Source organism: Kribbella sp. VKM Ac-2569 (genome assembly GCF_004216905.1).
Classification (GTDB): domain Bacteria; phylum Actinomycetota; class Actinomycetes; order Propionibacteriales; family Kribbellaceae; genus Kribbella.
On the sequence record NZ_SGXJ01000002.1, the window covers coordinates 1,297,494 to 1,411,220 of the forward strand.

The 113,727-nt window shown below is 68.6% G+C and carries 108 protein-coding genes (2 of these 108 running past the window's edge); 49 read left to right on the top strand and 59 right to left on the bottom strand.

Annotation, left to right across the window (positions count from 1 at the left end; translation table 11 throughout):
* The 9 genes from EV649_RS19460 to hemL form a co-directional block, all read right to left on the bottom strand.
* A protein-coding gene (locus EV649_RS19460; RefSeq protein ID WP_130384840.1) for an MFS transporter crosses the window boundary here: on the bottom strand, positions 1-340 show its 5' portion. Its footprint begins 1,220 nt before the window's first position; 340 of the gene's 1,560 nt are visible here — the first part of the coding sequence; its start codon is at positions 338-340; its stop codon lies off the left edge, out of view.
* Positions 341-400: 60 nt separating this feature from the next.
* Positions 401-1,003, bottom strand: coding sequence for a TetR-like C-terminal domain-containing protein (locus EV649_RS19465; protein ID WP_241998360.1), 603 nt, complete (start codon positions 1,001-1,003; stop codon positions 401-403).
* A gap of 180 nt (positions 1,004-1,183) precedes the next feature.
* Positions 1,184-1,435, bottom strand: coding sequence for a DUF4229 domain-containing protein (locus EV649_RS19470; RefSeq protein WP_130384841.1), 252 nt, complete (start codon positions 1,433-1,435; stop codon positions 1,184-1,186).
* Between the two features lies 1 nt (position 1,436).
* The gene (gene ccsB / locus EV649_RS19475; protein ID WP_130384842.1) at positions 1,437-2,432 is read right to left on the bottom strand and encodes a c-type cytochrome biogenesis protein CcsB; all 996 of its coding nucleotides are present in this window, start codon (positions 2,430-2,432) and stop codon (positions 1,437-1,439) included.
* Positions 2,429-4,018, bottom strand: coding sequence for a cytochrome c biogenesis protein ResB (locus EV649_RS19480; RefSeq protein ID WP_130384843.1), 1,590 nt, complete (start codon positions 4,016-4,018; stop codon positions 2,429-2,431). Before EV649_RS19480 ends, ccsB begins: the two co-directional genes overlap by 4 nt.
* Position 4,019: 1 nt before the next feature.
* Positions 4,020-4,763 (bottom strand): cytochrome c biogenesis protein CcdA, encoded by a 744-nt coding sequence (locus EV649_RS19485; RefSeq protein ID WP_130384844.1) that lies wholly within the window; start codon positions 4,761-4,763, stop codon positions 4,020-4,022.
* A 4-nt stretch (positions 4,764-4,767) separates the two neighbouring features.
* A complete protein-coding gene (locus EV649_RS19490; protein WP_130384845.1) occupies positions 4,768-5,331 on the bottom strand; it encodes a TlpA disulfide reductase family protein in 564 nt (187 codons plus the stop codon).
* Positions 5,331-5,954: a histidine phosphatase family protein gene (locus tag EV649_RS19495; protein ID WP_241998454.1), complete on the bottom strand. Its 624-nt coding sequence runs from the start codon at positions 5,952-5,954 to the stop codon at positions 5,331-5,333. The genes EV649_RS19490 and EV649_RS19495 overlap by 1 nt, the downstream gene beginning before the upstream one ends.
* A 37-nt stretch (positions 5,955-5,991) precedes the next feature.
* Complete coding sequence (gene hemL / locus EV649_RS19500) at positions 5,992-7,314, bottom strand: glutamate-1-semialdehyde 2,1-aminomutase (protein ID WP_130384847.1); 1,323 nt, start codon at positions 7,312-7,314, stop codon at positions 5,992-5,994.
* A 271-nt stretch (positions 7,315-7,585) separates the two neighbouring features.
* On the opposite strand from hemL, the gene EV649_RS19505 reads away from it, so the two are divergent.
* Positions 7,586-8,950: a lytic murein transglycosylase gene (locus EV649_RS19505; RefSeq protein WP_130384848.1), complete on the top strand. Its 1,365-nt coding sequence runs from the start codon at positions 7,586-7,588 to the stop codon at positions 8,948-8,950.
* Between the two features lie 109 nt (positions 8,951-9,059).
* On the opposite strand, the gene EV649_RS19510 is transcribed toward EV649_RS19505, so the two are convergent.
* The 3 genes from EV649_RS19510 to EV649_RS19520 form a co-directional block, all read right to left on the bottom strand.
* On the bottom strand, positions 9,060-12,713 hold the full coding sequence (locus EV649_RS19510; protein ID WP_130384849.1) for a S8 family serine peptidase: 3,654 nt from the start codon (positions 12,711-12,713) through the stop codon (positions 9,060-9,062).
* A gap of 179 nt (positions 12,714-12,892) precedes the next feature.
* Complete coding sequence (locus EV649_RS19515; RefSeq protein ID WP_130384850.1) at positions 12,893-13,855, bottom strand: LLM class F420-dependent oxidoreductase; 963 nt, start codon at positions 13,853-13,855, stop codon at positions 12,893-12,895.
* Positions 13,856-13,942: 87 nt separating this feature from the next.
* Complete coding sequence (locus EV649_RS19520) at positions 13,943-15,787, bottom strand: S8 family serine peptidase (protein ID WP_130384851.1); 1,845 nt, start codon at positions 15,785-15,787, stop codon at positions 13,943-13,945.
* A 254-nt stretch (positions 15,788-16,041) separates the two neighbouring features.
* On the opposite strand from EV649_RS19520, the gene EV649_RS19525 reads away from it, so the two are divergent.
* Both EV649_RS19525 and EV649_RS19530 read left to right on the top strand, forming a co-directional pair.
* Positions 16,042-16,578: a hypothetical protein gene (locus EV649_RS19525; RefSeq protein ID WP_130384852.1), complete on the top strand. Its 537-nt coding sequence runs from the start codon at positions 16,042-16,044 to the stop codon at positions 16,576-16,578.
* Between the two features lie 102 nt (positions 16,579-16,680).
* On the top strand, positions 16,681-19,830 hold the full coding sequence (locus tag EV649_RS19530; RefSeq protein WP_130384853.1) for a glycoside hydrolase family 3 N-terminal domain-containing protein: 3,150 nt from the start codon (positions 16,681-16,683) through the stop codon (positions 19,828-19,830).
* An 84-nt stretch (positions 19,831-19,914) separates the two neighbouring features.
* Here the strand turns inward: EV649_RS19530 and EV649_RS19535 are convergent, their stop codons facing one another.
* From EV649_RS19535 to EV649_RS19545, 3 genes are all read right to left on the bottom strand, one after another.
* Complete coding sequence (locus tag EV649_RS19535) at positions 19,915-20,574, bottom strand: hypothetical protein (protein WP_130384854.1); 660 nt, start codon at positions 20,572-20,574, stop codon at positions 19,915-19,917.
* Positions 20,575-20,640: 66 nt separating this feature from the next.
* Complete coding sequence (locus EV649_RS19540) at positions 20,641-21,558, bottom strand: AraC family transcriptional regulator (protein WP_130384855.1); 918 nt, start codon at positions 21,556-21,558, stop codon at positions 20,641-20,643.
* Between the two features lie 4 nt (positions 21,559-21,562).
* Positions 21,563-22,162, bottom strand: coding sequence for an isochorismatase family protein (locus tag EV649_RS19545; protein WP_198682564.1), 600 nt, complete (start codon positions 22,160-22,162; stop codon positions 21,563-21,565).
* Positions 22,163-22,353: 191 nt separating this feature from the next.
* Here EV649_RS19545 and EV649_RS19550 point away from each other — a divergent pair, with 191 nt between their 5' ends.
* From EV649_RS19550 to EV649_RS19575, 6 genes are all read left to right on the top strand, one after another.
* The gene (locus EV649_RS19550; RefSeq protein ID WP_130384856.1) at positions 22,354-23,586 is read left to right on the top strand and encodes an aldose epimerase family protein; all 1,233 of its coding nucleotides are present in this window, start codon (positions 22,354-22,356) and stop codon (positions 23,584-23,586) included.
* A 154-nt stretch (positions 23,587-23,740) separates the two neighbouring features.
* The gene (locus EV649_RS19555; protein WP_130384857.1) at positions 23,741-25,477 is read left to right on the top strand and encodes a histidine kinase; all 1,737 of its coding nucleotides are present in this window, start codon (positions 23,741-23,743) and stop codon (positions 25,475-25,477) included.
* Positions 25,468-26,112 (top strand): response regulator transcription factor, encoded by a 645-nt coding sequence (locus EV649_RS19560; RefSeq protein ID WP_130384858.1) that lies wholly within the window; start codon positions 25,468-25,470, stop codon positions 26,110-26,112. Before EV649_RS19555 ends, EV649_RS19560 begins: the two co-directional genes overlap by 10 nt.
* Positions 26,113-26,317: 205 nt before the next feature.
* A complete protein-coding gene (locus tag EV649_RS19565; RefSeq protein ID WP_130384859.1) occupies positions 26,318-27,118 on the top strand; it encodes a CPBP family glutamic-type intramembrane protease in 801 nt (266 codons plus the stop codon).
* Positions 27,115-27,837: a hypothetical protein gene (locus EV649_RS19570; protein WP_130384860.1), complete on the top strand. Its 723-nt coding sequence runs from the start codon at positions 27,115-27,117 to the stop codon at positions 27,835-27,837. Before EV649_RS19565 ends, EV649_RS19570 begins: the two co-directional genes overlap by 4 nt.
* 54 nt (positions 27,838-27,891) lie before the next feature.
* Positions 27,892-29,094 carry a cytochrome P450 gene (locus EV649_RS19575; RefSeq protein WP_130384861.1) on the top strand — a complete coding sequence of 401 codons (1,203 nt, stop codon included), beginning with the start codon at positions 27,892-27,894 and terminating at the stop codon, positions 29,092-29,094.
* A 21-nt stretch (positions 29,095-29,115) separates the two neighbouring features.
* Here the strand turns inward: EV649_RS19575 and EV649_RS19580 are convergent, their stop codons facing one another.
* Positions 29,116-30,504: a hypothetical protein gene (locus EV649_RS19580; protein ID WP_130384862.1), complete on the bottom strand. Its 1,389-nt coding sequence runs from the start codon at positions 30,502-30,504 to the stop codon at positions 29,116-29,118.
* Positions 30,505-30,721: 217 nt separating this feature from the next.
* On the opposite strand from EV649_RS19580, the gene EV649_RS19585 reads away from it, so the two are divergent.
* A complete protein-coding gene (locus EV649_RS19585; protein ID WP_130384863.1) occupies positions 30,722-31,642 on the top strand; it encodes a phosphotransferase in 921 nt (306 codons plus the stop codon).
* A 78-nt stretch (positions 31,643-31,720) separates the two neighbouring features.
* Positions 31,721-33,118 carry a HAMP domain-containing sensor histidine kinase gene (locus tag EV649_RS19590; protein WP_130384864.1) on the top strand — a complete coding sequence of 466 codons (1,398 nt, stop codon included), beginning with the start codon at positions 31,721-31,723 and terminating at the stop codon, positions 33,116-33,118.
* A gap of 229 nt (positions 33,119-33,347) precedes the next feature.
* Here EV649_RS19590 and EV649_RS19595 read toward each other — a convergent pair whose 3' ends face one another.
* From EV649_RS19595 to EV649_RS19615, 5 genes are read right to left on the bottom strand one after another with little or no spacing between them, the layout of a single operon-like run.
* Positions 33,348-34,259 carry a PmoA family protein gene (locus EV649_RS19595; RefSeq protein WP_130384865.1) on the bottom strand — a complete coding sequence of 304 codons (912 nt, stop codon included), beginning with the start codon at positions 34,257-34,259 and terminating at the stop codon, positions 33,348-33,350.
* Positions 34,259-35,371, bottom strand: coding sequence for a Gfo/Idh/MocA family oxidoreductase (locus EV649_RS19600; protein ID WP_130384866.1), 1,113 nt, complete (start codon positions 35,369-35,371; stop codon positions 34,259-34,261). Before EV649_RS19600 ends, EV649_RS19595 begins: the two co-directional genes overlap by 1 nt.
* A gap of 25 nt (positions 35,372-35,396) precedes the next feature.
* On the bottom strand, positions 35,397-36,707 hold the full coding sequence (locus EV649_RS19605; protein ID WP_241998362.1) for a sugar ABC transporter substrate-binding protein: 1,311 nt from the start codon (positions 36,705-36,707) through the stop codon (positions 35,397-35,399).
* 19 nt (positions 36,708-36,726) lie between these two features.
* Positions 36,727-37,611 (bottom strand): carbohydrate ABC transporter permease, encoded by an 885-nt coding sequence (locus tag EV649_RS19610; RefSeq protein WP_130384867.1) that lies wholly within the window; start codon positions 37,609-37,611, stop codon positions 36,727-36,729.
* Complete coding sequence (locus EV649_RS19615; RefSeq protein ID WP_130384868.1) at positions 37,601-38,524, bottom strand: sugar ABC transporter permease; 924 nt, start codon at positions 38,522-38,524, stop codon at positions 37,601-37,603. Before EV649_RS19615 ends, EV649_RS19610 begins: the two co-directional genes overlap by 11 nt.
* Before the next feature lie 181 nt (positions 38,525-38,705).
* On the opposite strand from EV649_RS19615, the gene EV649_RS19620 reads away from it, so the two are divergent.
* Positions 38,706-40,454, top strand: coding sequence for a hypothetical protein (locus EV649_RS19620; RefSeq protein WP_198682565.1), 1,749 nt, complete (start codon positions 38,706-38,708; stop codon positions 40,452-40,454).
* Here the strand turns inward: EV649_RS19620 and EV649_RS19625 are convergent, their stop codons facing one another.
* Positions 40,455-42,314, bottom strand: coding sequence for a hypothetical protein (locus EV649_RS19625; RefSeq protein WP_130384869.1), 1,860 nt, complete (start codon positions 42,312-42,314; stop codon positions 40,455-40,457).
* Between the two features lie 172 nt (positions 42,315-42,486).
* On the opposite strand from EV649_RS19625, the gene EV649_RS19630 reads away from it, so the two are divergent.
* The 6 genes from EV649_RS19630 (at position 42,487) to EV649_RS19655 (ending at position 48,902) form a co-directional block, all read left to right on the top strand.
* A complete protein-coding gene (locus EV649_RS19630; protein ID WP_130384870.1) occupies positions 42,487-43,515 on the top strand; it encodes a LacI family DNA-binding transcriptional regulator in 1,029 nt (342 codons plus the stop codon).
* Positions 43,516-45,111, top strand: a complete 1,596-nt coding sequence (locus tag EV649_RS19635) for an FAD-dependent oxidoreductase (protein ID WP_130384871.1) — start codon at positions 43,516-43,518, stop codon at positions 45,109-45,111.
* Between the two features lie 14 nt (positions 45,112-45,125).
* Positions 45,126-46,379, top strand: a complete 1,254-nt coding sequence (locus EV649_RS19640; RefSeq protein WP_130384872.1) for a sugar ABC transporter substrate-binding protein — start codon at positions 45,126-45,128, stop codon at positions 46,377-46,379.
* Complete coding sequence (locus tag EV649_RS19645) at positions 46,376-47,314, top strand: sugar ABC transporter permease (RefSeq protein WP_130384873.1); 939 nt, start codon at positions 46,376-46,378, stop codon at positions 47,312-47,314. Before EV649_RS19640 ends, EV649_RS19645 begins: the two co-directional genes overlap by 4 nt.
* Entirely contained in the window at positions 47,304-48,128 is an 825-nt protein-coding gene (locus EV649_RS19650; protein ID WP_130384874.1) for a carbohydrate ABC transporter permease, read from the top strand. The genes EV649_RS19645 and EV649_RS19650 overlap by 11 nt, the downstream gene beginning before the upstream one ends.
* 240 nt (positions 48,129-48,368) lie before the next feature.
* The gene (locus tag EV649_RS19655; RefSeq protein WP_241998456.1) at positions 48,369-48,902 is read left to right on the top strand and encodes a dihydrofolate reductase family protein; all 534 of its coding nucleotides are present in this window, start codon (positions 48,369-48,371) and stop codon (positions 48,900-48,902) included.
* A 361-nt stretch (positions 48,903-49,263) separates the two neighbouring features.
* Here EV649_RS19655 and hemB read toward each other — a convergent pair whose 3' ends face one another.
* From hemB to EV649_RS19690, 7 genes are all read right to left on the bottom strand, one after another.
* On the bottom strand, positions 49,264-50,247 hold the full coding sequence (gene hemB / locus EV649_RS19660; RefSeq protein WP_130384876.1) for a porphobilinogen synthase: 984 nt from the start codon (positions 50,245-50,247) through the stop codon (positions 49,264-49,266).
* Between the two features lies 1 nt (position 50,248).
* Positions 50,249-51,976: a uroporphyrinogen-III synthase gene (locus EV649_RS19665; RefSeq protein ID WP_130384877.1), complete on the bottom strand. Its 1,728-nt coding sequence runs from the start codon at positions 51,974-51,976 to the stop codon at positions 50,249-50,251.
* A complete protein-coding gene (gene hemC, locus EV649_RS19670; RefSeq protein WP_130384878.1) occupies positions 51,973-52,854 on the bottom strand; it encodes a hydroxymethylbilane synthase in 882 nt (293 codons plus the stop codon). Before hemC ends, EV649_RS19665 begins: the two co-directional genes overlap by 4 nt.
* Entirely contained in the window at positions 52,851-54,128 is a 1,278-nt protein-coding gene (locus tag EV649_RS19675; RefSeq protein ID WP_130384879.1) for a glutamyl-tRNA reductase, read from the bottom strand. Before EV649_RS19675 ends, hemC begins: the two co-directional genes overlap by 4 nt.
* 76 nt (positions 54,129-54,204) lie before the next feature.
* Positions 54,205-54,960, bottom strand: coding sequence for a redox-sensing transcriptional repressor Rex (locus tag EV649_RS19680; protein WP_130384880.1), 756 nt, complete (start codon positions 54,958-54,960; stop codon positions 54,205-54,207).
* 100 nt (positions 54,961-55,060) lie between these two features.
* Entirely contained in the window at positions 55,061-55,297 is a 237-nt protein-coding gene (locus tag EV649_RS19685; protein WP_241998370.1) for a glutaredoxin family protein, read from the bottom strand.
* Entirely contained in the window at positions 55,294-56,742 is a 1,449-nt protein-coding gene (locus EV649_RS19690; protein WP_130384881.1) for an AMP-binding protein, read from the bottom strand. The genes EV649_RS19685 and EV649_RS19690 overlap by 4 nt, the downstream gene beginning before the upstream one ends.
* Positions 56,743-57,133: 391 nt before the next feature.
* Between EV649_RS19690 and EV649_RS19695 the strand changes: the two genes are divergently transcribed.
* Positions 57,134-57,676, top strand: a complete 543-nt coding sequence (locus tag EV649_RS19695) for a sigma-70 family RNA polymerase sigma factor (protein WP_130384882.1) — start codon at positions 57,134-57,136, stop codon at positions 57,674-57,676.
* A gap of 217 nt (positions 57,677-57,893) precedes the next feature.
* Positions 57,894-59,003, top strand: a complete 1,110-nt coding sequence (locus tag EV649_RS19700; protein ID WP_241998379.1) for a DUF5667 domain-containing protein — start codon at positions 57,894-57,896, stop codon at positions 59,001-59,003.
* Positions 59,004-59,085: 82 nt separating this feature from the next.
* On the opposite strand, the gene EV649_RS19705 is transcribed toward EV649_RS19700, so the two are convergent.
* The 3 genes from EV649_RS19705 to EV649_RS19715 are packed head-to-tail and all read right to left on the bottom strand — an operon-like array spanning position 59,086 to position 61,322.
* Positions 59,086-60,183, bottom strand: a complete 1,098-nt coding sequence (locus EV649_RS19705; RefSeq protein WP_130384884.1) for a lysophospholipid acyltransferase family protein — start codon at positions 60,181-60,183, stop codon at positions 59,086-59,088.
* Entirely contained in the window at positions 60,176-61,183 is a 1,008-nt protein-coding gene (locus EV649_RS19710; RefSeq protein WP_347233136.1) for an NAD-dependent epimerase/dehydratase family protein, read from the bottom strand. The genes EV649_RS19705 and EV649_RS19710 overlap by 8 nt, the downstream gene beginning before the upstream one ends.
* A 37-nt stretch (positions 61,184-61,220) precedes the next feature.
* A complete protein-coding gene (locus tag EV649_RS19715) occupies positions 61,221-61,322 on the bottom strand; it encodes an AURKAIP1/COX24 domain-containing protein (protein ID WP_008356322.1) in 102 nt (33 codons plus the stop codon).
* 110 nt (positions 61,323-61,432) lie between these two features.
* Here EV649_RS19715 and EV649_RS19720 point away from each other — a divergent pair, with 110 nt between their 5' ends.
* On the top strand, positions 61,433-62,095 hold the full coding sequence (locus EV649_RS19720) for a class I SAM-dependent methyltransferase (RefSeq protein WP_130384885.1): 663 nt from the start codon (positions 61,433-61,435) through the stop codon (positions 62,093-62,095).
* Positions 62,096-62,198: 103 nt separating this feature from the next.
* On the opposite strand, the gene EV649_RS40835 is transcribed toward EV649_RS19720, so the two are convergent.
* Positions 62,199-62,372 (bottom strand): hypothetical protein, encoded by a 174-nt coding sequence (locus EV649_RS40835; protein WP_157996265.1) that lies wholly within the window; start codon positions 62,370-62,372, stop codon positions 62,199-62,201.
* 104 nt (positions 62,373-62,476) lie between these two features.
* On the opposite strand from EV649_RS40835, the gene EV649_RS19725 reads away from it, so the two are divergent.
* Positions 62,477-62,692, top strand: coding sequence for a hypothetical protein (locus EV649_RS19725; protein WP_130384886.1), 216 nt, complete (start codon positions 62,477-62,479; stop codon positions 62,690-62,692).
* On the opposite strand, the gene EV649_RS19730 is transcribed toward EV649_RS19725, so the two are convergent.
* Positions 62,689-64,560: a BTAD domain-containing putative transcriptional regulator gene (locus EV649_RS19730; RefSeq protein ID WP_198682566.1), complete on the bottom strand. Its 1,872-nt coding sequence runs from the start codon at positions 64,558-64,560 to the stop codon at positions 62,689-62,691. The genes EV649_RS19725 and EV649_RS19730 overlap by 4 nt on opposite strands.
* A gap of 54 nt (positions 64,561-64,614) precedes the next feature.
* On the opposite strand from EV649_RS19730, the gene EV649_RS19735 reads away from it, so the two are divergent.
* Positions 64,615-65,475: an alpha/beta hydrolase gene (locus EV649_RS19735; protein ID WP_130384888.1), complete on the top strand. Its 861-nt coding sequence runs from the start codon at positions 64,615-64,617 to the stop codon at positions 65,473-65,475.
* Here the strand turns inward: EV649_RS19735 and EV649_RS19740 are convergent.
* A complete protein-coding gene (locus tag EV649_RS19740; protein ID WP_241998381.1) occupies positions 65,472-66,713 on the bottom strand; it encodes an amidohydrolase family protein in 1,242 nt (413 codons plus the stop codon). The two genes, EV649_RS19735 and EV649_RS19740, sit on opposite strands and share 4 nt — an antisense overlap.
* A gap of 64 nt (positions 66,714-66,777) precedes the next feature.
* On the opposite strand from EV649_RS19740, the gene EV649_RS19745 reads away from it, so the two are divergent.
* Positions 66,778-67,260 carry a MarR family transcriptional regulator gene (locus EV649_RS19745; RefSeq protein WP_130384889.1) on the top strand — a complete coding sequence of 161 codons (483 nt, stop codon included), beginning with the start codon at positions 66,778-66,780 and terminating at the stop codon, positions 67,258-67,260.
* Between the two features lie 56 nt (positions 67,261-67,316).
* On the opposite strand, the gene EV649_RS19750 is transcribed toward EV649_RS19745, so the two are convergent.
* The 4 genes from EV649_RS19750 to EV649_RS41680 form a co-directional block, all read right to left on the bottom strand.
* Positions 67,317-67,532, bottom strand: a complete 216-nt coding sequence (locus EV649_RS19750) for a helix-turn-helix domain-containing protein (RefSeq protein ID WP_112248247.1) — start codon at positions 67,530-67,532, stop codon at positions 67,317-67,319.
* A gap of 145 nt (positions 67,533-67,677) precedes the next feature.
* Positions 67,678-68,853, bottom strand: a complete 1,176-nt coding sequence (locus tag EV649_RS19755) for an acetoin utilization protein AcuC (RefSeq protein ID WP_130384890.1) — start codon at positions 68,851-68,853, stop codon at positions 67,678-67,680.
* Positions 68,854-68,870: 17 nt separating this feature from the next.
* Positions 68,871-69,212, bottom strand: a complete 342-nt coding sequence (locus EV649_RS19760) for a hypothetical protein (protein WP_130384891.1) — start codon at positions 69,210-69,212, stop codon at positions 68,871-68,873.
* A gap of 216 nt (positions 69,213-69,428) precedes the next feature.
* The gene (locus tag EV649_RS41680) at positions 69,429-69,710 is read right to left on the bottom strand and encodes a hypothetical protein (protein ID WP_241998382.1); all 282 of its coding nucleotides are present in this window, start codon (positions 69,708-69,710) and stop codon (positions 69,429-69,431) included.
* On the opposite strand from EV649_RS41680, the gene EV649_RS19765 reads away from it, so the two are divergent.
* From EV649_RS19765 to EV649_RS19775, 3 genes are all read left to right on the top strand, one after another.
* The gene (locus EV649_RS19765; RefSeq protein WP_241998384.1) at positions 69,691-70,341 is read left to right on the top strand and encodes a hypothetical protein; all 651 of its coding nucleotides are present in this window, start codon (positions 69,691-69,693) and stop codon (positions 70,339-70,341) included. The two genes, EV649_RS41680 and EV649_RS19765, sit on opposite strands and share 20 nt — an antisense overlap.
* A gap of 152 nt (positions 70,342-70,493) precedes the next feature.
* Positions 70,494-71,462, top strand: coding sequence for a tryptophan--tRNA ligase (gene trpS / locus EV649_RS19770; protein ID WP_130384892.1), 969 nt, complete (start codon positions 70,494-70,496; stop codon positions 71,460-71,462).
* A complete protein-coding gene (locus EV649_RS19775; protein WP_130384893.1) occupies positions 71,459-72,205 on the top strand; it encodes an endonuclease/exonuclease/phosphatase family protein in 747 nt (248 codons plus the stop codon). The genes trpS and EV649_RS19775 overlap by 4 nt, the downstream gene beginning before the upstream one ends.
* Here EV649_RS19775 and EV649_RS19780 read toward each other — a convergent pair.
* Complete coding sequence (locus tag EV649_RS19780; RefSeq protein ID WP_130384894.1) at positions 72,191-73,093, bottom strand: TIGR03560 family F420-dependent LLM class oxidoreductase; 903 nt, start codon at positions 73,091-73,093, stop codon at positions 72,191-72,193. The two genes, EV649_RS19775 and EV649_RS19780, sit on opposite strands and share 15 nt — an antisense overlap.
* A gap of 4 nt (positions 73,094-73,097) precedes the next feature.
* Complete coding sequence (locus tag EV649_RS19785) at positions 73,098-73,454, bottom strand: helix-turn-helix domain-containing protein (RefSeq protein ID WP_130384895.1); 357 nt, start codon at positions 73,452-73,454, stop codon at positions 73,098-73,100.
* Positions 73,455-73,504: 50 nt separating this feature from the next.
* Here EV649_RS19785 and EV649_RS19790 point away from each other — a divergent pair, with 50 nt between their 5' ends.
* On the top strand, positions 73,505-73,936 hold the full coding sequence (locus EV649_RS19790; protein WP_130384896.1) for a PPOX class F420-dependent oxidoreductase: 432 nt from the start codon (positions 73,505-73,507) through the stop codon (positions 73,934-73,936).
* Here EV649_RS19790 and EV649_RS19795 read toward each other — a convergent pair.
* From EV649_RS19795 to EV649_RS19805, 3 genes are all read right to left on the bottom strand, one after another.
* Positions 73,929-74,522, bottom strand: a complete 594-nt coding sequence (locus tag EV649_RS19795) for a hypothetical protein (RefSeq protein ID WP_241998386.1) — start codon at positions 74,520-74,522, stop codon at positions 73,929-73,931. The genes EV649_RS19790 and EV649_RS19795 overlap by 8 nt on opposite strands.
* 73 nt (positions 74,523-74,595) lie before the next feature.
* Positions 74,596-75,399 carry a pyrroline-5-carboxylate reductase gene (gene proC / locus EV649_RS19800; RefSeq protein ID WP_130384898.1) on the bottom strand — a complete coding sequence of 268 codons (804 nt, stop codon included), beginning with the start codon at positions 75,397-75,399 and terminating at the stop codon, positions 74,596-74,598.
* A 28-nt stretch (positions 75,400-75,427) separates the two neighbouring features.
* A complete protein-coding gene (locus EV649_RS19805; RefSeq protein ID WP_130384899.1) occupies positions 75,428-76,357 on the bottom strand; it encodes a proline dehydrogenase family protein in 930 nt (309 codons plus the stop codon).
* 76 nt (positions 76,358-76,433) lie between these two features.
* On the opposite strand from EV649_RS19805, the gene EV649_RS19810 reads away from it, so the two are divergent.
* The 5 genes from EV649_RS19810 to EV649_RS40840 all read left to right on the top strand — a co-directional run bounded on the left by EV649_RS19810 (position 76,434) and on the right by EV649_RS40840 (position 81,102).
* Positions 76,434-77,468 (top strand): DUF695 domain-containing protein, encoded by a 1,035-nt coding sequence (locus EV649_RS19810; RefSeq protein ID WP_130384900.1) that lies wholly within the window; start codon positions 76,434-76,436, stop codon positions 77,466-77,468.
* Positions 77,469-77,530: 62 nt separating this feature from the next.
* Complete coding sequence (locus EV649_RS19815; protein ID WP_130384901.1) at positions 77,531-78,037, top strand: SigE family RNA polymerase sigma factor; 507 nt, start codon at positions 77,531-77,533, stop codon at positions 78,035-78,037.
* An 11-nt stretch (positions 78,038-78,048) separates the two neighbouring features.
* Positions 78,049-79,086: a hypothetical protein gene (locus EV649_RS19820; protein ID WP_130384902.1), complete on the top strand. Its 1,038-nt coding sequence runs from the start codon at positions 78,049-78,051 to the stop codon at positions 79,084-79,086.
* A gap of 68 nt (positions 79,087-79,154) precedes the next feature.
* Positions 79,155-80,063, top strand: coding sequence for a hypothetical protein (locus EV649_RS19825; RefSeq protein WP_241998390.1), 909 nt, complete (start codon positions 79,155-79,157; stop codon positions 80,061-80,063).
* 58 nt (positions 80,064-80,121) lie between these two features.
* Positions 80,122-81,102, top strand: a complete 981-nt coding sequence (locus EV649_RS40840) for a VOC family protein (protein WP_157996266.1) — start codon at positions 80,122-80,124, stop codon at positions 81,100-81,102.
* An 11-nt stretch (positions 81,103-81,113) separates the two neighbouring features.
* On the opposite strand, the gene EV649_RS19835 is transcribed toward EV649_RS40840, so the two are convergent.
* The 6 genes from EV649_RS19835 to EV649_RS19860 all read right to left on the bottom strand — a co-directional run bounded on the left by EV649_RS19835 (position 81,114) and on the right by EV649_RS19860 (position 85,653).
* Positions 81,114-81,851: an ABC transporter permease gene (locus tag EV649_RS19835; protein ID WP_130384903.1), complete on the bottom strand. Its 738-nt coding sequence runs from the start codon at positions 81,849-81,851 to the stop codon at positions 81,114-81,116.
* Positions 81,848-82,570 (bottom strand): ABC transporter ATP-binding protein, encoded by a 723-nt coding sequence (locus EV649_RS19840; protein ID WP_130384904.1) that lies wholly within the window; start codon positions 82,568-82,570, stop codon positions 81,848-81,850. The genes EV649_RS19835 and EV649_RS19840 overlap by 4 nt, the downstream gene beginning before the upstream one ends.
* Positions 82,571-82,696: 126 nt before the next feature.
* Positions 82,697-83,266, bottom strand: coding sequence for an HD domain-containing protein (locus tag EV649_RS19845; protein ID WP_130384905.1), 570 nt, complete (start codon positions 83,264-83,266; stop codon positions 82,697-82,699).
* Positions 83,266-83,793 carry a TetR family transcriptional regulator gene (locus tag EV649_RS19850; RefSeq protein WP_241998392.1) on the bottom strand — a complete coding sequence of 176 codons (528 nt, stop codon included), beginning with the start codon at positions 83,791-83,793 and terminating at the stop codon, positions 83,266-83,268. The genes EV649_RS19845 and EV649_RS19850 overlap by 1 nt, the downstream gene beginning before the upstream one ends.
* A gap of 59 nt (positions 83,794-83,852) precedes the next feature.
* Complete coding sequence (locus EV649_RS19855; RefSeq protein ID WP_130384907.1) at positions 83,853-84,716, bottom strand: sugar phosphate isomerase/epimerase family protein; 864 nt, start codon at positions 84,714-84,716, stop codon at positions 83,853-83,855.
* A 4-nt stretch (positions 84,717-84,720) separates the two neighbouring features.
* The gene (locus EV649_RS19860) at positions 84,721-85,653 is read right to left on the bottom strand and encodes a Ppx/GppA phosphatase family protein (RefSeq protein WP_130384908.1); all 933 of its coding nucleotides are present in this window, start codon (positions 85,651-85,653) and stop codon (positions 84,721-84,723) included.
* An 86-nt stretch (positions 85,654-85,739) separates the two neighbouring features.
* Between EV649_RS19860 and EV649_RS19865 the strand changes: the two genes are divergently transcribed.
* Positions 85,740-86,480, top strand: coding sequence for a hypothetical protein (locus tag EV649_RS19865; RefSeq protein ID WP_130384909.1), 741 nt, complete (start codon positions 85,740-85,742; stop codon positions 86,478-86,480).
* On the opposite strand, the gene EV649_RS19870 is transcribed toward EV649_RS19865, so the two are convergent.
* Entirely contained in the window at positions 86,473-87,426 is a 954-nt protein-coding gene (locus tag EV649_RS19870; protein ID WP_130384910.1) for an NAD-dependent epimerase/dehydratase family protein, read from the bottom strand. The two genes, EV649_RS19865 and EV649_RS19870, sit on opposite strands and share 8 nt — an antisense overlap.
* Positions 87,427-87,495: 69 nt before the next feature.
* On the opposite strand from EV649_RS19870, the gene EV649_RS19875 reads away from it, so the two are divergent.
* From EV649_RS19875 to EV649_RS19885, 3 genes are all read left to right on the top strand, one after another.
* A complete protein-coding gene (locus EV649_RS19875; protein WP_130384911.1) occupies positions 87,496-88,128 on the top strand; it encodes a VOC family protein in 633 nt (210 codons plus the stop codon).
* 68 nt (positions 88,129-88,196) lie between these two features.
* Positions 88,197-88,529, top strand: coding sequence for a metalloregulator ArsR/SmtB family transcription factor (locus tag EV649_RS19880; protein WP_241998394.1), 333 nt, complete (start codon positions 88,197-88,199; stop codon positions 88,527-88,529).
* Positions 88,516-88,992 carry an SRPBCC domain-containing protein gene (locus tag EV649_RS19885; RefSeq protein WP_198682567.1) on the top strand — a complete coding sequence of 159 codons (477 nt, stop codon included), beginning with the start codon at positions 88,516-88,518 and terminating at the stop codon, positions 88,990-88,992. The genes EV649_RS19880 and EV649_RS19885 overlap by 14 nt, the downstream gene beginning before the upstream one ends.
* On the opposite strand, the gene EV649_RS19890 is transcribed toward EV649_RS19885, so the two are convergent.
* The gene (locus tag EV649_RS19890; protein ID WP_130384914.1) at positions 88,989-90,377 is read right to left on the bottom strand and encodes a wax ester/triacylglycerol synthase family O-acyltransferase; all 1,389 of its coding nucleotides are present in this window, start codon (positions 90,375-90,377) and stop codon (positions 88,989-88,991) included. The two genes, EV649_RS19885 and EV649_RS19890, sit on opposite strands and share 4 nt — an antisense overlap.
* Positions 90,378-90,503: 126 nt before the next feature.
* Positions 90,504-91,928 carry a beta-N-acetylhexosaminidase gene (locus EV649_RS19895; protein WP_130384915.1) on the bottom strand — a complete coding sequence of 475 codons (1,425 nt, stop codon included), beginning with the start codon at positions 91,926-91,928 and terminating at the stop codon, positions 90,504-90,506.
* A gap of 142 nt (positions 91,929-92,070) precedes the next feature.
* Here EV649_RS19895 and EV649_RS19900 point away from each other — a divergent pair, with 142 nt between their 5' ends.
* The 11 genes from EV649_RS19900 to EV649_RS19950 all read left to right on the top strand — a co-directional run bounded on the left by EV649_RS19900 (position 92,071) and on the right by EV649_RS19950 (position 104,891).
* On the top strand, positions 92,071-93,270 hold the full coding sequence (locus EV649_RS19900) for an MFS transporter (protein ID WP_241998397.1): 1,200 nt from the start codon (positions 92,071-92,073) through the stop codon (positions 93,268-93,270).
* 4 nt (positions 93,271-93,274) lie between these two features.
* Positions 93,275-93,970 (top strand): class I SAM-dependent methyltransferase, encoded by a 696-nt coding sequence (locus EV649_RS19905; RefSeq protein ID WP_130384917.1) that lies wholly within the window; start codon positions 93,275-93,277, stop codon positions 93,968-93,970.
* A 91-nt stretch (positions 93,971-94,061) separates the two neighbouring features.
* A complete protein-coding gene (locus EV649_RS19910; RefSeq protein ID WP_130384918.1) occupies positions 94,062-94,613 on the top strand; it encodes a hypothetical protein in 552 nt (183 codons plus the stop codon).
* Positions 94,603-95,850 carry an ABC transporter substrate-binding protein gene (locus EV649_RS19915; RefSeq protein WP_130384919.1) on the top strand — a complete coding sequence of 416 codons (1,248 nt, stop codon included), beginning with the start codon at positions 94,603-94,605 and terminating at the stop codon, positions 95,848-95,850. Before EV649_RS19910 ends, EV649_RS19915 begins: the two co-directional genes overlap by 11 nt.
* Complete coding sequence (locus EV649_RS19920; RefSeq protein ID WP_130384920.1) at positions 95,850-97,622, top strand: ABC transporter permease subunit; 1,773 nt, start codon at positions 95,850-95,852, stop codon at positions 97,620-97,622. Before EV649_RS19915 ends, EV649_RS19920 begins: the two co-directional genes overlap by 1 nt.
* Positions 97,619-98,920: a hypothetical protein gene (locus EV649_RS19925; RefSeq protein ID WP_130384921.1), complete on the top strand. Its 1,302-nt coding sequence runs from the start codon at positions 97,619-97,621 to the stop codon at positions 98,918-98,920. The genes EV649_RS19920 and EV649_RS19925 overlap by 4 nt, the downstream gene beginning before the upstream one ends.
* Positions 98,921-98,929: 9 nt before the next feature.
* The gene (radA, locus tag EV649_RS19930) at positions 98,930-100,330 is read left to right on the top strand and encodes a DNA repair protein RadA (protein WP_130384922.1); all 1,401 of its coding nucleotides are present in this window, start codon (positions 98,930-98,932) and stop codon (positions 100,328-100,330) included.
* 128 nt (positions 100,331-100,458) lie between these two features.
* The gene (locus EV649_RS19935; protein ID WP_130384923.1) at positions 100,459-101,397 is read left to right on the top strand and encodes a beta-ketoacyl-ACP synthase III; all 939 of its coding nucleotides are present in this window, start codon (positions 100,459-100,461) and stop codon (positions 101,395-101,397) included.
* 179 nt (positions 101,398-101,576) lie between these two features.
* The gene (gene disA / locus EV649_RS19940) at positions 101,577-102,671 is read left to right on the top strand and encodes a DNA integrity scanning diadenylate cyclase DisA (RefSeq protein WP_130384924.1); all 1,095 of its coding nucleotides are present in this window, start codon (positions 101,577-101,579) and stop codon (positions 102,669-102,671) included.
* Between the two features lie 121 nt (positions 102,672-102,792).
* Positions 102,793-103,368, top strand: a complete 576-nt coding sequence (locus EV649_RS19945; protein WP_130384925.1) for a PadR family transcriptional regulator — start codon at positions 102,793-102,795, stop codon at positions 103,366-103,368.
* Positions 103,344-104,891: a DHA2 family efflux MFS transporter permease subunit gene (locus EV649_RS19950; RefSeq protein ID WP_130384926.1), complete on the top strand. Its 1,548-nt coding sequence runs from the start codon at positions 103,344-103,346 to the stop codon at positions 104,889-104,891. Before EV649_RS19945 ends, EV649_RS19950 begins: the two co-directional genes overlap by 25 nt.
* Here the strand turns inward: EV649_RS19950 and EV649_RS19955 are convergent.
* Positions 104,862-105,521, bottom strand: coding sequence for a hypothetical protein (locus tag EV649_RS19955; protein ID WP_130384927.1), 660 nt, complete (start codon positions 105,519-105,521; stop codon positions 104,862-104,864). The genes EV649_RS19950 and EV649_RS19955 overlap by 30 nt on opposite strands.
* Positions 105,522-105,685: 164 nt before the next feature.
* Between EV649_RS19955 and EV649_RS19960 the strand changes: the two genes are divergently transcribed.
* Complete coding sequence (locus EV649_RS19960; RefSeq protein WP_130384928.1) at positions 105,686-106,555, top strand: A/G-specific adenine glycosylase; 870 nt, start codon at positions 105,686-105,688, stop codon at positions 106,553-106,555.
* A gap of 54 nt (positions 106,556-106,609) precedes the next feature.
* On the opposite strand, the gene EV649_RS19965 is transcribed toward EV649_RS19960, so the two are convergent.
* The 5 genes from EV649_RS19965 to lysS all read right to left on the bottom strand — a co-directional run.
* Complete coding sequence (locus EV649_RS19965; RefSeq protein WP_130384929.1) at positions 106,610-107,557, bottom strand: DivIVA domain-containing protein; 948 nt, start codon at positions 107,555-107,557, stop codon at positions 106,610-106,612.
* Positions 107,558-107,629: 72 nt separating this feature from the next.
* Positions 107,630-109,546 (bottom strand): kinetoplast-associated-like protein, encoded by a 1,917-nt coding sequence (locus tag EV649_RS19970; protein WP_241998399.1) that lies wholly within the window; start codon positions 109,544-109,546, stop codon positions 107,630-107,632.
* A gap of 317 nt (positions 109,547-109,863) precedes the next feature.
* On the bottom strand, positions 109,864-112,410 hold the full coding sequence (locus EV649_RS19975) for an ATP-dependent Clp protease ATP-binding subunit (RefSeq protein ID WP_130384931.1): 2,547 nt from the start codon (positions 112,408-112,410) through the stop codon (positions 109,864-109,866).
* Between the two features lie 337 nt (positions 112,411-112,747).
* Positions 112,748-113,077, bottom strand: coding sequence for an Lsr2 family protein (locus tag EV649_RS19980; protein WP_130384932.1), 330 nt, complete (start codon positions 113,075-113,077; stop codon positions 112,748-112,750).
* 217 nt (positions 113,078-113,294) lie between these two features.
* Positions 113,295-113,727 carry the 3' end of a lysine--tRNA ligase gene (gene lysS / locus EV649_RS19985; protein WP_130384933.1) on the bottom strand. It continues 1,088 nt past the right edge of the window, so 433 of the gene's 1,521 nt are visible here — the last part of the coding sequence; its start codon lies beyond the right edge, outside the window — the gene reads right to left on this strand; it ends in the stop codon at positions 113,295-113,297.

The following is a 113,727-nucleotide window of genomic DNA, read 5'->3' on the forward strand; positions in this document are numbered from 1 at the left end:
CGACGAACGACGCCAGGCCGAAGAGCACGACACCGAAGATGAAGACCTTGCGGCGACCGAGGATGTCACCGATCCGGCCGCCGAGCAGCAGCAGGCCGCCGAACGCCAGCGCGTAGGCGTTGACCACCCACGGCAGCGACGCGTTGCTGAAGCCGAGCGCGTCCTTGATGTGCGGAAGCGCGATGTTCACGATGGTGCCGTCCAGCACCACCATCAGCTGCGCCATGCAGATCAGCGCGAGCGCGATACCGAGATTGCGATGGCCGTGCGCGGAGGCCCCGGTCTCAGCGTCGACCGGCCGCCCCTCCGGCGGATCGGCGTTGATGACTTCTTCGGACATGAAGTATTTCCCCTCTTGGGCAGACTTGCCTGGTTGAATCGCGGACCGGCCCCTCACCGGTCAGCTCACCTGCGGCCCCCGCGCCGCAGGCAGGATCACGTTGTCGATCACTCGGAGGATCAGATCGTCGGTCGGCTCGACGCCGAGGATGTAGGCGTGGTGAATGATCACCGCGGGCAGCGTCACCGACAGCAGGGCGACGTCGACGTCCGGCGCGATCTCGCCGCGCTCGACGGCCCGCTCGTACACCTTGTTGGTCACTTCCATCCGCGGCCCGATGAAGCGCTCGCGGAAGGCCTTCTGCAGGTCGGCGTCGCGGTGCAGCGCGGTGAGCAGGCCGGCGACCACCGACATCGGCAGCTCGTCGGTGAAGCCACCATCACCGCAGGACATCGAGATCAGGTCGCCGCGGAGGCTGCCGGTGTCGACGTCCTCCGGCATCGGGCAGCCCTTCGCCCGGCTGATCGCGTCCACGACCAGCTCGGCCTTGGTGGACCAGCGCCGGTACAGCGTGGCCTTGCTGGCCTTCGCCGCCGTCGCCACCGCGTCCATGGTCAGCCGGTCGTAGCCGAGCTCGGCCACCACCGCCACGGTCGCGTCGAGGATCTCCTCCTCACGCCCGCCTTCGACCCGCGGCCGATGCCGCACGCCTGCTGCCTCCACCATCATCACCCTGAGTAGCTATCAGAACACGGATAGAACGAAACGGTTCCGTTTCATCCACCACGTTACGACTCATGTGAAGGAGTGCACAAATGAATTTGCCCGAAATTCGCTCGTGGCATAGATCACTCTCCGTACCAGTCGACCACTGGTACGGCGGGTTCAGGCGGGGACTGCCTGCTAGTCGTCGTCCTCGGCGGAGCGGGCCTGTTCGAGGCGGGTGGAGATCTTCGTGGCGCGGGTATCGATCTTGCCGGCCAGGCGGTCGCGGGCGGCGCGCAGGACGAAGATCGACAGGATCGACGAGACGATCAGGGCCAGCAGTGCGATCGGCCAGATCGACAGCCAGGTGCGCAGTGCGAACCACAGCACCGCCAGGCAGACGGCGAACAGGGCCGCCCGCAGGCCGGTGTAGATCCCGAACTCCTTCATGTCAGACCCCGGCGTAGGAGTGCAGGCCGGACACCAGCAGGTTCACCCCGACGAAGTTGAAGATGAAGACGAACCAGCCGACGATCGCGATCGTCGCGGCCCCGCGGCCCCGCCAGCCGGCGGTCGCGCGGGCGTGCAGGTAGGCGGCGTACACCACCCAGGTCACCAGCGACCAGACCTCCTTGGGGTCCCAGCCCCAGTACCTGCCCCAGGCGTGCTCGGCCCAGATCGGCCCGGCCACCAGCACACCGAACGTCCACAGCGGGAACGCGAACGCCAGCACCTTGTACGCCGTACCGTCCATCGCCTCGGCGCTCGGAAGGCGGCGCAGCGATGCGGCCATCGTGCCGCCGGCCAGCACGCGGCGTTCGGCGCGGGCCTTGACCAGGTACAGCACCGAGACCAGGCCGCCGACGGTGAACGCGCCACCGGAGATCGCGGCCGCGGACACGTGGATCACCAGCCAGTACGAGTGCAGCGCCGGGACCAGCGGACCGGCCGGCGTGTACAGCGCCAGCGCGGCCAGACCGAGTACGGCGGCGACCACGAACGTCACGCCGAGCCCGAGGTACTGCAGCTTGTAGCGCTGCACGAAGATCAGGTACACGATCGCCACCGCGAGCGACGCCGTGATGGAGAACTCGTACATGTTGCCCCACGGCACACGCTCGGCCGCGAGCCCACGCGTCACCACACCGCCCAGGTGCAGCACGAAGCCCAACCAGGTCAGCAGCAGCCCGATCCGGCTTGCCGCATCAAGCCGCTCACTCGACGCCGGCTCCTCAACAGCAGGAGCGTCGGGTACGGCGCCAGCACCGCCGGAGACTGTTGCGCCGTCGGACGCGACCAGCACCTCCTCCTTCACCGCGGCGGTCTTGGCGACCGCGGCACGACCAAGGGCCCACTCCATCGCATGGGAGACCATCGCGAGGGCGTAGATCACCGTGGCAGTCGGGATCAGCAGGTTGGAGACTTGTGCGTAGGTCTCCGGGCTCATGGCTGCTCCTGGGTGCTCGAGCTGGCGGGTTTCAAAGCTGTGGTGATGGCCTGGATCTCGTCGCCGAGCCCACGCTCGGGGCCGCGGTCCAGACCAGCGACCTCGACAACGGTACGCCCGTCCTCTTCGCGGACCCGCACCCAGGTACGGCGCGGATGCACGAACAACGAACCCATCAGGCCGAGGATCGCCAGCGAGATACCCGCCAGCGCGAGGCCCGTGCCCGGCGTGTGGCTGATCTGCAGCTTCACCCAGCGGCTGTACCCGTCGAACGTGATCGACCCGGCCTTGTCGGGCAACTGGGCGCTCTGCCCCGGCGCGAGCTGGAACCGCCACTTGTCGCCGTTCGCCTGCTCGAACTGCGTCAGCTTCGACTTGTCCAGCTGGTACACCGACTCCGGCTTCCCGGTCTCCGGCTGCGGCCGGCCGTAGTACCCGGTCATCACCAGCTCCGGGTTCAGGTCGTCGGGGAACACCGACACAGGCCCGTTCGGACCGATGTACGAGGTCGGTAGAAAGAAGCCTTCGAACCCGAGCGTCTCCGGTCGCGCGTCCGGCGCCTTGACCACGCCGAACGACGAGAAGTTGCTGTCCTGCGGCAGGAACGGCGCCGGTCCTGAGAACGCGACGTTCCCCTGCCCGTCCTTCACGGTGACCCGGGGCGCGTACCCGTGGCCGAGCAGGTAGACGCTGCTCCCGTCGAGCTTCAGCGGGTGGTTGACCTCGAGCTGGTACGACTTCTCCGGCGCGTCCGGCGTCTCCTGGTAGTCCAGCTGCGCCTTGAACTCCCGCGCCGCGCCCTTCTGCGGACCGTCCTCCTGGAACTTCACCTCGAAGTCCTTCACGGTCAGCGAGAACGGCGGCAGGTCGTCGTCACCACTGAACGCGCGTCCCGGCGTGAAGTCGTCGTACTGCGCGACGGAGTTGGAGAAACCGTTGCCCACGACAACCAGCACGCTGCCGCGGTAGCCGAACAGCGAACCCCAGGCGACGCCGACCAGCGCCAGGATCAATGAGAAGTGGAAGAGCAGGTTGCCGGCCTCGCGCAGGTATCCACGCTCCGCGCCGACCGCGCCGTCGTACGACTGCACCCGGAAGCGGCGCCTGCGGAGCTCGCGGGTCGCGACCTCGAGGACGTCGCCGGCCTCGGAGAGCTCGAAGCGCTGGTACCCGGGCAGCCGGTTCAGGTTCCGCGGCGGCTTCGGCGGCCTGGCCCGCAAACCCTTCACGTACACGGACAACCGCGGTACGACGCAGCCGATCAGCGAGATGAACAGCAATAGGTAGATCGCCGAGAACCAGGCGGACTTGTAGACGTCGAACAGCCCGAGCTTGTCGTACAGCGGGCCGAGTTTCGGGTGCGCGGTGAGGAAGTCGGAGACCTTGATCGGGTCGATCGACGTCTGCGGGACGAGCGATCCCGGCACCGCGCCGAGCGCCAGCAGGAACAGCAGCACCAGCGCGGTCTTCATCGACGTCAGCTGCCGCCAGGTCCAGCGCAGCCAGCCGACCAGGCCGAGTGCCGGCGGTCCGGACGGTTCCTCCGGACCCGACGCCGCGGCGATCCGGTCCTTGATCTCAGTCATCTCAGACCGCCGATCCGAAGTTGGCGACCCACTGCCGCAGGTCCGCGGTCATCGCATCCCACACTCCCGTCAGCAGCAGCAGTCCCACCGCGATCATCAGTACGCCGCCGATCCTGATCACCAGCAGCTGGTGCTTGCGGACCCACGCCACCGCGGACAGCATCCGCCGGAACGCCAGCGCCGCCACGATGAAAGGAATCCCCAGCCCGAGGCTGAACACCAGTGCCAGCGCAGCCCCGCGCCCGGTGCTGCCCTCGGTGGTGGCCAGCGTCATCACGGTCCCGAGCGTCGGCCCGATACACGGCGTCCACCCGAATCCGAACAGTACGCCGAGCAACGGCGCCGCCGCGATCCCGACCGCCGGGACCCGGTGCACCCGCAGATCCTTCTGCAGGAATCCGAACCCGCCGAGGAAGACGAGACCCAGTACGACGGTCAGCGCGCCCAGGACCCGCGTGATCGTGGTCTGGTGATCGATCAGCAGGTCGCCCGCCTTGCCGAACACCACGCCGGTCAGGATGAACACCGCCGAGAACCCGGCGACGAACAACGCCGTACCGGCAAGCATCCGGCCGCGCTTCTCCGAGCCGAGCTCGGCGGCGGACAGGCCGGTGACGTAGGACAGGTAGCCGGGCAGGAGCGGTACGACGCACGGCGAGAAGAACGAGATCGCACCGGCCAGCACCGCGATCGGCAGTGCCACCAGCATCGAGCCCGTCATCGACGAGGCGAACCACTCACCCATCAGCTCAACCGGCGTCCTTGACCATGCCGAGCAGCGTCTGCTTCGTGACTTCGCCGACGACGCGTCCCGCGACCTTGCCGTTCTTGTCGATCACCAGCGTGGTCGGGATGGCCTTCGGCGAGATCTGGCCGCGGAACCGCAGCAACGCCTTGCCGTTCGGGTCGTAGATGCTCGGGAACGGGACACCGAACTCCTGCACGAACTTCTTCGCCGGCGCCGGGTCGAGGTCGCGGGTGTTCAGTCCGATGAACTGCACCGCGGACCCGAGCTCCTTCGACGCCGCGACCAGCTCAGGGGCTTCCTTGCGGCACGGCGGGCACCACGAACCCCACACGTTCAGTACGACGACCTTGCCGGTCTGCTCGGACAGCGTCCAGGTCTTTCCGTCGAGCGTCTTGCCGGTCAGCTCCGGCGCCGGCTTCCGATCGGCCGCCGCGAACGTCGACACGTTGCCGTTGCCGCTGACGAAACCCGACTGGCCCTGGCGATTCTGCGCTGCCTGCTGGCCGGACGAGCACGCGGTGACCGCGAGCAGCAGACCGGCCATCAGAACAACAGCGCGGCGCATCAGGCCCCTCCGACGAATTTCTTCGGGTTCTTGACCGGCAACAGATCTTTCGCGGGCTCGGAGTAGCCGACCGAGACGATCTGCTCGCCGTGGAACGTGAACGAGGTGAGGCTGGCCAGGCTGCACTGGCGCTTGCGCGGGTCGTGGAACATCCGGCGGCCCTCGATCGCGGACCGGACGATCCAGATCGGCAGCTGGTGCGACACGATCAGCGCCTCGTGGCCGGCGGCCTTCTGCCGGGCGGTCTCGATCGCGTCCCGCATCCGGCGGACGAGCTGCTGGTACGGCTCACCCCAGGACGGCTTCCACGGGTTCCGCAGCAACCACCAGGCGCTCGGGTTCTTCAGCGCGCCGTCGCCGACGCCGAACTTCTTGCCCTCGAACAGGTTCGCCGCCTCGATCACCCGCTCGTCGATGTCCGGCGTGAGGCCGAACACCTTGGCGATCGGCTCCATCGTCTCCTGGGCCCGCTCCAGCGGGGAGCTGACCAGGTGCACGATGTCGCGGCCCTTGACGTGCTCGGCCACCCGGTCGGCCATCGCGCGGCCGAGCTCGGACAGGTGGAAGTCGGGGATCCGGCCGTAGAGCACGCCGGTCGGGTTGTGCACCTCGCCGTGACGCATCAGGTGCACGACCGTCGTTTCGGTCACCGCTGTCCCTTCAGTTCTGTACGGCGGCTGCCGCGGCGGCCGCCGGAGCGAGGGCGGACTCCAGTTCGGCCAGCGCGTCATCGTCGATGGCGGCGCTGACGAACCAGGCCTCGAACGCGCTCGGTGGCAGGTAGACACCGGCGTCCAGCATGGCATGGAAGAACGCCGTGAACCGGGGCAGCACCTGGGCGTTGGCTCCGGCGAAGTCCCGGATCTCGGCAGGTCCCTCCGAGGACTCCACGAAGAAGACGCTGAAGAGGTTCCCGGCCGCCGAGATGACGTGCGGCACACCTTCCTTGTCCAGCGCGGTCGACACCAGGCGCTGGATGGTGAGCGAGGTCTCGTCGAGCTTGGCGTACACCTCGTCGGTCGCCAGCCGCAGCGTCGTCAGGCCGGCGGTGGTGGCGATCGGGTTCCCGGACAGCGTGCCGGCCTGGTAGACCGAGCCCTCCGGCGCGAGGTGGGACATGACGTCGGCGCGACCGCCGAACGCCGCGGCCGGGAAGCCGCCGCCCATCACCTTGCCGAACGTCATCAGGTCCGGGCGTACGCCGTCGACGCCGTACCAGCCCGAGCGGGTGATCCGGAAGCCGGTCATGACCTCGTCGGAAATGAAAAGTGCACCGTTTTCCGTGCAGATCCGAGCGAGGAACGCGTTGAAGTCGTCCCGCGGCGGAACGACGCCCATGTTGCCGGGCGACGCCTCGGTGATCACGGCCGCGATCTGATCGCCGTACTCCGCGAACGCGGCGGCTACCGCGGCCTGGTCGTTGTACGGCAGCACGATCGTGTCCGCCGTGGTGGCCTCGGTGACTCCCGGCGTACCGGGGATGCCGAGCGTGAGGACGCCGGAACCGGCCTGGGCCAGCAGCGCGTCCACATGGCCGTGGTAGCAGCCGGCGAACTTCACGATCTTGGCGCGCCCGGTGAACCCGCGGGCCAGCCGGAGCGCGGACATCGTCGCCTCGGTCCCGGACGACACCAGCCGGACCTTGTCCACCGGGGTCCGCGCGACGATCTCCTCGCCGAGCAGGACCTCGGTCTCGGTCGGCGTCCCGTACGACGTACCGCGGCCGACGGCTGCCTGGACGGCGGCGATCACCTCGGGATGGGCGTGGCCGAGCAGCAGCGGGCCCCAGGAGCTGACCAGGTCGAGATAGCGGTTGCCGTCGACATCGGTCATGTGACATCCGTCACCGGAGGCCATGAAACGCGGTACGCCGCCGACGGCGCGGAACGCGCGGACCGGAGAGTTGACCCCACCCGGGGTCACTGTGGAGGCTCTGGCGAAGAGTTCGGCGGAGTGTTCAGTGTGTGCGGGCACGGCCGTCATTCTCCCCGACCGGTCCGGCGCCCCGACCGGCAGGGCAGGGCGCTTTTCAGCACCCGATCGTCCGCAAGGGGTTCACAGGCGCTTTGTTACGCGCCAGTATGGGTACCCGGTGACCGCACGTACACGGTCTGCGTTCGACGCGTAACCCACGCAACGGGGCGAACGTTAGACCTATTACGACGGCAACCGACACAGCGACATTGAAGACGGCACAAAGACTGTCCGCAGCGTGGGGCCGGACCGGTCGATGAGTCACGGAGGGGAATCATCGATGGCGAAGGGCAAGCGCCGCGCCACGGGTAGCGGGTGGCGTCAGGTGGCGCCGCTGATCCCGCTGGCGCTGTTCGCGAGCGCGTTCACCGTCAGTGCCACGGACGACCCCGCGATCGCTACGGCGTCGCTGGAGAACGGTCTGTCCGGAGGCAACCCGGTCGTCGTACCGAAGCAGCCGATCGCCTTCCCGGCCAACGTGCCGGTGCCAGGTGTGGTCGGCCACGGCGTCGACCCTGGCGAGCAACCGACTCAAGTGGTCTCGGGCCTGTCCCGCAACGGCATCCCGAACGCCGCGCTCAAGGCGTACTCCCGGGCCCAGCAGGTGCTGGCCCAGGTAGACCCGGCGTGCCACTTGCCGTGGACGCTGGTGGCCGCGATCGGCCGGGTCGAGTCCAACCACGGCCGCTTCGGCGGCAATGCGCTGAACTCGCTGGGCGTCGCGGTGCCGGGCATCTTCGGCCCGCGGCTGGACGGTTCGTCCGGGACGGCGCGGATCTCCGACTCCGACGCGGGTTCGTTCGACGGTGACGGCGCGTTCGACCGCGCGGTCGGCCCGATGCAATTCATCCCCGGCACCTGGCGAGCCATGGGTGTGGACGGCGACGGCGACGGCGTGCGGAATCCGCAGGACATCGACGACGCGGCGATGTCGACCGGGGTGTACCTCTGCTCGGGCAAGACCGACCTGTCCAAGGCCAGTGATCTGAACTCCGCGGTCCTGCGCTACAACCACTCCCAGCAGTACGTCGACCTCGTGGTCAGCATCGCCAAGGCGTACGCCGGCGGCAGCTGGATCGCGGTCGGCAACGGCACCGCGGGTGACGACGTGGACGAGGCCGGCGACCAGATCGACGACCCGACCATCGACGCCCCGTCGGACAAGGACCTGCCGAAGGCGATCGACATCCCGACGCCCACCGCGACGCCGACCCCGACGCTGACCGACGAGCGGGACGGCGACCGGCCGACGGACCGGCCGACCGCGACGCCGACGGCGACTCCGAGCAGCCGGCCGACGGCGACGCCGACGACGGTGAAGCCGACCACCTCGAAGCCGACCACGACCACGCCGACGGTTCCGACCACGACCACGCCGAAGCCGGGTCTCACCAGCCTGACGACGGCCGTCGGGGTCATCGTCGGCACGGCGGGCAGCACGCTGGCCGAGCTGCAGAAGGCCACGACGTACTGCCAGTCCGAGATGGCGAAGGTGACGATCACCAAGCCGACCCAGACCCAGCTGCAGAACTGCGTGACCGCCTACCAGACCGGTGGCGCCAAGGCGGTCGACCAGGTCATCCGCGGTCTGCTGTCCGCCCTCGGACTGCTGGGCATCCTCGGTGGAGGCATCCTCGGGAGCTGATCCCCACTGGACCGGCGCGCCAGCCCCCACCCCTCCCTTGGCGCGCCCCTGGCGACGCCACGAAGCACTCCCCCCGCTTCGTGGCGTCGCCCTTTTAACGTTCAGACGGTCAGCTGACCCAGGCGCGGTCGATCGTCTGGGTGATGCTGTTGCCGATCAGGTCCGTCGCGGTCACCCGGATGCTCGGGTACGCGCCGGCCGGTACCTGGGCGCGGACAGTGCCGATCCCGCGTAGCGACAGCTTCGTCCAGGTCTTCCCGTCGTACGAGATCTCCGCCGTGGTCCGGAAGATCCCCACGCCGCGCACACCCGGCTGGTAGCGCGGGGTGAGCTCGAGCCAGCCGTTGGTGTGCTTGTAGTCGACCTGGACGAGCGGCAGCACGGTCCGGCTCTTGGACGGCACCGAGAGGAAGTGCCACTGGGTGTGCGTCGACGTCGAGGTCTTCGCCCAGCTGTTCGGGCCACGCTGCTGGTCGAGCGTCAGGTTGTACCACGCGGCGCGTCCCGGGACGGTGAACTGTGCGACCGACCAGTTCTTGCTGCCCAATTCGACACCGTTGCTGCTCAGCTTCATGCTCGTCACGTCGCCGCGGTCGCCCCAACCGAACGTGGTCCGGTCGCCGCTCACGTACTGCGGAATCGCGATCCGCAACGCGTTCTCGAACCGTGCCGGCGGCCAGCCCTGCGCCTCGTCACCCGGCGCCTCGGACAACCCCGGTACGGCGGGACGCGTGATCGACTCCCACCACCCGCGCGTGACCTGCTCGCCCGGCCGGTAGGACCGCGTGATCGTGGCCTCGAAGCCGGTCTCGTTCCACTCCCCCGCGGACGTCTTCTCGTCCCAGGTGACGCCCTTCTGGTCGGTGACGAGGTAGTCGGTCCGCTTCACCGCACCGGCCACCAAGCGCGACGCCGTCAGCCCGGTCGAGATGCCCGGAAGGTGCGCGATCCGCTGGTCCCGGTGCAGCCAGAACGCGTCGTTGGTCTGGAAGTCCGTGGTCACCACGGCCGGGTGCATCTTCGCGACGTCGTACGTCAGTCCGCCCTTCACGACCGACGGGCCGAGCGCGACGTCGTACCGGTAGGTGCTGTCGAGCAGACCGTTCAGCTGCACGGACTGCGGGCCCTTCGCCAGCTCGGCGAGCAGTTGGTTGCCCTGATCGGAGCGCAACAGGTAGAGCGGGACGCCCTGATCGCTACTGGTCGACCAGAAGCCGGGGGCTTCGTTGTAGAGGAACACCACCTTGGCGCCGGCGGCCTTCGCGGCCTTGACCTGCGCGGTCGTCTTGCTGAAGCCGCCCCATCGGATCAGTACGGCGGCGTCCTTGGCGCCGGTCAGCTCGGCCGCGGTACCGTCACCGCCGTTGTAGAGCGGGAGTTTTGCGCTTCCGACGTACACGTTTCGGGACGAGCCCTCGGCCGGCGTCGGCAGGCGTACGCCGTTCACGTCGACGGTCAGCTTCGGCTGCGCGAGGTCCCAGCGCTGCACGACCTGGAAGGTGCCGTTGGCAACCTTTCCGAAGTCCTGGACGTAGACGCCGTCGGCGACCCGGCCGTTGTACGCCCAGCCGGAGACGGCATCCCGGTCACCGACCTTGCGGTGCCAGGCGACCCCGATGCTCTGCGCGTCGGCCGGTCGCGGCGTCTTGATGGTCACCTTGTGCGCGGTCCGGGCGTCGAACGTGAACGTCCGGTCGCTGCCGATCCACTCGTCCGGATCACCGAGGAGCGTGATCGAGTTCGCCCAGTTCGCCTCGTCGCCACCGACCGCGTACGCCATCACGCTGTAGCGGCCGGTCGGTACGTCGAGCGTGCGGCTGCCGGTCTCGTCGAACGCGATCGCGCTGACGTCGCCGGTGTCCTGGTTCCACAGCTGCACGCCGCTCGCACCGGCCTTGGTGGTGGCGGGCAGCCCATCGCGGCCGATCGCCTTCACGGTCACCTGGTTCAGCCGCCCACCGGCCGCGAACCCGAGGCCGGTCCGGTACGACGTGGCGCCGGCGCGGGCCGTCAGTACACCGGCGTACTTGGCGGGCTGGGTCTTGGTGAGGTCGAGGGCGACGGTCGCGGACCCCGTACCACCGGCGGGGATGGTCAGCCGGGCTGGGCTCACCGTCAGCCCGGCCTCCACCCCCGCCGGAGACTGTGCGTCGACCGCCAGGGTGAGCGTCACCGATCGCTTCGAGTTGTTGCGATAGGCAACCGTACGCGTGACCGGCGCGGGGGCGGTCGAGCCGGTCCAGGACAGGTCACCGAAGAACAGGTTGGCGGCGTCCGGGAGGACCGACGGGTCGAGCGCGTTCGGGATGTCGATCCGGCCGAGGCCCTGCTGGTCGGTGCGGGCGCCGTCCGACGGGACGGCCGTCGATGCCAGTGCGGCCTTCAGTTGCGGGCCGGTCCAGTCGGGGTGCCGTTGCGCGAGGATCGCGGCCGCACCGGCGACGTGCGGCGTCGCCATCGACGTACCGCTCATGGCTGTGTAGTACTGGCCGAGGATGTGGCCCTGCTCGGTGCCGGCGGCGCGGGCGGCGGCGATCTCCACGCCGGGAGCGGTCACCTCGGGCTTCAGGGCGCCGTCGCCGACGCGCGGGCCACGGCTGGAGAAGTTCGCCAGTTTGTTCTCGCGGTCGACCGCGCCGACGGTCAGCGCCTCGGACGCGGCGCCGGGAGATCCGACGGTTTCCTCCGCGCCGGAGTTGCCGGCCGCAATCACGAACAGCGCGCCGCTCGACTTCGACAGCCGATCGACGGCCTCGCTCATCGGGTCGGTGCCGTCGGACGGCCAGCCGCCGAGGCTCATGCTGACGACCTTCGCGCCCTGCTGGACGGCCCACTCCATTCCGGCGATCGCCTCGGAGTCGTAGCCGCCGCCGCTGTTGTCGAGCACCTTGCCGATCAGCAGTTCCGAGCCCGGCGCCACACCCTTCCGCTTGCCGTCGGACGCCGTACCGAGGCCGGCGACGATCGACGCGGTGTGCGTGCCGTGGCCGTGCAGGTCCTGCACCGCCTGGTCGGGGATGAAGCTCTCCGACGCAACTACCTGCTTGGAGAGGTCGGGGTGACCGGCGTCGTACCCGGTGTCGAGGACGGCGACCTTCACGCCGTGGCCGTCGTACCCCTGCTTCCAGGCGGTGGGGGCGCCGATCTGCTTCGTGGACTGGTCGAGCGTCGCGTGGGTGCGGCCGTCGAGCCAGATCTTCGTCACCTGGCTGGACTTGAACGTGGTCGGGCCGCTGATGCCGTCCCAGAACGTCTTCGCGTCGGCCTTCTGCACGGTCACCGCGGTGCTTCCGACGCTGGCGAGAGTACGGCGGTACGTCGCGGCGGTCGGCGTACTCGGCGCGCTGCGGAGGGCGGCCGGGGCGGTGAGGAGGAGAGGAAGGCTAGCGTTGCTTGCGTCGTCGTACCCCTGCGCCGCCAGCTCGGTCAGGTTGAAGAGGCGCTTGTCGAGGCGGCCCGCGGAGAGCAGCGGGTAGGCGTCGGCCGGGACCAGGGTGAGGTCTCCGTCGAACGTGCCGAAGTAGTACGGCTCGTCGTCGAGCAGGCGGGCCGAGACCTGGCCGTTGGAGCTCGTGGTCAGCTCGGCGACGTCGCCGGTGACCAGCGTGATCCGCTTGCTGCTCGCGCCGGGCGTCGGGTTGGTCGCCGTGGGGCCGGACGGCGCGTCGGGCGGGCCGGCATTCGCCGTGGTGGTCGTCAGCAGCAGGGAACCGGCGACCACCGCGGCGAGCAGGCCGACCGCGGACCGGGACATTCGAGACATCACAGGGGGAAACCTCCCGACGCCCCGACCCACGCGAGGCCGTCGTAGCGACCCTCGCAGTTGCCGTCAGCCCCGGTCCACCATTACCCCTGACCTACACCCGCCATGACCGATACCAGCCACTTTGAGCACCCACCAACCAAAAAGCGTGCCGAGATTTGGTTGGTGGGTGCTCAAGGTCAGGCGAAGCGCTTCGTGATGTTCTCGACCCGCTCGAGGAGGTCGAGGTCGTAGGCGACGCCGGGGACGTAGAAGATCACGTAGTTGGCGCCGGCCTCCAGGACTGCCTCGACCTTGTCGGCGATCTCGTCCTCGGTGGCGATGGTGTTGTCGCGGTCGAACTTCTCCCGGTTCATCGGGCCGAGCGCCTTCTCGGTCGCCTTCTGCGGGTCGTCGCCCTTGTCGATCGGGAACACGTTGAAGTTCGTCGACTTGATGATGTCGTCGTAGTTCCGGCCGAGCTTCTCGCAGTGGCCGCGGAGGATGTCCGCCTTCTCCTTGAACAGCTCCGGGTTGCCGCCGCCGATGTTCGCGGCGTCGGCGTACTGCGCGACCAGCTTCAGCGTGACCTTCGGGCCGCCGCCGCCGATCCAGAAGCTCGGGTGCGGCTTGCGGACGCCCTTCGGCTCGTTGATCGGGGCATCGATCGAGTAGTACTTGCCGTCGTAGACCGGCTTGTCCTCGGTCCACATCTTGTAGATGATCTCGGTCGCCTCACGGAACGCCGCCATCCGCTGCGGTACGTCGGTCCACTCGTAGCCGTACGCCTTCCACTCGTGCTCGTACCAGCCAGCGCCGATCCCGGCGTACAGGCGGCCGTGGCTGGCGACGTCGACGGTGGACGCGATCTTCGCGTACAGCGACGGGTTGCGGTACCCGTTGCAGCCGACCATCTGGCCGATGTTCACCCGCTTGGTGTCGCGGGCCAGCGCGGCCGTCGCGCTCCAGCACTCGAAGGTGGTGTTGTCACTCGGCTCCGGCACCGTGTGGAAGTGGTCGAACAGCCAGATCGAGTCCCACGACTGCTCGTCGGCCCGCTTGGCGACGTCGGTCATCGCCTCCCACTGCTCGATCGGATCGGCGATGCCGGCCAGGTCCATCTTCCAGCCCTGCGGTACGAAGACCCCGAAACGTGTAGTCATGCTGCCATCCTTTCCGGGGATGGCAGCATCGGTCCATGAATACGAGTACTGAATTTGCACTCAATCGGACCACTACAGCTTCTTAATTCATCTGGCGCTCAGGACTCCGGCTCCGGTGCCGGGGCCGGTGCGCGGGACAGCTCGGCCGGAGAGGATCGTGTTCAGGACGAGCGGCGAGACGCGGCCACCGAACTCCTGCCGGGTCAGGGCCGCCACGCCGGCAGCGGTCGGCGCGGAGGCCGACGTACCGAAGAAGCGGCAGCCGCCCTGGGTCGTGGTCGGGCAGGTTCCGGAGCCGAACCCGCCGACGCCACTGACCGATTCACCGTCGGCCGCGAGCCAGTTCGGCGCCGGGAAGTTCAGCGCACCCGCGCCGGAGATCCCGCGGCACGGACCGGGCCTGCCGCCGGGGCAGCGGGTCGTGCTGACGAGCTGCGTCGGACCCGCGGCGCTGAACGCCTCGAGCGGCGAGGTCGTCGGGTCGGTGGACACGCTCGAGTTCACGGCGCCCGAACTGGTGGCGAAGACGGTGTAGTTCGAGTCCGGGTTCATCGAGCCGGCCGCCTCGGGCGGGTCGATCGTCTGTACGCCGGCCGCCAGCGCCCGCCAGCGCAGATCCAGGATCGGAGCCTTGCGCGCGGTCGACGTACCTTCGACGTCGACGACGAGCTTCACAGGCTGCGCCGCGGTCGTCGTGTTGAAGTACTCGAACTGCTCGATGGTGTCGCCGACACCGTTCGCCTGGACGGCTGTGCTGGACGCGAGGCACTTCGTCCCCGTGCTGTCCATCAGGTACAGGTTGAGGTCGGTGAACCCGCCTTGACCCGCGGTCGGGTAGATCGCCCGCGGTTCGCTCCACTGCAGTGTCGGCAGGATCCCGGCGCCGGGCAGCAGATTGAGGTCGTACGTCGTGTCGCTGCCGCGCAACTGCACCACGTTGTCGGGCGACTTCGGGCAGCCCGTGTACGGCCCGGTCGCGCCGTCCGCGCCCTTGCCCGTTCCGGTCGCCGTCACCCGCGGTGCGTGCCGGTTGCCGAGGTTCCCGGCCGAGGAGCTGACCCAGATGCCGTGCTTGGCGAGCGCCTCGGCCGTTGCAGCGCCGAGGCCCTGCTGGAACGCGGGCTCGTCGTCGAGCGCGATGTCCTCGGCAATCATCGTGACGCCGGACTTCGCCAGCACGTGGAAGGCCTCGAAGTAGTCGGCATTGGTGTCCAGCGTGCTCGCGAACGCCAGCTTCGCGCCCGGCGCGAGGTCGTGGATGATCTCCATCATCGCGGTGCCCTCGTCGTTGCCGTACGCCGCTGACTGCAGCACCTGGGTGTCGGCCGGCAGCTCACCCGCGGCGATCGCATCCGCGACATGGTCGGCGTCACCGGAGATCACGCCGATCTTCTGACCGCGACCGGTCAAGCCCTTGGCCTGCGCCTTGTCCGCCTGATGCAGCTGGACGCCCTCGGCGGTGATCGGGCCGACGTCGACGGCCGGCCGTACAGATGGGCGCAGCGCCGACACCCAGCCGAGTGCCGCGACGGCGTCCAGCTTGTCGTACGGGACCGTGGCGGAGACCAAGCCGGTGCTGGGGAGCGCGGCGCCGGCGACGGCCGGGAAGTCCGCGGAGTTCTTGAGGACCGATGCGCCGAGTGCGGTGAGCTCGGCCTGCTGTTGCGCGGTGACCGGCGCGGCGGCGTACACCTGGATGCCGAGGCGGCTGCCTTCGACGCCCAGCGAGCGGGCCTGCACGCTCGCTTGCTTCTTCGCAGCCAGCGTCGCGGCGTCCCGCAGCATCGACGGGACCTTCGCGGCGGCATGGCCTTGCGCAGCCGGTGCTGCTGCCGGGTCCGGTGGTGACGCCGCGGTCGCCGGAGAGACCACGGCAACCACAGCCATCGGAACGATCAGCATGACGCTGCCCAGCACATATCGGAGCTTCATAGGTGTCCTCTCCCCCTACAGCACGGTCGCGACCCACAGTCATCTACCCACCAACCGACTGTCCAGTCCCCGCGTCGTAACGATGCGAAGGAGGTTTCATCATCGAGACCACGAAGTTCGACCACCTGTTCACCACCGCGGCACCGCGGATCGCGGCCGGCACGCACCAGCGCGACGAACTCCCCCGCGAGGGCGGGCGCTGGCCGCTCAGCGTCGTACTGCGGCCTGTACCGGAAAGTCGGCTCGCGCACACCTTGGACGCCATCACGCAGGAGGCCGCGGTGCTGGCCGGGCCTGGGCACTGGGAGACCGGGCAACTCGGCTCCGCCCACCTGACCGTCCGTGCGCTGGAGCCCCGCCGTGAGCACGTCCCCGCCGATGATCCGACCACCGCTCGATATCTCTCGGCCCTCGACCGCGCGACCGCCCGTGCCCAGTGGCCGATCGGGTTCCGGGTTACTGGCCTCACGCTCACCGCAGGCACGGTGATGGCCTGCGCCGAGCCGTTGGACTCGGCTGCCGACATCTTCAGCGACCACGTCACCCACGAGCTCGGGCCCGACGCCTGGTACGAGACCGAACGCCGCGACATCTGGTACCTCAATCTCCTCCACTTCACGGGGGACATCGCGGCACCTGACGCGCTGATCGAGTGGGTCAGCGACCACCGCACCACCCCGCTCGGCACCGTGCAGGCCCAGGCCCCGGAGCTCGTCCGGTCGGAGTACCGCCCGGGGCCGCGTCCGCACATGGGCCCGATCGCTGTTGCGGACACCGTGAGAGCGCTCTAGTTCCGGAACCGGTGAGCTCTTGACCCGGGTTCTGAGAGGGCTGAGAGTCGGCCCGAGCGCCCGTGCTCTGTGTCCCCTTCTGTGTCCCTGTGAGGAGTCGCCATGCTCTGGTGGTCTGGTTCTCGATCCGTGGCGGTTGTCGCGGCGGCTGCTCTGCTGGGCGGTCTGCTGGTGACGACGCCGGCGGCGGCGGCCGACGATCCGGCTCCGGTGACGTTGGCGGCGTTCGAGGGTGCGGAACCGTTCGCGGCGCCGCCGAACCCTGGGATCTTCACCTGGGGCAGCGACGCAGACGACCCGCCGACGCTCGAGCTGCAGACTCGGGCGGACGCACCGGCCGGCGAGAAGGTGCTGCACGGGACGTACAACATCAGCGGCTGGGGCGGGTTCAGCCACGACGTCACGTACGACGTGAACCCCGGCGACTGGTCGCCGTACAAGGGGATCCGGTTCTGGTGGTACGGGCAGAACACCGCCCCGCTTCCGCCCGGCTCCGGGAAGCGGATCTTCTTCGAGATCAAGGACGGCGGCGCGAACGCCGAGGCGTCCGAGCTGTGGAACACCAGCTTCACCGACGACTGGCAAGGCTGGCATCTGGTCGAGATCCCGTTCAGCGAGCTCGTGTACCGCGGCGACTACCAGCCCGTCGGCGGCATCGACCACATCCTGAACCTGACCCAGATGTGGGGCTACGCGTTCACGATGCCGGCCGGCGCACCGGGTGAGTTCGCGATCGATCAGGTCGAGGTCTTCGGCAAGGCCGACCCGGCGCTGAAGAACAGCGTCGTGACCGACGCCGACGTGTACCCGGTCAAGGAGGGTGGGACCGCGCAGGTGAAGGTCTCGGTCGCGACCACCGGCGGTACGCCGCTCGAAGAGCCGGTCACCGTCGACTACAAGACCGGAACCGGAACGGCCGGCGCCGACGACTACACGCCTGTTTCCGGAACGATCACGTTCCCGGCCGGAACGCTTTCCGGAACGTCGCAGAACGTTTCCGTGACCACCCGGAAAGACCGTTCCGCCGAGGTCGCGGAAACCGTTCCCCTCGAGCTCACGGTCACCGGCGCGAAGGCCCCGCAGACCCAGCCGGTCGTGGTGATCGACGCGCACGACCTGCCGTACCTGAACCGGAAACTCCCGATCAGGAACCGTGTTTCCGACCTGCTCGCCAGGATGACGACGGCGGAAAAGGTCGGGCAGATGACCCAGGCCGAGCGGAACGCGCTCCGGTCCCGCTCGGACATCGCGTCGTACGCCCTCGGCTCGCTGCTGTCCGGCGGCGGCTCCGTACCGACCCCGAACACCCCGGCCGCCTGGGCCGGGATGATCGACACGTTCCAGCTCAACGCGCAGGCGACCCGTCTGCAGATCCCGTTGATCTACGGCGTCGACGCGGTGCACGGGCACAACAACGTGATCGGCGCGACGATCCTGCCGCACAACATCGCGATCGGCGCCACCCGCGATCCGGACCTGGCCCGGCGGACCGGCGAGGTGACCGCAACCGAGGTCCGCGCGACCGGCATTCCGTGGGACTTCGCGCCGTGCGTGTGCGTGGTCCGCGACGACCGCTGGGGTCGCGCCTACGAGGGGTACGGCGAGGATCCGGCGCTCGTGCAGTCGATGGCGACCGTGATCACCGGCCTGCAGGGCAAGGCCGACGGCAGTCAGCTCGCGCGCAACAACCACGTCCTCGCCACCGCGAAGCACTTCGTCGGCGACGGCGGTACGACGTACGGCAGCTCGACGACCGGCTCGTACAAGATCGACCAAGGCATCACGCAGGTGACCCGGCAGCAACTGGAGACCATCCACCTCGCGCCGTTCCAGACCGCGGTCGACCTCGGCATCGGCACCGTGATGCCGTCGTACTCGAGCATGTCGGTCGACGACGCCGTGCCGGTCAAGATGCACGGCGACGGTGAGCTGATCAACGGCGTGCTGAAACAGCGGATGGGCTTCGACGGGTTCGTGATCAGCGACTGGCAGGCGATCGACCAGCTGCCGGGCGACTACGCGAGCGACATCCGTACGTCGATCAACGCCGGCCTGGACATGATCATGGTGCCGACGAACTACCAGGGCTTCACCCAGGGCCTGACCGAGGAGATCGGCGCCGGCCGGATCCCGATGACGCGGATCGACGACGCGGTCCGCCGGATCCTGACCGAGAAGTTCAAGCTCGGCCTGTTCGAGCACCCGTACGCCGACACGTCCAACGCCGCGTCCATCGGATCGGCCGCACACCGAGCCGTCGGTCGCGAGGCCGCGGCGAAATCCCAGGTGTTGCTGAAGAACGACGGCAATCTGTTGCCACTAGCATCGACTGCCAAGGTGTATGTCGCGGGCAGCAACGCGAACGATCTCGGCAACCAGATGGGCGGCTGGAGCATCAGCTGGCAAGGCGGATCCGGTGCGACGACCACGGGTACGACGATCCTCGACGGGATCAAGCAGGTGGTGCCGGACGCGACGTTCAGCGCGGACGCGTCGGCGCCGCTCGAGGGTCACGACGTCGGCGTGGTCGTGGTCGGCGAACGCCCGTACGCCGAGGGAATCGGGGATGTCGGCAACGGTCATGACCTGCTGCTCTCGGACGCCGACAAGGCCGCTGTGGACAAGGTCTGCGGCGCGATGAAGTGCGTCGTACTGATCGTGTCCGGTCGTCCGCAGGTGATCGCGGATCAGCTCGGCAAGATCAACGCACTGGTCGCGTCGTGGCTGCCGGGTACCGAGGGCGCCGGCGTCGCGGACGTGCTGTTCGGCAAGGTCCCGTTCAGCGGGCGGTTGCCGGTGAGCTGGCCGCGCGCCGAGGACCAGCAGCCGTTGAACGTCGGCGATGCGTCCTACAACCCGCAGTACCCGTTCGGTTGGGGCCTCACGACCCAAGCAGCAGCCCGTGCCGCGCTGACCGAGGCCCGCAACACCCTGCTGCACAAGAACGATCCGTACGCGGTGACGGCCGGGATCGCGGCCGGTGTCGCACTCCAGGTCCGCGACTGGTCGGGGCCGCAGGCAACCATCGCGTTGGCCGCGGCCGCGCAGTCCGCCAAGCTCCTGGAGCGCACCAAGGCGGATACCTTCGCCGAGGACGACGCGATCGTCGGCGTGGCGCGGTGGATCGCGCAGAACCACATCGGCCAGAACCTCGACGAGCCGGCGTCGAAGCTCATCTCCGACGCCGACCACGCCCTTCTCAGCGGGCAACTTGGCACCGCGGTCACGAAGCTGACTGCGGCAACCAGGTAGTACAGGTGACGGCCGGAGCGGTGACCCCTCATCCGCCCCGGCCGTCACGTCCGCGCCCCAGCAGATCCCCCCGCTGGGCTCCTACTAGCGGCTGATCTTGGCGGCCGCCTGACGCGCGAGCTTGTCGAAGTTCGGCGCGGGCATGCCCTGTCCCATCTCACTGAACGCCAGCACCGAGACGTTGCGGCCCTTCAGCGTGACGGCGTACGGGAAGCCGCCCGCCTCGCTGCCCGGGTCGTTCGGCTTCGGGTAGTCGTACCAGCGGATCACCTGCGTGAGGTCGCCCGAGGCGCCCTTAACCACGCGGTTCTCGGTGATCTTCCGCGCGTGCGTCGGCGCCGGCTTGCTGTACGTGCAGCCCTTCAGCGTCGCGATGATCGAGTTGTACGCCGCCCGCGCGGTCGCCGCGTTCGCGTACTGGCTGACGTACTGCGCGCCGTACGCGTCCATCTCGTCGGTGAACCCGCGAGCCATCCGGGCCGAGACCCGCTTGCCTTCGGTCGACGCCGGGCCGCAGTAGGTCTTCGGCAGAATTCCCCTGTCAACCTGCCGAATCCAGTCCCGTCGCGCGTCGGCCTTCTTCACCTCGCCGACGGTCAGCATCGACGACCGGCTCAGCGCGGTGGCCGACGTCGTACCGGCGTCCGCTCCCTGCGTCGCCAGGGCTGTGAGCCCCACGGCCAGCACTCCTGTCGCCACACCGGTCGCAACCACACCTCGGCGCATGCCCCCAGCAAACCTCATGTTCCGTCCCCTCGTCGGTTGGTTGTACGAGTAGACGTGCGACCCCTGGGAAAAGTTGTTTCTGGTCTAGACAGTGGTTCGGCCGCGGAGGCGGCGGAGCATGCGGGCGTCCTCGAAGCCGACGGTGCGGGCGGCGGACTCGACGGTGGTGCCGTGGCCGATGAGGTGTTCGGCTCGTTCCAGGCGGAGGAGCTGCTGGTATCGGAGCGGAGTGAGGCCGGTGGCGGCGGTGAAGATGCGGGTTAGCGTGCGTTCGCTGACGCCGATCTGTCCGGCCAGGTCGGTCAGCGGCAGCCGGTCGGCGTACCGGGCGTCGATGACGTCCTGGACGCGGTGCGCGAGGTCGTTGAGGTGATCCCGGTGGCGGAGCATCGCGGATTCCTGCAGTTCGTCGCCGTTGCGGCGGGCGTAGACGACCATCTCGCGTGCGACCCGGGCCGCTGCCTCGGCGCCACGGCCGACCGCAACCAGGTGCAGCGCGAGGTCGATGCCGCTCGCGATCCCAGCGGAGGTGATCACGCGATCGTCCTCGACGTACAGCACGTCCCGGACGATGATCGCCCGCGGGTAGCGTGCGGCCAACTCGTCGGTCAGGTCGTGGTGGGTCGTGAAACGCCGCCCGTCGAGCAGGCCCGCCCACCCGAGGGCGTCAGCCCCCGAGCAGACACTCGCAACCAACCCACCATTCGCATGGTGCGCACGCAATCGCTCCCGGAACTCCGGCCCGATCGGCGGCTCCGGCGACAACCGCGGCGACCGCCATCCCGGTACGACGATCAGGTCCCCCGCATCGAGCTCCGGCCACTCCAGCTGGGCCCGCAACGGCACGCCCTGAGCGGTCGCGATCTCCTCGGACTCGGCGACGTACGAGACCTCGTACCCGTACCCGAAGTCGTTCGCCGTCGTGAACACCTGCGCCGGCCCGGCCAGATCCAGCAAGTGAAGCCTCGGCACCAGTACGAAGACCACGCGAGTAGGTCGCATCCGGTCAGGATGGCACGGGTACGCCGGTGAGCTCGTCGAGCGTCCGGATGGTGGCGAAGCGGCCGGCCAGCGCGTACTCCGTGCGTTCGACGACCTGCTCCGCGGTCAGGGTCCGCTGGTCGGCGAGGATCTCCTCGACAGTCGCCTCGTCGCGGATCGACCAGTGCGCCAACGCCATCGTCGCGGTCGCCTCGGTGACGAACACGACGTCGTACCCGAGGTCGGACGCGACGCGTGCGGTGGTCTCGCAGCACTGCTCGGTACGGATGCCGGAGACAACGATCTCGCCAACACCGTGCTGGGTCAGCAACTGCTGCAGATTCGTTGTGGTGAAGGCGTTGTGCGACGTCTTGGTGAGGATCGGCTCCCCCGGCAGCGGTTCGAGGCCGTCGATCAGCTGGACGTGGCCGTTGGCCGGGTCGAACGCGCCACCGGTCCCCGGCTCGGTGTGCAACACCCAGACGACGAGGTCGCCCTTGTCGCGGGCCGCGCGCACCAGGCGGTCCACCCGCTCGGCGATGTCGGGGTGGTTCACCAGCTGCCAGTTCGGGCGGACCCGGAACGATTCCTGGACGTCGATCACGATCAGTGCGGTTCGGCTCATGACCTCATCCTCGCGTGCGAACGGCGTACCGCTGAAGGCTCGATCGGGCCCCGGACCGGACTGATCTGGTCACGAGCATGATCAACCCGGAGAGATCGGACGAATTCACACCGTTCCGAACTGTTCCAAACACTCCTCCACCGTGCTTATCGTGCCCAGGTCTGGTTTCTACAACGATTGAGGGGATTGCGATGCCCGATCACCTGCCCCGCCGCCAGGTCCTCAGGACCGCCGGCGCCCTGGGCCTCGGTGCCGCCGCCGCGGGCGCGCTCAGCACCACCGCTGACGCCGGTACCCAGGCCAGTTCGCCCGCTGGTACGCCGGATAAGTTGAAGACCATGGGCGCACACCACGGCAAGCTCGAGATCCGCAAGGACCCGTTCGGCACCACGCCGGACGGTCAGAAGGTGGACGTCTACACGTTCACCAACGGCCGGGTGACGATCTCGATGCTCACCTGGGGCGCGACCATCCAGCGGGTCGAGACGCCGGACCGCCGCGGCAGGACCACCAACATCAGCCTCGGCTTCGACAACCTGCCGGACTACGCCACGCTCAGCCCGTACTTCGGCGCCACCATCGGGCGGTACGGCAACCGGATCGCCAAGGGCAAGTTCACCCTGGACGGGACGACGTACCAGATCCCGGTCAACAACGGCGAGAACGCGCTGCACGGGGGCACGCTCGGCTTCGACAAGAAGGTGTGGAAGGCCAAGGTCGTCCAGACCGACAAGGCCGTCGGCGTCGCGTTCACCTACGTCAGCCCGGACGGCGAGATGGGCTTCCCTGGTGAGCTCACCAGCACCGTCACGTACACGCTGGACAAGCGCGACGACCTGAGGATCGACTACGACGCGACCGTGGCCGGCAAGCCGACGATCGTGAACCTGACCAACCACGTGTACTTCAACCTGCTCGGCGAGGGCAACGGCACCATCTACGACCACGTCCTGGAGCTGAACGCACCGAAGTACACGCCGGTCGACGCCACGCTGATCCCGACCGGCGAGATCGCTCCGGTCGCCGGTACGCCGTTCGACTTCAGCCGGCCGACCGCGATCGGCAAGCGGCTCCGCGGCGATCACCAGCAGCTGATCTTCGGCCGCGGGTACGACCACAACTTCGTGATCGGAGGGGAACCCGACAGCAACGGGCTGCGGCTCGCGGGGCGCTTCTGGGAGCCGGAGCACGGCCGCACGATCGAGGTACTCACCGACCAGCCGGGCGTCCAGTTCTACAGCGGCAACTTCCTCGACGGCACGTTCCTCGGCATCGGCAACAAGGCCTACCGCCAAGGTGACGCCTTCGCGTTCGAGACCCAGCACTTCCCCGACTCCCCGAACCACTCCAACTTCCCGTCGACGGTCCTCCGCCCCGGCGAGACCTACAAGTCCACCACCATCTACTCCTTCGGCACCAAGTAGCCCGAAGGACAGGAGGTAGTCGGCCCGCACCGGGTCGGCCGAGCGTGCGCACGGCGAGGTGGTCCCGTTCCGGCGGGACCACCTCCTGTCGTTCCGGGCCCTTGCCTGGCCTTTGCAACGGGCGCACGCTGGGCAGGGGTGGGGGTGACAGGTGGTGGCACCGGCGATCGCGCGCGCCCGCGGCCCCGGGCCGTGGGCCCTGTGGGCGACTGTCGTCGTGGGTCTCGGCACGCTGCTCGTCTCGATCGCGCTCGCGATGGCAGGCGACGAACTGGTCCGGCCCGGCCTGCAGGCGTTCCTGTTCAACTGGATCACCATCCCGTACCTGATCAGTGGAACGCTCGCGTGGTGGCGTCGGCCGGAGAGCCGCCTCGGTCCGCTGATGATCGCCACCGCGTTCGTGATGGCCCTGACCGCTCTGCAGTGGTCCTCGCTGCCCGCGTTGCACTCGCTGGGCAACCTCCTCGACATGGTGCCGTCCGCCATGTTCCTGCACGTCTTCCTGGCCTATCCGACCGGACAGCTGGCGACCCGACCGCGCCAGGTGGTCGTCATCGCCGGCTACGTGAACGTCGTGGTTCTCCAACTGGCGAAGATCCTGCTCGGCAGCAATCCGGACAGCCTGCTCGCAATCACCGCCCAACCGGCGCTCGCGAGCCGCATCGAGCAGTTCCAACTGGTCGCGATGAGCGCACTGCTGCTGATCGGCACCGCCCTGCTTCTGGTACGCCGACCAAGCCCGGGCCTCGCGCGGAGACGCCCGGTGACGCTCCTGGTGGACACCTTCGGACTCGCATTGGTGATGCTCGCGCTCCTGTACGTCGCAGGTCTACGCGGCTGGCCACAAATCGAAACCGTCCGGCACATCACGTTCGCTGCCCTCGGCCTCGCGCCGGCCGCCTTCCTGCTGGGCCTGTTGGACGCCCGGCTGGCCCGCACCGACGTCGGCGCTCTGTTGATGGAGCTGCGCGCGCACCCGACCAGCGATCTGCGGGAGCCCCTGGCGCGTGCCCTGCACGACCCGTCCCTCACCCTTGCCTATTGGCTGCCGCAGTACGGCACCTGGGCCGATCCGGACGGTCAGGCCGTCACCCTGCGGGGCGCCGACGAGGGACGTGCGACCCGGGTCATCCACCGCGACCACGAGCCGATCATCGCCCTGGAATTCGACCGATCGCTCGAGGACGAACGCGAACTGCTCGACGCCGTCGCGGCGGCGGCCGGAATCGCCTTGGAGAACAACCGGCTGCAGGTCGAGCTCCGTGCCCGTCTGCAGGAGCTGCAAGGTTCACGGTCCCGGGTCATCGACGCCGAACAGAAGGAACGGCAGCGGCTCGAACGGAACCTGCACGACGGCGCCCAGCAGCGCCTGGTGGCCTTGGCACTCGAACTCGGACTGCTCGCCAACAGCTCCACGGACAGCAGCGAAACCGCGGCACGGCTGCTGCAGGCCAAGCGCGAGGTCGCCGTCTCCCTCGACGAGTTGCGGGATGTGGCGCGCGGCATCCATCCCGCGGTGCTCACCGGCCACGGCCTGGCGGTCGCGCTGGAGTCCCTCGCTGCACAAGCCGCCGTACCGGTCGAGCTGGACGTCGCGATCGACGGTCGGCTGCCCGAACGCGTCGAGGTCGCCGCGTACTACGTGGTCAGCGAGAGCCTGACGAACATCGGTAAGCACGCGGAGGCAACCACGGCGTCGATCCGCGTCACCCGGTCGGCGGACGCGATCGTCGTCGCGGTCATCGACAACGGAATCGGCGGCGCGGACACCGAGGGTGGCACCGGGTTACGCGGTCTCGCCGACCGGGTCGAGGCCGTCGGCGGTCAGCTGCGGATCTGGAGTCCGGCAGGCCACGGGACCCGGCTGGAAGCGGAGTTCCCATGCGAGTAGCGATCGCCGAGGACAGCGTGCTGCTGCGCGAGGGACTCACCCGGATCCTCGAGAGCGCCGGCCTGGACGTGGCCGCGGCGTACGACAACGCCGACGACCTGCTGCGGTACGTTCGCAGCTTCCCGCCGCAGGTCGCGATCCTCGACATCAGGCTGCCTCCGACCCACAACGACGAGGGCATGCGGGCCGCCCTACGGATCCGCGAGCAGCATCCGGGCGTCGGCGTACTGGTGCTGTCGCAGTACCTCGAACTCGGCCTGGCGATGCAACTGCTGTCGGAGTCCGCCGAAGGGGTCGGCTATCTACTGAAGGACCGGATCAGCGACGTGGACGACTTCGTCGGCGCGGTACGGCGAGTGGCCGGTGGCGGCTCGGCCGTGGATCCGAAGATCGTCTCCACCTTGCTGAAACGCCGGCGTGGTGACGATCCGCTCGCGGTGCTGACTCCCCGCGAGCGGGAAGCGCTCGAACTGATGGCGACCGGCGCCTCCAACCAGGGCATCGCCGATTCGCTGACGATCACGCTGCGGGCCGCGGAGAAGTACGTCTCGGGCATCTTCACCAAGCTCGGCATCCCGTCCACCCGCAGCGAGTCCCGCCGGGTCCTGGCCGTGCTGCTCTACCTGCGCGCCTGACGCTGCGCCGCACACCAGAAACCCGAACCTCTCCTCCACCGGTCGCCCGGTCTGCCGAACGCGCCCGGAAACGCGAGTCTCGACGTAGACCCCGTCCCTGGAGGAACCAGTGCACAAATCCCGCGTGATGCAGAACGAACCCGACCCGCCGCGGCCGGACCGTGCACCAAGTCCCCAGCCACCCGCGATTCCCAGGAGATCCGTCATGACCTTCATCCGCAATCATCCCGTCGTCACTTTCTTCGTCCTGGCCTATGCGCTGGCATGGGCAGGCGTCCCGTTCGGGAGCTTCTACGCTCCCGGCGCCCTGGTCGCCGCACTCGTCGTTGTCTACCTGACCGAAGGCTTCGCCGGCCTGCGAGCCATGGGCTCCCGGTTGATCCGGTGGCGGGTCCGCTGGATCTGGTACGTCGTCGCGATCGCCGTACCGCTGGCCGTGCACCTCGTGACGATGTCGCTCAACCAGGCTCTCGGCGCACCGGCTCCGAACACCGGGCAGTTCACGCCCTGGTACGGCCTCGCAGTCGTCGTCGGCATGATCATGATCGACCCGACCGGAGGTCCGTTCAACGAAGAGCCGAGCTTCCGCGGCTTTGCGCAGCCCAAGCTCCAGGCGCGCCGTACTCCGCTCGTCTCGACCGCGATCCTGGCCGTGGCGATCACCGGCTGGCACCTGCCGCTGTTCTTCATCTCGTCGTTCGGCCTCCAGCCCTTCGAAGCGCTGACCACGGTCGGCGTCACCTTCTGGTACGCGTGGCTGTTCAACCACGCCGCCGGCAGCGCACTCATCACCCTCATCGCGCATGCCACCGAAGGCAGCATCAACACCAGCGACCTCTGGCCCGCCGGTTCGGACCTGACCCGAGAGACCTGGCTGTACGTCGCGGTGTGGTGGGCAGTCGCCATCGGCTTGCTGATCGCCAACCGCCGCTTCTGGACCAGTCCCGCACCAGCCGAAGCCACCGACCCACGCCAAACCGTCAACGCCAAGGAGCCAGTCTCATGACCACCACTTCGATTCCCCCTCGTACCCCTCCCGTCGATCGCACCTGGAGCGGCTGGCGCACCGTGCTGGTCGTCCTGGGAGCCTTGCTGGCCCTGTTCGGCGTCACCCTGTTCGCTGTCGGCGGCGTCGGTCTGTGGGCGCAGAATCAACGCGACGGCGACGGATACTTCACCGCCGGACCAGAGCGGGTCAGCACCAGCACCTACGCGCTGTCGGCGCCGGGGCTCGACATCGGCGGCGTCGGGCCGGATGCCTTCTACACCGACGATTTCCTCGGCAAGGCCCGGATCGGCATCGAGTCGACGACGCCCGGTACGCCGGTCTTCATCGGCATCGGCCCGGCCGCCGACGTCGCGGCGTACCTCAAGGGAGTCAGCCACGACGAGGTCGCGGACTTCGACGTCGATCCCTTCCACATGACGACCACTGCCCGGCCCGGCGACAAGCCAGCCGCCCTGCCCGCCAACCAGTCGTTCTGGGTCGCCTCGGCCACCGGCACCGGTCCCCAGACGCTCGACTGGACCGCCCGCAGTGGCGACTGGTCGGTCGTGATCATGAACGCCGACGGGTCACCGAAGGTCGACGCCGAACTGAGCGTCGGCGGCACCCTGCCCGCCGTCGAGGGCATCACGATCGGCGCGCTGATCGGCGCCGTCCTCCTGCTGCTGATCGGGTCCGCCGTCGTCATCTCGACGATCACCACCCGCCGCACCACCTAGCACCGACGCGCGGGATCCGTAGGGCAATGTTCCTAACCTGCCTAGAGTTGGGGCATGAGCGAACCGGTTCTGCAGATTCCGTTCGACGATGCGTTTCGGTTCGATCCGTCGCCGACGTTCGCCGAGCTGAGGGAGAACCGGCCGGTGGCGCGGGTGCGGACGCTGGCGGGAGCCGAGGTCTGGCTGGTGACGCGGTACGACGACGTGAAACTGGTGCTCGCCGATCCGCGGTTCTCGCGCGCCGCCGTGGTGAAGCAAGGAGCACCACGCGTCGCGCTGGCCAAACCGATGCCGAACAGCCTGACCACCACCGACCCGCCGGAGCACAGTCGGCTCCGGCGGTTGGTGGTGCCAACGTTCGCGCACCGGAAGATCGAGCAGACCCGGCCGTGGGTCGCGGAGCTGTCCGCGCAGCTCGCCAAGGACGTCGCGCAGGCGGGCGACGGCGCCGACATCAGGCAACTGGTCGCGCTGCCGTTGCCGATCCAGGTGATCTGTCAGCTGCTCGGCGTACCGTACGCGGACCGCGCGCAGTTCCGGGAGTGGACCGAGCTCGGGTACAGCATGAAGATGGCCGAGAAGGACCTCGTCGAGGACGCGATGACCAACCTCACGGCGTACATCGAGGATCTGGTCACGAAGAAGCTCGCGAACACCTCGGGTCCCGCGGAGGATCTCCTGGACGAGCTGGTGCGCGCTCGCGAGGAAGGCGACCGGCTGAGTCAGGAGGAGCTGATCGCGTTCGGCGTGAACCTGTTGGTCGCCGGCCACGAGACGTCCGCCAACCAGATCTCGAGCTGCGTCGCCACACTGCTGCGCTGGCCGGAGAACTGGGCGCGGCTGGTCGAGGAGCCCGAGCTGATCCCGTCGGCGATCGAGGAGCTGCTGCGGTTCAACAGGTTCAGCGAGGTCGGCCAGCTCCGCGTCGCGATCGAGGACGTCGAGCTGCACGGCGTACAGATCAAGGCCGGTGAAGGGGTGATGGCCGCGCTCAACTCGGCGAACCGGGACCCGCGGGCGTACGACGCTCCGGACGAGCTGCGGCTGGACCGCCGCGACAACAAGCACATGTCCTTCGGCTTCGGACCGCACTTCTGCCTCGGCGCACAACTGGCGCGGATCGAGCTGCAGGAGTCGCTGGCGGCCCTCGTCCGACGCTTCCCGCGGATGAGTCTCGCGAAGCCGGCCGAAGAGCTCGAGTGGCGTCGCGTACTGGTCAGCGGTCTCGCAGAACTGCCGGTGAACCTCAACGTCTGAGGTCCACCGGCAGTTGGTGCGTCAGTTCTGCGAACTGAACACAAGGCCGTGCTCGGCCTCGTACTGCTCGATGAAGCGCTTCGCCATCGGCTCGCTGCAGCTCACCGCACGCGCCAGGTTCACCGCGGTGCGCTCGTGACCCTCCGGCCAGTCAGCGAGCATGTTCCAGGCGCGCATGCGCTTCTTCTCCAGGTCGGTGGGCTCCGACTGGTCCGGCTCCGGCTCCGATTTCGCGACGACGACCGGCGCCGGGTCGGGCAGGACGGGCTCCACCTTCGGGGTGGTGATCAGCGCCGGCGGCTGCGGATCGGCCGGGCCCGCGAACGGTGACGGTGGCTTCGGCTTCTCCACCAGCGGTTCCGCCTTCGGCTGCGGGGCGAACGGCTTGAGGCTGCTCGCCGTACCGCTGACGACGTGCTGCGGCTCGCTCTCGTCCTCGACGACTACGGCCTCGGAGATGCCGCTGTCGGTGGGCTCCGGCTGGTCGACGATCGCCATCAACTCGCCGGTCCAGGCGTCGTCGTCACGCAGTCCGACCCCGGTGCCGTCCGCACGCCGTGGCTGCCCGCCCTCGAGCACCCACACGGCGGCGGGTACGGCGGGACGGTCCTCGGACTGCTCCGGCGGCGGTGAGATCGCCTTGGTCAGCTTGTTGGTGATGACCTCGTAGTTGATCCGCTCCTCGAGCATCCCGGCCAGCCGGTCCGGGTCGTACGTCGTCTCGGCGATCTTCGCCAGCCGCTCGTCCTGGTGCTCGGAACGGATGTACTCCGCGACGGTGCCGGCGATCGCGTCCCGGCGGCTCTTGTTCCGGATCTGGTGCTGGGCCGCGCGGAGGCTCTCGTACAGGCCGTAGCCGTGCTCGATCGCCAGCGACCGCGCCAGCCAGGTGACCCGTGGCTCACGGGCCCACTGGACGATGCCGTACACCGGGCCGGTCTCGCGCATCTGGCCCGCACGACGGAGCGCGTCGCGGCGACGGGCCGAGCTGTGGATCAGCCAGAGCACGTACGCGAACGCGGACAGACCGCCGAAGCCGAAGGCGAGGAACCGCTCCTCCGGCCGCCAGTGGCCGACCACGTTGAAGACGACCGCGACGAGTGCCGCGAAGAACGACATCGCGCGGTACGCGTAGGCCTGCTCGCCCTTGCGGCGGCGCAGGTCGGCGAGCGCCGCCGTAGCGACACCACCGAGCTCCAGCACCGCGACCGCGGGAGTGACGAGGACAATCTTGAGCAGCTGCGAGAAGCCGTTGTCCGGCCAGGGGATATGGGTCACGCCGGCCCAGACCTGGCCGACCAGAGCCGCGGCAGCCGCGGTCGCGTAGAAAGCGTAGGCGACTTTGTCCGCACCGGTGAGGGGTACGTTGGCCAGTTCGCCAGTACTGGTTGTGCTGGTGTTCTCCTGCAAGACGTGCTCTCCTGACCGGTTTGGGCTCTCCGGCAGTTCGTCGGGTGGGTGGTACGGCGGCCCCCAATACAGCGCGCTGCAAGAGGCTACCGGTTTCCGGCCCCGAAAGGGGAGGCGAATCCGGAAACGTCTCGAACCTCCCCACTCTTACCACGGTTCTAACCTGTCAATTCAAACGCGTTGTGGGGTCGGCTCGGTGATCCGTAGGGTCGGCTCCGTGATCCCGACCGTGCGCTCGCTCCCCGATCCCGAGGCGCTGGCCGCCGAGCTCGGCACCCACTACCACCTCGCCTTCACCAGTTGCACCCTGCTCCGTTCGCTGGTGAACGACGTCTACGAGCTGGCGACGGACGACGCCCGCTACGTCCTCAAGCTCTATCGGTACGGCGGCCGCGGGCCGGACGAAATCCGTTGGGAGACAGGGCTTTCGGAGCATCTGCGCGCGTCCGGCGTACTCGCTCCACCGGTCCTCCCACTGCCCGATGGGGACACCGTCGGCCTCCTCGAGACACCCGAAGGTCCCCGGCCGTTCACCCTGCTCGGGTACGTCGAGGGCACCAAGCCGCGACCGCCCTTCACCGACGAGTTGTACGCCGACTTCGGCTGGCAACTCGCCGCATTTCACGATGCCGCCGACAACTACACCTCGCCGTACTATCGGCCGCCGGCCGATCTCGTTCACCGGCTGGACCGGCCGCTCGAAGAAATCCTCGCCATGGACGACACGGAGGAAAACCTGCTCCGGTCTCTCGCCGGTGCTGTACGGAACAACCTCGCGCAGTACTCAAAGGCAGGAACCTGCCACGGCGATGTCACGATGGACAATGTCTTGCTGACTAATCAGGGACTTCTGCTGCTCGATTTCGATCTCGCCGCGGTCGGTCCGTTGGCGGCGGATTTCGGCGGCGTCGCGACGACACCGCACTGGGACGCGTTCAAGTCGGCGTACGCCGCATGCCGCCCGATCACGCCCGAGGACGAGGCGGCGATCCCGTACCTGCAGGTCGCCGGCAGCATCTTCAACCTGTACTTCCACGTCGTCGACAAGCCACGCTGGCGCGGCGCCGAGTCGCGGGACGAGGGCTGGGCCGCGGCCGAGCTCGACGGGCTGCGCGCGGCGGCCGACGTACTGCTCTGACGTTCCCTGTTCTGGCTTCACAGGAAGGTCCCAGGAAACACGAAGCAGCCCTCAGGGCTGGCCGCACATTCTGGGTGCATGAGGGTCGCGGCGCGTTCGTTGAGTGTGCGGGTCGCGGCGGCGATGGTGCTGCTGGTCGCGGTGATGAGTCTCGTGATCGGCGCGCTGACGACCGCCGCGATCGGCTCGTACCTGACCAGGCAACTGGACGGAAAGGTCGCCGCCACCCAGAGCCGCGCGATCGGTGCGCTCAAGAACGGCGGCCCGCCGCCGGACGCCCCGCACGGGCAGGACGCGGGCACGGTGACGTTGTACGTCACCCCGACCGGCGCGGCAGGCGATGTGATCACCGCCGACGGGAAGCTGACCGGACTCAGCGACCAGGCGGTTGGCGTACTCGACGATGTGACTGCAGGCGAGAACAGTGCGGTCGACCTGCCCGATCTCGGCGAGTACCGGGTGCACGCGTCCAGCGTCGAAGCGGTGACCGTGATCACCGGGCTCCCGACCAAGGACATCCAGAACACGATCAACAGCCTGGTCGGGTGGGAGGCGCTCTTCGGCGGAATCGGCGTGCTCACCGCGGGCGGCGTCGCGGTGTTCGTCGTACGGCGTCAACTGCGGCCGCTGCGCCGGGTCGCGCAGACCGCCCGCGAGGTGGCCGGTCTGCCGCTCGACACCGGCGAGATCGGGATGACCGCACGGGTGCCGGACCAGCTCACGGACGAACGCACCGAGGTCGGCCAGGTCGCGGTCGCGCTGAACACACTGCTCGGTCACATGGAGAACGCCCTCGACGCGCGGCATCGCAGCGAGCAGCAGGTCCGGCAGTTCGTCGCGGACGCCTCGCACGAGCTGCGTACGCCGCTGACCACGATTCACGGTTACGCCCAGCTGAGCCTGCATCAGGGCGATCCCGAACTGTTCACGCACGCGATGGGCAAGGTCCTGGTCGAGACCAGCCGGATGGCATCACTGGTCGAGGACCTCCTGCTCCTCGCCCGCCTGGACGCGGGCCGGCCGCTCGACAGCCGCCCGGTCGACCTGTCCCGGCTCGCCCTCGACTCGGTGACTGACGCGCGCATCGTTGCCCCCAGCCACCATTGGGAGCTCGACCTGCCGGCCGAACCGATCATCGTGATCGGCGATGAGCAGCGCCTGCATCAGGTCGTCGCCAACCTGCTCACCAACGCCCGCCGGCACACCCCACCCGGCACCACGGTCACCGTCGCCGCCACCAGCAGCGACCGCTCCGCCCTACTCACCATCCACGACGACGGCCCTGGCATCCCCGCCGACCTGCTCCCCAACGTCTTCCAGCGCTTCACCCGAGCCGACACCGCCCGCAACCGAGCCACCGGCGGCGCCGGCCTAGGCCTCTCCCTGGCCCAGTCCATAACCCAAGCCCACCAAGGCACCCTCACCCTCACCTCAACCCCCGGCAACACCAACTTCACCCTCGCCCTCCCCCGCTGAGCCGCCATTTGCCTTGTTGACCCCAATTTGCCTGGCTCACCCACCAATTTGCCTGGCTCACCCACCAATTTGCTTGGCCCACCCACCAAGTTGGGGGTCCACCACCCTGGTTGCGGGTGTGGAACCCCCCATTTGGTGGGTGGACCAGGCAAATGCGGGGCCGGCGGGACTTGGCGGGGTGGTGAGGTGGCGGGGCTTGGGGTGGTGGGCTTGGGGTGGTGAGCTTGGGTTAGGTAGCTAGGGCTTTTTGGGCTTGGGCTGCTAGGGACTTGGCGCGGTTGTCGTCGGTTAGGCCGTCGGCTATGAGTACGGCGTACCGGAGGCGGAGGGTGTCGTTGGCGGGGAAGGGGAGTTCCTCGGTGAAGAACGGGGCGGGGCAGACCGCGGCGAAGTCCTCCGAGCGGACGAACCACTCCGGTGGGTGGCGGACGTTGTCGGCCGCGTCGGCGACGATGATGGTCGACGCGGTGTCGGTCTCGTCCTGGCGGGCGGTGAAACCCATCCACGGTGCGCGCTGCCCACGAAGCTCGTCCCCGCCCTTGCCCTGCGGCGCAAGGATCGTGCCATTCGTGAACGAGCGCGGCCCCCGCCAGAACAACCCGCCGTACCCGGCGTTCGGCCGTCCGGCCGTAGTCGGGCTGCCGATCTGGATGAGTTCGCCGGAGACGTTCGTCATCGCGGTCTCGTAGACCAGCACCCAACCGTCGTCCGCGAGCCGCACAGTGATCGTGCGGACCTCGTCGACGACATGCTCACCGCCCTGCCTGTGCCACGACAAGTGGTGCGCGAACCGGACCTGATCATCGGACACGTCCAGCGCGTCGACCCGGTCGTGGTCCTGCGAGCCGTTGTTGTCGAGCGGCTTGTACCCGTTCTCCTTGGTGTACGTCGGACCGCCCCAGAAGTTGTCGTGCCCGAAGTGCGGCAACGACCAGGACATGCCCTTGTGCCACAGGTGGTCCCACGGGCGGTACACGCTGACCAGGTCCCCGGTCAGCGTCCGGATCGGGTGGAAGTACGGCCGCGGCGACTCGTACTGCGGGTCGTCCGCCTTGTACACATAGGTGAACAGCTCGCCGCCGCCCGCCGTGACCTGGATCGACCGGCCGACAGCGTGGTTGCAGCCGAGGTTCTGCGTCATCAGCTCTCCCGTTCCACTGGTTTCGTCCATGGCGCCCCGATCTCGCTGAACAACGCCAGCTCGTCCGAGGCCCGGTCGATCCAGTTCTCGACGTCGAGAACGATCGGCCGGCGCTCCAGTCCTTCGCCTTCCCAACGCACCAGCTCGGGCGGGATCGCCACCGGGTCCGCCGCCGTCCGCACCGCCTCGACCACGCGGGTGAACCCACCCGTCGCGGCCAGCGGCACGTACAACGGGACCGTCGGATCCGCCCGATGCGCGAGCAGGTTCTCCAAGAGATCAGCTCTGCCGTACTTCGTGTCGTCGATCAGGTCCGACTGGTACGTCAGGACCGCACGCCCCTCCGACCCGTGCACGATCACCGTCGCCTCGAGATGATCGATCGCGCACAACGTCACCGCGATCAGGATCGGCGTACCGCGGCTGGTCGTGATCCGCACCGCGGAGGTGTCGTCGGACTCGATCGGGTTCGCGCGGTACAACTCGGTCTCGATCGACCGTACGTCGTCCACGCCGGTCGAACCGTCCAGCAGCAGAGCCGCCGCGGCCGCATGCGCGAGCGGGTTCGTCACCGCACCGTCGACGACATCGACGCCGTCGAGCCGCCGTCTGCCGGACCAGCGCGCGCGCTGGAAGTACCGGGCTTTGCGCACCCACTTCCCCACCGCGCTGATGCCCCGAATCTCGCCGAGCTGACCTTCGGCGACCATCGCCGCCAGCTTCAGCGTGGCCTCGGACGCCTGCGCCTGAAAGCCCACCTGACACGCTCGCCCGGTCTCGGCCACCACCGCGGACAACTGCTCGAACTCGGCCATCGACGCCGTCGGCGGCTTCTCCAGCAGTACGTCGGCGCCCGCACGCATCGCCAGCTCGGCCAGCGGGACGTGGGTCTGGATCGGCGTACAGATCACCACGACGTCGACCTCGGTCGCCGCGAGCAACTCGTCCAGGCCGCTGAAGACCTGGACGCTCGCGGGCAGGTCGTCCGCGCCCTGCGGATCGGCGACCGCTACCAGCTCGGCCCGGCCGGCCTCCGCCAGCCGGGCGACGTTGCGTACATGGGAGGCTCCGTGGCCGTGGATTCCCACCACGGCCACGCGGGCCCCCGTCATCGACAATCAGTTGCCGTCAGCAACACTATTTGAGCTCCCCGTTGACCTCGTCCAGGAACGCCTTGGCGGCCGCCTCCGGCGCCTGCCGCCCGAACAGTACCTCGGTCGTGTACCGCTGGATGATCTTCTCCACCTGGCCGCCACCGACCGGCGGCGCCGGCGACGGGTCACCGAGATCCTGCTTGATGTCCTGGATGAACTTCGCGGTCGCGGCGTCTTCCGGCTTCAGCTTCGGCGTCACCTCGGCGCGGACCTCGGTGTTCGGCGGCACGCCCCGCTCGGCGAGCAGTACGCCACCGGCGGCGGGGTTGTTGGCCAGGTAGTTCACGAACTCCGTGGCCTCCTTCTGGTGCTTCGACCGCGCCGAGATCGACCAGAACATCGAGCCCTTGTAGTACGAGCCGTTCTTCGCGGCCTGGCCGTCGGGGCTCGGGATCCGCAGCAGCTTCAGCTGCTGGCCGGTCGCCTTGCTGAAGGCCACCAGCTGGTTGCTCCAGATGAAGCTCATCGCGAGCTTGCCGGTCGCGAACGCCGACTGGTCGAGCGACGCGTTCATGTCCTGCGAGATCGCCTCGGCCGACGGGATCGCCTTCGCGTCCCGGAGCTTCAGTATGTACTTGAAGAAGTCGGTCGTCTTCTCCGGTGAGACGCCGACCTTGCCGTCCTTCGTCCAGAGCGACTCGCCGTTCTGCCGGGCCCACAGGTTCAGGCCGGCCTCGTTGGTACCGAGTGCGCCGGTGCCGGTGACCTTGCCGCCGGTCTTGGTGGTGATCTCCGCGGCCGTCTTCGCGAAGTCGTCCCAGGTCCAGGTCTTGTCGTCCGGGATCGGCACGCCGGCGGTCTTGAAGGCCGCCGGGTTCACGACCACCGCGAACGAGTTGATGCCGGCGTTCAGCCCGTACAGGCCGCCGTCGAACTCACCGGCGCCGAGCGTGTCCGGCTCGAACTTGCCGGTGTCCAGGCCGTCGGCCTTCTTCAGGTCGAGCAGCGCGCCGCGGTCGGCGTACTCGCGCAGGTACTTCTCGTCCATCTGGATGATGTCCGGCGCGTCGTTCGCCGCGACCGTGGTGGCGAGCTTGTCCCAGTAGCCGGACCACTCGCCGAACTCGCCCTTGATCGTGACGTTCGGATGGTCCTTCTGGTACGCGTCGATCACCTGCTGGGTGAGCTTCGTCCTGGTGTCCGACCCCCACCAGGTGAATCGGAGCGTGACCTTGCCGCCGTCGGAGGACGACGACGCACCACCGGAGTCGCCGCCGCAGGCGCTCGCCGCCAGCAGCGTGACGGTGACCGCGGCGGCGGTCAGGGCCCGTAGGCCACGTGGGATGTGCCTCATGAGGTGCACCTTTCAGGGGTTACTTGATGCCGGTGGTCGCGATGCCCTTGATCAGGAACCGCTGGCCGAGCAGGAAGGCGAGGAAGACCGGGACGAGGGAGACGACCGACATCGCGAACATCGAGCCCCAGGACGAACTGGAGGTCGAGTCGACGAACGACCGCAGTGCGACCGGGACGGTGTACATGTGCGGGTCGGTCAGGTAGATCAGCTGGCTGAAGAAGTCGTTCCAGGTCCAGATGAACGTGAAGATCGTCGTGGTGGCGAGCGCCGGGATCATCAGCGGAAGGATGATCCGGCCGAAGATCGAGGCCTTGCCGCAGCCGTCGATCCGGGCGGCCTCGTCCAACTCCCGCGGGATACCGCGGATGAACTGCACCATCAGGAACACGAAGAACGCGTCCGTGGCGAGCAGCTTCGGCACGATCAGCGGCAGCACCGTGTTGATCCAGCCCAGGTTCGAGAACAGGATGTACTGCGGCACGATCACCACGTGGATCGGCAGCATGATGCTCAGCAGCATGATCGCGAACCAGAACTTCTTGCCGCTGAACTCCAGCCGGGCGAACGCGTACGCCGCCATCGAGCAGGACACCAGGTTGCCGATGATCGAGCCGAGCACGACGACCGCCGAGTTCAGCAGGTAGCGCGTGAACGGCTCGGTCAGCGCGTGCCAGCCGACCCGGTAGTTCTCGATCCGCAGGTCCTTCACCAGGATCCCGGGATCGCGGAAGATCTCGTTGCCCGGTCGCAGCGAGCTGACGACCATCCAGATCACCGGGTACAGCATCACCAGCGCGGAGCCGGCCAGCAGCACGTGGATCACCAGCGGCCGGATCCTTGCCCAGGTGATGGCGCCGGTACGCCCGGCGGTGACTGTCGTGCGGAGCGTTTCAGTCGTCATAGAACACCCAGTACTTCGAGGCGAAGAAGTTCGCGGCGGTGAAGACCCCGATGATCACGAGCAGGAACCACGCCATCGCGGAGGCGTAGCCCATGTCGAAGTTCCCGAAGCCCCGGTCGTAGAGGTACAGCGTGAAGAACATCGTCGAGTCCGACGGTCCGCCGCTGCCCCCGGAGACGACGAACGCCTGGGTGAACGACTGGAACGCGTGGATGATCTGCAGCACCAGGTTGAAGAAGATGATCGGCGTCAGCAGCGGCAGCGTGATGCTGAAGAACCGTCGCAGTACGCCGGCGCCGTCGACGGACGCGGCCTCGTAGTACATCGTCGGGATCTGCCGCAGTCCGGCCAGGAAGATCACCATCGGCGATCCGAACGTCCAGACGTTCAGTACGACGAGGGTGCCGAGCGCCGTACTCGGGTCGGAGATCCAGCCCTTGCCCTCGATGCCGAACACGTCCAGCACCTGGTTGAGCAGGCCCGTGGTGCCGAACACCTGCCGCCAGAGGATCGCGATCGCGACACTCGAGCCGAGCAGCGACGGCAGGTAGAACACCGAACGGTAGAACGCCATACCGCGGACGCCGCGGTCGAGTACGACGGCCAGCAGCAGGGCGATCGCCAACTGCAGCGGGACCGAGACGAACACGTAGGTGAAGGTCACTCGGAGCGAGTTGTGCAGCCGCTCGTCGGACAGCATCCGGGTGAAGTTCTCCAGGCCGATCCACTTCGGCGCCTGGATCAGGTTGTAGTCCGTGAAGGACAGGTACAGCGAGGCCACCATCGGCCCGATCGTGATCAGGAACAGCCCCAGCAACCACGGCGCCAGGAAGAGATATCCGGCCAGGTTGTCCTTCTTCTGACCTACCGGCTTCTTTCCCCGGAGACTGCCCAGCTCGCCCAGCGCACTCATGGTCACCACCTTCGGAAAGCGCTTGCCTTGGCCGGTCAAACTAGTACAAGAAACCGGTTCCCGCAAGAGTTCATCGATGCAGGAAACGACCGGATCCGGACCCGCTGCGAGGTATTGACAGGACAAAGTTGCGGGGCGACAGTTCTGAGCGTTTGGCAACCGCTTACCGATGGAGATCCCGATGCTGCGACGCACCTTTCTCACTGGTTCGCTGACCACGGTTGCGCTCGGCGCGCTGCATCCGGCCGCCGCTCGTGCTGAGGTGGCAGCCGTGGACGAGGACTTCCTGACCCTGCTGACCGAGGCGAACCGGAAACAGATTCCGCTCGTGCTCGGCAACTTTCAGAACGTTTCCGACAGTGTCCGGACCGTGGCCCGGAAAGCGCGCCGGCTGGTTTCCGGCTACGTCTGGGGAAGGTCGTCGTACCATCACGACGCCACCCTTCTCGGACCGCTCGGCTGGCTGGTCGACCAGCTCGCCGCGCGGCAGCACGAGGACGGCCTGTACGACGTCGGCAACCTGCACTCGCCGCCCGACAGCGCATTCGCGATCCAGGACGTCTGCATGCTGTACGCGCTGCTCGACGCGGACGGCCAGGCGGAGACCGCGTCGATGCGCGCGACGCTGGCCTCGGTGATCAAGAAGGCCGGGCCGGCGTTGGCGAGTGGCGGCGTACACACGCCGAACCACCGGTGGGAGGTGTCCGCGGCGCTGGCCCGGGCGAACCACCTGTTCCCGGACCGGCGGTACTCGGCGCGGATCGACGACTGGCTCGACGAGGGCATCGACGCGACGCCGGACGGGATCTACAGCGAGCGGAGTTCGACGTACGCCGCCGAGGTGACGAACCCGTGCCTCCTGACGATCGCCTGGCTGCGCGACAAGCCCGCGCTGCTGGACTTCGTACGGCGGAACCTCGACGTGACGCTGTACTTGCTCGAGCCCAACGGCGAGGTGGACACGACCGCGTCCCGGCGGCAGGACCAGAAGGGGGTGCGGGAGGTCTGGTGGTACCTGACGCAGTTCCGCGAGCTGGCCCTGCACACGCAGGACGGGCGGTTCACGACCATCGCCAAGAGCATCGAAGCCCGCGGCACGGGTGAGCTGGGCGATTTCCTGGCGGAGGTTCTCGAGCGGCCGGAACTGTCCGCCGTCCTCCCGACCGCGGCTGCGGCTCCGACGAACTTCGTACAGCACTACCCGTCGCAGGCCTCGGCACGGATCCGGCGCGAGGCCCGGACCGCGACGGTGTTCGGCGGCACCGACTTCCATGACCTCCCGGTGATCTCGTCGGGCCTCTCCACGAACCCGACCTTCTTCAAGCTCCGCAACGGCGCGGCGATCCTCGACTCGGTCCGCTTGTCGCCGCAGTTCTTCAGCACCGGGCATTTCCGCAGCGATGGGCTCCGCAGGCTAGGAGAGAACTCCTTCCGTCTGTCCCAGGAGGTCAAGGTTCCGTACCACCTGCCGCTCCCCAAGCGTTACCGCCGCGCGGACGGCCTGTACGCGCTCACTCCGGACGGCCGCTTCTACGCGGCGATGGATTTCGGGCATCGGCCGAAGCAGTACCGGACGTTGACGACCGAGGTGACGGTGACCGAGGTCGGCGGCGGCTACGACCTGGCGTTCGAGTTCGCCGGCGACGAGACGGCGTACGCGATCGAGCTGTGTTTCCGCGCGGGCGGAACGCTTTCCGGCGTCGACGCATTGGATGTCGCGGGCAACTACCAGCTGACGTCCGGGACCGGGAGCTACACGGTCGGCGCGGAGCGGATCGAGTTCGGCCCGGGGAACGGCGCCGCCCGGGTCGCCATGGACCCGGGCGAGCGCTACACCTACCTGGGCGGCAGCCTCACCCCGGACGGACTCCGCGTGTACCTGACCGGCCGTACGCCGGGCCGCCAGGTGCTGCGGCTGCGCACCTCCTGACTACCCGGCTGTCCGCACGACGGTCTCGAGCGAGCCGTCGTGCGGAATCCGGAGCACGTGGACGCGGCGCCGTTGGTCGCGCAAATAGGTCCGCGACGAGGTGCTGAGCGTCGCCGTACGTCGTCCCGACCAGGTGATCGTGATCGTGGCCCGGCCGCGACGGATCACGATGCCGTCGGCAGTGGCCGTCCGCGTCTCGCCGTACGGCACGACGGTCCCGTCCGAGAAGACCACCTCGTCGCCCGGCTGGAGCACCAGCGGGACCTGCTCGGTCGCGGCACTCGTTGCGGTCACCCGGCGGCTGACCGAGTGCGAGCCGATCACGAGCTCGGTCGACACCGAGCCGTCGGGCGTGCGGTAGCGGACCAGGTCCTTCGACGGATACTCCGCGACTAGGTTGCTCTCGGCATCGGCCTTGCCGTCGCGGACCGTGCCCCAGCAGCCGCTCGCGGTCTGCTGCGCGTGGATCACGGTGCCGGCCGCGGGGTGCCAGAGGAATCCGGTCCCGGCCTTGACCGCGCTGCCCTGTCGCTCGCCGAAGAAGGTGCCGAGGTACAGGCCGGGTCGCCGTACGTAGAGGTAATCCTGGTTGCCGTAGTCGTCGTGGCGCCGCTCGGTGAAGTCGTCGCGGCGCAGGTACGGGATGTTCGCGATCGCGGCGCGCTTGGCGGTCCGGGTCGGCAGCGTCTCGCCGTACGGCGCGTGCGCGATGATGCGCGGCGAGGTGTCCTGCTTGGCCAGCGCCGGCACCGGAGCCGCGTCGGCGGCCCACGCCTGCCGGGTCGCCGCCTTGTCCTCGCGGGACGTGAAGAAGGCTCCGAAGTCCGGTACGGCGGGGACGAAGTGCGAGCCGAGGATGCTCCGGTCCGGGTCCGCGATGACGTCGTCGTAGAAGGCGACCGAGGTCCGGTCGGAGACGGCGTAGTACGTCAGCCAGCCGGAGCCGTCCGGTTCGCGGAGCAGGTTGTAGCCGAACCAGTCGGAGAACTTACGGGTCATCGAGACCAGCAGCGGGTTCTTGGTCTGCAGGTAGAGCTCGGCCATCTCCGGGAGCATGACCTCGAAGTTGTAGTTGATGTCCATCCCGCGCGGGTCGTAGAAGAACCCGGCCGGGCTCTGCGCCCACTTCGCGACGAACCGGATGCGGTCCTGCAGCTTGGTCCAGCGGGCCTGGTCGGGCAGCAGCCGCAGGGTGAGTGCCGAGCCCGCGACACCGGCGACCGCCTGGTTCGTGTACTCGAACGGGTCGTCCCAGACGACCGAGTTGCCCGGGTCCAGGTACCAGTCGACTCCCTTGCGGAGGACACCTTCCAGCTGGGTCCTCCGGCTCGGCAATGCGTTGGCCTGGCGAAGGTTCGCGAGAGTCTTGGCGAGGTAGCCGATGCCGAAACCGCTGGACGCTTTGCCGCGTTCGCCCGGGGAGTACTCCGGCCATGAACCGTCCGGGTTCTGTAGCGCCATGTAGTGCTGCAGGGCTGCGTCGAGCCGGCCGAGCAGTGCGTTGTCGCGGTAGTACGGGTTCCAGGCGCGCTTGTTCGCGTAGAACCAGCTCAGCGTGAAAACGTGTTCCTGAACCCGCGAGTTGAACGGCTGCGACGGCGTCCGCCACCAGCCGCCTCCCATGAACCCGTACGGATCAGTGTCGACGATGTCGTTCGTCATCGGCGCGAGGATCACCAGGTACCCCGCGAACCGCTGTTCCCCCGGCGCGAACAGGCGTCGGTCGGGTGCTCCGGCCGGCAGGCTCGCCAGCAGGGGAAGGCCGGCGGCACGAGCCGGTGCCGACATCATCGCGGGCGCGAGCCCGGCGCCGGCGGCCGCGGCGGCGCCGAGCAGAACGGTACGACGTTTGACGTGCATGAATGCTCTCCTCGGAACGATCGGAACTGCGGCGAGTTTTCTGCGCCGGACCGACCGTGGTCAAGACCTTGGCTTTAGTAATTCGGATTAGCAGCCGGAGCGAACCCTTGACGGCGATCCGGGGGCTGTTCTAATGTCCCCGGCAATCCGTATTACCGCGAAGGATCTATCGATGCCGGACAAGGCCACCACCCGACTCACCCAACGCGACATCGCGCGACTGGCCAAGGTCAGCCAGACGACGGTGTCGCTGGTGCTGAACAACCGCAGCGACGCGATCGCGCGGATCCCGGCCGAGACCCGGGACCGGGTGCTCAAGGTGATCCGCGAGACCGGTTACCAGGCCGATCCGCTGGCCCGCCGGATGATGAAGCAGCGCAACCAGATCCTCGGCGTGTTCACCTACGAGTCGGTGTTCCCGAGTGCGAGCGGCGACTTCTACCACCCGTTCCTGGCCGGCATCGAGGATCGCGCCGAGCGCCTCGGGTGGGACCTGTTGCTGTTCACCAGCGCTCCGGTGACCGACGGGCATCGGCGGATCTTCCACGAGAACAACCGCCTGCGGATCGCCGATGGCTGCCTGCTGCTCGGGCGCGAGATTCCTTCCGACGAGCTGGCCCGGCTGATCGCCGAGGACTACCCGTTCGTCTCGGTCGGCCGCCGCGACGACGCCGGCGCCCCGGTGCCGTACGTCGGCGCCGACTACGGCACCGCCACCCGAACAGTCGCGGAACGGGCGCAGGAACTCGGCCATCGGCGGATCGCCTTCGTCGGGCTCGGCGTCGGCGCCGAGTCGTCGGCCGACCGGCTCCGGGGTTTCCGTGAGGCTGCCGGCCCGCGTGCACCGCATGTGCCGACCCTCGATCGTTCGCCGGGCGAAGTGCTCGACGACCTGCTGGAGCGGCGAATCACCGCGGCGTTCGTCGAGGAGCGGGCCGACGCGATCGCGTTGTACGCCGCAGCGGCCGAGCGCGGGGTCGACGTACCGGGCGACCTGTCCGTGGTCGCGCTCGGTGATTCCACGCGGCCTGCTGCCAGCGACCTCGACTTCTCCGGCTTCCACGTCCCGCGGCGAGCCATGGGCGTACGCGCGGTCGAGCTGCTGGAGGCGGTCCTCAGCGGGACCTCCACCGAGCAGCAACTGCTGCTCCCCTGCGAGCTGACCGACGGAATCACACTCACTCCACCCAAAGGTGCCTGAATGCATACCGATGTACTTGTGATCGGCGGCGGGCTCGGCGGCGTTGCCGCGGCTCTCGCCGCGCTGCGTGCCGGTCGCTCGGTGATCCTGACCGAGGAGTTCGACTGGCTCGGCGGACAGCTGACCAGCCAAGCCGTCCCGCCGGACGAGCACAGCTGGGTCGAACAGTTCGGAGTCACGGCGTCGTACCGGACGCTGCGCAACGGGATCCGTGACTACTACCGCCGCCACTACCCGCTGACCGAGGCGTCGCGGGCCGCGGTGGAGTTCAACCCCGGAGCCGGCTACGTGTCCAGGCTCTGCCACGAGCCGCGCGTCGCGCTCGCCGTCCTCGAGTCCATGCTCGCCCCCTACCGAGCCAGTCGCCGGCTCCAGGTCCTGCAGCCCTACCAGCCCGTGGCCGCGGACACCGACGGCGATCGGGTCACCGCGGTCACCGTGCAGCATCGCGACACCGAGGAACGGTTGACGCTGACCGCGCCGTACATCCTCGATGCGACCGAGACCGGTGAGCTGCTGCCGCTGACCGGGACCGAGTACGTGACCGGGTTCGAGGCGCAGGGCGAGACCGGCGAGCCGAGCGCTCCGGCCGAGGCGCAGCCGCTGAACATGCAGGCGGTGTCGTACTGCTTCGCGGTCGATCACGTGGACGGGGACCAGGTCGGGGACAAGCCGGCGAACTACGCGTTCTGGCGGAACTACCAGCCGTCGTTCTGGGGCGATCGCCTGCTGTCCTGGACCGCGCCGAACCCCCGGACGCTGGAGAGCTCGCAGCGCACGTTCACCCCGAACCCCGACGACGACCCGCTCGCGGTGGTCGCGGACCAGCGGCGGACGGGCGGCGACACGAACCTGTGGACGTTCCGCCGGATCGCCGCCCGCCGGCACTTCGTTCCGGGTGCGTACGAGAGCGACATCTGCCTGGTGAACTGGCCGATGATCGACTACTTCGAGGGCCCGGTCATCGACGTACCGGATGCGGCGAAGCATCTCGCGGCGGCACGCGAGCTCTCTCAATCCGTTCTCTACTGGCTGCAGACCGAAGCGCCGCGGCCCGATGGTGGGACCGGGTTCTCCGGGCTGCGGTTGCGGGGCGATCTGGTCGGCTCCGCGGACGGTCTGGCGCAGGCGCCGTACATCCGCGAATCCCGGAGGATCAAGGCGGAGTACACGATCGTCGAGCAGGACCTCTCGGTCGCCGTCCGCGGCGCCCAGGGCGCGGTCGAGTACGACGACAGCGTCGGCATCGGCATGTACCGGATCGACCTGCACCCTTCGACGGGTGGCGACAACTACATCGACGTGGCCAGCAGCCCGTTCCGGATCCCGCTCGGCGCGCTCGTTCCGCAGCGCGTGGAGAACCTGCTGCCCGCGAACAAGAACCTCGGCACCACGCACATCACCAACGGCTGCTACCGGCTGCATCCCGTCGAATGGAACATCGGCGAGTCCGCCGGCGCGCTCGCGGCGTTCTGTCTCGATCGCGGCACCGCCCCGCGCGCAGTCCGCAACACCCCTGCTCTGCTCGCCGAGTTCCAGGACCGCCTGGTTGCTCAGGGCATCGAACTCGCCTGGCCAAGCGTCACTGGCTACTGATGGAGGACTGACCGATGAAACTCCGTTCCCTGACAGCGGCCGGTGTGGCCGCGGCTCTGCTAGCCCTTGCGGGCTGCGGCGGCTCGTCCGACGGCGACTCCGGCTCTTCTGGTCCGGTGGACCTGCGGATGACGATCTGGAGCGCCAACGCCAAGCATCTGGCGTTGTTCGACCAGATCGCCGCCGACTACAAGAAGGACCATCCCGAGATCGGCAAGATCACCTTCGAGTCGATCCCGTTCGACAGCTACACGACCACCCTGACCACGCAGATCGGCGGCGGCAACGTGCCGGACCTGGCGTGGATCCTGGAGAGCACCGCACCGGACTTCGTCAGTTCTGGCGCGCTCGAGCCGATCGACAAGGACGCCGACCTGGTGCCGAGTACGACGACCAACTGGGAGAAGGACGGCAAGCTCTACGCGTATCCCTTCTCCACCTCGCCGCTAGGGGTGTTCGTGAACACCGACCTGGTGAAGGCTGCGGGGCGGCCGGCTCCGGCCCAGCAGATCGCGTCCGGGACCTGGACCTGGGAGGAGACCGCCAAGACCGCTTCCGCCGTACAGGCCCGCGGGAAGGGCGGGGTCGTGGTCGGCGACTTCGACTACAAGGGCTGGGACACGCTGAACTCGATCTGGTCCGGCTGGGGCGCGCGGCCGTGGAGCGAGGACGGCAAGACCTGTGGCTTCGACCAGCCGGAGATGGTCGACGCGATGACGTTCATCCACAAGCTGATCTTCACCGACAAAGGGATGCCTGGGCCGGGTGTGACGAAGGACTTCTACGCCGGCGACTCGGCGATGATCCTGACCCAGATCAGCCGGGCCGCGCTGCTCGAGAAGTCCAAGTTCAAGTGGGATCTGGTGCCGCTGCCCAAGGGCCCGTCAGGTGAGTACTCCGTCGTCGGTCAGGCGGGGATCGGGGTCTTCAAGCGCGGCAAGCACGCCGACGCGGCCAAGCAGTTCCTGGCGTACTTCAGCAACGCGGAGAACTCGGCCAAGCTCGCGCAGTTCTTCCCGCCGCCGCGCAAGTCGCAACTGAACGCCGCGACGCTGGCCAAGGCCAACCCGTTGCTCAAGCCGGCCCAGCTGCAGAGTGTCGTCATCGACGGCATCCAGCGCGGCGACATCAAGACCAGCCATACCGGGTACGCCGAGCTCCAGCAGACCGTCCGCGCCGCTCTCGACCCGCTGTGGAAGCCGGACGCCGACGTGAAAACGGTGATGTCCGGCGTCTGCTCGAAGATCAACCCCCTGCTGGCGAAATGACCTTGCTCCTCGACAAGCCGGCGCCACCCCAGGCGCCGGCGGAGCGTGCGCCGTACTGGACGATGCGGCGGCGGGACACCTTGGCCGGATGGCTGATGGTCCTGCCGCAGCTCGCCGGGATCGTTGCCTTCGTCATCGTTCCGCTCGGCCTCGTGGTCTGGTACAGCGTGCACGAGTGGAACGTGCTGGGCGGGACGTTCGAGTTCGTCGGCGGCGACAACTACACGGCGCTGGCCGACGACCAACGACTCGGTCCGGTGCTCAGGGCAACAGGTCTGTTCTCGGCCGGGCTGGTGGTCCTGAACCTCAGCCTGGCGCTGTTCCTCGCCGTGCTCCTGAACCAGAGGCTCCGCGGCACGGTCGTGTTCCGGACGCTGTTCTTCTCACCGGTCGTGGTGACGCTGGTCGCCTGGACGATCGTGTGGGGGTTCCTGCTGCAGGACAACGGCGGGCTGAACGGGTTCCTGAACGTGCTCGGGATCGACGGGCCGAACTGGCTGCGATCCGGCGGTACGGCGATGGCGTCGGTGATCGTGGTCCAGCTGTTCAAGAACGTCGGTCTCAACATGGTGCTGTTCCTGGCCGCGTTGCAGGGTGTCCCGGCGGAGCTGTACGAGGCCGCCCGGATCGACGGCGCGTCCGCATGGGCACGGTTCCGTCGCGTGACCGTGCCGCTGATCAGTCCGACGATCCTGCTGACGATGATCCTCACCATCGTCGGATCGCTGCAGGTGTTCGCGCAGATCGCCGTACTGACCCAAGGCGGGCCTGAGACGTCGACGACCGTGCTCGTCTACTACCTGTACCAGCAGGCGTTCCAGTTCCATCACTTCGGGTACGGCTCGGCGCTGTCACTCCTGCTGTTCTCCATCGTCCTGGTGCTGACCGCGGTCCAGTGGCGGATGCGTCGTAGGTGGGTGTTCCATGAGGCTTAAGCTGCTGATCTACGGCGTACTGCTGGTGTGTTGTGTGCCGTTCGTGTTCCCGATCTGGTGGATGGCGACGACGTCACTGAAGCCGGTGGCCGAGATCTTCGCGTTCCCGCCGTCGTTGCTGCCGGGATCGCCGACGCTGGACGCTTATCGGCAGGTGTTCGAGCTGCAGCCGTTCGGGCGGCAGTACCTGAACAGCCTCTACATCGCTCTTGTGGTGACTGTTGGCACGCTGGCGGTGTCGGCGCTCGCCGGGTACGCGTTCGCGCGGGTCAAGTTCCGCGGCGCCGGGGTCGTGTTCGTCGTCGTACTGAGCGGGCTGCTGGTGCCGAACGAGGTGACGATCATCCCGCTGTACCGGATGTTCGACGCGTTCGGGTTGGTGGATACGCATTGGCCGCTGATCCTGATCCCGATGCTCGGTGCGCCGAGCGTGCTGGCGACGTTCATCATGCGGCAGTTCTTCATCACGCTGCCGATGGAGCTCGAGGAGGCCGGCAGGGTCGACGGGCTGGGTCGCTTCGGCCTCTTCTGGCGGGTGTGCCTGCCGCTGGCCCGGCCCGCGATCGGTGCTGTGTCGATCTTCACCTTCCTGCACAGCTGGAACCTCTACCTCGAGCCGATCGTGTTCCTCTCCTCGAAGCAGAAGTTCACCGTCCCCCAGGCCCTCACCCAGTACGTCGACGCGTACGGCGGCCCCATGTGGAACACCCAACTCGCCGCCGCAACCCTCTCCGCCCTCCCCGTCCTCATCATCTTCGTCCTGGCCCAACGCCAATTCGTAGAAGGCCTAGCCCAAACCGGCCTGAAGGGCTAACTGCCGGTCACCGCATGCGGCGGTGGGGCGCCATGCGTGGCGCGAGGCGGGAAAGAGCTGGGTTGGGGAGGATTCCTGCCCAATCCGGGTACAAAATCCTCCCCAGCTCCTCGACCGCCGTACTCGGAGAACTGTCAGCCGACGGGGTTGAGGTAGTAGCGGAGGGCGTCGGAGGTCATCGGAGGGGCCGGCGTGCGCAGGCGCTGGTCGGGCCATCGCCGCGTTGAGCGGTCGTGGAAAATGGTGGGTGTGAGCTTTCATGCTGCTGCCTTCATCGCCACCAGCCTCGACGGGTACATCGCGCGCTCCGACGGGTCCATCGACTGGCTCACCAGCCGGGCGGAGCATGCCGGGGAGACCGGGTACGACGAGTTCCTGGCGTCGGTGGACACCGTCGTACTCGGGCGCAACACGTACCAGTTGGCGCTAACGTTCAACAGCTGGCCGTACGAAGGCAAGCAGGTCGAGGTCCTGAGCACCACGCTCGACCCCGACACCGACGACCGCATCCTCGTCCACCGCACCCTGGACGCGCTGGTCGAGACGCTCAACGACCGCGGCGCCCAACGCATCTACGCCGACGGCGCCGCCACGATCCAAACTTTCCTCACCGCAGGCCTGCTCAACGAACTAACCATCACCACAGCGCCCGTCCTCCTAGGCACCGGCATCCCCCTCTTCGGCCCGGTCCCCACCGACATCCCCCTAACCCACAACGCCACCCGCACCCTGAAGGCAGGCTTCACCCAATCCGACTACTCAGTCACACGCTGATTCCCGGACACGGCAGACGTTCCGCGCGAGAGCCGAACCGACCCGCCCCGTCGAACCCGAGAAGCGCCGACAGAAGCGTCGGGGTTATCCCCTCGCGTGCAGGGTTCTCCCCTCGTGTAGCAGTAGAGAACCCACAACACGAGGGGATAACTCGTTGTTTGCTTGACGCGGGGGCGGGGTGACCGGGCGGCACGACGGCAGGCGGGCGACGGTGGGGTGTGGGACATGCGCTGGTGGGTGGAGACAGGAAGCGGTGAGTGGAGACAGAACGTGGTGGGTCGGGACCTGCTACTTCTTGTGCAAGCCCACCAGGTGAGGTGCCAGGCCTCCGATACCCGCCCCGTTCGTCGCTTCTACTCGATCAGCGGTAGTGCAGGTGCTGGGCTACTTCGGTGGCCCAGTAGGTGAGGATTGTGTCGGCACCGGCTCGGCGGATCGAGGTGAGGGTTTCGAGGATGGCCTTGTCGCGGTCGATCCAGCCGTTGGCGGCGGCGGCCTCGACCATCGCGTACTCGCCGGAGATGTTGTACGCCGCGACCGGGACCGTCACGTGGTCGCGGATCTGGCGGACGATGTCCAGGTACGGCAAGGCGGGCTTGACCATCACGATGTCGGCGCCCTCGGCGATGTCGAGGTCGACCTCGCGGATCGCGTCGCGGGCGTTCGCGTTGTCCTGCTGGTACGTCTTGCGGTCACCGGTCAGCGACGAGTCGACGGCCTCCCGGAACGGCCCGAAGAACGCCGACGCGTACTTCACGGCGTACGCCAGGATGATCGTGTCGATGAATCCGGCCGCGTCCAGCGCCGTACGAACGACCCCGACCTGCCCGTCCATCATCCCGGACGGACCGACGACATGCGCGCCGGCGGTGGCCTGCGCGACACCCATCTCGGCATACAGCGAAAGCGTCGCGTCGTTGTCCACGCGTCCGGCGGAATCCAGTACGCCGCAGTGCCCGTGGGACGTGAACTCGTCCAGGCACAGGTCCGACATCACCAGCAGCGCGTCACCGGCCTCGGACACCGCGTCCCGGATCGCGACGTTCAGAATCCCGTCCGGGTCCAATGCACCGGATCCGACCTCGTCCTTGGACGTCGGTACGCCGAACAGCATCACGCCGCCGAGCCCGAGCTGGGCCGCCTCGGCGATCGCCTTCCGCGCCGTGTCCCGGGTGTGCTGGACGACGCCCGGCATCGACTTGATCGCGATCGGCTCGCGTGCGCCTTCCCGGATGAACATCGGCAGGATCAGCTGCCGCGGCTCCAGCGAGGTCTCCGCGACCAGCCTGCGCACCGCCTCCGACGACCTCAGCCGCCGCGGCCTCACTTCCGGGAATCCAGGCATATCAGCTCTTTCGACGAGAACCCGAACGACGTTCGGACGGGCGGGTGACCGGCTCCCCGGCCTCCACCATGGTGTCACGCCGATCCGCACCGAACCGGGCGAGGGCGTCGGCCAGCTCCTCGACCGACGGCGACTCGGCCATCGCGTCGACCCGCAGGCCGTGCTCCTCCGCGGTCTTCAGCGTCGCCGGGCCGATCACGCCGATCACCGTCGACGCGTGCGGCTTGCCGGCGATACCCACCAGGTTCCGCACCGTCGAGGACGAGGTGAACACGACCGCGTCGAACTTGCCGGACTTGATCGCCTCGCGGGTCGGCGCGGGCGGCGGAGCGGCCCGGACGGTCCGGTACGCCGTGACGTCGTCGACCTCCCAGCCGAGATCGGTCAGCCCCGCGACCAGGGTCTCGGTGGCGATGTCCGCACGCGGCAGGAACACCCGGTTGATCGGGTCCAGCACCTCGTCGAACGGCGGCCAGTCCTCGACCAGCCCGGCGGCCGACTGCTCACCGGACGGGACCAGGTCCGGACGGATGCCCCAGGCACCGATCGCCTCGGCGGTCTTGTCGCCGACAGCCGCGATCTTCAGCCCGGAGAACGCCCGCGCGTCCAGCCCGTACTCGTCGAACTTCTCCCGGACCGCCTTCACCGCGTTGACCGAGGTGAACGCAACCCACTCGTAGCGTCCCTCGACCAGACCGCGGATCGCCTTGTCCATCTGCTGCGGGTTGCGCGGCGGCTCGACCGAGATCGTCGGGACCTCCTCGGGCATCGCGCCGTACCGACGCAGCCGGTCCATCAGCGGGCCGGCCTGGTCCTTGGTCCGCGGGACCAGGATCCGCCAGCCGAACAGCGGCTTGGTCTCGAACCAGGACAAGGCCTCGCGCTGCTCGACGACCGAACCGACCACGATCACGGCCTCGCCGGTCACCTTCGCGGCCCGCACGTCGGCGACGATCGTCTCGAGCGTCCCCACCACACTGGTCTGCGAGGTCGTCGTACCGCAGACCGTCGCCGCGACCGGAGTGGACGCGTCGAAACCGGCCTCGATCAGCGCCGCGACGGTCTCCTTCAGCACCTCGGAGGCGTTCAGCAGGACCAGCGTCTGCTTCGGCTGCAGGCGGCTCAGGTCGAGCTTGTTCTCGGCGAGGTCGACGACAGTGACCTCACGGTCGCCCTTCATGGTCAGCGGGATCCCGGCGTACGTCGGAACCGCGCTCACCTCGCTGACGCCCGGCACCACGTTGAACCCGATGCCCGCCTTCTTGCACGCGGCCGCCTCCTCAGCGCCGCTGGAGAAGGTGAACGGGTCGCCGGTCAGCAGCCGGACCACGTTCGCCGCGGACTTGGCCGTCTTCACCACCAGGCGGGCCCGGGCCGCGACCCGCAGCGCCCGGCTGCCCTCGGCGCCGGAGCCGTCCACGACCTCGACGCCCGGCCTGCAGTAGGTCAGGAACGCGTCGTGCTCGGGGCCCTCGACAACGACCGCGTCGGCGTTCGCGAGCACGTCGCGGCCCGCGATCGTCAGCAGGGCCGGGTCACCGGGGCCGACGCCGACGAATGTGACATGGCCGAGCGGTTTGGTCTGCTTGACGGTACTGGTCGCGGCCTTCTGAGGTGCCGCGGTTGCGGCTGTCTTCGCGCTCACGTCTGCCTTCGCCCTCGTCGTTTTCCTGCTCGTCCTGTGGGCCGTCTTCTTGGCCGCAGTGCTCGTGCCTTGTGCCGGTGTCATGTTCGCTCCAGCAACTCGTTCGCCAGCGTCTTGCCGAGAGACACCGGGTCGTCCACCGGTCCGTTGGCGGAGAGCCGCCGTACGCCGTCCTCCTGGCCGAGCGCGCCCCGCAGCCAGAGCTCGGGGCCGTCCTCACCCTCGACCACCTCGGCGAGCGCGCCGACCGGAGCCGTGCACCCTGCCTCCAGCGTGGCCATCAGTTGCCGTTCCGCCGTCACCGCCACGCGGGTCGCCTGGTCCTCCAGCGGAGCCAGCGCAGCCAGTACGTCGGTGTCGTCCGCGCGGCACTCGATGCCCAGGGCACCTTGTCCCGGCGCGGGCAGCATCTGGATCGGGTCCAGGGTCTCGGTCACCTCGGCGAGCCGGCCCAACCTGGACAAGCCTGCCCTCGCGAGCACCACGGCGTCCAACTTGCCGTCGGTGACCAAGCCGATCCGGGTGTCCACGTTGCCGCGGATCCCGGTGCACTCGATACCGAGGCCGAGCGCGTCGAGCTGCGCGGCGCGCCGTGCGGCGCCGGTGCCGACCAGGGCACCGTGCGGCAGTTCGCCGAGCGTCAGGCCGTCGCGGGCGACGAGGACGTCGCGCGGGTCCTCGCGGACCGGGATGGCACCGAGCGTCAGGCCGTCGAGCGGCGTGGTCGGCAGGTCCTTCAAGGAGTGCACGGCGATGTCGATCTCGTGGGCCAGCAGGGCGTCGCGCAGTGCGCTGACGAAGATGCCGGTGCCGCCGATCTGCTCTACCGGTGCGCGGTTGACGTCGCCGGTGGTCGTGATCAGGACGAGCTCGACCTCGTGACCGAGCGCGCGCAGCTGGTCGGCCACGATGGTCGACTGCGCGGTCGCCAGCTTGGAGCGGCGAGTGCCGAGCCGGATCATGCCTGCTCACTCCCCTTCGGCATCGTGACCGCGTCCACGGTCGCCTGGTCGAGGGCGAACAGTTGACGCAGCGCGTCGGCGTACGTCGGTCCGCCCGGATCGCCGCCGAGCTCCTTCACGCGGACGGTCGGGTTGTGCAGCACCTTGTCGACGACGCGACGGATGGTCCGTTCGACCTCGTGCCGCTCGTGCTCGTCGAGCTCGGGCAGCCGGCGCTCGAGGCGGGCCAGCTCCACGTCGACCAGCGAGCTCGCCATCGCCCGCAGCGCGACCACGGTCGGCGCCACCGAAGCGGCCCGGCGGGTCGCCTCGAACGAACCGGTCTCCTCGCCGACGATCCGGCGTACCTCGTCGATGTCGGCCTGGCTGCCGCCCGCCGTACCGATCAGGTCGGCCAGCGTGATCAGCGTGACGCCGGGGATCCGGGCCGCCTCGGGAGCGACGTCCCGCGGCAGCGCGATGTCGAGGACGCCGAGCGGCCGGCCGTCGGTCGCGTTGCGGATCGTCTCGGCGGCCAGTACGACGCCGCGCGCGCCGGTGCACGACACGACCAGGTCCGCGTCGCGCAATGCTTCGGGCACGTCTGCCAGGCGGATCGCCGTACCGCCGATCCGGTCGGTCAGCGCGACCGCGCGGTCGTAGTTGCGGTTGGCAATGGTTACGGTCTTCGCGCCACCGTTGAGCAGGGTCTGGGCGGCCAGCGAGGCCATCGAGCCGGCGCCGACGACCAGTGCCCGGCGGCCCTCGAAGCCGCCGACCGCGTCCAGGCCGGCCGAGACGACCGAGCGGCCGGCCGAGTCGATCCCGGTTTCGGTACGAGCCCGCTTGCCGACCCGCAACGCGTGCTGGAACAGGGCGTTCAGGTCGGTGCCGATGGTCTCCAGGTCCTGGCCGACGCGCAGCGTCTCCTTCACCTGGCCGAGGATCTGGCTCTCGCCGACGACCATCGAGTCCAGCCCGACCGCGACCTGGAACAGGTGCGCGACCGCACCTTCCTCGAAGTGCACGTACAGGTGCTCGGCCAGATCCAGCAGCGGTACGCCGGTGACGTCGGACAGGATCGCGGTGACCTCGTCCATCCCGGCGTGGAACCGGTCGACGGTCGCATAGACCTCGGTCCGGTTGCAGGTGGCAAGGACCGCGGACTCCGCGACGGCCGCGGAGTTCCGCACCGCCAGGGCCAGCTTGGTCGCCGCGTCCGCGTCGAGCGCGACCCGCTCCAGTACGTCGATGGCAGCGGAGCGGTGACTGATGCCGACCACGAGGTAGCTCATCCGCGTCCTCGCTTCGCTCCGGGCGCGGATGAGGCACGAATCACGCTGTGTTGGATGATGAACTCGCTTCGCTCGTTCATGCGCCGACACCTCCCCCGACACTCGGGAGATCCGGCATACCGTTCAGCGCTGGTAGTTCGGGCACCTGGGGGAGCGCCGCCTCTCCGGACTTTCGTTGTTCGTGGTACGCCAGGATCTGCAGCTCGATCGAGAGGTCCACCTTGCGGATGTCGACGCCGTCGGGCACGGACAGCACCACGGGCGCGAAGTTCAGGATGCTGGTCACGCCGGCGGCGACCAGCCGGTCGCAGACGTCCTGCGCGGGACCGGCGGGGGTGGTGATGACCCCGATCGAGACCCGGTCGGCCTCGACGATCTCCTCGAGCTGGGCGAAGTCGCGGACCTCCATGTCGCCGATCCGCTCGCCGACGAGGGTCGGGTCGGCGTCCAGCAGGGCGACGATCCGGAAGCCGCGGGTGCCGAAGCCCGAGTAGTTCGCCAGCGCGTGACCCAGGTTTCCGATCCCGACGATGACCACGGCCCAGTCCTGGGTGACGCCGATCTCGCGGGCGATCTGGTACCGCAGGTACTCCACGTCGTACCCGACGCCGCGGGTGCCGTAGGAGCCCAGGTAGGACAGGTCCTTGCGGAGCTTGGCCGAGTTGACGCCGGCCGCGGTCGCCAGGTCCTCGCTCGACGCGGTCGCGATGCCACTGTCCGAGAGCGCGGTCAGGGCCCGCAGGTAGACCGGCAAGCGCGCGACAGTCGCCTCGGGGATGCCGCGTTCGGTTCTCGTCGGCGGGCCGGGGCGACGGCTGCTGGCACGCGTCACAATTCTCCTGGGAGCGGTTGGTTCACCGCGGTCTGACGACCGGCGGCTCTCTTACTCTAGGAGCTTGTGAACGTGAGAACAAAATCGGCGGAAGTGACCCCTACCTCATCAGGGCCTTTCGCAGTCTGGCGGGGTCGACCCGCCAGAAGTCGTGTTGCTTCCCGTCCACGAACGTGACCGGGATCTGTTCGCCGTACTGCGTGAACAACTGGTCGTCCTGCGTGATGTCCACCTCGGACCAGTCCGCACCCACCTCGGCACAGACCGCCCGGATGACCTCCCGCGCGTCGTCGCACAGATGACAGCCGGGCTTCCCGTACATGAGGACACGGCTCACCGGTCGGCCTCCCGGAGCCGGCCCTTGGCGACCTTTCCGGTGACCGAGTGCGGCAGGTAGTCCGTCACCTCGATCTCGACCGGGCACTTGAACCGCGCCAGCCGGCCCTCGGCGTACTCCCGGACCGCGGTGATGTCGACCGATGCGTCCGGCAACGGCACCAGGAAGGCCTTGACGGCCTCGCCGGTCTCCTCGGACGGTACGCCGATGACCGCGGCCTCCCGTACGCCGGGAGCGCCGACGAGCACGTCCTCCACTTCGCTCGGGAAGACGTTGAACCCGGACACGATGATCAGCTCCCGCAGCCGGTCGACCAGGAACAGGTCGCCGTCCGGGTCCAGGTACCCGACGTCACCGGTCCGGTACCAACCCTCCGCGTCGGGGCCGTCGACGGCGTCCGGCCAGTAGCCGGAGAAGAGATTGCCGCCGCGGATCAGGATCTCGCCGGGGTCGTCGCCCTCGACGTCCTCGCCCTGCTCGTCGGCGATCCGGATCTCGACGTTCGGCAGCGCGCGGCCGACCGAGCCGGGCTTCGGCTCGGCCTCGCCGAGGGTCGTGGTGACGCCCGGGGACGCCTCGGTCAGGCCATATCCCTGATGGACATGCAGCCCGGCGGCCTGCTCGAAGCGGTCCGCGAGCGCACGATCCAGCGTGGACGCGCCGGTCAGCACGACCTTGACGGTCTCGAGCGCCTCCTTCAGATCGGAGCGGGTCAGCAGCGCGTGCAGTGCGGGCGGAGCGAGCGGCAGCCGCGTCACGCCGTACTGACGGACCAGGGCGAGGGTCTCCTCGGGGTCGAAGCGCTGCTCGACGACGAGCGCGGCACCGGTGGCGACCGCCCAGCCGAGGACCGCGTTCAGACCGAAGGCGTGGAACATCGGGAGCACCCCGAGCACGACGTCCTCGGGCCCCATCCGGTCCTCGCCGAGCTCGCTGAGGTTCCGTACATTCGCCGCGAGGGCGCGATGGGTGAGCATCGCGGCGCGCGGATCTCCACTGGTTCCGGACGTGTAGAGCAGCACCGCGAGCGTCTCGGGATCCTTCGACGGCGGTAACGGAGCGTCACCCTGGAGTTCGTCGGGCGCCACCGTACGGACGCCCTCGAACCGGTCCCCGAGCCCCGGTCCGGCGATCGCCAACCGGGCTCCGGAGTGCGCCGTGACGGCCGCCAGCTCGGGCTTGGTGAGCCCGGTGTTCAGCGGTACGGCGACCAGCCCGGCGCGGAGAATGCCCAGGTAGGACGTGACGAACTCGATGCTGTTGGCAACCAGGAGCAGCACTCGGTACCCCGGCACCAGACCGGCTGCGGCGAGCCCCTGCGCGGTCCGGTCGACGGCCTGGTCGAGCTCGCTCCAGGTCAGCCGCCGATCCCCGTCGACCAGCGCCGGACGCTCGCCGTGCCGTTGCGCTGTGTCACGAAGAATGTCCGCGAAATTCACGTTCACCAGGCGAGTCTGTCACGGCCGGGATTCGCTCCGGGACCAACCGTCTTTCACAGAACGGTTGCAGCGGAGCGTAACCACCGATATACAGGTGACTTCGCGAGCGCGCTTCTGCTGAACCTCACACTGCAGAAACCCGCCCGCGAGCGGGGACCTCATGCGCGATGCACCACCCCCGACAGCAGGCTGCTCCGTACCGCGGACGCAGTCCGCTGGCGCATTCGTGACCATCGGACCGGACGGAAGGCGGCACGCCCCAGCCTGTTGACAGCACGTATCTGAGCAGTAACGTTCAGTGCTGTCCCAGTCGCTGTGGCCATTCGCGGATGTGTCGAACGACGTGTCAGTTGAACGGGGAGAAAACTTGACCACGCCGGAGCCAAGCCCGGACGGGATGAGACGTGCAGAGCTCGTCGATCGCGCCCAGGCCGGGGACGTCGGTGCCTTCGGTGAGCTGTACGACGAGTACTCGCTCACCGTCTATCGCTACATCTACGCACGGGTGTCGTCCTCGGCACTCGCAGAAGACCTGACCAGCGAGACCTTCGTCCGGGCGCTCCGCGCGCTGGACTCGTTCCGTTGGCAGGGCCGGGACTTCGGCGCCTGGCTGGTGACGATCGCCCGGAACCTGATCACCGACCACTACAAGTCGGGCCGGGTCCGGCTCGAGGTGGTCACCGACGAGATCGAGACCCACGACCGGCAGACCGAAGGCCCGGAGATCGACGTGCTGGCCGCAGCCACCGCCGAGGTGCTCCGGGACGCGGTCGCCGGCCTGCCCGACGAGCAGCGCGACTGCCTGACGATGCGGTTCTTCGCCGGTCTGTCGATCGCCGAAACGGCCAAGGCGCTGGAGAAATCCGAGGGCGCCGTCAAGCAACTCCAACTAAGGGCCGTACGGCACTTGGCGAAGGTTATCCCCAAGGACTTGAGATGAGGCGGATGACAACGAACGTCTTTCGTAACCCGTCAGGGAGTTACCTCGTTTGCCTGGTGAGGACCTGTCGGTGACCCCGACTGGCCATTGAGGAGAACGAGAACTCATGAGTGACCTACACAGGGCTCGAGCGCGCGCGGAGGCATTCGCGCACGCCGTCGATCACGGGCCCCGTCACTCCACGCGACTGGGCGATGACCCCGAGTTACTGGAAGCTGTGGAGCTCGTCGGACGGCTGAGGACCGCCGGCGCAGTTGCCCCGCGACCGGAGTTCAGTGCCGAGCTGCGGCACCGCCTGCTGGAGCAGGCGGCGGCGCGCGCGGCGACCACTGCGACTCCGTTGACGGTGCACACCGCACCAGACGACTCGGACGACCCGCCGGGTAGCGAGGACGTTGGCGCGTCCGTGACAGATATCCGTCGTCGCCAGGGCCGGAGAATCCGGCTCGTGGCCAGCACCGCCGCGCTGGTGCTGCTCGGAGGTGGCATCGGTTCCGCCGCCGCCGCTCAGCAGGCCATGCCCGGCACCTTGTACGGAATGAAGCGCAGCATCGAGAACGTGGCGACCAACGTCGGAGTCGGCGACGACTCCCGCGGCCGGCGCGATCTCGAGCACGCGATGACCCGATTGTCCGAAGTCCAGGAGCTGGCCGGCAACGGCGGCTCGGTGGGCACGATCAACGCGACACTGGACGACTTCTCGGCGCAGTCCCGCAAGGGCGTGTCCCGATTGGTCGCGTCGTACCAGCAGGACAACGACGAGAGTTCGATCACCGCGATCACGGCGTTCATCACCAGCGCCCGCCAGGCTTTGGTCGAGCTCGCGCCGAAACTCCCGCCGGAGTCGCTGAAGTCCGGGGTCGAGGCACTGGCCACGATCGAGCAGCTGGCGCAGCACACCTCGGCGGCATGCCCGAAGTGTGCGGCACCGAAGCCGTCGGGCTCGCCGAGCACCGGCACCAACAACAACCAGCCGAACCGCACCAGCCCCGGCACCGGCTCCGAGTCGAGCAACCCGGTCAAGGCGTCGTCGAGCCCCAAGGCATCGGCGACGACAGTTCCGACACCGGTCGACTCGACCAGCCTGCAGCCGACCACCGTGCCGACCAAGCTGCCGAACACCACCATCGTGGAGTCCACCGCTCCGCCGCCGACCAGCCTGAAGACGCCACCACTGCCGTCGTCGTCAAACTCGCCGATTGCGACGCCAACCGTGCTGCCTTCTACGCTGAACCCGACCACGCCGTCGTGGCCGTGGCCGTTCCCGACAACACCACTGATCAACCTGCCCGGAGTCATCCAAACCCTGCTCCCACCCTGGAAGTAGACGGAAACCCGAGCACCCGCAGCCCCCGGCACAACAACCACGTGCCGGGGGCTGCGTCGTCTGCTCTGCCGCGCCGGGCCTGTCAGAAGAAGACGCTGCGGCGTTGCATGAGGAGCGTGTAGAGGGTCTGCTGGATGGTTTCGCGGACCTGGTCGGTGACGTTGAAGACCAGCATCGGGTCGTCGGCGGCGCCGTCGGGGAAGTCGTCGGTGCGGATCGGTTCGCCGAACTCGATGAGCCACTTGGACGGCAGCGGGATCAGGCCGAGCGGGCCCAGCAGCGGGAAGAACGGCGTGATCGGGATGTACGGGACGCCCAGCAACCGCGCCAGCGAGGCGATGTTGCCGACCAGCGGATAGATCTCTTCGGCGCCCACGATCGAGCACGGAACAATCGGTACGCCGGTCCGCATCGCCGCGCTGACGAACCCGCCGCGTCCGAAGCGCTGCAGCTTGTACCGCTCGGCGAACGGCTTCCCGAGCCCCTTGAAGCCTTCCGGCCAGACACCGACCAGGTTCCCCTGCCGGAGCAGCCGCTCGGCGTCGTCGTTGTTCGCCAGTGTCGCGCCGCCCTTGCGGGACAGTTCGCCGACGAACGGCGTCTGGAACACCAGGTCCGCGGCGAGCGTGCGCAGCGGACGGCCGGTGTGGTCCGCGACGACCACCTGGGTGACGAGCCCGTCGAGCGGCATCGTGCCGGAGTGGTTCGCGACGATCAGTGCGCTGCCGTCGGACGGGATGTTCTCGATCCCGCGGACCTCGACGCGGAACCACTTCTCCACCATCGGACGCAGCATCGGCAGCAGCACCTGGTCGGTCAGGTCGGAGTCGTACCCGAACTCGTCGAGCTCGTACTCCCCGGTCAACCGCCGACGCAGGAACGCCAGCCACTCGGCGACCCGCCGCTCCCCGTCCTCCCCGAACAGCCCCCGCACCGCCTGCTCGAGCCCCGCGAAGTCAAAACCAGCAGGCGCCTCGGGCCCATCGACATCCGGTACGGCGCCAACCGGCTCGACCGGCGTCTCGCCAGCGTCGGGCCGTTTGTCGACGCGAGCCTTCTTCTTCGTGCGGCCACCGGGTCCGGCGAGCGCACGCGCCGCGGCCGAGGGCGTCGTACGACGTCCGCTTCCCCGGCCCGGTCGGCCGCCGGAGCCGATCGGGATCACGTCCGCGTCAGCCACGCAGCGCCCCCAGGCCCGCGGTGAGCAAGCTGGAAACCCGGGTCATCGCGCCGGTCCCGAGCGATCGCCGGAAGTCGTCGAACGCCTCCGCGGTCGAGTACTTCGGCTCGAACCCGAACTCGGTCCGCATCCGCGTCGTGTCCACACCCCGCCCGTAGGTCAGGAAGGTGATCTGGTCAGGTGAGAAGTCCGCCAGCCGGGCTCGCCGTACGGCGGCCGCAGTGCTGGACGCGGTGAACGAAGGCAGCCGCAGAGTCGGCCGGCCGAGGCGCCGGATCGCCTGGGACAGCGAGAGCACGCCGTCACCGGCCAGGTTGAAGGTCCCGGGAAGATCGTTGACGGTCGCGTGGTGGATCGCCTCGACGCCGTCGTCCTCGTGCAGGAACTGCAGACGGGCGTCGTACCCGAACACTGTCGGTACGACGGGCATCGCGAAGTAGCGCGTGATCGGGGAATCGGTCTTGGGGCCGATCCAGTTCGCCATCCGGAGCGTGCTGACGCAGACGTCGGGGCGGCGCCGCGCGAAACCTCGCACGTAACCCTCGACCTCGACCGCGTCCTTGCTCAGTCCGTGGTGATGGATCGCCCGCGGCGCCATCTCCTCGGTGAACATCGCCGGGTCCCGCGCGCCCGCGCCGTACACCGTGGTGGACGACTTCACCACCAGCTTGGCCACGCCGGGCGCCTTCTGGCAGGCAGCGAGCAGCTGCATGGTGCCGATGACGTTGATTTCCTTCATCGACGACCGACCGCCGGCGCTGCCGGGCGTGGCCACGACGCCGGTGTGAACGACCGTGTCCACGTCCTCGGCAGCGATCACCTTGGCGATCACCGGGTTACGAATATCCGCCCGGACGAACCGGACCCGCCCCAGCTCCGCGCGCGGCGGAACCACGTCGACACCGAGAACAGTGCCGATCGACGGGTCGTCAGCCAGTCTGCGGGCACAGCGAGCACCGGCGTCCCGCGAGACGCCGGTCACCATCACTACCTGTGCCACGAGCAACCCCCAGCCGGACCGGGCGCGGCAGAACGGACTACTTGCCGAGCTTGCGGCGCTGCACCCGCGTCTTCTTCAGCAGCTTGCGGTGCTTCTTCTTCGCCATACGCTTGCGGCGCTTCTTGATTACGGAACCCACGTCTGACCATCCAAACTCAAAGAGAACGTCGGCAAAGCTTACCCGTAGGTCACTGTCCCGACCTAAAGGAGGCTGCACCAGTAGACTGGGACCCTACCTGGGGAGGCTGAATGCGGGCTCGGTACGACGGTCTGGCGGAGTGGTACGACGAACGCTTCGTGGTCGGTTCGGATGATCATCAACCGGGTCTGCTGGAGCTGCTGGGCCCCGGATCCGGGCCGTGTCTGGACATCGGCTGCGGTACCGGGCGGAACTTCGAGACCATCCGGGCCAGCGGGCGCAGCGTCGTCGGGCTGGACTTCTCGGGCGATCAGCTCCGGCTCGCCCGGACCCGGACCGACAGTCCGCTGATGATCGGCGACGCCGCGGCGCTGCCGTTCCCGGACGAGTCGTTCGACACCGCGATCACGCTGTGGATCTCCACCGATGTGGACGACTTCGGCGCGGTCCTGCTCGAGGCAGCCCGGGTACTGCGTCCCGGCGGGGTGCTCGTCGCCTACGGCGTACACCCCTGCTTCAACGGACCGCATGTCCTGTACGCCGACGACGGTACGCGGGTCGTGCATCCGACGTACCGCCAATCCGGTTGGCACGAGGCCTCGCCCTGGTGGAGCGACGAGGGAATCCGGCGCCGGATCGGCATGCGGCACGTCCCGCTCCCCGAGTACCTGAACGCGATCATCGCAAGCGGCCTGACCATCGACCGCTTCGAGGAGCCCGCCGGCCAGGACATCCCGCACTCACTGGCGGTCCGGGCGCGCAAAGCGGCCTGAAGTCAGGCGAGGTGTTCCCAGGTGAACAGCGTCAGCTCGCGCCCTTTGTCCACCACCTGCTCCAGCGGCAGCTCGGTCAGCCGATAGCCAACTGCCCAGGATCTCAGGCGGCCTTGCGGACGGCGACCGGGACGACTGGCTTGGTGAGGACGGCGAGGTGAGGGGTGGCGGTCTTCGTGGTGGTGCTCGCGTAGGCGGCAGGGGTGAACGCGACGGCGGCGAGCCCCAGGGTCGCGATGGTGCCTATGGCAACGGTCTTGACGATTCGGATCGGCATCGGGAAGCCTCCTTCAGGTTGGTGATTCCATCCTGATCGCACGGTCTGCGACGGTCCTGCCAGATTCCTGGGAGCCGGCTGGGAGTGCGAGGTAGCTTGGAGAAATGGCCTACCTGGTGTTTCTCGCTGGACTCGCCGTGGTGCTCGCGGGGCTGACCTGGTTCGCCTCCTGGGCAAAGCGCCACGGGCGCGGGTCCGGGGTGGCGGGCGCGATCGCAGCGCACGACGAGGCGTACCGGACGACGGCGCACCAGTCGCACTACGAGCTGCGGCAGCAGGCCGATCGGAAGTCCGAGAGCGGTTCTCCGGACGACCTTTAACGCAGGGAGTCGGCGATCGGGCCGAGGGTCAGCAGACCGCTGCCTGCCGCGTGTTCGTCGGCCGCCGGGGCCAGCGCGGCTTGTGCCCTCGCCAACAGCTCGGGGTCCTGGGTGCTGTGGGCGGTCAAGGCCCAGTACGCCTCTAACAGCAGGCCCGGTGGCGGATCCGGCGATCCGTGCACCCACGGGGTGTGCGGGCCGTAGTCGGCCGTCGGGATCGGGTCGCCATGGCGTACGGCGTGCGCAGCCAACGCCAGCGGGAGGAGACCGGCGCTCAGGCCGGGCATGCCTGCGTCGTCGAGCAGGGCGGCAGCGGCGCGGTACGACTCGGGGGTGTCGTCACGCAGGGCGGCGTACCAACGGGTAAAGACGGCGACGAGCGGGAGCTCGTGGCGGGCGGCCAACGCGTCGGCGGCTGCTGCGTGTTCGTCGGCGGTGGTGTGGTCGGCTCGTGCGCAGGCGGATTGCAGCCGGATCAGATGGCCGAGAACCTCGTAGGTAAAGAGGTTGTGGCGTTGCGAGAGGGTGACGAGTTCGGCGCCGATCGCGTCTCGTTGTGGGGCGAGGCCGGCGCGGTAGCAGGTCTGCATGAAGACGCCATTCAACGTGAACGCCAGCAGCGCGGGATCGTCGAGGCCGCGGGCGAGTTGCTCGGCCTCGAGCGCTGCCTCGCGTGCTCGCGGCGAACGGGAGCCTCGGGACTCGAGCGCGATCGTGGCGAGCAGTCGTGCGCGGATGCTCGCGTGGTCCTGGGTCGGCAGTGCGCGTTCGGCGGCTGCCACGATGGCAGCGGCCTGCGCTTCGTCGTCTGAGCGGGTCCAGATCGCTGGTACGTCGTACGCGCCGATCACGCGGGCGGTGAGGTCGGGGTCGCCGAGCTCCTCGGCCGCGGCGATCGCTGCGAGCCGGTGTCGACGAGCAGCCTCCAGTCCGCCGCCGCCGGTGACCGCGAGGTTGCGGAGCAGGCCGACGGTCGATTCGATCCGGGCGCGCGTCCCGCCGACGGCGCGGTCGTACGCCGCGGTCGTCTCTGCCCACACACTGCCGCCCGGGGTCAGGTGCGCGGCCTGGTTGAGGATGTCGGTCTCCAGGCGGGTGAGGGCGGGACCGGGGTCTACGCCGAGCTGGCCCACCAGGGTTTCTCGGGCGCGACGCAGTACGGCGAGGGCGTCGCCTTGCCGCTCACTCCGGTACAGGGCGAGGGCCAGCAACCGCCAGGCGTCCTCGCGCCACGGGTGCTCGGTGACATGCGCGTCGAGGTCCGGCACCGCCTCCGCCGCGAGGCCCAACTCCAGGCGCGTTTCCGCGATCTGCTCCACCGCGTGCAGTCGCAACTCGGTCAGTCGCGCACGCTCGGCCAACGCCCACGGCTCGTCCACGAACTCGGCGTACGCCGGCCCACGCCACAACCCCAACCCGGCCAACAACTCCGCCAACCGCTCCTCCGGCGGCACCATGGAACCCACCGACCCATCTCTCGAGCCGGGCGCTCGCACGGCCGACCCGCCGCTGGGGCCTGAGGCTCGTACTGCTGTCTCGAAGTGCCAGGCGTCGACGTTCGTTGTCTTCAAGGCGTAGCCGGGGCCTGAGGTCACCAGCAACCGGGCTGGTTCGCGCGGGGCGCGCTCCGGCTCGATCGCTCGACGCAGCGCGGCCACGAACGTCCGCACCGCACTCAACGCGCCCGCCGGCGGATCGATCCACAAGTCGTCCACCAACACCTGCGCGGGCACGACCCGCCCCCGCGCGACGATCAGCCGCGCCAACACAGCCCGATGCCGCGGCCCTCGCAAATCAACCGGAGTCACCGTCAGGTCGGCTGGCTCCTGCTCCCAGGCAACGACCGGTCCCAGCACCCCGAACTCCACCACGCCACGGTAGCGCTCATCCGATGCTCATCGGGGTCGGCGAGGCTGGGCGACATGGAGATTGAAGGCTTTGAGTACCGGCGGGTGCCGGGTGCGGATGGTGTGGTGCTGAACGTTGCTGTTGGCGGCTCGGGGACTCCGGTGGTGTTGTTGCACGGGTTTCCGCAGACGCATCTGATGTGGCGACGGGTTGCGGCTGAGTTGGCGGTGGATCACACCGTGATCTGTCCGGATCTGCGGGGCTACGGCGCGAGCGACAAGCCGGTTGAGGGGTATTCGAAACGGAGCATGGCTGCGGATGTTGTCGCGGTGGCGGATGCGTTGGGGCATTCGCAGTTCGCGTTGGTCGGGCACGATCGGGGTGCTTTGGTCGCGTTCCGCGCTGGTCTCGACCACCCGGACGTGGTCACGCATCTGATGTGCCTGGACGTGCTGCCGACGCTCGACATGTGGGACGTCATGCACGGGACCAGCGCGTCCGTCGGCTTCCACCTGTATTTGATGGCGCAGCCCACCGGGTTGCCTGAGCAGATGATCGCCGCCAGCTCGGACGAGTTCTTCGGGTACTTCCTCGACCAGTGGGCGAACGATCCCGCGGCGATCCCACCCGACGTCCGCTCGGCGTACTTGGAGGCCTGTCGCCAAGCGGTGCCGTCGATCGTCGCGGACTACCGCGCCTCGGCGACCGTCGATGTCACGCACGACGAGGAGGATCTTGCCCAGGGCAACAAGCTGCGGATGCCGGTGACCGTGATCCAGCAGGACTGGGGCGCCGCACTCGGCTTCGACGCCGCGGCCCTCTGGAAGACCTGGGCTCCCGATCTCCGTCATCAAACCACCACCTCCGGACACTTCATGGCAGAGCAGAACCCCACCGAAATCAACACGGCCATCCGCCAGCTCCTCAGCCGCTAGGCGGCTCCAGTGAGATAGGCGGTCGACTCGGCAAGCTCGGCGAGAGCCGTCGGCAGCGATGGGCTCACGAGTCGACCGTCTCGTTTGACTGGCGTACCTCCGACCAGGACCGTGTCCACGTTCCCCGGATGTGCTGCGGTCACCACGGTCGCAACCGGGTCGTGCAGGCCGCCGACCAGGTTCAGGTCCGTACTGCGGAGCAGCACGACGTCGGCCTTGTTGCCGACGGCGAGCGACCCCACGTCGGGCAACCCGAGCGCTCGAGCTCCGCCGTACGTCGCCAACTGCAGCACCTCAGCGGCTGTAAACGCCTGGTAGCCAAGGGAAAGCACCTCGTGCATCGCACGGAACATGTCGCCGCCGGCCGTGGTCACGACATCGATCCCGAGGCTGAAGGGAATCCCGGCCTCACGGAGCCGACCGGACAGCTGAGGGCCCATCTCCATCCGCGCCTCGACCGTCGGCGTGACCGAAACGGCCGCGCCGGTCTCGGCGATCACCTTCAGTTCGGAGTCGGGCAGGTTGTTGCCGTGCACGTACAACGTGTTCGGCCGCGCCAGCCCGGCGTCCCGCAACCGCGTGATCGGGTCAGAGGTCTGCGACGTGCTGCTGACATGGACGACCACCGGCACACCGAGCGAGTCGGCCAGCTCCCAGTCCTCGCGGACCGTTTCGAACGGCGCGTACGCCGGCCCGATCGCCGCCACCGCCAACTCGAGCCGCTCCGACTGACGCGCCATGATCCGGCGCATCTCCCCGGCATCGACCGCAGCACCACCCAGCGGCGAGGGGCCGTACCCGAAGACGGGCCGGATCCCGCTGCGTTCCAACGCATCCAGCGCCGCATCGGCCTGCTCCGGGGAACGTTGCACGTGGGAGTAGTCCTGGACCGTGGTGATGCCCGCGTCCAAGCACTCCAGCGCGCCGACAAGGTTGCCAGCCGCAACATCTTCCGCACGGAACCTCGACCCGTAGTCGCCCAGCACCCGCTCGAAGTACACCCCGAGACCCGCGTCGAGAGTGATCCCGCGTAACGCGGTCTGCCACAGGTGCCGATGGGTGTCGACGAACCCGGGCAGCACGATCCGCTCCCGCGCGTCGATCACCTCGGCGTCCGCGGTCAGCCCGGCCCCGACCGCCGCGATCCGCCCGTCCTCGATCAGTACGTCGGTGTCGCGCCGTACGACGACCTCCGGGAAGGTGTCGATCACCGTCCCGCCCTTGAGCAACAGCCTCACGTCGATCTCCCTCAGTAGAAAGCTTTGAAGAAAGCTATCATCAAAGGCAGATAGGCTGTCAACCGTGACCGACGACCCTGTGGACCGGCTGATCTCGTCCTGGGAGCGCGAGCTGCCCGAGGTGCTGTATCCGACCAGTGAGCTGACGAAGCGGATCATGATGCTCGCCGGCGAGATGAACGCGTCGACGCGGCGGGTGCTGCGCGACCTGGAGCTGACCATGGCCGAGTTCGACGTACTCGTCTCGCTGCGCCGGTCCGGTACGCCGTACCGCCAGAAGCCCTCGGACCTGGTCCGGAGCCTGCTGCTGTCGTCGGGCGGGACCAGCAACGTGACGAATCAGCTGGTCCGCCGCGGCCTGGCCGTCCGCGAATCGGATCCGGACGACGGACGCGGGACGCAGATCCGGCTGACCCCGGAGGGCATCAGCCTCGCGGAGCAGGCCGTGAAGGCGAGCTCGGCGGCCCACCACGAGCTGTGGGCCGGACTGCCGGACGAGACGATCGCACAGGCCGCGCAGGCGCTACGAGCCCTCCACAGGCGCTGAACGCATGACGAAGGGGCCGGTCCTGAACAGGATCCGGCCCCTCCGGCTTCTCGTGGTTATCCGGCCTGGAAGAAGGCGCCCTTGAGGTAGTCGTGCACGGCGTCCTCCGACACCCGGAACGAACGACCTACCCGCACCGCGGGCAGCTCACCGGAGTGCACCAACCGGTACACCGTCATCTTGGACACGCGCATGGCCGTGGCGACTTCCGCCACGGTCAGGAACTTCACCTCGGCGAGCGGCGACTCACCGCCGGACTTCTTTGATGCCATTGCGCACCGCACTTCCAGCACGGATCGTGCGCCGGCTTCCCCTCCGGCACCTCCGTCCGTGCATGGCACGAGCGTAGTGGCTGTTGGTACGAATGGGAAAGAGGGGGACTCGTGTGACTCGGTCACGGCTCAGTAGCTCGGATGCTCAATAGGTCGGATCGAGGCCTAACAAAGGGAAGCTGGCGTCGCGGGTGGCCTTGATGGAGCGGTCGAGCCAGGTGTCGGGGTTGTAGCCGCTCGACCAGTCGACGTACGACGCGTCGCGGCCGTCCGTCATCCGCACCGGCGCGACCCGGCCGAACCGCAGCTGGACGTCCTCGCGCCAGGCCTCCGGCACCGGCGTGGCGGGGTCGATCGGGTGCCCGGCCACGATCGCCAGCAGATGAGTCCAGGCCCGCGGTACGACGTCGATGATCGCGTACCCGCCGCCGCCCGTGGCGACCCATTTCCCGGCGGCCACCTCGTGCGCGAGGTCGTGCAAGGCCAGGTACGCCGCACGCTGCCCGTCGATCGTCTTCGTCAGGTGCGCCAGGGGATCCTCGACGTGCGAGTCGCACCCGTGCTGCGTGACGAGGATGCTCGGACGGAACGCCTTCACGACATCGGGGACGACCGCGTGGAACGCCCGCAACCAGCCCGCATCCCCGGTCCCGGGCGGGAGCGCGACGTTGACCGACGTACCCTCGGCGCCCGGTCCGCCTGTCTCGCCGGCGCTCCCGGTACCCGGGAACAGCGTGGTCGGTGACTCGTGCAGGCTGACGGTGAGCACACGCGGGTCGTTGTAGAAGACGGTCTGTACGCCGTCCCCGTGGTGAACGTCCACGTCGACGTACGCGACCCGCTCGGCGCCGTGGTCGAGCAGCCACTGGATCGCGATCGCCGGGTCGTTGTAGACACAGAAACCGCTGGCCTGGTTGGGCATCGCGTGGTGCAGGCCGCCGGCGACGTTCGCGGCATGCAGGACGTCGCCCTCCCAGACCGAGCGGGCCGCCTCGACCGAGGCGCCGGCGATCCGGGCGGAGACCTCGTGCATGTGCGGGAAGCAGTACGTGTCCGACGTACCGAGTCCGTGCACGGGATCGGCGTCGTCGGGGTTCTCCCCCGCGTGCTTGACCGCGGCCACGTACTCCGCGGTATGCACGGTCTCGAGCAGCGCGTCGTCGGCGGTCGGCGCGGGCACGACCTTGAGCTGGTCGAGGACCCCGAACTCCCGGGCGAGCTTGATCGTCAGCTCCACCCGGATCGGACTCATCGGGTGCCCACGGCCGAAGTCGTACGCCGTCAACCCGTCGTCGAAGACCAGCAGCGCCTCACCACTCATGCCCTTGACCTTAACCTTCAGGACTCCGGTAGGGGTTTCCCGAACCTGACACTTAATCGGTAAGCGCCTCGCCGTGCGTGGAAAACGGTCATGCCGACGACTCCCAGGGAGGCGGCGACCAACGCCGCGCGGGGATGGTCGCCGACCTGCGCCAGGGCAAGGAGGGCGCCGGCGATCGCGAAGGCGGCCAGACCGCCGACCGCGTTGTTGGTGGCCGAGTTGCCGGTCAGGTTCGGGTACTCGCGGGCGGTGATGCCGGTGACGAAGTGCGGGATGCCGTTGGTGCCCATCAGGCCGGCCAGCACGGCGCAGTTGTCCGGGGACGTGGTGGTGCGATCCGGCGTGATCGGGGCGCTCACTCTCGGGCTCGTGATCTCGCGGCACCTGGTGAGGCTGGACGGCCTGGACGCGTCACCCGAGGAGCTGATGGCAGTCGCGGGGCCGTTGATCGAGAAACTGACGACGGGCTGACGCCGGCCGGACACAAACCAAACGGGCGGCGCGACACCCCTCCCTGGTCGCGCCGGCCCGTCGGTGGTCCAACAGTTGATTCATCGGCGGCGGACTGCAAAGCGTTACAGAATTTGCAGTCCCTGCCAGAAAAGCCGCAATTTCTGGCCCGATCGTGCCGCGAGCCGACTGCGGACAGTGAGATTCGGACTTGCGAGTACCGGCGCAGGCGGCCAGAGTTCTCCGGTGAGGCAAATGAAACCGAACCGGCGGCAGATCTTTACGGTAGGAGCCGCCGCTGCGGCTGCCGCCACGGTCGCCGCCTCAACCGAAACCGCATCCGCCACCACCGCATCCACGGCCTCGGCCGAGTCCACGGAGTTCGCGGTGACGACGTCGTCGTCCACCGGTCCCTACGGCTCCGGCGTACTCGGCTCCTGGGCCGGCGCCCAACGCGCGATCTCCACGCCGACCCAGATCCAGCACACCAAGGACGTCAACGGCGTCTTCATGTTCGGCGACAGCATCTCCGTCCAGGACGGCAAGTCGCTGGCGATCCGGCTCCAGGGCCGGGACGGCAGTCCGCTCGCCGTGCACAACTGGTCCAGCCGGCCCACCTCCGGCGCGGTGGACGCGCTGCAGCAGTGGGCGTCGACGTACGGCCTGCCGCGGCGGATCCTGATGGCGAGCGGGTCCAACGACATCTTCGACCCGCCGAAGTTCGCGGCCCAGGTCGCGCGGGCGATCAGCATCGTCGGCCCGAACCGGACGCTGTACTGGGTCAACATCCAGGTCGTCCGCAAGAGCGTGACCTCGACCGTGCAGCTCGCCGATCAGCGCAACAGCTCGTGGCTCAACATGCAGCTGTACGACCAGCAGGAGAAGTACCCGAACCTGAAGATCATCCGCTGGGCCGAATGGCTCTGGGTCAAGCCGTACCGCTTGCTCAACTACCTGCGCGACGGCGTACACCCGACGGTGCCGCTGGGCCAGGACGCCCGCAACGAGCTGATCGTCCAGTCGCTGACAGGGCGATGAGCTATCCTCGGAGCGTGAACACGAACTTGCAGCTGTGGTGGGCCGCCTAGGGCGGTCCACCCGGCGTGTTCGCACGCATCCACGAGGCCGTCTCGCCGAGGCGGCCTTTTTCATGTCCTCGGTGGGGCTCCACACACCGAAAGGGCACGATCATGACCTCGCTTTCCGGCATCACCCCGTCCGGCCGTCTGACGCTGGGCAACCACCTCGGCGCGCTCCGCCGGTTCACCGACCCGGACGGGTTCTACTTCGTCGCGAACCTGCACGCGATGACGACCAGGCACGATCCCCGGAGACTCGCCACGCTGACCCGCGAGTTCGCGACGCTGATGCTCGCGGCCGGTGTCCCCGAGGGCACGGTCTTCATCCAGTCCGACGTACCCACGCACGCCCAGCTCGCGTACCTGCTGGAGTGCACGTCGTACGTCGGTGAGCTGTCGCGGATGATCCAGTACAAGGAGAAGGGCAACGGCCGCCCGATGACGCGGGCCTCGCTGTTCACGTACCCGTGCCTGATGGCCGCGGACATCCTGCTGTACGGCGCGGAACGGGTCCCGGTCGGCGGCGACCAGGACCAGCACGTCGAGCTGGCCCGGGACATCGCGATCCGGTTCAACCGCGAGTACGGCGACACGTTCGTCGTACCGCGGCTCAACAAGGCGGCGCTGGCGACGCGGGTGAAGGACCTGGCGAACCCGACGGCCAAGATGAGCAAGTCGGACGCCGACGACGCGATCGGGACGATCCGGCTGCTCGACCCGCCGGACGTGATCCGCCGGCAGGTCATGCGCGCCGTCACGGACTCGGAGAACGAGGTCCGGCACGACGAGGCGGCCAAGCCGGGCATCACCAACCTGCTGGAGATCCTCGCGGCGTGCACCGACGGCGACCCGGTCGAGCTCGCGAAGGCCTATGCGTCGTACGGCGCGCTGAAGCAGGACGTCGCGGACGCGGTCCTGGCCGTCATCGAGCCGCTGCAGAAGGAATACGCGCGCCTCACGACCGACCCGGGTGCGATCGAGAACCTGCTCGCGCAAGGGCGGGACCGGGCGCTCGAGGCGAGCAGTCCCCGACTCCAGGCGGCGACCCGGGCGATGGGTTTGGCAGGATCTACTCCATGAAGATCCGCGCCGCCACGTTCAACATCCGCAACTCCTCCGCGCCCGACGGCGACAACGCCTGGCTGGTACGGCGGAAGGCGGCGGTGGCGGCGATCGAACAGCTGGACGCGGACGTGGTCGGGCTGCAGGAAGTGCTGCCCGACCAGCTCGAGTACCTGCGCTGGCGGTTCCCGAAGTACGAGATCGTCGGTGCCGGCCGGGACGACGGCATGAACGCGGGTGAGCACGCGACCGTCCTGGTCCGGCCCGGCGACTGGCGGGTCGAGCGGCAGGAGACGCGCTGGCTGTCCGACGACCCGGGGACGCCGGGATCGATCGGGTGGGACGCCGATCTGACCCGGGTCGCGACCCTGGTCTGGCTGCGGCACCGCAACGGTACGACGGTCGGCGTCGTCAACACGCACTACGACCACGCGGGCGAGGTCGCGCAACTGCAGTCGTCGCGGCTGATCGCGCGCTGGGTCAGCGGATCGATCCCGTGGATCGTGATGGGCGACCTGAACGCGACGCCGGACTCTCCCCCGGTGAAGACGCTGGTGGATTCCGGTCTGCGGATCGCCGTACCGACCGGGGCGGGCGGGAGCTGGCACGACTTCACCGGCGCCGTCGACGACGACCGCATCGACCACATCCTCGTCACCTCGACGTGGACCGTGACCGACGCGGCCGTCTCGCACTTCCGTCCGGACGGGCGGGTGCCCAGCGACCACTGGCCCGTGGTCGCGACTCTAGATCTTCGCTAGTACTTCCTCACGCAGCCGCTCGAGCGCGTCGAACCGCCGCTCGCCGTCACCGAGGAACGCGTCCGGCACCAGCAGCTCGTCGATCCCGGCTGCCGGGTACTGCGCGACGACGTCGAGCACCTCCTGCGCCGACCCCATGATCACGTGCGCACCCCGACTCTCCAGGCGCTCCTTGCGCTCGATCGCTTCGGTGTCGCCCGGTACGACGACCTCCAGGAACGTCTGCGCGGAACGCCGTACCGACTTCGGATCGCGCCCCACTCGCTCGCAGTGCTGGGCAAACACCTCGCCCTTCTGCACGGCCAGCTCCGGACCGCCCCAGTGGTTCCACTCGTCGGCGTACTTCGCGACGATGCCGAGGGCAACCTTTTCGCCGGCGGCCCCGATCAGGATCGGGAGGTGGGCCGGCTTCGGCTCACAGGGCGCGTCGGTGAGCTGGTAGTACTTGCCGTCGAACGTCGTCCGCTCTTGGGTGAGCAGGCCCTTGATCACCTGACAGGCCTCTTCGAAACGCTTGAGGCGCGGGCCGATCGGCGGCAGTTCGATGCCGTACGCCTCGTGCTCGTTGACCTGCCAGCCGGCGCCGATTCCCAGCACGAACCGGCCGTTCGCCATCTGGTCGATCGTCGCGGCCGCGTTCGCGACCACGGCCGGATGCCGGTACGTGTTCCCGAGCACCATCGAGCCGACCCGAACTCGCTCGGTGCGCGCGACGACCCCCGCGATCAGCGCCAGTACCTCGTTGACCGGGACGCTCAGGTCGTCCCCGTTCTGCATGAAATGGTCAGCTATCCACACGCCGTGCCATCCGGTCCGCTCGGCGTACTCAGCACCTTCGAGCACGCCCTGCCAGGTCCGGGACGCCGCAGGCCACAAAGAAAAGTCCATACGGTCATCCTGCCTCTTGGGCCGCGAGGACTGCGTCTCCGTTCTGCTCTGCCCACTCTGTGAGCATGCGGACCGGGCCCATCAGGGTGCGGCCGAGGTCGGTGAGGTCGTACTCGACGCGGGGTGGGACGCCGCCGTGGTCGGTCCGCGTGACCAGGCCGTTCGCCTGCAGCCGGCGGAGTGTCTGGGTGAGGACCTTCTTCGAGATTCCGCCGATCAACTCGATCAGCTCCGAGTGCCTGCGGGCGTGGTCGTTGAGGCCCCACAGGACGACGACGGCCCACTTGTCAGCGATCACCTCGACCGCGAGACGGGCGGGGCAATCGGCCAGGAAGACATCGCCAGGTTCTACTCCGTGCACAGCGGTCAGGGTACCCAGAGGTTCCCACGGCGCTGTCTAGCGTCTGCTGCATGAACCTTCCCGAGAGCAGTCACCGCCTCTTCGACGAGCCCAAGGACGTCACGCTGATCACCATCGACCCGGACGGGTCGCCGCACGCCGCGATGGTGTGGGTCGGGCGGGACGGTGACGACCTCTTGATCGGTGTCGAGGAGAAGCACCGCAAGACCCGGAACCTGCGCCGTGATCCACGGGTGACGCTGGTGGTGGAGGACGACCGCCCGAGCCCGCGGGGGCTGACGCAGTACCTGGTCGTGCGGGGTACGGCGACACTCGACGGTCCGGGAACTCCGCAGTACAAGGCGTTGATGGACCGGCTGACGCAGAAGTATCTCGGCCGCGACGAGTTCCCGTTCGGGAACGAGCAGGTGTACGCCGGAGCGACGGTCGTACGGGTTTCAGTCGAACGCGTGACCGGTGAAGGGCCGTGGGCCGTCAGATAACTATGTGCCAGCGGAGCAGGAAGGCGCCGATGGAGAGGACGACGTAGAGCAGGACAAGCAGGGTGCCGATGCCGGGGCGCGGGCGGTGGCGCTGGACCTTGACCTCGAGGGACTGCTCGCGGAGCACCTCCATCACGGCGGCGACCTCGGCGGTGCGGTCCGTGGGGATGCCGTTGATCTCGTGCTCGTCCGGTCCGCGGGTGAGTACGACGTTGTCGTCGCCGACCTCGATCTTGCCGACGTCCTGCCAGGCGAGGCTGCGGATCAACATGCTGGTGCGGGCCTTCAGACCGCTCGGGAACAGCTCGACGCGGTACAGCACGACGCCGCCGGCGACGCGGACGACCGACGCTCCGATGATCGTCAGCAGACCGACCGCGAGCATGTCGCGGGCGCCCATCCAGAGCCATGAGTTCAACGCCGGTACGACGACGAACGGCAGCACGAACAGCGCCCAGGCCCACCACGGCGCCGGGTCCAGCGGCACTCGCCACGGGAGCGACGGCACCTCGCGTTCCTCAAGCTGCGCAGGCCGATCCTCATGCTGCGCAGGCGTCGTCGCCGGCTCGACCGAACCTTTACCCATGGGCGGACTCATATCCCTCGAACATGGCAGGAAACCTCGGCGCCCAACCATAACGCCAGCGGTGCGAGAGGTGTTATTCGGCTGCCAGGTCCCGCGAACGGTTGCGGGCGGCCTCGATCGCGGACAGGAACGCGGCGCGGACCTTGTGGTCCTCGAGTTCGCGGACCGCGGCGGCCGTCGTACCGCCCGGGGATGTCACGCGCTCCCGCAGTACCGTCGGGTGTTCGCCGGTCTCCCGCAGCAGCTTCGCGGATCCGACCACGGTCTGTACGACGAGTTCGGTCGCCGTACCGCGCGGCAGGCCCATGTGGACACCGGCCTCGATCATCGACTCGACCACGAAGAAGATGTACGCCGGACCGGAACCGGAGATCGCGGTCACCGCATCCTGCTGCTTCTCCGGCACGCGGATCACGCGACCGGTCGCAGCGAGCAGGCTCTCGGCCAGCTCGAGGTGGCTCTCGTCGCAGTGCGCACCGCGGGAGATCGCCGCCATACCCTCGTCGACGAGGGCGGGCGTGTTCGGCATGACGCGTACGACGGCAACGCCTTCCGGCAGCCGCGACTCGACGAAGCTGGTGGTGATGCCGGCCGCGAGCGAGACGACGGTCTGGCTCGGCTGCACGGCGGGGGCGATCTCGGCGAGCAGATCCGGCATGTCCTGCGGCTTGACCACCAGGACGAGCGTGTCCGCCTGCTTCGCCGCCTCCACATTGGACACGACGTCGACGCCGTACCGCTCACGCAGTTCGGCGGCGCGTTCCTCCCGGCGCTCGGTGATCAGGAGGTCCTCCGGTCGCCGTCCGGCCCTGATCAGCCCGGACAGCAACGTCTCCCCCATCACTCCGGCCCCAAGAACGGCCACCTTGTTACTCATGACCACAGGTTAGCTGTGTCAGCCCGTCCTACTTCTTGCTGATCAAGGAGCGGGCGAAGAACTGCAGGTTGGCGGGGCGCTCGGCAAGGCGTCGTACCAGGTAGCCGTACCAGTCCTCGCCGTACGGGATGTAGACGCGGACCGTGTGGCCCAGACCGGCCAGGCGGAGCTGCTCCTCGGGGCGGATGCCGAACAGCATCTGGTACTCGTAGCTGCCCGGTTTGCGGTTCGCGCGGTCGGCCAGCGCGCCCGCGATCGAGATCAGCCGCGGGTCGTGCGACGCGATCATCGGGTAGCCCTCGCCGTTCATCAGGACCTTCATCGCGCGGACGTAGCCCTTGTCGACCTGGCGCTTCTCCTGGAACGCGACCGACTCGGGCTCCTTGTACGCGCCCTTGCACAGGCGGACGCGGGAGCCGGCGTACGCGAGATCGCGGCAGTCGGACTCGGTACGGCGGAGGTACGCCTGCAGGACCGCACCCGTCTCCGGGAAGTCCTGGCGCAGCTCGCGCAGGATCCCCAGCGTGGAGTCGGTCGTGGTGTGGTCCTCCATGTCCAGCGTCACCGTCGTACCGGCGTTGCGGGCGGCGAGGCAGATGGTCCGCGCGTTCTCCAGCGCGATCTTCTCGCCGTCGCCCGGGAGCGCCTGGCCGACGGCGGACAGCTTCACCGAGACCTCGGCGTTCTTCGTCAGGCCGGCCGCGGAAAGCTTCCGCAGCAGGTCCAGGTACGCGTTGGCGGTCGCGGACGCCGCGGCCTGGTCGGTGACGTTCTCACCGAGATGGTCGAGGGTGACGTTCAGCCCGTTGCTGACCAGCTTCTCGGTGGCCAGCACGGCCTCCGGAGCGGTGTCACCGGCGACGAACCGCGCGACGATGCCACTGGACACGGGCAGTGACGACACGGCCTTCTTGATCTGGGGGCTGCGGGACATGCCCAGCAGGATTCGCCGAAGCACTACGTGTTCCTCCTCGTCGCCCACCCATTGCTGGTGCTGTCCATGGTCGCACCCCTGGTTGGGAGAGGATGCCGCCATGCCCATCTTCAAGCGTCGCCGCCGGAACGCCGTGGAGGCCGACCCGATCGGCGCGTTCTGGTCCTGGTGGTCGAGCGCCGGCGCGACGAGCGTCGCGGACGCCGTCGCCCGCCGGGAGCCGACCGACGCGAACGTGGAACTGAACGAGCGGGTCGCCCGCATCCACCCGGACCTGGAGTGGGAGCTCGGCCCCGGGCTGCACGCCCAGCATGTGCTGATCGTCACCGCCGCCGGCAACCCGGCGCAGCGCGCGGTCGCTCGCCGTTGGTTGCGGGCTGCCCCGCCGTCAGACCAGGTCTGGGAGTACGCCGACCTGCGCCGGCCCGGGCCCCCGGTAACGATCCAGTTCGAGGGACTCCCGCCGGTTGCGGTCGACCAGTCGGTGGTGTCGATCGAGCCGGATTCGGCTTCGGTGCACGTCGGCGTACACCATCCTGTCTTCTCGTCGTTGTCGGTGGATGTGCAGCGGCGGGTGACGTTCCTGATCCTCGATCTGGTGCTCGGCGAGGAGATGGTGGAGACGTGGGTCGGTGCGATCGACACGCTGCCCGCCGCGCCGGTCGACGCCGTACCGGTGATGGAGTTGTTGCCTGCGGTGGCTGGGTTTGCTGCTGAGCACACGCTCGAGGACGGCAGTCCGGCGTGGAAGATGCTGGAGGGTACGCGCGACGGTCAGCGGGTGATCGCGACGGCGGAGTACCCGTTGCGCTCGATCCGGCGGCCGCATCTCGATACGCACGTCGCGGTCACGATCCACTATCCCGTGGTGCGTGACGACGGGCTTCCCGAGTCCGAGATGCTCGACGAGCTGAGGGCGTTCGAGGACCACCTCACCGACCGCCTGGGCGGCTCCGGCAACCTCCTCGCCCACGAGACCTCCGCCGGCACCCGCATCCTGCACTACTACACCGACGGCACCACCCCTGCCGACGCCCAACTACAAGCCGCCACCACCGGCTGGCCCCACGGCAAAGTAACCCTCACCACCACCCCCGACCCCGCCTGGCACAACGTCGCCCACCTCTCCGGCTGACGGGTGCAACCTGGCGGGTAGACCTTTCCGTCTTGAGGGGGAGATGGAGAGTGGAGGCTCGGATGGTGGAGCGGGACCGGGAGTTCGTCGAGTTCGTCGAAGGGGCGGGGGCTGCCCTGCGGCGGACGGCGTTTCTGGTGTCGGGGGATCGGCATCGGGCGGACGACGTCGTCCAGGACGCGCTGTACAAGCTGTACCTGGCCTGGCCGAAAGTACGGCGGGTGAGCAATCCGTTCGCCTACGCGCGCCGGATGGTGGTGAACGCGGCGTACGACGGGAAACGCCGGCCGTGGCGGCGGGAGGTGACGATCGCCGACGTACCGGACCAGGTCGGGTACGACGACTTCGCGGCGGGGCATGCCGAGCGGGACGAGGTGCTGGCCGCACTTCAGTCGCTCGGGCCGCGGCAACGGGCGTGCGTCGTGCTGCGGTACTACGAGGACCTGTCCGTCGAGCAGACCGCGGAGATCCTCGGCTGTTCCACGGGCACCGTGAAGAGCCAGGCGGCACGGGGTCTGGACACTCTCCGACGAGCCATTGACCAGCGGCGGGCGAGCCGGGCGCTGTGAAGGAGAACGAGATGGAAGACGTACGAGAGGTCAGCGCCGAACTCCACCGACTCGCCGAGTCGGAGGGGATGGAGCCGCTGGACACGACCCGAGTGCTGGAGCGCGGCCGCCGCGGAAGGCGGCGCCGCAAACTGATCGGCGCGGGCGGGGCGGTCGCCAGTATCGCGGTGATCGCGGTCGGCGCGAGCCTGCTGCCCAACCTGAGCTCGGCCGGCGACCAGCCGGGTGTCGCGGGCGATCAGGCGGCGAACTCGCAGTTCGGCCCGGTACCGGGCATCCCGCGCGGCGAGGCGTCCGCGGACCAGCGGATCACCCGCGAGGAGGCTCAGCGCCGCTGCGCCCTGCGGAACCCGGAGGAGACCCGAAAGCTCGAGGGCATGGGTACGGCGCGGGCGGGACACCTGGCGATGTACGAGTTCAAGGTCGGCGCGAAGGACGTCACCTGCATCATTCCCGGCGGCGACAAGCCGTCGGCCGCGCTGGTCGCGGCGGCGGCGAAGGATCCGCTGCCGAAGAGCACGGCGGACAAGCTGCGGAACTGTTCCGTGCTGGCCTGGGTCGACGTGACCGGCTGGCAGGTCGTGGCTTCCGACGAGTCGAAGGTGCTCAATCAGGCCACCCTGGTCGCGATCTCCCCCACTGGACACAAGGTCGTCGAGTGCGAACTGTCCGGGGACAAGACCTTCAAGGGCCGGCGCGAGCGGAACACCACCTTCGCGACACTGACCAAGCTCGGCAGTGACGACCCGGTGCTCAACCCGGCCGACAAGTCGGCCCGTGCGGACATGTACGCGGCCGCCGGTGGTGGCGGAGGCTGTACGGCGGGGACCTGCACCAAGTACGGGATGAGCGGCTGGGGCCGGGTCTCCTCCAAGGCCGCCGTGACGGTGCGGGTGCGGATCGGGAACGGCCCGGTCTACCAGGTCCCGGTCGGCGAGGGCGGCTGGTTCGCCTTCACCTGGACGACCGAGTCCGTGTTCAAGTTGAAGGACCACCCGAAGGTCGCGGCGTACGATCGGGCCGGAAAGATCGTCAAGGCCTTCGCGTAACGACGATCGTTATCAACCAAAGGGCTGCGCCGTTGGTCTCACCCATCGAACTTCACAAAGGGGGAGACATGGGGAGACTGCGCACAACTTTGACCGTGCTCGCGGCGGCCGGCCTGGCCGCCGCGGGCGCGACCACGGCCACCGCGAGCCCAACCGGTACGACGGCAGCCTGCGGGCTGAACCTCGGCTCGGTGACGGCCGGCGGTGACCAGACACTGCAACGACTGACGGCATCGACTCCGCCGGCCGCCGGCGCGCGGAGCGTCGTACCGAACGTGTACGCCGACGGCGCGGTCCGGATGATCGGGTCGCTCGTCAACGAGGCGACACCGACCGGCAGTTCCCGGCACGGGCGGGTCGTGCTCGGAGACACGATGTACCAGCACTGGCTCGAGCTCGACAAGGCCGGCAAGGTGAAGTCGTCGGAGCTGGCCCGGATCGGCGGCGGGTGGAGCAAGTTCGTCGACCACGAGACGTCGGTGTTCAACGACAGTGCGACGCATCCGCGGACCTACGAGTACGCACTGCGTGCGGACGGCGTGCTGTTCCGGTGGGTCGTCGGCGACGTCGGCAGCTGGAAGGCGTACGGATCGGCGCCCGGGTTCGCGTCGGTCAAGTCGATGACGCTGATCAGCAAGGCCGCGGCATACGACACGTTCCTCGCGAACACCCGCGGCGGCGCGCTCTACACGATCCGGATCCCGGTCAACAGCCAGATGCGGCCGATCGTCACGAAGGTGCGGTCCGCGACCTGGCAGGGGTTCGAGTCGCTGGTCGCCGCCCAGTGCGGCAACTACGGAACCGTTGTCGTCGGCATCGACAAGGACACAAAATCGGCGTACCTGTACACCTTCGGGCACGCGGACGGCGCGAAGACGTCGATCACCGGTCACGGCAAGGTGCCCGGAACCTTCGCCGACCCCACCTACTTCCGCTGGGCCCCGCCGGTGAAGTCCGACTGGCTGTTCGGCGAGTAGAAGTCGCCGGGCCGGCCGAGTATTGATCGGGTGGCCGGCCCGGTGTGAGACTGCGGAGATGCCTCGAGATCTCGTCGAAGTCGCATGCCGCTGGGTCGACGCGTTGGAGCAAGCCGACGTACCAGCGGCCAACGCGGTCAGCGGCCTCGGCGGATGGGATCCAGGTCCGTGGATCGCCGAGTCGTGGCGGCCGAATGTGGACGAGCTCGCGGGTTCGGACCGGACGGTGAGCGGTGCGCGGCAGGTCAACGATCACATGGTCCGCGTCGTCCTGGACGGCAACCGTGGACAGGCGTTCGTGAGCGTGGTGCTCGACCAGGCCGCCAAGGTCGTCGGTACGTCGGTCGACTCCGACGAGCAGGACGGGCGATTCTGGGTCGTCGTTGGCTGCCCCGAGGAGCAAGCGGACGAACTGCGCGCGTTCTACATGATGCTCACCCACGGCCGGATCGGAGCTGGCGAGGGCCGGATGCGCCCTCCACGCTGGCGCGACCCGGCACACCCGCCCCAGATCCATCTCGATGTGCTCGTCGCCGACCTGGAGGCCGCCGAGCGCGCGGTGCTGGAGCACGGGGCGACGAAACTGGAGGACTTCCCGGGCTGGCGCGTGTACGCCGACCCAGTGGGCCATCCGTTCTGCCTCTACCCCGGCCTCACCGAACCCACGGACCGACTCGGCACACTCGCCCGCGTGGTGATCGACTGCGCCGATCCATTACCGCTGGCCCGGTTCTGGGGCGGCGTACTGGACATGCCCCGTACGGTCGAAGACTCACCCGACCGGATCGTGATCGCCCGCGACGACGAGCGGCTCCCGATGATCGCTCTGCAGCGCGTCCCCAACTACCAACCACCACGATGGCCCGACCCCGCCTATCCGCCGCAGATGCATTTCGACGTCGGCTTCGACGACCGGGCCGAGAAGGAACGCCTCGCCCTCGCACTCGGAGGGACCCTGCTACCGCCGCAAGGCGGCAGCTGCCCCGTGTACGCGGACCCCGCCGGACACCCATTCTGCCTGTGCTACAAGGGCGAATGAGCTGAGATTTCTTAGGCAGTGCGGCGTTTGAGGGTTGCTGCGCCTAGGCCGAGGGCTGCGAGGATGAAGCCCAGGACGACCAGGGTGTCGCCGCCTGTGGCGGTGGTGAATCCGTTGCCCTTGGCAACCCCCAGTACGGCGTCCACCGCGTAGGACAACGGCAGTACGTCGCTGATCGCGTGCAGCACCGTGGGGAGTTGATCGCGGGGGACCAGCAGCCCGCACAACAGGATCTGCGGGATCATCACGGCCGGCATCATCTGCACGGCCTGGAACTCGGTCGCCGCGAACGCGCTCGCGAACAGTCCAAGCGCCGTACCGAGAACCCCGTCGAGGACCGCGACGACTCCGAGCTGCCAGGCGGCGCCCTGGATGTCCAGATCCAAGAGGTACAAGGCGATCGAGACCACGGCGAGCGCCTGGACGACGGCGATCAGCGCGAACGCGAGCGCGTACCCCAGCAGGAAGTCCAGCTTCCCCATCGGCATCGTGAACAGTCGCGACAGCGTCCCGCTCGACCGCTCGCGCAGCGTCGCGACCGACGTGACGACGAACATGATGATCGACGGGAACACCGCGAGCAGCGGACCGCCGACCCGGTCGAAGACCATCGGGGAATCGGTGAACATCCACCACATCAGGCTCACCAGCAGCGCCGGCAGCACGATCAGCATCGCCACCGTCCGGTGGTCCCGCCGCAGTTGGGCCAGGACTCGAGCGGCTACGGCAAACGTCACTCGCGGCGTCATCGCGCACCAGCCTTCCGGTCGATCAGAGTGAGGAACGCCTGCTCGATGTCGCTGGTCCCCGCCGACAGGAGCAGGTCCTGGGGCGTGTCGTCGGCGAGCAGTTCGCCGTCGCGCATCAGCAGGAGACGGTCGCACCGCGAGGCCTCGTCCATGACGTGACTGGACACGAGCAGCGTCGAGCCGGCGTCGGCGAGTTCGTGGAAGAGGTTCCAGAGGTCGCGGCGCAGAACGGGATCCAGGCCGACCGTTGGTTCGTCCAACACCAGGAGCTCCGGACTGCCGAGCAGTGCGGCCGCCAGGGACGCGCGTGATCGTTGGCCGCCGGACAGCTGGTCGACCCGGGCGTCCGCGTGCGACGTGAGATCGACCGCCTCGACGACCCGCTCCACGTCGGACGACGGGACACCGAGGACCGCCGCGAAGAAGCGCAGGTTCTCGGTGACGGTCAGATCGCCGTACACACTGGGCTCCTGCGTCACGTAGCCGATCCGTCCGCGCAGCTTCGGCGCGCCGGCCGGCAGCCCGAGGACCGACACGTCGCCGGTCACCCGCGCCTGCAGGCCGACGATCGCGCGGATCAGCGTCGTCTTGCCGCAGCCGGACGGTCCGAGCAGCCCGGTCACCGATCCGGCCCGGAGGTCGAAGTCGACCCCGTGCAGGACCTCCCGGTCGCCACGAACCACGACGACATCACGGCAGCTCACCGCGTTTTTCATCATGTGATGAATTTAGCGGATACGGCGGACCTTGGCAACAGCTAAGGACAGGAAGTAGTCCGCGATCCCGGTCCGCTCAGGCGGACGCCCCGCGGGAAAAGTCGGTCCTGGAGGCACTACCTCCTGTCGTTAGACGACCGCGTACCCCGTGGCCTCGCTCAGCCCGGCCAGCGACGGGTCGCCGTAGCGGGACCGCAACGAAGCGAACCTCAGCATCTTGTCCGCGCCGAACCGGGCGACCTCGGCGGCGTAGGTGTTGCCAGTGAGGAACACCGGCGGGAGCCGCTTGCTGTGGAACTTGTCGGCGTACATGACCAGCTCCTCCTCCGGCGTCCGCGGGAGGTAGTCGTCGACCGGGATCGGCAACGCCTGGCGCACCACGTCGTCACGCGTGATCCCGACGCCGGTATGACACGACGCGAACCGGCAGAGCTCGACCGGGACGCCGAGGGACGCCAGCAGTTCGTGTCCCAGTACGCCGTGCCGCACGTACGCCGTCAACTCCAGGCGATACACCCCGATGTCGTGGAGCAGCGCGCCCGCACGCACCAGGTCGGTGTCGATGTCCACGCCGGCGAAGAACTGTTCGGCGATCGAGCACACCAATCGGCAGTGCTCATGGACGAGCTCGAACGCGTCGCGGCTCGGCGCGTACTCCCGGTGCAGCGCGCGGATCTCGCCGTCGGTCGGGATCTCCATCAACCGGTCAGGTGCAGCTGAAGGACCGGCGCCAACCGGTCGATCAAGGTCTCGACGTCGATGGAGGCGACCGGTTCGAGCCCGACCAGGTACCGGACGATCGCGGCACCGACCAGCTGCGTGGCGACCAGGCCGACCCGCAGTTGCGCATCCGGTACGTCGAGCACCTGGGAGACAGGCTGGATGATCATCTGGGTGATGCCTTCGCGCATCATCCGCGCGACCTCGTCGCTGGTGACGACGCTGCGGAACAGCGCCTTCATCCGCTGCTGCCCGTCCGGCGACTCCCAGACACCGAAGAACACGGTCGCGATCCGGCGCCCCATCTCGTCGTGCGGTCCGTCGACGATCTGCGCGGCGACCCGGCGCGGGTCGACCGGGATCGCCATCGCCTCGATGAACAGCTCGTCCTTGCTGTCGAAGTAGTGGTGCACGAGCGCCGCGTCGACACCGGCCTGGCGTGCGACGGCCCGGATCGACGTGGCCGCGAATCCCTTGTCCGCAAAGGATTCCCGGGCGGCCTGCACGATCTCTCCCCGAGTATCCGGTCCCCCTGGGCGGCGTCCCGGCGTACGGCCGGTAGTTGTCACGGAGTCAGCTCCGAGATCTCACCTTCCGGGGTGACCGCGAACGACGTACGCCGGGACCGGGAGGCTCCGGGCCCGACGAAGTGCTTGCGGGTGAACTCGAGCGACTCGACCAGGTCGACCTCACGCTCGGAGCGGCTGGTCGCGCGGCGGGTGTTGATCTCGATGATGATGTGGCCGCGGAAGTCCTGCTGCGCGAGGACGCCCAGCAGGTCCGCGGCGCGTTGCGTGCCGCGACCCGGGACCAGGTGCTCGTCCTTCGCGGAGCCGGTGCCGTCGGTCAGGTGCACGTGGGTCAGGCTCTTGCCCATCGTCGCGGCCAGCTCGACGCAGTCCTGCTCGGCGGTGGACGCGTGCGACAGGTCGAGGGTGGTGTGCGCGTACTCCTGCTCGGTCGGGTCCCAGCTCGGCGCGTACGCCTGCAGGTCGCGGCCGGGTGCGCGCCACGGGTACATGTTCTCCACCGCGAGCGTCACGCCCGTCTGGGCCTCCAGCCGGGCGATCCCCTCGACGAACCCGCGCGCGTAGTCCCGCTGCCAGCGGAACGGGGGGTGTACGACGACCACGTCGGCGCCGAGCTCCTTCGCCGCCTCGGCGCTGCGCTCGAGCTTGCTCCACGGGTCGGTCCCCCAGACCCGCTGCATGATCAGCAGGGTCGGGGCGTGAAGCGCGAGCACCGGCAACTGGTGGTAGTCGATCAGCCGCTGGATCGCGTCGATCTGGGTGCTCAGCGGATCGATCCCGATCATCACCTCGACACCGTCGTACCCGAGCCGGGCGGCCAGCTCGAAGCCGCTCGCGGTCGACTCCGGATAGACAGAGGCGGTGGACAGGCCGATCTTGGCGGTCGTACGGGGGTTCATTCGTTCACCGAGGTTGCAGCTGGTCGAGCCGGGACAGGATGACGCCTTCACGCAGGGCCCACGGGCAGACCTCGAGCGCGGGCAGGTCGAAGAGGTCCATCACGGCGTCGGCGACCAGCGCGCCGGCGGTCAGCTGGGACGCGCGGCCGGCCGAGACCCCGGGCAGGGCGGCCCGCTCGGCGGCGGTCATCTTGGTCAGCTTCGGGATCCACTCGTTCAGGTCGTCCCGGTTCAGCGTGCGCGGCACGTACGGTCCGTCGGCGGACGGGGCCGCACCGGCGATCCGAGCCAGGGAACGGAACGTCTTGCTGGTGGCAACCGAACGCTGCGGCTTACCGGCCCGCAGCACCGGACCGGCGACCGCGGCCAGCTCCATCCGGATCCGGCGACGCAGCGCCCGGACCTCGTCCTTGTTCGGCGGGTCCGCGGTCAGCCCCTCGCGGGTCAGCCGGCCCGCGCCGAGCTGGACCGACTCCGCCACGGTCGGCTGCTCGTCCGACCCGGCCGCGATCTCCAGCGAGCCGCCGCCGATGTCGAACACCGCCAGGCGCCCGGAGGACCAGCCGAACCATCGCCGTACCGCCAGGAAGGTCAGCCGTGCCTCGACTTCGCCGCTCAGCACCTCGAGATCCACGCCGGTCTCGTCGCGGACCCGGCCCAGCACCTTCTCGCCGTTCGGCGCCTCGCGGAGCGCCGAGGTGGCGAAGGCGAGCACCGACTCGCAGCCCTTGTCCTCTGCCAGCTCGACCGCCTGCTTGGTGAACGCGACCAGCCCGTCGGCACCGGACTGGTCGATCTTGCCGTCCTTGTCCAGGTGCTCGGCCAGTCGCAGCTCGATCTTGTGCGAGTACGCCGGCAGCGGCGCGGCACCGCGATGCGCGTCCACCACGAGCAGATGGACGGTGTTGGATCCCACGTCGAGTACGCCGAGCCGCATACCCTCACGCTACTGGACGACCGGAGTATTCACTGTTCTGGAGTCGTCGTTCACGGATCGCCGGGTCCTGCGCGTACGCTTTCCGGGTGCCTGAGGTTTCTCTCGATTTTCCCCGTGCCTGGGTCGAGTTCACCGACCCCGCCGACCCCGACCAGGTCTTCCGCTGCGACCTGACCTGGCTGACCTCCAACTGGTCCTGCATCTTCGGCGGTGGCTGCCAGGGGATCTACAAGGGCCGTCCGAACGACGGCTGCTGCACCCTCGGTGCGCACTTCTCCGACGCCGACGACGAGAAGCGGGTCAAGAAGTACGTCAAGGAGCTCGGCAAGGACGACTGGCAGTTCCGCAAGGAAGGCCGGAACAACGGCTGGGTCGAGACCGACGACGAGGGCGACCGCAAGACCCGCGTCTGGGAGGGTGCGTGCATCTTCCTGAACCGCCCGGGGTTCGAGGGCGGCGCCGGGTGCGCGCTGCACGGGCTCGCGTTGAAGCGCGGCGTACATTTCGTCGAGACCAAGCCGGACGTGTGCTGGCAGCTGCCGATCCGGAGGACCTTCCGCGAGGTGGAGCGGCCGGACGGGACGTCGTACACCGAGGTCGGCATCGGGGAGTACGACCGGCGCGGCTGGGGACCGGGCGGGCACGACCTGGACTGGTACTGCACGGGCAACACCGAGGCGCACATCGCGGTCGAGCCGGTGTTCGAGTCCAGCAAGGTCGAGCTGCAGACGCTGATGGGTCTCAAGGCGTACGACGTACTCGCCGACCTGTGCCGTCAGCGCCTGGAGGCCGCGCGGCCGTTGCTGCCGCACCCCGCCTCTAAGTAGCGATCTTGCCGTTGTCGACGAGCCAGCTGATGCCGGAAAGCGCTGCCTCGAACGCGGAGTAGCGCGGACGGAAATCGAGCAGTCGGGCGGCCTTCTCCATCGAGCAGTGGGGGCTGTGCTCGACGTGGTCCCAGGTGGCGGCCGCGTCCAGCTTGGGCAACTGTTGTTGCAGCTGGCCGATCGGCAGGAAGCCGAGTCGCGAAGGCCGGCCGAACCAGTCGGCGACCGCGTGGGCGTACCCGCGCAGGGTGATCGCGTCACTCGCGACGGCGTGGAAGCTCTCGCCGATCGCGGTCGAGCGACTCGCGATCGCGGCCAGGAACACGCCCGCGACATCGTCGGCGTGGACCGGGTTGAGCGTCTCCAGGCCGAGGTTCGGCAGTAGGACGTCATGCCCCTGGGCGAGCTTCTCGTAGACGGCGAGGTCGAAGTTGCCGGCCGGATTGACCGGCGTCCAGCCGGGGCCGCAGATGTGACCGGGGTGGACGATCGTGACCGGGAAGCCGTCGCGGCGGGCCTTGGCGAGCAGGTAGCCCTCGATCGCGGCCTTCTGCTTGCCGTAGTCGCCGAACGGCTTGCGCGGCGCGTCCTCGCGGGTCGGGACGCTCACGCTCGGGCCGTGGACCCAGATCGTGCCGCAGTGCAGCAGGTGCTGGATCTTCCCTTCGACCGCCTCGGTGAGCTGCCGGGCGCTGTCCTCGGTGAAACAGATCAGGTCGATGACGACGTCCGGGCGCAGGTCCGCGACCCGTCGGCCGAAGGTTCCCGCGGCATCCTCCGCGGCCCGGTCGACCTGGACGAACTCCACGTTCTTCCAGGTTCCGTCCGAGTGGTACGGCGTACGCTCGCCGCGACTCAGCACCGTGACGTCGTGTCCGAGCCGGATCAGCCGCGGGACGAGATAGGTTCCGATATGACCGGTACCGCCGATGACTACTGTGCGCATGACACCTGAGCGTAGTCCGACACACCCTGGGGGCCGCGAGTGTCGGTGGAGGGCGTAAGAATGACAGGCATGCGTTTGGATCATCTGTCGTACGCGTGCGGGCCTGATGGGTGCCGGGCGACCGTCGAGCGGCTGTCGGCAGCGCTCGGGGCGGAGTTCGTCGACGGTGGGGTGCATCCGCGTTTCGGCACGGTGAACCACATCCTCCCGCTGGAGAACGATCGGTATGTCGAGGTGGTCGACGTGCTCGACCACCCGGCGTCCGACAAGGCGCCGTTCGGTCAGGCGGTCCGGGCCCGCAAGGAGCTCGGCGGCGGCTGGCTGGGCTGGGTGGTGGCGGTCCGCGACATGGACCGGATGGAGAAGCGCCTCGGCCGGCCGGCGGTCCCCGGCAACCGGCACCGCCCGGACGGGCTGAACCTGACCTGGCGGCAGATCGGCGTGAAGGGCCTGATCGCCGACCCGCAGCTGCCGTTCTTCATCCACTGGGACGACCTCGGCGAGCACCCGTCGATCGGCGGCAAGGACATCAAGCTCACCGGTCTGGAGATCGCGGGCGACCCGACCCGGGTCACCGACTGGATCGGCCACCCCGCCGACCACCTCCTCGACGACCTCGACGTCGCCTGGGTCGGCCCGAACGGTCAGCCGGGACTGGTCGCCGCCGTCTTCACCACACCGAACGGGATCGTTCGCCTGTAATCCGTCGTACCGCTTGACCTGTGGTTGCCGTAGGCCTAACGTACAACCAAATGGTTGTAGATGAACAAGTGGTCGATCGACTGCTCCACGCATTGGCCGACACGACGCGGCGCGACATCGTGCGGCGGTGCCTGGTCGGCGAGGCGTCGGTGTCGCGGCTGGCCGAGTCGTACCCGATGAGCTTCGCGGCCGTGCAGAAACACGTCGCCGTACTGGAACGGGCCGGGCTGGTGAGCAAGGAACGCAGTGGCCGCGAGCAACTCGTGCGGACCGACGTCGACGCCGTACGGCGGGCTCGGGACGCCCTCGACCAACTCGAGGCGACCTGGCGCGGACGTGTGGACCGGATGTCCGACCTATTGACCGAGAGGACTGAGGACGATGAGCGTGACCAGCGTTGACAAGGATCTCGACGCACTGACCCTGACCCTGATCGCCGATTTCGAGGCGACCGCCGAGCGGGTGTGGGACCTGTGGGCGGACCCGCGCAAGCTCGAACGCTGGTGGGGACCGCCGACGCATCCCGCGACGATGGTCGATCACGATCTGACGCCGGGCGGTGCGGTCACGTACTACATGACCAGCCCGGAAGGCGAGAAGTACCACGGGCGGTGGAACATCACGGCTGTCGACGTGCCGACGTCGCTTGAGTTCATCGACACCTTCGCGGACTCCGACGGGAAGCCGGTCGACAACATGCCGGTCAGTACGACGCAGATGCGACTCAGCTCGCACGACGGGAAGACACGGATGGAACTGCGGGCAGTGTTCGACACGCGAGCGCAGATGGATCAGTTGCTCGGCATGGGGATGGACGAAGGGCTGAAGCAAGCCGTCGGGCAGATGGACGCGTTGCTCGCTTAGTGGATGTTCTCGAGCTCGGCGAGTGAGGTCTCTAGGTGGCCGAGCATGCGTTGCAGGTGCGGGACGGTGCGGCGGCAGCCGATCAGGCCGAAGTGGAGTTCGTGGGCGTAGCTGGTGACGCTGATGTTCAGCGCCTGGCCGTTGAGGACGATGCTCGCGGGGTAGAGGCCGAGCAGGCGGGAGCGGTTCCAGTAGAGCGGGCTGTCCGCGGGGCCGGGCACGTTCGAGATGACCACGTTGTACGGCGGTGCCGTGTGGCCGGCGACGCCTGGTAGGACCGCGGCGGGACCGGCGACGCCGAATCCGAGTGCGCCGACGATCAGGTTCTGCAGTGGGCTGAGGTCGGACAGGACGCGTTTGCCGTGCGCGGTCGACGCCATGATCCGGCGGATCCGGCGCTCGGGATCCGCCTGGTCGGTGGCGAGGTCGGCGATCAGCGTGGCGAGCGAGTTCCCGCCTCCGGGGGCGTCGTCCGACGTACGCAACGAGACCGGCACCATCGCGGTCAGCGCCTTGTCCGGCAGCGCGTCCAGCTCGAGCAGATAGTTGCGCAGGGCCCCTGAACACATCGCCAGCAATACGTCGTTCAGCGTCGCGCCGGTGATCGCCCGGACCTTCTCCAGCCGTTCGATCGGCCACGACTGCGCCGCGAACCGCCGCGCGCCGGTGACCGGCTGGTTGAAGATCGTTCGCGGCGCCTGGAACGGCATCGTCGAGAGCAACAGGCTCTTCACGCCGGCCAGCGGGAGACCGGCCAGCCCGGCTGCGGTCTTCAGTGCGTCACCCGGCACCTTGGCCATCGCCTGCAGCAACCCGGTCTCGGGCCGCGGCTCGGCGGCCTTCGGCGGCAGCGCGTACGTGGCCGGCATACCGGTGCGGGCCGGGTCGGTGGTGAGGGTGTCCTGCATCCAGCGCAGCGCGGTGACGCCGTCGATCATCGAGTGGTGAATCTTGCTGTAGATCGCGAACCGGCGGCCTTCGACGCCCTCGATCAGGTGCATCTCCCACAGCGGGCGGTGCCGGTCGAGCAGTGTCCCGTGCAGGCGGCTGGTGAGCTCGAACAGCTCGCGGTACCGCCCGGGACGAGGCAGCGCGGACAGCCGGACGTGGTACTCCAGGTCGATCTCGTCGTCCTGTTCCCAGGACCAGTAGCCGAGGTCCACCGGCCGGTTCCGCACCCGGCGCGCGAACACCGGATTCACCTCCGGCGCCGTCACCATCTCGTGGTACAGCCGCGACACGAAGTCCCGCGACGACTCCGGGAACACATGATCCCGCCCGGCCCCTTCCGGGAGCTCGAACAACATCAGCCCACCGACATGCATCGGCTGCTCCCGCGACTCCCCACCCAGGAACATCGCATCCAGCGGCCCCACCACGGTCATGGTCCTCACCTCCCGGCAAACCATCGTGGTCGTCGTACCAAAGCGCGTCTACACCCCCACAACAGCCTTCACCCAGAATTGGTTACCTCGGCAGCAACTGAGTCATCAACTATCGGACGCCCTCGGCTAATCGAGCGGGCGGTAGTTGACGCCGAGGTTCTCGATGCGGGTGAGGTGGGGGCGGAGGCGGGTGAGGAATTCGTCGTACGAGACCTTCGGGGAGCCCCAGGCGCGTTCGGCGAAGGCGGACAGGCGCGGCAGGAGCATGTAGCCGACCTGCTCCGGGCCTTCCATGTACTCGGTCCAGATCTGGCACTGGGTTCCGACGATCAGCGCCTTCTCCTGGTCGGACAGCGCCGCCGGGATCACCTCGAAGTCGTACACCTTCTCCAGCGGGATGTCACCGCCGATGGCGAGCGGCTCGGTGGCAGGGTCGCCCTGGTAGTAGTCGAAGTACACCGACTCGCACGGCGCCATCACGACCTCGTGCCCGGCCTTCGCCGCGACCTCACCGCGCTGCGCACTGCGCCACGCCATGATGACCGCGTCCTTCGGGCAGTCGGTCTCGACCATCTCGTCCCAGCCGACCAGCCGGCGCCCTTCCTCGACCAGCACCTCCGCGACCTGCGCGGTGAACCAGCCCTGCAGCTGCCCCGGCTCGTCCAGCCCGAGCTCGGCCTGCCGCTTCTGCGCCGCCTCCGACTCGGCCCACTGCACCGACGGGCACTCGTCGCCGCCGAGATGGATGTACGGCGACGGGAAGATCTCCAGCACCTCACGCAGCACGGTCTTCACGAACTCGACGGTCGCGTCGTTCACGTTCAGCACGTCGTCGCTGATGCCCCAGTACGGCCGGACCGTCAACTGCTGGTCCGGGTGGTTCCCGAGCTCCGGGTACGCCGTGATCGCGGCCTGCATGTGACCGGGCAGGTCGATCTCGGGTACGACGGTGATCCCGCGGTCCGCGGCGTACGCGACGATCTCGCGCAGGTCGTCCTTGGTGTAGAACCCGCCGTGCGGCGTGCCGTCGTACTCGAACTCCTGCTGGCCGTGCGACATCTTGCCGACCATGGTCTCGGCCCGCCACGCGCCGACCTCGGTGAGCCGCGGGTACGCCTCGATCTCGACCCGCCAGCCCTGGTCGTCGGTGAGGTGGAAGTGCAGCACGTTCAGCCGGTGCAGCGCGAGCACGTCGATGACCTTGAGGACGAACTCCTTCGGCATGAAGTGCCGCGCGACGTCGAGCATCATCCCGCGCCAGCCGAACCGCGGTGCGTCCTCGACGTGCGCCAGCGGCACGGCGACCTTCCCGTCGTCAGCCGGCTCCGCCGACTCGACCAGCTGGGCGTACGTCGTCTCCGCGTGCCGGAGCGCGTCCTCGGAGCCGGCCGTGAGCCGGGCGCCGTCGGCGCTGATGTCGATGCGGTACTCGTTCGGGTCGAGGTTCTCGACCACGTCCCGGACGGCCTCACCCACCGGGTCGGCAGTGATCCACCGGCCTTCGTCGACGGTGAGTTGTCGCGGGGCAGGGACGATCGCGATGTCGGACATCCGGAGTCTCCAGAGGCGCGGTGAGATATGTCAGAACGATCCTATAAGCGTGCGGAAGTGCGTGGAAGTCGGTCGCGGAGCGCAGTCGTGAGCATTCATAACGGAGCTGCCTTCTGCGTCAGGTTCATGAGAAGGTTTGCCCGTGACAAGCGAGCGGCAGCGGACGACCCTGCGGGTTCTGGTGGCGAGCAACGCGCTCGGAGGGGTTGCGACGGCGAGCGGATTCGCCGTCGCCGCACTGCTCGCGGAGAACGTCTCCGGCTCCACGTCCATGGCCGGTCTGGTCGCCACGTCGACCACACTGGGCGCTGCCGTTCTCGCCGTACCGCTGGCCGGTCTGGCTCGCTCACACGGTCGAAGGGTCTCGTTGTCCCTCGGCTATCTGATTGCCTTCGTAGGCGCTGCGCTGACGATCGTCGCCGCGCAGATCGGCTCAATGGCCCTACTGCTGGCCGCGGGCTGCTTCTTCGGCAGCGGCTCGGCCTCCAACCTCCAGTCGCGGTACGCCGCCACGGACGCCGCTGAGCCCAGCCGCATCGCCCGTTCGCTCGGGCTGGTCGTCTGGGCCACCACGATCGGCGTGATCGTCGGACCGAACCTGACCGGTGTCGGCGGCTCGGTCGGCACGTCACTCGGCATCCTGGCCCTGGCGGGTCCGTACGTGTTCTCGGTCGTCGCCTTCGGCCTCAGCGCGGCCACGGTGTGGGTGGGCATGCGCAGCCAAGTGCGGCCGGGCAAAGTGGAGCGCCAGCCGCTGGCTGAGACGTTCCGACAGGTCATCCGCATCCCGCACGCGCGTCTCGGCCTGCTGGCGATCGCGACGGCGCACGCGGTGATGGTCGGCGTGATGTCGATGACCTCGGTCCACCTGCGCCACCACGGCGCCTCGCTGACCATCGTCGGCTTCGTCATCAGCGGACATGTGGCCGGCATGTACGCCCTGTCCCCGCTGACCGGCTGGCTGGCCGATCGGCTCGGCCGGATCCCCACGATCGGCATCGGCCTCGGCATCCTCGCGGTCGCGATGACACTGGCCGCCGTCGCGCCGGACGACGCGCACGCGCTGACCGGGCTCGCCCTGTTCACCCTGGGCCTCGGCTGGTCCGCCTGTCTGGTCGCCGGCTCCACGCTGCTGTCCCGGTCTGTGCCGGACGGCATTCGTACGTCGGCGCAGGGCCTGTCGGACCTGACCATGGGCGTCCTGGCTTCCCTTTCGGGCACAGCTGCCGGCCCGGTCCTCGCGTACCTCGGTTTCCACTGGCTGGCCGTCTTCTGCGGCATCCTCCTCATTCCGGCCGCCCTGCTCGCCGCAACGACCAAACAGGCAGTCGCTAGGGTCTAGCGATGTGAGCATCGCGGAGGGCGGGATCCCGAGTCCGAACATCTGGCACCACCCGAAGGTGTACGAGGTCGAGAACCTGGCGGTCGACCCGAACGGTGTGATCGAGCCGGCGATGCGGGCGATCCGCGACTGGACCGGCGCGACAGTCCTCGACATCGGCTGCGGCACCGGGTTCCACCTGCCGACGTTCGCCGCGACGGCCGCACAGGTGATCGGCGTCGAACCGCACGGAGCACTGGCGGACGCGGCCCGTCGACGTACGCAGGCCTTGCCGAACGTCGAAGTACGGCAGGGTACGGCGCAACGCCTGCCGGTACCGGACGCGTCGGTCGACGTGATGCACGCGCGCTGGGCGTACTTTTTCGGGCCGGGGTGCGAGCCCGGGCTGGCCGAGCTGGACCGGGTGATGCGTCGCGGCGGGACCGCGTTCGTGATCGACAACGACGCGGGCCGGTCGACGTTCGGGCAGTGGTTCAGTACGTCGTACCCGATGATCAAGGCGCCTGTGGTGGAGCGGTTCTGGACCGATCGCGGCTGGCACCGGACACCGCTCGACATGGGCTGGCGGTTCGAGACCCGCGCCGATCTGGAGGCGGTGGTGAAGATCGAGTTCACTCCGAAGGACGCGCGCCGGATCCTCGCGTCCCACGCGGGCGTCGAGGTCGACTACGCGATCAACCTGTGGAGCAGGACCTTCTGAACGACACTCTGTGGTCTGCGGACGGACCTCCGGTCCTCATAGGGTTGACGGACCACTCGACGGGGCATTCCTGGGGAGGCACCAGCCACGGATGGACGGACTGCTGCTCGATCACGTACCGGGGTTGCCGGGGCGGCTCCGGATCGACGTAGGTGAGCAGCGTGCGGTGGTGGTGCCTCAGGCAGCCGACCGCCGCAGGCTGGCCGACATCGTGACCGGACTGGACGATCCACCGCCTGGTGCGCTGGTGCTGGCCGGCGGAACGGTCCGGCTGGTACCTGCGGAAGGTGGTCTGCTCCCCCACCTCACTGTGCTCGGCAACGTGATGCACGGGCACCGCACCTCACAGTCGATCACCAGACAGGCAGCGCGGGAAGCGAGTGTGGTCAAGGCGGTCGGCTGTGGGCTCGAAGACGTGCTGGACCGCTACCCGTACGAGATCACCGCAGGCCGTCGCCGCCTGGCTGGAGTGGCTCGGGCACTCGGCTCCTACCCGCGAGCGATCGTGCTGGAGGACGCCAACGGCCTGCCTACGTGGGGATCGCTCCTGTCGCTCCGGCCCAACCCCGACCTCGCCTCAGCCGCTCTGCTGCTCATCACGACCAGCGCGACACGCACTACGGGGTTCGTCGATGCTGAGTAGCCGGAGAGCGTTCCTGGGGACTGCAGCAACACTTCTGCTCGCCGGCTGTTCGAGTGACGTACTGGGACTGCGGCGTGCGGTCCGCGTGGCTGTCAGCTGGAGTGGCGAGGAGTTGCGCGCGTTCCACAAGGTCCTGGGCGGCCTGGGTACGTTGAGCTATCCGGTCGAGGTCGTGCCGCTCGGCGACGACATCTCCACCGCCTTCGGCGCCCCCTCCACCCGCAGACCGGACATCGTCATGCTGCCGCAACCAGGTCTGGTCCCGCGCCATCTGGCTGACCTGGAGCCGATCCCCGACGACATCGCACCACTCGGCCGAGCACGCCTCTGGAAAGAGCTCCTGGTCCATGAAGGAACGACGTACGGCGTGCCGTTCAAGACAGCGCACAAGTCTGCGGTCTGGTACCGCCCGTCGGTGTTCCGGCAGGTCGGCGTACAGCCGCCGCGGCTGTGGAGCGAGTGGCTGACGCTGAACCGGACGCTGACAGAGGCGGGCGTCACGCCGTTGGCACTGGCTGCAGGTGACGGCTGGGTGCTCACCGACTTCCTGGAGAACGTCCTGCTCGGCATCGCACCGTCCGTGTACTTGGGTCTTGCGACGGCGACAGACCCGCGGCCGTCGCAGCAGCCGCAGTTCGGGGCCGCACTGCGGTTGCTGGGCACCATGTGGTCGGCACCTGGGCTTCTGGCCGGCGGAGTGAAGGAGTCACTCGTCCAGCAGTTCCCGGATGCGCTCGTGGAGGTGTTTGGCCACCGCAAGGCGGCCATGGTGCTGGCGTCCGACTTCGCCGAACCAGTAGTGCGCTCGTTCGCCGCAGACCCCAACGACATAGGGCTTTTCACGTTCCCTCCGATGACTGCAGGCGCTCCTGCACCCGTAGTCGTCGGAGGCGATGTGATGGTGCTGCCGAAGCCAACCACGGAAGACGCACGCGACTTGGTACGCCGATTGTCCGCACCGACCGCAGCAAACCCGTGGATCGCCGAAGGTGGATTCCTGGTCGACGGACGCACCAGTGGCTACTCCCCCGAGCTCACGCGGCTAGCCGAGCAGTTGACCAGGCCCGGAGAGCAATTGCAGTTCGACCTGTCCGACCGGCTCGGTCGCATCGGGGACATCAACGGACTGTGGCGAGTGCTGACCGACTTCCTGATCGCGGTCGGCCGTCGTGACACCGCCGTACAGGATGCGGTGGACGCCGCGATGATCGAGCTGCGGAAGGTGGAGGAGGGCTGATGGGCCTGCAGACCAACGGCCTGTCGCTCGAGGTCGTCGGCCGGGAGATCACCGGCCGTCCGGTGCAGGGCAAACCGCGCCGACCCGCCGGACCGTACCTGCTGGGGCTGCCGGCGTTGCTGTTGAGCTGTGTGCTGCTGGTGCCGATCGGCGTGACCGTGGTGGCGGCGTTCCGGACGCGTGGCGGGTTCGGGTTCGGCAACTTCGCGGTGATGGGCGACCCGTCCGCGCTGCATGCCGTTGGCAACAGTCTGTTGTGGGTGATGGTCGCGTTCGGAACCGTTGTGGTCGGGTTCTTCCTTGCCCTGTTGAGTTATCGGCTCCCAGCGGTCACGACGTTCCTGCAGCCCGCACTGGTCATTCCGTTCGCTGTGTCGGTGCTGGCGTCCGGTGCGACGTTCCGACTGATCTTCGACCCCACACCGGAACGCGGGACGATCACAGCTGTCTGGACGCGGCTGTTCGGCACCAGCCCGGTGTGGCTGGGTCCTGGTCTGTTCTGGCTGGTGCTGGTGTCCGCATTCGGCTGGACGTGGCTCGGGTACGTCGTGTCGATCTTCCGTGCCGGTCTGGACGCGATACCGGACGACGTGTCGCGGACGATCACAGCTGAAGGCGTGAAGGGCTGGAGACGGCTGCGGGCGGTGGAGATCCCACTGCTGCGGCCGATCACTGGTGTGGTCACGTTGACGCTGGTCATTGCAGCAGTGCGCGTGTTCGACCTGGTGCTGATCGTCGTACCAGGATCCATGCAGCGGTCCGCCGACGTACTAGGGCTGAACTGGTGGCGCGCCACCACGACAGGTGACGACTCCGGACGTACGGCGGCGCTCGGTGTCGTGCTGTTCGCGATCGTCGCGGCGGTCGGGCTGATCGGCGTCCGCGGGCTTCGCCGCCGGCGGTGGGCGATGCCGGTGACCGTCGTACGGCCGGATCCGTCACTAGGGCGACCGAAGCCGGGTCGGGTGGTACGGCGGTTCGGCTGGCTCATCGGGCTCGCTGTCGCGCTGGTGTGGATCTTCCCGGCCGTCGTACTCGTTGCCACGGCGTTGCACTCGCCACGGGAGGCCGGTCTCCGCGGGTGGTGGTCGCTGTCGGGTCTCGGGTTCTCGTCGTTCGCTGCTGCGGCGAACGTCGGGTTGTTCCGAGCTCTACTGTCCACGCTGGTTATCGCGGCCGCCTCAACAGCTGTCCTGCTCGTGATCGCCGTACCAACCGCCTACCTGGTTGCCTGGGGCGGTCTGCCGACGCGACTCGGCAGGATCGCGATGGGTGTGTTCGTCGTACTGGCCGTGACACCAGTGCAGATGTACGCCGCTCCGCTGCGGGATGCGATCGACACAGCCGGCTTGGCCGGGTCGCGGGTCGCACTGGCCCTAGTACACGCGGCTGCTGGTCTACCGTTCGCCGTACTGCTGCTGCGATCCGCCTTCGCGTCTGCACCACCTGCACTCGTGTCCGAGGCGCTGCAGGGTCCAGCGCGGCAGAGCGCCGTACTGGCGACTGTGCAGCGGACATACCGTCCCGCACTGGTTGCTGTTGCGGTGCTGGAGTTCGCACTGGTGTGGAACGACTTCATCGTCGGGTTCCTGATCAGTGGTCCGGGTACGACGCCGTTGTCGCTGGTGCTGTGGGGTGAGGCGCGGCAGTTCTCTACGTCGAGCGGACCGGTCGCTGCTGCGGCTGTAGTCGCGTCGGTAGTACCTGTGGTTCTCATGCTGTCGTTCTGGCGGACTGTGGTGCGCGGACTGACGACAGGGAGCCGGCCATGAGTGAGGAGCAGCCGAAGCCGGCGCAACAACCACCAGAGGAGCAGTCGCGGATCCAGGAGTTCTCCCTGGTTGTCGGCGGTGTCGCCTCCGCGTTGCTCACCGACCTCACCTCCCAACTGCTGAACCAGAGCCTCGGCCAACGCGGCATCGTGCAGTGGGTCGGGTACTCCGTGGCCGGTCTGCTCGTGGTCATCTCCTACCTTCGGCTGCGCGCACGGCGCCGGCGTGCTCGCGACCGCCGCCTGCAGGGCGCCAGTGAACTGCACGCGGCGGCCGAGGAAGCCGAGCAGTGGATGATCGCGCTCGGCTCGGACGCCGGCGGGATGGCCGCGGCCGAGTGGTTCACGGTCAACGAGGACTGGCTCCGCGACCTGGTTGCGACCGAGAACCCGCAGCACGCGGCAGTCGACGACTTCGCCCGGATCTGCGACGCGCTCGAGGCCTGGTACGTACGCCGTCCCGATCCCGACGCGCTCCTCCAACTGAGCGAGCTCCTGAGCGCCACGGCCGAGGCCAGCGCGCGCCGTGGTCTCGCCGAGCTCGCAGCAGCCCGCGCAGCAACGGCGTACCGGATGCTGGGCGACCTGGACACCGCCAGCACCCGTCTCGGCGTCTCGGACAACATCGCGACCCACGGCCGTACGGCGGCCGCACTCAAGATGAGGCGCCAAGTCGAACGTGCCCTGCTGCACCTGGCCCGCGCCGAACGCGCACCAGCCGGCAACGACCGCGACGAGGCCGTCCTGAACGCACGCGACCGGCTGGACGATGCACGACTCTCCAGGCCCGGTCCGGACCTCGCAGCCAACGTAGCGATCTCCATCAACCTCGCCGTTGTCCACCTGTACCAGCACGACGACGAAGGCGCCCTGGACCAGCTGCGACCCGCACTCGCCCGTGCGACAGCAGCCGGCGACGTGAGCGGACAGGCCCATGCGCTGGAGCTCATGGGCGTGGCCGCGTGGATGCGGCGGAACCAGCACGAGGCCGGCGGCCGGTGGGAGCACGCCGCCCACCTGTACGCCGAGATCGACGAACGCGAAGGCCACGCCCGCTGCCTGCAGCACCTCGGCTCCGCAGCCGTCATCGCCGACGACCTGGACACCGCCCTCGAACTGCTCGAGCGGAGCGCAACGCTGCGGACCTCGGAGAGCGAGATCCTCACGAAGTACCTCGACGCGGCCCGCCGTACCTCGGAACTTCCCGTCGTCGCCGACGACCCACCACGCCGTACGGCGGTCAACGGACTGATGCGCCTTCTTCGAACGGTCAGACGTTTTGTCGGCGGCCTGAAATAGGTTGTTCTCATGGCTAAAGCGGGGACGCAGGCGAAGGGCAAGGCGGCGTACGCGTGCTCGGAGTGCGGATGGACCGCGGCACGGTGGATCGGGCGGTGCGGCGAGTGCCAGGCCTGGGGCACGGTCGCCGAGGTCGGTGCGCCGAAGGCCGCGCGGATCACCGCCGGTCCGGTGACGTCGCCGGCGATGCCGATCGCCAAGGTGTCCGCGATCGAGGCCGAGTCCCGCCCGACCGGCATCGGCGAACTCGACCGCGTGCTCGGCGGCGGTGTCGTGCCGGGCGCGGTGATCCTGCTCGCGGGTGAGCCGGGCGTCGGCAAGTCCACGCTGCTGCTGGAAGTCGCGGCGCAGTCGGCCCGCGGCGGCCAGCGAACGCTCTACGTGTCCGGTGAGGAGTCGGCCGCGCAGGTGCGGCTCCGGGCCGGGCGGACCGACGCGCTCGTCGACGAACTCTTCCTGGCGGCCGAGACCGATCTGGGCGCGGTGGTCGGTCAGGTCGACGCGGTCGAGCCGTCGTTCCTGGTGATCGACTCGGTGCAGACCATGGCGCACCCGGAGGTCGACGGGGCGCCGGGTGGCGTGACGCAGGTCCGCGAGGTGACCGGTGCCCTGGTCCGGCTCGCGAAGGAGCGGCACATCGCGGTCGTGCTGGTCGGGCACGTGACGAAGGACGGCGCGATCGCCGGTCCGCGGATGCTCGAGCACCTGGTCGACGTCGTACTCGCTTTCGACGGCGACCGGCACTCCGGCTTCCGGATGGTGCGCGCGACCAAGAACCGGTTCGGCCCGTCCGACGAGGTCGGCTGTTTCGACATGGTCGACACCGGGATCGTCGAGGTCACCGACCCGACCGGGCTGTTCGTCTCCGAGCACGCCGAGCCGGTGGCCGGCACGTGCGTGACGGTGATGATGGAAGGCCGTCGCCCGCTGCTGGCCGAGGTGCAGGCACTGGTCGGCCCGTCCGCCGCACCACAACCGCGCCGCACCACGTCCGGGCTGGAGTCGTCCCGGGTCGCGATGGTCCTCGCCGTACTGGGCAATCGCGCCGGCCTGAAGCTGGCCGACCAGGAGGTGTACGTCGCCACCGTCGGCGGCGTGAAGATCACCGAGCCGGTCGCCGACCTGGCGGTCGCGATCGCGGTCGCGTCCTCGGTGATGGACAAACCGATCCATCCCGGGCTGGTCGCGATCGGCGAGGTCGGCCTGGCCGGCGAGGTACGGCGGGTCGGCGGCCTGGAGAAACGGCTTGCGGAAGCCGCCCGGCTCGGGTTCACCAAGGCGATCGTCCCCGCCGATATCCCGAACCGGAGCAAGGACGTGAAGCCGATGGACATCCAGAAGAAGTACGGCCTCCGCACCTTCGCCGCCCCCGACCTCCGCTCCGCCCTGCTGGCCGCGGGCCTCGCATAGAACCCCTGTGGCCAACGCCACAGGTGAGACGGGGGATCTACAGCAGGTAGGTCGGGAACGTACCCTGGGTGGCCAACGGGTTCGATGAGGGGCCCGGTTCCCCCGCCGGATGACTGCAGGAGCACTTGATGACCGGATCCAGAGTTGCCGCGCTCGGCCACTACCAGCCGGAACGGGTGCTCACCAACGACGAGCTCGCCACCATGGTCGAGACCAACGACGAGTGGATCCAGAGCCGGGTCGGCATCCGGGAGCGCCGGATCGCGGCGCCCGACGAGCAGGTCGACGAGATGGCCTGGCGGGCCGCCGACAAGGCCGTCGCGAACGCGGGGATCGACACCTCGGAGATCGACTACGTCGTGGTCGCCACCTGCACCGCGATCGACCGGTCGCCGAACATGGCCGCCCGGGTCGCCGCGCGCCTCGGCCTCGGCAACCCGGCCGCGATCGACCTGAACACCGCATGCTCGGGCTTCGCCTACGCGCTGGCGACCGCCGACCAGGCCATCCGTGCCGGCGCCGCGACGAAGGCCCTGGTCATCGGCGTGGAGAAGCTCAGTGACTGGACGGACTGGACCGACCGCACCACCTGCGTGCTGATCGGTGACGGCGCCGGCGCGGCCGTACTGGTCGCGAGCGACGAGCCCGAGGTCGGTCCGGTGGTGTGGGGTTCGGTGCCGGAGATGTCGGACGCGGTCCGGATCGAGGGACGCGACGGCCCGTTCGCGCAGGAAGGACTGAGCGTCTTCCGCTGGGCCACCACGCAACTGCCGGAGATCGCCAAGCAGGTGTGTGCGAAGGCCGGCCTGAAGCCCGAGGACCTCGGCGGCGTCGTCCTGCACCAGGCCAACCTGCGCATCATCGAGCCGCTCGCGAAGCGGCTCGGCGCGGTCAACGCAGTCGTCGCCAAGGACGTCGTGGAGTCCGGCAACACGTCGGCCGCGAGCATCCCGATCGCGCTGTCGAAACTGGTCGAGAAGCGCGAGATTCCATCCGGCGCGCCGGTGCTGCTGTTCGGATTCGGCGGCGGTCTGTCGTACGCCGGTCAGGTCATCCGCTGCCCCTGACGCAGCAGGCGTCGTACCTCCGACCACCTCGTCCACGCGGGAAATCAGAACTGCACAGTCCGATGCACGGGCGAGTGCACGCGCATGCGCCGCCGCGGGCCGATCCGCGAGCGCCGTACCGGGCGCTGCGGCAGATATCCGGACAACGGCAGGCGGCTGACCGCATAGACTCAGGTTCCGTGGCGGCGAACACGGACAAGAACAGCACCGGCGCCCGGCTCCGCGCGACGCTCGCGGCGGTGGCGCCCGGTACCGAACTACGCGAAGGACTCGAACGGATCCTGCGCGGGCGGACCGGCGCACTGATCGTGCTCGGTCACGACAAGGCGGTGGACGCGATCTCCACCGGCGGCTTCGAGATCGATATCGAGTTCACCGCGACCGGGTTGCGGGAGCTCAGCAAGATGGACGGCGCGATCGTCCTCGACCGGGACGCCACCCGGCTGATCCAGGCCGCCGTGCACCTGATGCCGGACCCGTCGATCGTCACCCAGGAGACCGGCACCCGGCACCGCACCGCGGACCGTGTCGCGCGGCAGACCGGGTTCCCGGTGATCTCGGTGTCGCAGTCGATGCACATCATCGCGCTGTACGTCGACGACCAGCGCTACGTGCTCGAGGACTCCGGCGCGATCCTGTCCCGCGCCAACCAGGCCCTCGCCACCCTCGAGCGCTACAAGCTGCGGCTGGACGAGGTGTCCGGCACGCTGTCCGCCCTCGAGATCGAGGACCTGGTCACCGTCCGGGACGTGGCCGCGGTCGCGCAGCGGCTGGAGATGGTCCGCCGGATCGCGACCGAGATCGACGGGTACGTCGTCGAACTCGGCACCGACGGCCGGCTGCTCACCCTGCAGCTCAACGAGCTCGTCGCGGGCGTGGCCGGCGAACGTGAACTGGTCGTCCGCGACTACCTCCCGCCGGCCACGGGTCGCCGGCCCAAGACCGCGGACGACGTACTGCTCGAGCTGGACGCTGTCAGCCCGACGGACCTGCTGGACATCGGCCAGGTCGCTCGGGCTCTGCAGCTCGGAGGCGCCGAGCAGCTGGACGCGGCGGTCACCCCGCGCGGCTACCGACTGCTGGCCAAGGTGCCGCGACTTCCGGGTGCGGTCATCGATCGGTTGATCGACCACTTCGGTCACCTGCAGAAGTTGCTCGCGGCAAGCATCGACGACCTGCAGACGGTCGAGGGCGTCGGCGAGAACCGGGCCCGCACGGTCCGCGAGGGCCTGTCCCGGCTGGCCGAGTCCAGCATCCTCGAGCGCTACGTGTAACTACCCGCGGTCAGCAGACGCCTTCGGTTCGTGAACGAGCCGGAGGCGTCTTGCATTCCTGCACGCATCGGCGAATACTCCACATGGAACATTTCGTGCGGAGCAATCCAGGTGGAGGATCATGGCGGCCGAACTGACCCCGTTGGCGATCTCGGTCCTGGCGTTGCTCAAAGAGGAACCGATGCACGCCTACGAGATGTACCAACTGCTCGTCAAGCGACACCACCACTGGCTGGTCAAGGTCCGGCCCGGCTCGCTGTACCACACGGTCGAGCGGCTGGCGCGGCAGAACTACGTCCGCGCCACCGGCACCGAGCGCGCCGGGAACCGCCCGGAGCGCACGACGTACGAGCTCACCCCGGAAGGCGACGCCGCCCTGACCCGGCGCGTGGAGACGGGCATCGAGGAGTACGTCCACGAGTACCCGCTCTTCCCCGTCGTGCTGAGCGAGGCGCACAACCTCGAGCCCGAGGACGCCGTACTGCGGTTCCGCCGCCGGATCGCGGACCTGGACAACTGGATCACCGACATCGACGAGGCCCTCGCCGACGCCCAGGCGCGAGAGGTGCCGCAGGTGTACTGGATCGGCGGCACCTACCTCCTGACCCAGCTGACCGCCGAGCGCGACTGGCTCACCACCACCATCGAACGTATCGAGAGCAAGGACCTGGAATGGCAACCTCGCAACAACCCGTGAGGCCTCCGGAGGTGCGGCCGTGGCCGGCGCTCTGGGCATTGGTGCTCGGCTTCTTCATGATCCTGGTCGACTCGACCATCGTCTCGGTCGCCACCCCGGCGATCCTCGAGGACCTCGGGGCGGACGTCGGCACGGTCGTCTGGGTGACCAGCGCGTACCTGCTCGCGTACGCCGTACCGCTCCTGATCACCGGCCGCCTCGGCGACCGGATCGGCCCGAAGAAGCTGTACCTGACCGGGCTGGCGCTGTTCACGCTGGCGTCGGTGTGGTGCGGGCTCACCAACTCGATCGAGATGCTGATCGTGGCTCGGGTGTTCCAGGGTCTCGGCGCCTCGATGATGACGCCGCAGACGATGGCGGTCATCACCCGGATCTTCCCGCCGAACCAGCGCGGCCGGGCGATGAGCCTGTGGGGCGCGACCGCCGGCGTTGCCACGCTGGTCGGCCCGATCCTCGGCGGTGTCCTGGTCGACGGGCTCGGCTGGCAGTGGATCTTCTTCATCAACGCACCGGTCGGCGTGGTCGGGTTCGTGCTGGCGATGCGGCTGGTGCCGGACCTGCCGACGCACGAGCACAAGTTCGACCTGATCGGAGTCGTGCTGAGCGCGGTCGGACTGTTCCTGCTGGTGTTCGGGATCCAGGAGGGGCAGAAGTACGACTGGGGTCAGATCAAGGGCCCGATCTCGGTCTGGTCGCTGATCATCACCGGCATCGTCGTACTGGCCATCTTCGTCGTCTGGCAGTCCCGCAACCGGGGCGAGCCGCTGCTGCCACTGGGGCTGTTCAAGGACCGCAACTTCTCGCTGGCGAACGTCGCGATCACCACGGTCGGGTTCGCGATCACCGCGATGGCGTTCCCGCTGATGCTGTGGGCGCAGGCGGTCCGCGGGCTGACGCCCACGCGATCGGCGCTGCTGCTGGTGCCGATGGCGGTGATCGCGGGTGCGCTGTCGCCGTTCGTCGGGCGGCTGGTCGACCGGACGCCGCCGCGGTTCATCGCCGGGTTCGGGCTGCTGTGCTGCGCGGTCTCGCTGTTCTGGATGAGTCAGGTGATCGAGCCCGACGTTCCGATCTGGCAACTGCTGCTGCCGATCGCCTTGCTGGGTGTCGCGAACGGGTTCATGTGGGCGCCGATCGGCACGACGGCGACGCGGAACCTCCCGATGCACCAGGCCGGTGCCGGGGCCGGCGTCTACAACACGACGCGACAGGTCGGCGCAGTGCTCGGCAGTGCGAGCATCGCCGTACTGATGGAGTCGCGGCTGGCGCACAACCTGCCGGCGGCGGCCGGCGGAGCGCCTGCGGGCGAGGGATTCTCCAGCGGCCGGCTGCCGGAGATGGTCCGGCAAGGGTTCAGCGACGCGATGGCGCAGTCGATGGTGCTGCCGGCGCTGGTGCTACTGGTCGGGCTGGCCGCCGCGCTGCTGTTCACCGCGCCGAGCCACCTGCAGAAGCAGCCGGACGATGCGACTCAGCCGGTCGAAGCCGGCTCATCAGACGACCGTGAAGGCCTGGGCGCCTGACAGGCGTCCGTCGTACTCGGCCTTGACGACATAGGTTCCAGGCTTGGCGATCGGTTGACCCGGAAGGCAGCCAGGCCTGGACCGATGTCCGTTCCAGGGCACCGTGACCGCCGCTTGTTTGCCCTTGGCAACGACAAGGGTGGCGGTCTGGATCGCCTTGTCGCACTGGCTGGTGCTCCAGATCTGATCCGTTCCGGACGTCACGGTGACGGTCAGCTTGTCGGCGTTGACGGTCGCCTTGCACCCGTCGTCGAGCGGCGTGAACTGGATGACGAAGTTCAGCATCGAGCCGGAGACGATCTTCCGGTTCCCGGGCAGTGCGTCGATGCTGAGGTCCGAGCCCTGGCAGGTGAGGTCTGCGGGTGGCGTGGTCTTCGTCGGCTTCGGGGTCGGCGTCGGCGACGTACTCGGCTTGGTGCTCGGCGTCGTCGTCGGGGTTGAGGCCGGTGCGGCGCCGGTGGGGTTCGGCTGCGGGTCCGACGCGGCGGCGTTCTTCGTGTCGTCGCCACCGCCCGCGAACAGCCGGGAGATCAGGATGACGAGCACCACTACGACCGCGAGCACTAGTCCACGCCGGAACCAGTACACGCTGGCGGGCAGGTGCCCGACCGGACGGAGCAGACTGCTCATGAAGCGCACTCTAATATCGGCTCCGTGCAGGACCACACAGGCTCGCCGCTGTACATACTGCCGCGACTCCGTCGCGGCGGGTCACGGGGCTTTGACTCCCGGTCTTCCCTCGTCGCTCCGGTCGCTGCGCTCCCTACGCTCCTCAGTCCAGACCGGGAGGCCCCGTGACCGCTCTCCATGACCCAGTACTGCGCTGGTACGACGCCAACGCGCGGGAGTTGCCGTGGCGGGAGCCGGATGCCGGGGCGTGGGCTGTGATGGTCAGTGAGTTCATGCTGCAGCAGACACCGGTGAATCGGGTGCTGCCGGCGTACCGGAGCTGGCTGGAGAGGTGGCCCAAGCCGGTGGACCTTGCCGCAGAGGCTCCTGGTGAGGCTGTGCGGGCCTGGGACCGGCTCGGGTACCCTCGGCGCGCCCTCCGGCTGCACGCGGCCGCTCAGGCGATTGTGGAGCGCCACGGCGGCGAGGTGCCTGACGATCACGAGGCGCTGCTCGCGCTGCCCGGCGTCGGGACGTACACGGCCGCCGCGATCGCGTCCTTCGCGTTCGGCCAGCGGCACGCGGTCGTCGACACGAACGTACGTCGGGTCCTCGCGCGCTCCCTCACCGGCGTCGCGCAGCCGAGCATCTCCCCCACCGCGGCCGACCAGCGCCTCGCCGTCAGCGCACTACCCGCCGACGAGCGCACCGCCGCCCGCTGGGCCGTGGCCTCCATGGAGCTCGGCGCCCTCATCTGCACCGCCCGTACGCCGCGCTGCGCCGACTGCCCCATCCAGTCCCAGTGCGCGTGGGTCCTGGCCGGAAGCCCGCCGTACGACGGCCCTCCGCGCCGCGGGCAGACCTACGAAGGCACCGACCGCCAAGCCCGCGGCCGCCTTCTGGCCGTACTGCGTGCCGCATCGGCGCCCGTACCGAAGACCGAGCTGGACACCTGCTGGCCGGACCCCGTCCAACGCGAACGAGCCCTGGACGGACTGGTGGCCGACGGCCTCGTCGAACCCCTCAGCCGCAGTCGCTACCGCCTACCTGCGTGACAGACCAAGACGCCGGCTCGAAGGTTTCGAGCCGGCGTCTTTGGTGGTGGTGCTTCAGTTCTTCTTGCTGCCGGCCGGTGCTTCTTCGTCGTCGGCCAGCAGGTCGAGCGGCATCGCGGGCTGACCGGACAGCGTCGCCAGCATCTGGCGGACGTTCGTCAGCTGCGCGTTGATGCTGTCCCGGCGCTGCGTCGCGGCCGCGAGCTCACGCTCGGACTCGGCGCGGATCCGCTCGGACTTGTCCTTCGCGGCGGCGACGATCTCCTGGGCCTGCCGGTTCGCGTCGGCCAGCTGCTGCTGGGACAACCGCTCGGCCTCGGAACGCGACCGGTCGGCCTCCCGCTGCACCTGCGCAGCGCGGTCGGTGACGGCGGCCAACTGCTGCTCGGCGAGCGCCGTACGGGCGGCGAACTCCTGCTCGACCTTGCCCCGGCGCTCGGCCAGGGTGGTCTCGAAGGCGGCCGCGGCCTGAGCGGACTTGGCCCGCTCCTGCTCGTACAGCGCCTGGGCCTCGCTGCGACGCGCGGTGGCGTCGCGCTCGGCCTCGTCGCGCATGTCGTCGGCCTGGGTCCGGGCCTCTTCGAGGATCCGGGCGGCCTCGGCGTCGACCTCGCTCTTCCAGTCCAGGGAGTACTGCTCGGCCTCCTTGCGGACCTTCTTCGCGTGCGCCTCACCGTCGGCGACGATCGCCTCCGCGTCGGTGCGGGCGCGGGTCACCAGGTCACGGGCCTCGTCGTCGGCCAGCGACAGGATCTTCGCGACGCGCTCACCGAACTCGGTGAACGTCGGTGCGCGGTCCTTGGAGTCCTCCTGGGCGGAGATGACGGCCGCCTCCGCCGCGTCCGTGCGGGACTGCAGCTCCTGGACGTGGCGCTGCAGCTGCTCGGACTGCTGCTGCAGAGCGGTCAGAGAGGTGGTCAGCTCACGGATGTGCTGATCCACCTGGGCAGGCTCGTAGCCGCGCAGAACGGTACGGAACGGGGTTGGGCTTTCACTGCTCATGTTTTCCGATGCTCACTTCGATGGGTGGGTGGATCACACATTGTCACTGACAAGGATCTGACTGTCACGTCCTCATCCTGATTCCCCCGTGGAACCCTCACTGGAGGACATTCCACCACCTGGGCGGAACCCCGGTACAGCGAGTGCCTCGATCACACCCGAAAGCTGGGTGAGCTCCTTGGTGATCTCATCACGGCGCTGGTTCAGCGCAGCGACCCTCGCCTCGGCTTCGGCGAGAAGTTTTCGGGCCTGGGCACGCAGGCTGTCGGCGTGCTCGCGGGCCTGGGCCTCGAGTTGCTGAGCCTCCGCGCGGGACTTGCGGATCAGCTCGTGCGACTGGCGCTGCGCCGCGGACAGGTCGTTGGCCGCTCGCTCCCGCAGTACCTGGGTGCTCTGCTCGGCCTCGGCCTCGCGGCGGTTGGCGCGCTCGATGATCTCCCGCGCGTCCTCGGCGGCCGAGGCCTTCAGCCGGTCGGCGCGGGTCTGCGCCTGGGCGGTGACCCGCTCGGCCTCCTGCTTGGCCGCGGCCAGGGTCGCCTCCGCCTGCTCGCCGGCCGAGTACAGCGTGGTCTCGGCGAGCTGGGTCAGCTCGGCGTTCTCCCTGGCGATCGCGTCCTGGGTCTGCTTGAGCCTGCTCGTCGACCGGCCGACCACGCGGCGCAGGTGCGCGCGCTTCTGCTTGAGCAGCTCGGCCGCGTCGACGGCGGCCTGGTCGCGGATCGACTGCGCCTCGGACTCCGCGGCACCGATCAGGTCGTCGACGGTCTTCTTGCTCCACAGCGTCTGCTTCTCGGCCTCGACCATCGCCGCCTCGGCCGCCCTGTTCGCGTCCTCGACGATCCGCTGCGCCTCTGCCGCCGCCGTCCGCCGGTCCGCCTCGATCGAGTCCACGACCAGCTTGGCCTGGGCCCGGGCATCCGCCATCAGCCGCTCGTTACCGGCCTCGGTCTCGGCCTTCCGCTCGGCGATCTCCGCGACCGCCTCGGCCCGCAGCTTGTCGATCTCCAGCGAGATCGCGGCCAGCTTGGCCCGTTCGGTCTCCTCGAGCTCCGCCGTACGGCGTTCCAGCTCGGTCCGGTTCTCGCCGCGCAGCCGCTCGATCTCGGCATGCGCCGCGGCGATCTCGACGCGGGACCGCTCCCGGGCGGCCTCGACCTCGCGCTCGACCGCGGCCCGCAGCTCGCCCGCCTCGGACTCGGCCCGGGAGATCAGGTCGGCCTCGTTGCGGCTGGCGGCCTGCGACACCAGCGCCGCCTGCTCACCGGCGTCAGCGACCAACTGCTGCGCCTCGCGGCTGGCCCGCTCCACCATTGCCTGGGCCGACTCGCGGGCCATCCGGGCCTCGTCGAGCAGCTCGTCGGCCTCGTCCTTCACCCGGCGCGCTTCACCCTCGGCCGCCGCAACCCGCCGATCCGCAGCCGCCTGCGACTCCGACCGCAACTTCTCGGCCGCCGCCTCACTCTCCACCCGAAGCCGCTCGGCCGTCGCCTCCGAGTCCGCCCGGCGCTTGGCCACCTCTTCGGCAACCTCGGCCCGGAGCTGCTCGGCGGCGGACTCCGACTCGAACTTCAGCCGCTCCGCGATGGTGGTTGCCTCGGCGCGGACGCGGTCGGCCTCGGCCGTCGACTCGGAGGTCAGTTTCTCGGCTGCGGCGGCAGCGTCCCGGCGTACCCGCTCGGCGTCGGCTTCGGACTCGGTGCGGAGGTGCTCGGCGGCGCGCTCGGCGTCGTTCAGCACGCGCTGGGCGGCCGCCATCGCGTCGGACCGGAGCTTCGCCGCGGCAGCCTCGGCGTCGGCCTTGAGGCGCTCGTTCGCAGCCCGGATCCGGCCGGCCTCGTCGCGGGCGAGGTCGTTCTCGTGCTCTGCCTGCTCGCGGAGCGTGTCGGCGATCCGCTGGGCCCGCTCGAGCACTCCACCCGCCTGCCGCACGCCAAAGGAACCGGTGTCGGCGACCGGTTCCTGGGTCAGCGGTAGACGCGGAGCGTCCATGCGACGAGATGATTCCATCCTCGGCCCCCTTTCCGACAGTCCGGGTCCGAACAGCGTGGTCACAGGGTTACAACGCGGCAGGCACGCGTTAAGTAACTGCTTGCTCAGCAGTCGCGCGATCTTCCCATCGATCCGATTGCGACGGAAGCCGTCTCCGTATCGAAGCGATCACGCTCCGCAGGACGATACGACCAATCAGTAGCCTTCGCGCAAATCAGGCGTGTCTTATCGGTACGCCGAAGCGCACCGCAGTACTGCCACGGACAGCAGAAGGCCCCGCGCGGTTCGCGCGGGGCCTTCTGGTGATCAGCGATCGATCACGTGTCCTGCAGACCGGTGGTGCCGGTCGTGCCGCCGGTGGTGAGGTCGGTGAGCTCCAGGTCGGAGGCCGTCGACTTCTGGTTACCGGTGAAGGTGAAGTACTCGGGCAGTCCGTCGCCGTCGACCGTGCCTTCCGGTGCCGCGTCGACCAGGACGATCTGGCCGGGACGCAGTTCCCCGAACAGGATCTTCTCGGCCAGGATGTCCTCGATGTCGCGCTGCAGTGCGCGACGGAGCGGACGGGCACCCAGGACCGGGTCGAAACCACGCTTCGCGGCGAGTTCCTTCGCCGCCGCCGTGAGCTCGATGCCCATGTCCTTGTCCTTCAGCCGCTGCTCGATCTGGGCCACCATCAGGTCCACGATCTTCACGATGTCTTCCATCGTGTGCTGGTGGAAGACCACGATCTCGTCGACGCGGTTCAGGAACTCGGGCCGGAAGTGCTGCTTCAGCTCCTCGGTGACCTTCGCCTTCATCTTCTCGTACGACGACGTGGTGTCGCTCGCCTGCGAGAAGCCCAGGCTCACCGCCTTGGCGATGTCCTTCGTGCCCAGGTTCGTGGTCATGATGATCACGGTGTTCTTGAAGTCGACCACGCGGCCCTGGGCGTCGGTCAGACGACCCTCGTCCAGGATCTGCAGCAGCGAGTTGAAGATGTCCGGGTGGGCCTTCTCCACCTCGTCGAACAGCACCACGCTGAACGGCTTGCGGCGTACCTTCTCGGTCAGCTGGCCACCCTCTTCGTAGCCGACGTACCCAGGAGGCGAACCGAACAGCCGGGAAGCGGTGTGCTTCTCCGAGTACTCCGACATGTCGAGGCTGATCAGCGCGTTCTCGTCGCCGAACAGGAACTCGGTCAGCGCCTTCGACAGCTCGGTCTTACCGACACCGGACGGGCCGGCGAAGATGAACGAGCCGCTCGGGCGGCGCGGGTCCTTCAGGCCGGCGCGCGTACGCCGGATCGAGCGGGACAGCGCCTTGACCGCGTCGGTCTGGCCGATGTAGCGCTTGGCCAGCTCCTTCTCCATGTCGAGCAGCCGCGAGGACTCCTCCTCGGTCAGCTTGAAGACCGGGATGCCGGTCGCGGTGCTGAGCACCTCGGCGATCAGCTCCTCGTCGACCTCGGCGACGACGTCCATGTCGCCGGCCTTCCACTGCTTCTCACGCTCGGCCTTCGCGTTGATCAGCTTCTTCTCGTCGTCCCGCAGCCGGGCGGCGCGCTCGAAGTCCTGCGCGTCGATCGCCGATTCCTTCTCCCGGCGCACGGTGGCGATCTTCTCGTCGAACTCCCGCAGGTCCGGCGGAGCGGTCATCCGGCGGATCCGGAGCCGGGCGCCGGCCTCGTCGATGAGGTCGATCGCCTTGTCCGGCAGGAACCGGTCCGAGATGTACCGGTCGGCCATCTGCGCGGCGTTCACCAGCGCGGCGTCGGTGATGGTCACTCGGTGGTGTGCCTCGTACCGGTCGCGGAGGCCCTTGAGGATCTCGATCGTGTGCGCGATCGAGGGCTCGGCCACCTGGATCGGCTGGAAGCGGCGCTCCAGCGCGGCGTCCTTCTCGACGTACTTGCGGTACTCGTCGAGAGTGGTGGCGCCGATCGTCTGCAGCTCACCGCGGGCCAGCATCGGCTTCAGGATGCTCGCCGCGTCGATCGCGCCCTCGGCCGCGCCGGCCCCGACGAGGGTGTGGATCTCGTCGATGAACAGCACGATGTCGCCGCGGGTGCGGATCTCCTTGAGCACCTTCTTCAGGCGTTCCTCGAAATCACCGCGGTAGCGCGAACCGGCCACCAGGGCGCCCAGGTCGAGGGAGTAGATCTGCTTGTCCTTCAGCGTCTCCGGGACGTCACCACGGACGATCTGCTGGGCCAGACCTTCCACGATGGCGGTCTTACCGACGCCCGGCTCACCGATCAGGACAGGGTTGTTCTTGGTACGCCGGGACAGCACCTGCATGACCCGCTCGATCTCCATCTCGCGCCCGATCACCGGGTCGAGCTTCGCCTCACGAGCGGACTGGGTGTAGTTCCGGCCGAACTGGTCGAGCACCAGGGAGCTGCTGGGTGCACCCTCCGGAGCCGTGCCCTGCGGCGACGACTCCTTGCCCTGGTAACCGCTCAGCAGCTGGATGACCTGCTGCCGGACCTTGTTCAGGTCCGCACCGAGCTTGACCAGGACCTGCGCTGCGACACCCTCACCCTCGCGGATGAGGCCGAGCAGGATGTGCTCGGTGCCGATGTAGTTGTGGCCCAGTTGCAGGGCCTCGCGCAGGGAGAGCTCCAGCACCTTCTTGGCGCGGGGGGTGAACGGGATGTGCCCGCTCGGTGCCTGCTGCCCCTGGCCGATGATCTCCTCGACCTGGGAGCGGACGGCCTCGAGCGAGATACCCAGGCTCTCGAGAGCCTTGGCGGCGACCCCTTCACCCTCGTGGATCAGGCCGAGCAGGATGTGCTCGGTCCCGATGTAGTTGTGGCTGAGCATCCTGGCTTCTTCCTGTGCCAGGACGACTACCCGACGGGCGCGGTCCGTAAATCGTTCAAACATCGCCAAAGCGCTCCTTGCCTCAGAGGAGTCGGACGTGCCGTGTTGGCCGACCCCCGTACATGCATGCTAGTCCCCGGTGCCGACAGGCTCGCTCTCGGCGAACACCCGATCACGAGTCCATCGGCCGTCTGGGCGGCATCACAAGGGAACAACCGCACTGGTAACCAGCGTGTTCCCGGTTCACCGCGATCCGACAGCGTGTTCGCCACCAGCGAATTCCCAGAACTGCCTGCCCGGTCAGCCATCAGACCCGACACGCCGTGTCCCACTCTGTGAAACAACCGGAATGCGGACGGTCCCGGCACCCAATCGGGTGCCGGGACCGCGACAGCTGAAATTACTTCGCGTCGTTGTACGCCGCACGCACCTCGGCGGAGATCCGGCCGCGCTCGCTGACCTCGTAGCCGTTCTCCTTGGCCCAGGCCCGGATGTCCGCGGAGTCCGAGGCCGACCGGCCGCGGCCGCGCGCCCGGCCCGCCGCACCCCGGCGGCCGGCCACCCGGCGTCCCGAGCCGACATACGCGGCGAGGGCGTCGCGCAGTTTCGCGGCGTTCTTCTTGGACAGGTCGATCTCGTACGTCGTTCCGTCCAGCCCGAAAGTGACGGTCTCGTCGGCCTTACCGCCGTCGAGATCGTCCTCGAGAACCACCTGCACCCTTTGCGCCATCGATGACAACCTTTCCGCGCCCGCCATCGGGCACAATCCCCCTGCTGAATTGTTAGCACCTGATTTGTACCGCACAAACCAGGTGCTTGTCATTCATCGACGCTGTGCAGTCATGGTGACCTTGAGTATTCATCCGGTTCGAACCGGCCCGTCCGGAATGAATTCGGCCCCTGGATTTGCGAAGGCCGTCAGTTGTGCTATGCAACGACCTGGAAAATCACTCCGGACGAAGCAACGGGAACAGAATCGTCTCCCGGATACCGGTCCCGGTGAGCAACATCACCAAGCGGTCCAGGCCCATCCCCATCCCGCCGGCCGGCGGCATCCCGAATTCCATCGCGCGCAGGAAGTCCTCGTCGAGATCCATCGCCTCCGGATCGCCCGCGGCGGCCAGCAACGACTGCTCCACCAGGCGATCGCGCTGGATCACCGGGTCGTTCAGCTCCGAGTACGCAGTTCCGAGCTCGACGCCGTTGAAGATCAGATCCCAGGCCTCGACCAGCCCCGGAATTTCCCGGTGCGGCTTCGCCAGCGGTCGTGCCGACTCCGGATAGTCGCGGACAAAGGTGGGCTGGATCAGCGTGTGCTCGCAGAGCTTCTCGAACAAGTCGACGGCGATCTCGCCCGCATTCCGGCCCGGCTGCAACTCG

Coding starts and splice junctions, on each gene's coding strand:
- EV649_RS19470 (WP_130384841.1), bottom strand. CDS start 1,435: ATGAAGGAGTTCGGGATCTACACCGGCCTGCGGGCGGCCCTGTTCGCC.
- ccsB (WP_130384842.1), bottom strand. CDS start 2,432: ATGAGCCCGGAGACCTACGCACAAGTCTCCAACCTGCTGATCCCGACT.
- EV649_RS19480 (WP_130384843.1), bottom strand. CDS start 4,018: ATGACTGAGATCAAGGACCGGATCGCCGCGGCGTCGGGTCCGGAGGAA.
- EV649_RS19485 (WP_130384844.1), bottom strand. CDS start 4,763: ATGGGTGAGTGGTTCGCCTCGTCGATGACGGGCTCGATGCTGGTGGCA.
- EV649_RS19490 (WP_130384845.1), bottom strand. CDS start 5,331: ATGCGCCGCGCTGTTGTTCTGATGGCCGGTCTGCTGCTCGCGGTCACC.
- EV649_RS19495 (WP_241998454.1), bottom strand. CDS start 5,954: ATGCGTCACGGCGAGGTGCACAACCCGACCGGCGTGCTCTACGGCCGG.
- hemL (WP_130384847.1), bottom strand. CDS start 7,314: ATGACGGCCGTGCCCGCACACACTGAACACTCCGCCGAACTCTTCGCC.
- EV649_RS19505 (WP_130384848.1), top strand. CDS start 7,586: ATGGCGAAGGGCAAGCGCCGCGCCACGGGTAGCGGGTGGCGTCAGGTG.
- EV649_RS19510 (WP_130384849.1), bottom strand. CDS start 12,713: ATGTCTCGAATGTCCCGGTCCGCGGTCGGCCTGCTCGCCGCGGTGGTC.
- EV649_RS19515 (WP_130384850.1), bottom strand. CDS start 13,855: ATGACTACACGTTTCGGGGTCTTCGTACCGCAGGGCTGGAAGATGGAC.
- EV649_RS19520 (WP_130384851.1), bottom strand. CDS start 15,787: ATGAAGCTCCGATATGTGCTGGGCAGCGTCATGCTGATCGTTCCGATG.
- EV649_RS19530 (WP_130384853.1), top strand. CDS start 16,681: ATGCTCTGGTGGTCTGGTTCTCGATCCGTGGCGGTTGTCGCGGCGGCT.
- EV649_RS19535 (WP_130384854.1), bottom strand. CDS start 20,574: ATGAGGTTTGCTGGGGGCATGCGCCGAGGTGTGGTTGCGACCGGTGTG.
- EV649_RS19540 (WP_130384855.1), bottom strand. CDS start 21,558: ATGCGACCTACTCGCGTGGTCTTCGTACTGGTGCCGAGGCTTCACTTG.
- EV649_RS19545 (WP_198682564.1), bottom strand. CDS start 22,162: ATGAGCCGAACCGCACTGATCGTGATCGACGTCCAGGAATCGTTCCGG.
- EV649_RS19550 (WP_130384856.1), top strand. CDS start 22,354: ATGCCCGATCACCTGCCCCGCCGCCAGGTCCTCAGGACCGCCGGCGCC.
- EV649_RS19560 (WP_130384858.1), top strand. CDS start 25,468: ATGCGAGTAGCGATCGCCGAGGACAGCGTGCTGCTGCGCGAGGGACTC.
- EV649_RS19565 (WP_130384859.1), top strand. CDS start 26,318: ATGACCTTCATCCGCAATCATCCCGTCGTCACTTTCTTCGTCCTGGCC.
- EV649_RS19570 (WP_130384860.1), top strand. CDS start 27,115: ATGACCACCACTTCGATTCCCCCTCGTACCCCTCCCGTCGATCGCACC.
- EV649_RS19575 (WP_130384861.1), top strand. CDS start 27,892: ATGAGCGAACCGGTTCTGCAGATTCCGTTCGACGATGCGTTTCGGTTC.
- EV649_RS19590 (WP_130384864.1), top strand. CDS start 31,721: ATGAGGGTCGCGGCGCGTTCGTTGAGTGTGCGGGTCGCGGCGGCGATG.
- EV649_RS19595 (WP_130384865.1), bottom strand. CDS start 34,259: ATGACGCAGAACCTCGGCTGCAACCACGCTGTCGGCCGGTCGATCCAG.
- EV649_RS19600 (WP_130384866.1), bottom strand. CDS start 35,371: ATGACGGGGGCCCGCGTGGCCGTGGTGGGAATCCACGGCCACGGAGCC.
- EV649_RS19605 (WP_241998362.1), bottom strand. CDS start 36,707: ATGAGGCACATCCCACGTGGCCTACGGGCCCTGACCGCCGCCGCGGTC.
- EV649_RS19610 (WP_130384867.1), bottom strand. CDS start 37,611: ATGACGACTGAAACGCTCCGCACGACAGTCACCGCCGGGCGTACCGGC.
- EV649_RS19615 (WP_130384868.1), bottom strand. CDS start 38,524: ATGAGTGCGCTGGGCGAGCTGGGCAGTCTCCGGGGAAAGAAGCCGGTA.
- EV649_RS19620 (WP_198682565.1), top strand. CDS start 38,706: ATGCTGCGACGCACCTTTCTCACTGGTTCGCTGACCACGGTTGCGCTC.
- EV649_RS19625 (WP_130384869.1), bottom strand. CDS start 42,314: ATGCACGTCAAACGTCGTACCGTTCTGCTCGGCGCCGCCGCGGCCGCC.
- EV649_RS19630 (WP_130384870.1), top strand. CDS start 42,487: ATGCCGGACAAGGCCACCACCCGACTCACCCAACGCGACATCGCGCGA.
- EV649_RS19635 (WP_130384871.1), top strand. CDS start 43,516: ATGCATACCGATGTACTTGTGATCGGCGGCGGGCTCGGCGGCGTTGCC.
- EV649_RS19640 (WP_130384872.1), top strand. CDS start 45,126: ATGAAACTCCGTTCCCTGACAGCGGCCGGTGTGGCCGCGGCTCTGCTA.
- EV649_RS19645 (WP_130384873.1), top strand. CDS start 46,376: ATGACCTTGCTCCTCGACAAGCCGGCGCCACCCCAGGCGCCGGCGGAG.
- EV649_RS19650 (WP_130384874.1), top strand. CDS start 47,304: ATGAGGCTTAAGCTGCTGATCTACGGCGTACTGCTGGTGTGTTGTGTG.
- EV649_RS19655 (WP_241998456.1), top strand. CDS start 48,369: ATGGTGGGTGTGAGCTTTCATGCTGCTGCCTTCATCGCCACCAGCCTC.
- hemB (WP_130384876.1), bottom strand. CDS start 50,247: ATGCCTGGATTCCCGGAAGTGAGGCCGCGGCGGCTGAGGTCGTCGGAG.
- EV649_RS19665 (WP_130384877.1), bottom strand. CDS start 51,976: ATGACACCGGCACAAGGCACGAGCACTGCGGCCAAGAAGACGGCCCAC.
- hemC (WP_130384878.1), bottom strand. CDS start 52,854: ATGATCCGGCTCGGCACTCGCCGCTCCAAGCTGGCGACCGCGCAGTCG.
- EV649_RS19675 (WP_130384879.1), bottom strand. CDS start 54,128: ATGAGCTACCTCGTGGTCGGCATCAGTCACCGCTCCGCTGCCATCGAC.
- EV649_RS19695 (WP_130384882.1), top strand. CDS start 57,134: ATGAGACGTGCAGAGCTCGTCGATCGCGCCCAGGCCGGGGACGTCGGT.
- EV649_RS19720 (WP_130384885.1), top strand. CDS start 61,433: ATGCGGGCTCGGTACGACGGTCTGGCGGAGTGGTACGACGAACGCTTC.
- EV649_RS40835 (WP_157996265.1), bottom strand. CDS start 62,372: ATGCCGATCCGAATCGTCAAGACCGTTGCCATAGGCACCATCGCGACC.
- EV649_RS19725 (WP_130384886.1), top strand. CDS start 62,477: ATGGCCTACCTGGTGTTTCTCGCTGGACTCGCCGTGGTGCTCGCGGGG.
- EV649_RS19735 (WP_130384888.1), top strand. CDS start 64,615: ATGGAGATTGAAGGCTTTGAGTACCGGCGGGTGCCGGGTGCGGATGGT.
- EV649_RS19750 (WP_112248247.1), bottom strand. CDS start 67,532: ATGGCATCAAAGAAGTCCGGCGGTGAGTCGCCGCTCGCCGAGGTGAAG.
- EV649_RS19755 (WP_130384890.1), bottom strand. CDS start 68,853: ATGAGTGGTGAGGCGCTGCTGGTCTTCGACGACGGGTTGACGGCGTAC.
- trpS (WP_130384892.1), top strand. CDS start 70,494: ATGACCTCGCTTTCCGGCATCACCCCGTCCGGCCGTCTGACGCTGGGC.
- EV649_RS19775 (WP_130384893.1), top strand. CDS start 71,459: ATGAAGATCCGCGCCGCCACGTTCAACATCCGCAACTCCTCCGCGCCC.
- EV649_RS19780 (WP_130384894.1), bottom strand. CDS start 73,093: ATGGACTTTTCTTTGTGGCCTGCGGCGTCCCGGACCTGGCAGGGCGTG.
- EV649_RS19790 (WP_130384896.1), top strand. CDS start 73,505: ATGAACCTTCCCGAGAGCAGTCACCGCCTCTTCGACGAGCCCAAGGAC.
- EV649_RS19795 (WP_241998386.1), bottom strand. CDS start 74,522: ATGGGTAAAGGTTCGGTCGAGCCGGCGACGACGCCTGCGCAGCATGAG.
- proC (WP_130384898.1), bottom strand. CDS start 75,399: ATGAGTAACAAGGTGGCCGTTCTTGGGGCCGGAGTGATGGGGGAGACG.
- EV649_RS19810 (WP_130384900.1), top strand. CDS start 76,434: ATGCCCATCTTCAAGCGTCGCCGCCGGAACGCCGTGGAGGCCGACCCG.
- EV649_RS19815 (WP_130384901.1), top strand. CDS start 77,531: ATGGTGGAGCGGGACCGGGAGTTCGTCGAGTTCGTCGAAGGGGCGGGG.
- EV649_RS19820 (WP_130384902.1), top strand. CDS start 78,049: ATGGAAGACGTACGAGAGGTCAGCGCCGAACTCCACCGACTCGCCGAG.
- EV649_RS19825 (WP_241998390.1), top strand. CDS start 79,155: ATGGGGAGACTGCGCACAACTTTGACCGTGCTCGCGGCGGCCGGCCTG.
- EV649_RS40840 (WP_157996266.1), top strand. CDS start 80,122: ATGCCTCGAGATCTCGTCGAAGTCGCATGCCGCTGGGTCGACGCGTTG.
- EV649_RS19835 (WP_130384903.1), bottom strand. CDS start 81,851: ATGACGCCGCGAGTGACGTTTGCCGTAGCCGCTCGAGTCCTGGCCCAA.
- EV649_RS19840 (WP_130384904.1), bottom strand. CDS start 82,570: ATGATGAAAAACGCGGTGAGCTGCCGTGATGTCGTCGTGGTTCGTGGC.
- EV649_RS19845 (WP_130384905.1), bottom strand. CDS start 83,266: ATGGAGATCCCGACCGACGGCGAGATCCGCGCGCTGCACCGGGAGTAC.
- EV649_RS19855 (WP_130384907.1), bottom strand. CDS start 84,716: ATGAACCCCCGTACGACCGCCAAGATCGGCCTGTCCACCGCCTCTGTC.
- EV649_RS19860 (WP_130384908.1), bottom strand. CDS start 85,653: ATGCGGCTCGGCGTACTCGACGTGGGATCCAACACCGTCCATCTGCTC.
- EV649_RS19870 (WP_130384910.1), bottom strand. CDS start 87,426: ATGCGCACAGTAGTCATCGGCGGTACCGGTCATATCGGAACCTATCTC.
- EV649_RS19875 (WP_130384911.1), top strand. CDS start 87,496: ATGCGTTTGGATCATCTGTCGTACGCGTGCGGGCCTGATGGGTGCCGG.
- EV649_RS19890 (WP_130384914.1), bottom strand. CDS start 90,377: ATGACCGTGGTGGGGCCGCTGGATGCGATGTTCCTGGGTGGGGAGTCG.
- EV649_RS19895 (WP_130384915.1), bottom strand. CDS start 91,928: ATGTCCGACATCGCGATCGTCCCTGCCCCGCGACAACTCACCGTCGAC.
- EV649_RS19910 (WP_130384918.1), top strand. CDS start 94,062: ATGGACGGACTGCTGCTCGATCACGTACCGGGGTTGCCGGGGCGGCTC.
- EV649_RS19915 (WP_130384919.1), top strand. CDS start 94,603: ATGCTGAGTAGCCGGAGAGCGTTCCTGGGGACTGCAGCAACACTTCTG.
- EV649_RS19920 (WP_130384920.1), top strand. CDS start 95,850: ATGGGCCTGCAGACCAACGGCCTGTCGCTCGAGGTCGTCGGCCGGGAG.
- EV649_RS19925 (WP_130384921.1), top strand. CDS start 97,619: ATGAGTGAGGAGCAGCCGAAGCCGGCGCAACAACCACCAGAGGAGCAG.
- radA (WP_130384922.1), top strand. CDS start 98,930: ATGGCTAAAGCGGGGACGCAGGCGAAGGGCAAGGCGGCGTACGCGTGC.
- EV649_RS19935 (WP_130384923.1), top strand. CDS start 100,459: ATGACCGGATCCAGAGTTGCCGCGCTCGGCCACTACCAGCCGGAACGG.
- EV649_RS19945 (WP_130384925.1), top strand. CDS start 102,793: ATGGCGGCCGAACTGACCCCGTTGGCGATCTCGGTCCTGGCGTTGCTC.
- EV649_RS19950 (WP_130384926.1), top strand. CDS start 103,344: ATGGCAACCTCGCAACAACCCGTGAGGCCTCCGGAGGTGCGGCCGTGG.
- EV649_RS19955 (WP_130384927.1), bottom strand. CDS start 105,521: ATGAGCAGTCTGCTCCGTCCGGTCGGGCACCTGCCCGCCAGCGTGTAC.
- EV649_RS19965 (WP_130384929.1), bottom strand. CDS start 107,557: ATGAGCAGTGAAAGCCCAACCCCGTTCCGTACCGTTCTGCGCGGCTAC.
- EV649_RS19970 (WP_241998399.1), bottom strand. CDS start 109,546: ATGGACGCTCCGCGTCTACCGCTGACCCAGGAACCGGTCGCCGACACC.
- EV649_RS19975 (WP_130384931.1), bottom strand. CDS start 112,410: ATGTTTGAACGATTTACGGACCGCGCCCGTCGGGTAGTCGTCCTGGCA.
- EV649_RS19980 (WP_130384932.1), bottom strand. CDS start 113,077: ATGGCGCAAAGGGTGCAGGTGGTTCTCGAGGACGATCTCGACGGCGGT.